Here is a 114,113-nt window from a genome sequence, read left to right on the forward strand (position 1 = left end):
GCCCAATAAAACAACGCAACGTTGCGTTGTATTGTCGTTATATGGACGAGTCAGCCGATCCGAGCACAACCGCCCGGCCCCGGCGTGCCGCGGCGATCTTCGCGGCCACCCTCGAACTCCTCGCCACCGCGGGCTACGAGGGCCTGACCATGGAATCTGTCGCGCTGCGCGCCGGTGTCAACAAAACGACCCTCTACCGCTGGTGGAAATCGAAGGACGAGGTGCTCGCCGCCGCGCTGACCGGGTCGGATCTGCTCACCTTCCCGGTGCCCGACACCGGGAGCCTGCGCGGCGACCTCGTCGAAACGACCCGCAGCATCCACGCCCTGCTCACCGACCCCGCGACCGCCCCCATCGCGACCGCCGTCCTGGCGGCCTCCCCCGGCCGGCCGTCGCTGGCGGCGGTCGGCCGCATGTTCTTCGCCGACCGCGCCGCCCGCGAGCACCCGATTTTTCGCCGGGCGGTCGAACGCGGCGAACTCGACGACGAGACCGATCCCCGCCTGGTCATGGACATGCTCGCGGGAGCGATCTGGTTCCGCCTGTTCCTGCGCGCCGAACCGGTCGAGCCGACCGATATCGACTCGGCTGTCGATATGGTGCTCGGCGGTATCGCCGCACAGCGGCGCGGACCGGCCGGCGGCCGTGCCCGATCCGGTGCGCGGCGTTCCGCCGGCTGAGCCGGCCCGGGGCGCGAATGCTTTCCCTGGCTGCTACCCCCGCAGGTTGCGGTCGAACAGGGCCAGCAGTTCGCGATAGTGGCGTTCGGCGAACTCGGCGTCGTAGGCGGCGGTATCCGCCTGGGTGTAGCCATGTTTCGCGTCCGCGTAGACCTCGGTGTGGTGGCGCGCGCCGGCCGCCTCGACTGCCTTGTCGAATTGAGCGAAATGGTCGGGCGCCTTCTGCAGATCTTCGCCGGCGTGCGCGAAATACAGTTCTCCCGTGATCTTTCCGACGAGCAGATGCGGACTGTCCGCGCTATCGGTGACCAGCGGACCGCCGTGGAATCCGGCCACCGCCGCGACCCGGTCGGGGAACGCGGCCGCGACCAGCACCGCGAGTCGCGCACCCATGCAGTAGCCGGTGACACCGACCTTTCCCGCGGCGACCTGCGGCGCTGCGGCCAGCCATGCGAGGTAGGCGGCGGCATCGGACCGCAGCAGCTCGGGGGTCAGCGCGCGGATCATCGGGAAGAGTTGCTGGAAGATCTCCGGCCGCGCCTCCGGGTCGATGAAATCCGGTAGCTCGATCACCGGAGCGGGACCGTGCCGGTAGAAGGCGTTCGGCAGCAGGACGGTGTAGCCGTGCGCGGCAATACGGTCGGCCATGGCTCGCAGGCTGGGCCGCAGACCGAAACCGTCCTGGATCAGCAGCACTCCCGGATGGGCGGCCCCGTCGTCGGGATGGGTGACGTACGCGTCGGCGACACCGTCGGGGGTCCGGATGTCGACCGACATACCGTGGACTTCGGTCATGGTGAAACCTCCTGGTGTCGAACGATCTCGAACATACCGGGTTCGGCTCGGCCGGTTCGATCCGGCGTCGGGCCTCCTGATCGTCGTTGGGCGCGGGCACTGTTATTCCGCGCCGGCAGGGTTCGTCGACTCCCCGGCGTCACTTCAGGCCTCTCCGCCTTCCTCCTCGTCGAACCGTGTGCGGGCACGTTCGACCTCGGGCAGTGTGCCGGTGGCCCAGTGCAGGAGTGCGTCGATGAGGTCCTGCAGCGACCGGCCGAGCGGCGTCAACCGGTACTCGACAGCGATGGGCCGGGTACTGGTGACGATCCGATCGACCATTCCGTTGCGTTCCAGTCGCCGCAGTGCGGCGGTGAGTGATTTCTGCGTCACCACCGGGATGGCCCGGCGGAGGTCGTTGAAGCGCAGCGGCCCGTGCTCGCACAGCGCGTCGAGCACCTGCAGCGACCATTTGTCGAGGACCTGATCGAGCAGTTCGCGGTGGGCCTGCGCGAGTTGCGGGCTGCCCGGGGGCAGTGGCGCGGTTTCCGGCATGACACCTAGTCTCGTTGAAGTTCCCTTCGGACACCAGGTACATATCGGATACCTAGTTCGATCAGCGAAAGGGATATTCATGGCAGTCCAGCTGCTCACACCCGAAGGCATGTTCGCCCCCGTGCCCTACCACCATGTCGCGATCGGCTCGGGCGCCCGCCAGATACATGTGGCCGGCCAGATCGCGCGCGACGCCGCCGGCAATCCCGTCGCGACGGGTGACCTCGCCGGTCAGGTCGCACACGCCCTGCGCAATACGGCACGCGGGCTGGCGGGAGCGGGGGCGAGTTTCGCCGATGTCGTCCGGCTGCGCTTCTTCGTCACGCACTGGACCCCGGACAAGTACGACGACTTCGTCGCGGGGATCGAGCGCGTCGTCGAGGAACTCGGAATACCCCAACCGTTGCCGCCCTTGTCGGCGATAGGTGTCGACTACCTGTTCGAGCCCGATGTGCTGGTCGAGGTGGAGGCGTACGCCGTGCTGGACTGAGTGGTGGCAGGAGCGCGCGAGAAGCGTCCCCCGAAGGCTACGCGTGCAGAGTGGGACGGTAGATGAGCTCTTGGATATTGCCGTCTAGCGTCCGGCTCTCGATCAGCTCCAGATCGAAATCGGCCGCGCCGCCGAAGATCGGCTCCGTGCCGGTCCGCCCGGTGATCACCGGGAAGATCGTCACCTGCACCCGGTCGACCAGACCGGCGGCCAGCAGCGCCCAGTTCATCGACAGGCTTCCGTGTGACCGCAACGGCACCTCGGACTCCTCTTTGAGCCGGGCGACGATATCGACGGCGTCCCCGCCCGCGACGGTCGCTTCCGGCCAGTCGAGCGGCCCTGCCAGAGTGCTCGACACCACCGTCGCGGGCAGGTTCCACATCCGGGTGACCCAGGGGTCACCCACCCCGGACTCTTCGTGGCTCGCGCCCAGCATCTCCACGAACTGCCGAAAGGTATTGGCGCCGAATATCATCCGCTGCTCGGTGCCGAACAGTTCGAATCGGTGGTCGAGCAGTTCGGGGCCCTGTTTACCCCAGTAGCCACCCCAGTCGCCGCCTTCTCCGTAGGAGCCGTAGCCGTCGAGGCTGGAGAAGACGTCGAAGGTATAGGTGGCGGTCATGATGCTCTCCTCGGATGCGGTGATCGGGCACGTACGGGTACAGACCCGGGAGCACGACGAAACTCATCGGAGTCGCGCTCCGGATACGGCCGAGGCGGTCACGCGAGCGCCGCATCGGCGCGGCCTGGGCATCGGACCGGCCTTCGCGCGATTCGCCTCGCGTCAGAGGCCACCGGGAACTCGGTGGGCAGTGCGCATAGCAGCCACCTGTCGGAGCAGCCGAAGCGCAGTGCGGAGGGCAGCGACTTGCCATAGGCACAGCCGGAGCGCGATAGCCGACCGGTGGGAGCAAGAACTCGCGGCCGTCGGGGAACCCGGGCAAGCCGGCTGACGATACGCAAAGGGGCCCTCCCGCGACAACATGCGGAAGGGCCCCTTTCGGCGCTGGATCGGCGAACCGCTCAGGCGGTTTCGGTGATCGGCCGGTCCACCCAGCTCATCAGGTCGCGCAGCTTCTTACCGGTGACCTCGATCGGGTGCTCGGCGTTCTGCTTGCGCAGGCCCTCGAGCTCCTTGTTGCCACCCTCGACATTGGCGACCAGCCGCTTGACGAAGGTGCCGTCCTGGATGTCCTTGAGGATGTCCTGCATCCGCTTCTTGGTGTCGGCGTCGATGACCCGCGGGCCCGACAGGTAGCCGCCGAATTCGGCGGTGTCGGAGACCGAGTAGTTCATCCGGGCGATACCGCCCTCGTACATCAGGTCGACGATCAGCTTCAGCTCGTGCAGCACCTCGAAGTAGGCCATCTCCGGGGCGTAGCCGGCCTCGACCATGACCTCGAAACCGGTCTTGACCAGTTCCTCGGTGCCGCCGCACAGCACGGCCTGCTCACCGAAGAGGTCGGTTTCGGTCTCTTCCTTGAAGGTGGTCTTGATGACGCCGGCGCGGGTGCCGCCGATGCCCTTGGCGTAGGACAGCGCCAGCGCCTGGCCCTCGCCCTTCGGGTCCTGGTCGATGGCGATCAGGGCGGGAACACCCTTGCCGTCGACGAACTGGCGGCGCACCAGGTGGCCGGGGCCCTTGGGGGCGACCATGCCGACGGTGATCTCGGCGGCCGGCTTGATCAGGCCGAAGTGGATATTGAGGCCGTGGCCGAAGAAGAGGGCGTCGCCGTCCTTCAGGTTGGGCTCGATGTCATTGGTGAAGATCGACGCCTGCGCGGTATCGGGGGCGAGCAGCATGATGACGTCGGCCCACTCCGAAACCTCGGCGGGAGTGCCGACGGTCAGCCCGGCCTCTTCGGCCTTGGCCCGCGACTTGGAGCCTTCCTTGAGGCCGATGCGGACCTCGACGCCGGAGTCGCGCAGGCTCAGCGAATGCGCGTGCCCCTGGCTGCCGTAACCGATCACCGCGACCTTACGGCCCTGGATGATCGACAGGTCGGCATCGTCGTCGTAGAACATCTCGACTGCCACTTGGTGGTATCCCTTCTGACTTATTCGAACCCGCGCAACGCGGGAAACGGTAAACGAGGCACGTAACGTGGCCGGGCGCGGGGTGCGCCCGGCCACGGGTTAGCGGGTGGCGGTGATCGACTTGGGTCCGCGGCCCACGGCCACCACCCCGGATTGCACGATCTCCCGGATGCCGTACGGCTCGAGCATGCGCAGCAGCGCGTCGAGCTTGGACCGGGTGCCGGTCGCCTCGACGGTGAGCGCGTCGGGCGAGACGTCGATGACCTTGGCGCGGAACAGGTTGACCGATTCGATCACCTGGGTGCGCACGCTGGCGTCGGCACGGACCTTCACCAGGATCAGCTCGCGGGCCACGGAGGTCTCCGGGTCCTGTTCGACGATCTTGATCACATTCACCAGCTTGTTGAGCTGTTTGGTGACCTGCTCCAGCGGCAGATCGTCCACGGTGACCACAATGGTCATCCGGGAGATCTCCTTGACCTCGGTCGCACCGACGGCCAGCGATTCGATATTGAATCCGCGCCGGGAGAACAGACTGGCCACCCGGGCCAGCACGCCCGGCTTGTCCTCGACCAGGACGCTGAGGGTGTGGGTGGTGCTCATGACGGGTTCCCCTCGGTCTCGGCCTGCTCGCGGTTCATGGCCTCGTGGATGATGGCGGGTTCGGCGGCCGCCTCGTCCTCGTCGAACAGCGGGCGGATACCGCGCGCGGCCATGATCTCGTCGTTGCTGGTGCCGGCGGCGACCATCGGCCACACCTGGGCGTCCTTGCCGACGATGAAGTCGATCACCACGGGACGGTCGTTGATCGACTGGGCCTCGCGGATCGCGGCCTCGACATCCTCTTCCTTCTCCACCCGGATGCCGTGGCAGCCCAAGGCCTCGGCGAGCTTCACGAAATCGGGGATGCGCAGACCGTGGGTCTTGAGGTCGGTATTGGAGTAGCGCTGGTCGTAGAACAGGGTCTGCCACTGGCGGACCATGCCCAGGTTGCCGTTGTTGATCAGCGCGACCTTGATCGGCACACCCTCCACCGCGCAGGTGGCGAGTTCCTGATTGGTCATCTGGAAGCAGCCGTCACCGTCGACCGCCCACACCTCACGGTCGGGCTGACCCATCTTGGCGCCCATCGCGGCCGGGACCGCGTATCCCATGGTTCCGGCGCCGCCGGAGTTCAGCCAGGTCCGCGGCTTCTCGTACTTGATGAACTGGGCGGCCCACATCTGGTGCTGGCCGACACCCGCGCAGTAGATGGCGTCGGGACCGGCCAGGCGGCCCAGGGTCTCGATGACGTATTCCGGCGACACCGATCCGTCCGACGGCTTGCTCCAGCCGAGCGGGTAGGAGTCGCGGATGCCGTCGAGGTAGGCCCGCCAGGCGGTCAGGTCGAGTTCGAAACCGGCCGGGTCGGCGCGCAGGGTCTCGATGAGTTCGGTGATCACCTCGCGGCAGTCGCCGACGATCGGCACATCCGCGTGCCGGTTCTTACCGATCTCGGCCGGATCGATATCGGCGTGGATGACCTTGGCCCCCGGGGCGAAGGAATCCAGCTGCCCGGTGACGCGGTCGTCGAAGCGGGCGCCGAGGGTGACCAGCAGATCGGATTTCTGCAGGGCGGCCACCGCGGCCACGGTGCCGTGCATTCCCGGCATACCCATATTGAGTTCGTGGCTGTCGGGGAACGCGCCGCGCGCCATCAGGGTGGTGACCACCGGGATACCGGTGAGCTCGGCGAGCTCCAGCAGTTCGGCCGACGCCTCGGACTTGATCACACCACCGCCGACGTACAGCACCGGCTGACGCGACTCGGCGATCAGCCGGGCGGCCTCGCGCACCTGCTTACCGTGCGGTTTGGTGACCGGACGGTAGCCGGGCAGCCGCATCTCCGGCGGCCAGCCGAAGGTGGTCTGCTCCTGCAGCACATCCTTGGGGATGTCCACCAGCACCACCCCGGGCCGTCCGCTCGACGCCAGGTAGAAGGCCTCGGCGAGGATCCGCGGGATATCGGCGCCCTCTTTGATCAGGAAGTTGTGTTTGGTGATCGGCATGGTGATGCCGGAGATATCGGCTTCTTGGAAGGCATCGGTGCCGATCAGGCTACGGCCGACCTGACCGGTGATCGCGACCATCGGCACCGAGTCCATCTGGGCGTCCGCGATCGGGGTCACCAGATTGGTCGCGCCGGGACCGGAGGTCGCCATACACACACCGACCTTGCCGGTGGCCTGGGCGTATCCGGTGGCCGCGTGACCCGCGCCCTGCTCGTGCCGCACGAGCACATGGCGCACCTTGGTCGAATCGAAGAGCGGATCGTAAACAGGAAGGACAGCACCGCCCGGAATACCGAATACCGTGTCGACACCGAGCTCCTCGAGGGAGCGGACGACGGACTGCGCGCCGGTGACCCGCTCGGGCGGGACCTGGCGGCGGTTCGCCTGGGTGGTCGGAGCGCCGGCCGGAGCCGACGGGTTCGAAGGCGCGGGCCTGCGGGCCGCGGGCCCGGGCCGGGTAGTTGGTGCGCTCACCGTCTTGGTTCCTTACTGCTTGTCGTTCACTGGTCCCGACATAAAAAAGCCCTCGACAGCCGGCGGCTGTTCGAGGGTGGCGCGTCGCAGTGCGAGCTGACGTATTCGACTCCGGATCGTCTGGCTCAGCGCTGGACGCGCCGGCCGATTACGAGCATCTCGTTTCGATTCACGCGCATGACGGTATGTGTGCGTGTGGTGCGGAGTCAAACAGCTGACCGCTGACTTCCCATTATGTGGGAAGGTAGCGGGTGCTCACGCCGGTCCACCATGATGCGAGGATGGTGAGGTGTCATCACCGCATCAGTCCGTGCCACCTCCTGAATCGTCCCACAACCCCGCCGCCGCGGAGGTAACGGGTGGGGATACGGCGCCGCCCGGACCGCGGCGTGTGATCCGCACGACAGGTCTGTCCTACCTCGGCGTGTTCATTCTCGCGATGTGCGTGTTCTTCCCCATCGTCGGCTGGCCGGCCGGGCTGTTCTGGCTCGCGTTGATCCCCCTTGCCGTGCTCGTCTGGATCGTGCGGACACAGACGACGGTCTCGCCGGCCGGACTGGACCTGCGGTCGGTCTTCTCCTCCCGGCACATCGACTGGGCACAGGTGAAAGGACTGAGCATCCCCAAACGGGGGTTCGTCCGCGTCCATCTGGACGACGACAGCGAGGTACCGCTGCCGGCGGTGAGCTACGACCGGCTGCGTGACCTGGTGGACGCCTCCGGCGGGCGCATCCCGGACCCGTTCGCGGTCCCCGGCCCCGCCCCGGCCGACGCCGACGCTTCCGCCACCGACGCGGGCGCATCCGATGACAGCGCGTCCGGCACCGAGGCAGATCCCGCAGCCGCCGACCGGCCTTCGACCGCCGGCTCCGACACGCCGCGTGGCGCCTCCCCCACCCCCGGGGCTGCCGATACCGACCCCGGGCCCGCTCCCGAACGGGAGTAGCCTGGAAAATCGCCGATCGCACCCGACCGCGGTCCCCGCGCCGGGCGATACGGCGCTGTCGCAACTTTCAGCCCCGCGACCCGACCGAGGACACTCATGCCACCGCTTCGTTCCCGAACAACCACCATCGGCCGTAATGCCGCCGGCGCCCGCGCCCTGTGGCGGGCCACCGGTATGACCGATTCCGATTTCGGTAAGCCGATCGTCGCCATCGCCAACTCCTACACCCAGTTCGTGCCCGGGCACGTACATCTCAAGGACGTCGGTGAGATCGTGGCCGGCGCGGTGCGGGAAGCGGGCGGGGTACCGCGGGAGTTCCACACCATCGCGGTGGACGACGGAATCGCCATGGGCCACGGCGGCATGCTCTATTCGCTGCCCAGCCGGGAGATCATCGCCGATTCGGTGGAGTACATGGTGAACGCGCACACCGCCGACGCGCTGGTGTGCATCTCCAACTGCGACAAGATCACCCCGGGCATGCTGAACGCCGCCATGCGGTTGAACATCCCGACCGTCTTCGTCTCCGGCGGGCCGATGGAGGCCGGTAAGGCCGTGGTCGTGGGCGGGGTCGCGCAGGCCCCGACCGACCTCATCACCGCGATCTCGGCCAGCGCGAATTCCGCCGTGACCGATGAAGGATTGAGCGAGGTCGAGCGCAGCGCCTGTCCGACCTGCGGTTCCTGCTCCGGCATGTTCACCGCCAACTCGATGAACTGCCTCACCGAGGCCCTGGGCCTCGCGCTGCCGGGCAACGGGTCGACGCTGGCCACCCATGCCGCGCGCCGTGCCCTGTTCGAGCGTGCGGGCACGATCGTCGTCGATATCGCGACCCGCTGGTACCGCGACGACGACGCGTCGGTGCTGCCGCGCAATGTCGCGAACGAGAAGGCCTTCCGCAACGCCATGGCCCTGGACGTGGCGATGGGCGGGTCCACCAATACCGTCCTGCACACGCTGGCCGCGGCGCAGGAAGGCGAGATCGATTTCGATCTGCACACCATCGAAACCATCAGCCGCAAGGTGCCGACCCTGTCCAAGGTCTCACCGAACTCGGACTATCACATGGAGGACGTCCACCGGGCCGGCGGTATCCCCGCCATCCTCGGTGAGCTGCGCCGGGCCGGTCTGCTGGAAACCGATGTGACCACCGTGCACAGCGCGTCGGTGGACGAATGGCTCGACACCTGGGACATCCGTTCCGGCAAGGCATCCGAGGAAGCGCTGGAACTCTTCCACGCGGCGCCGGGCGGGGTGCGCACCACCGAACCCTTCTCGACCGAGAACCGCTGGTCGTCGCTGGACACCGATGCCGCGGGCGGCTGCATCCGCGATATCGAACACGCCTACACCGCCGAAGGTGGGCTGGTCGTGTTGCGCGGCAATATCGCGGTCGACGGCGCGGTGCTCAAAACCGCCGGTATCGACGAGGAACTGTTCTCCTTCGAGGGCCCCGCCGTGGTGGTGGAGTCCCAGGAGGAAGCCGTCTCGGTGATCCTGGGCAAGAAGATCCGGCCCGGTGATGTGCTCGTGGTTCGGTACGAGGGTCCGGCCGGCGGGCCGGGGATGCAGGAGATGCTGCATCCGACCGCCTTCCTCAAGGGCGCGGGCCTGGGCAAACAGTGCGCTCTGATCACCGACGGCCGGTTCTCCGGCGGCACCTCGGGCCTGTCGATCGGCCATATCTCGCCGGAGGCGGCCAGCGGCGGTGTGATCGGCCTGGTCGAGAACGGCGACCGGATCCGCATCAATGTCGCGACCCGCACCCTGGAAGTCCTCGTCGACGAGGCGGCGCTGGCCGAACGCCGGGCCAAGATGGAAGCCCGCGAGCGGCCGTGGCAGCCGCAGAACCGGGAACGGCCGGTCACCACCGCGCTGCGCGCCTATGCCGCGCTGGCGACCTCCGCCGACAAGGGCGCGGTCCGGCACGTGCCCTGATCCGTCCCTGCAGCGACGAAAAGGCGCTCCCGCGGATCCGCGGGAGCGCCTTTACGTCTCGCTATGTCAGTCGAAGGGACCGATACCGGTGAGCGGGTTGCCGTTCTGGAGCCACCAGTAGGTGAGCACCGCGGCGGCGACCGCCAGGACGAAGACCACGCACGATCCCGCCCCCGGCCGGACCGCCCAGCCCCGTCCGCGGTCGAGCGACCAGCGTCCGGGCCCGGTGAAGATGAGGGCGGCCGCGGCGCCGGCGAGGATACTCTCCATCTCGACCGCGCCCGGGCCGGCCTTGTACTGGAACCCGGGATACATCCCCTGCTTCCAGAACCAGGCGTCCAGGATCACCGCCAGCACCGCGCCCGCGGCCAGCGGGGTGGCCAGACCCAGGATCAGCAGCGCCCCGCCGCCCACCTCGCCGGCGGTCACCATGGCGGCGGCCAGCGAGGGATGTTGCCAGCCGCTGCTCTCCATCATGGTTTTGGTGCCGTCCAGACCGGGGCCGTGGAACCAGCCCGTCAGTTTCTGGAGGCCGTGGTAGAGGAAGGTGGCTCCCACGACCAGTCGCAGAATGAAGAGCCCGAAGTCGAGGGTGCCGCGGCGGAAATCGCCGTTGCGACGGCGCAGGCCCCCGTTGGGCTGATTACCGGCCGGCGGAATGCTCGCGTAGTCGTAGGTGTCGTCGCGGCCCCCGGCACCGCCGGGGCCGGCGGGACCCGGCGTATCGGCGGGTGTGCCACCGGTGGTCGCCGATGCGTTCACCGGAATCTCCTTCGTCATGGCCACTGGGGGGAACTGGCCGGTCGGGGAATCGTAGGGACTCCCGACCCCGCCCGCGGTGGTCGATACCGCGCGCTGCTCTCCGGTAGACAGATTCCCGGGCCCCGCGGCCTCGGAGGACGCGGACCCGTTTCTCGCCTTGGCACTCACTCCTCAACAGTAAGCCGACCGACCGCCCGGCACCGGCTGAATCGGCGGCGTGTCCGAGCCACGCACCGGCCCCGTGTCACAGGGCGGACGAACCGCTCCAGGTGGACGCTTCTCGCCGCGGCGGGGCCTTCGGGGCACGGGCGGCGTCGTTTCCACTACGTTGGGAGATTATGAGGTCGGTTGGCGCGCGGCGCGTGACGGTGGGGCTGGTACTCGGAGCGTTGGTGCTCAGTGGATGCGCCCGATTCGACGATTCCGCATCCAGTCCGTTCACCCCCGAACCGACGCTGGAGGGCGCGGAACTCGAGCCGAAGAAACCCGAGCAGTCCGAGAGTTCCACCACCCGGCCCAGCGGTCCGTGTATCGACCCGGACCCGGCCGTGGTGGTGAGCTGCCTCGACACCACCGGCGGACTGGTCGAGATGGGCGGGTACGCGCTGGTGGCCGAACGCCGTACCGGCCGGATCCTGCAGGTGGCACCGGAACAGCAGCCGATCGAAGTGGCCCGGGTCGACGTCGACCCCGCGGGCGACGGCGGGTTGAGCGATATCGCGATCTCCCCCACCTATGCCGAAGACGGGTTGATCTACGCCTATGTCACCACGCCCAGCGACAACCGGGTGGTGCGCTTCGCCGAAGGCGGGCCGGCGAAACCGGTATTGACGGGAATCCCCAAGGGCGCCACCGGTAATCGCGGTGCGATCGAATGGTCGAAACCCGATCAGATGCTGGTGCTCACCGGCGACACCGGCGATCCCGCCGCGGCCGCCGATCCCGGGAGCCGGGCCGGAAAACTGCTGCGGGTGAACAATCCGAGCTCCAGCGGGGAGGCCCCCACCGAGGTCGCGGTCGCCGGAATCGGCTCGGCCGGCGATATCTGCCTCGGCGGTGACCAGATCTGGATCACCGACCGCACCCCCACCATGGACCGGCTCCAGCGGATCGGCCCCGACGGTGTGGTCACCACCGCTTGGACCTGGCCCGACCGGCCGGGTGTGGCCGGGTGCGCGGTGACGCCCGAGGGCGTCGCGATCTCGCTGACCGACGCGAAAGCGCTCGCCATGGCCGCGCCGGACCCCAAAACCTTCGCGGTCACGGCACCCCCGAGCGTTTTCGTCGCCAACAAATACGGCCGCCTGCTCGGCGCGTCCCCGGCGATGGACGGGACGATCTGGGTGTCGACGGCGAACAAATCCGACGGCGGCGAGCCGACACCGAACGACGACCGGGTCGTGCGTATCCCGCCGCCGTCCGCCGGTGGGGGCGGACCGGACTAGAAAGAGCGAACATCCATCGGGTCAAGAGTGGGCGAAGGGCCCCGGCTCGATGAATACCCGCTCGGCGAATCGTTCGCCGATGAGGAGATGTGTGGCGGCATCGGGATGCAGCCGATCGGGGAGCGGTCGCTCGGCGAAATCCGCTGTGCCGTAGAGGTCCGGTCCGTCGAGGTAATGCAGGTTCGGATCCTCGACGGCCCGCTGTTCCACGATGCGTGCGAGTTCGGTACGCATCCGGGTCAGCGTCAGCCGGGTGGGATCGTCCGGGTCACCGTCGGCGCGGAAGACCACGCTGCCGTCGACGATTTCCGGGGCGCAGGGACCGGGGGTGTGCTCGTGGATGGGGCACAGGATCGCGGACACGACCAGCAGTGGCGTAGTGGGGTGACCGTCGCGGACGGTGTCGAGGAAACCGTGCACTGCGGAGGTGAACGCGCGCGACCGCATCGCGTCGGCGTTGACCAGGTTGATGCCGATCTCCAGGCTGATCATATCGGCCGGGACGTCGCGGATGGTGCGGGCGGCGAACTGGTCGAGCAGGGCGTTGCCGCGGAGACCGAGGTTGAGCACGTCCACGCCGGCGGCGCGGGCGGCGGTGGCGACCCAGGTCGCGGTGGGTCGTTCGGCATTGGAGCCGTGGCTGATCGAGCTGCCGTAGTGCACCCAGGCGCGGTCGGGTGCCGGTGCGGGCTCGATCGGTGCGTCGGTGCGCAGCGCGATCAGTTCGAGGGACTCGGTGTGCGGTAACCAGATCTCGACGGTCTTGGGCACCGCGGGCAGATCGGCGAAACGCACCGTGCCCGCCGGTCCGTGTGCGGTATCGATGGCTCCGCTGGTGGCGTCGATCCGGTGCACGATGCCGGTGGGAATGCTCGCCGCGCCGGACAGTCGGCCGTCCACCAGGATCTCGAACACCCCTCGCGGCAGCGCGAGCCCATTGGTGAATTCGACACGGGTGGGCAGTGCATCCAGTTCGACGACGGTGGCCCGGGTTCGGAACGCCACGCGCGCACCGGTGGGCTGGGCCTCGACCATCGTCAGGAAAGAGTCCTCGAATCGGCGGCGCGCGGCCGTGGGAAACCGGTGCGGCCGGACGCCGTGCGTGGTCGGCTCGAGCTCGAGCGCGCCGCGCACCAGGCGGTCGTCGACCTGGGTGATCATCAGCTCGCCACGATCGGGCACATTCATGCGGGTGAGCCTCTCATCGGCGGCCGGGCGCCGTCCACTGCATGCGACTGTGTCAGGGCACGTCGCGCACGGTGCCGGGAACGCCGCACAGCCGGGGGGACCCGAATGAGCTGGGCGGCGTCGCGCACTTCACCGTCGAGCTCGGTCGGCGCCGGCAATGCCGATACCGCGCCGCACGACACCGGACCGGCCCGCTCAAAGAGTTCTGGCCGCGACCGGCTGCCGGAGGATCGTGCGGAGTTTCTCGGGCGCCACCTTGCGGGCGTCACCGAGATAGATCTCGTGGTGCCGGCCGACCATCCGGAACCCGTTGTCCGGCACGAATTCGTCATGCATCCGTGCCAGCACCTCGGTCTCGCCGTCGTAGGAGCCGATGTGCAGCGTCTGCACACAGCGCCCCTCGGACAGGCCGTCCAGGCGTACATCGAGCAGACGCGCCGGTCGATTCTTCGCCGCGACCCCTTCGACGGCGGCCGCGAACAGGCCGGGTTCTATCCAGTCGGGGACCATGATCATCAACGTCCAGTCCCAGCGGGACTTGTCACGCGCGGCGGTGAAGGCATCCATATCGTCGGCCCACCACAAACCCTCCAGCGGCATGACGACATAGTCCCGTCCGAGCTCACGTTTGCTGGCGAACTTGAGTGCGTAGGCCAGGGGGTAGAGCGCCTCGGTCGCGTGCGCGAAGGCGGGGTCGGTATTGGGATCACCGTGACCGTCGATCATGAGGTACCGCAGATCGGGCACGTCCACCACCTCGAATCGACCCTGCCGGGCGCGATAGGCCGCGATCTCTTTTTTGAAGTCGACCTTGTCAGCCGTCTTGTTCACCATCGGATACCTGGACTCGCCGCGCGAGCCACGACCTCTCTGCCTCCAGGAGGCTCAGCGAATAGGAGAAAACCTCGCGCGCGGGGAGCGCGAGGGGGGATTGCGCGGACGCCGCCGCCTCGATCGCGGCGATACGTGCCCGTACCTGCCCGAGGCGTTCGGCCAGCGCCCGGGTGTATTCCGGCTCGGTGAGCAGCGGCAGATTCGAGACACCCACGAGAAAGGGGTTCGATACCGGATGCGGTTCCGCGACGAGCGCGAGCACCGCGCGGGTGGCCACCTCCCGCCCCGCCGCGGTGGCGTGGAAGACACGCCGGCCCTTCGCGGCGGCCGGAACCTCGGGCGCGTGCAGGAACCCGCGTTTCTCCAGTTTGGTGAGCAGATAGTAGATCGAGGAGAACCCGATCTCGGTCCACTGCCGTATCCCCCGGCGCTCGATGACCTGCTCGAGGTCGTAGCCGTGCTGTGGGGACTCGATGATCAGACCGAGGATGACGAGTTCGGACGGTGTGAGCTCCACCTGCCCATTCTAGCACTAGAATACTTGGCGGAGCGTCCCCGGAGCGTCCCCGGAGCGTCCCCGGAGCGTCCCCGGAGCGTCCCCGGAGCGTCCCCGGAGCGTCCCCGGAGCGTCCCCGGAGCCACAACACGGAACCGGCCCGCCCCGCACGAGGCGGGACGAGCCGGTTCAGGAATTTCCGGGAAGCTATCCGCCGCAGGCGGCGAGGACCAGTTCGCGGACCCGGGCCGCATCGGCCTGCCCCCGCGTGGCCTTCATGACATCGCCGACGATCTTGCCCGCGGCCTGCACCTTGCCGGAGCGGATCTTGTCGGCGATATCGGGGTTGGCGGCCAGCGCCTTGTCGACCTCGGCCTGCAGCGCGCTGTCGTCGCTGACCATGCCCAGGCCCTTGCTCTCCACGATATGGGCCGGATCGCCTGCACCGTCGAGCACCAGGTCGACCACCTGTTTGGCGACCTTGTTGTTCACCGTCTTGGCCTCCACCAGACCGATCACCTCGGCCACCTGCGCGGGCGTGATCGGCAGGTCCTCGAGAGCGACATCGCGCTCGTTGGCCTTCTCGGTAAGGTAGGCGACCCACCAGGAACGCGCCTCCTTGGCGGGCGCGCCGGCATCGACCGTGGCAATGATCAGGTCCAGCGCACCGGCGTTCACCAGATCGCGCATCACCTCGTCGGAGACACCCCAATCCGACTGGATGCGCGCGCGGCGCAGCCACGGATATTCGGGAATGGTGCCGCGCAGCCCGTCCACCCAGGCCGTATCGGGCGCGACCGGCTCCAGATCGGGTTCGGGGAAATAGCGGTAGTCCTCGGCGGTCTCCTTGCGGCGGCCCGGGGAGGTGGAACCGTCGGCCTCGTGGAAGTGCCGGGTCTCCTGGATCACCTCACCGCCGGTCGCCAGCACCGCACCCTGGCGGCGCATCTCGAACCGGACCGCGACCTCGACGCTCTTGAGCGAGTTCACGTTCTTGGTCTCGGTGCGGGTGCCGAAGACCTCGGCGCCGACCGGCATGAGCGAGACATTGGCGTCGCAGCGCAGCGAACCGTGTTCCATCCGGACATCGGAGACGTCCAGGGATTTCAGCAGATCGCGCAGGGCGGTGACATACGCGCGCGCGACCTCTGGCGCGCGATCGCCGGCGCCGGTGACGGGTTTGGTGACGATCTCGATCAGGGGCACCCCGGCCCGGTTGTAGTCGAGCAGGGAATGACTCGCCCCATGGATACGCCCGGTCGCACCGCCGACGTGCACCGATTTACCGGTGTCCTCCTCCATGTGCGCGCGCTCGATCTCCACCCGGAAGGTGGTGCCGTCGTCGAGCGGGACTTCGAGATAGCCGTCGGTGGCGATGGGTTCGTCGTACTGGCTGATCTGGTAGTTCTTCGGCTGGTCGGGGTAGAAGTAGTTCTTGCGCGCGAACCGGCCCCACGGGGTGATCGAACAGTTGAGCGCCAGACCGATCCGCACCGCCGACTCCACGGCCGCCTGGTTGACCACCGGCAGCGAACCGGGCAGGCCCAGGCACACCGGGCAGACCTGGGTGTTGGGGTCGGCGCCGAAGGTGGTCGGGCAACCGCAGAACATCTTGGTGGCGGTATTCAACTCGACATGGACCTCCATGCCGAGCACCGGCTCGTACCGGGTGACGACCTCGGCGTAGTCCATGAGTTCGACGGTGGGTGCGCTCATGGCCCACAGTCTATGCAAGCAGGTGCGGCCCTTCGGTGGGCGGTCAGTCCCCCCGGACCCGGACGCCGAGCCAGCCGGTGACCGTATCGAGCGCCGCCGGATCGATGGTCGTCTCGATGGACTCGTACTCGGTGGGCAGGCCGGTCCCGGCGGGCTGCATCAGATGGTTGAGACCGTCCAGCACCGTGACGGTGGCATCCGGGCCGGCACCCAGCAGATCACGCATGGGCTGCGCGTTCTGCGCCGGCGGAACCTGCACATCCTTGGACCCGAAGAACGCCAGCACCGGCATCCGCAGCGCGGACAGCGCGGGAGCCGGATCGTGGGAGACCAGCGCGGCCATATACGGGGTGTTCTCCCCGGTGAGGGCCTCGGAGATCGCGCGCAGATCCTTGGGCAGCGTGCGGTTATAGGTTTCCGACAGCCGCGCCGCCCTGGTGAGTAGACCGGCCCGCAGCGCCGCCGTCCAGTCCCGCAGGAAGGCGAGATGGGTGTCCAGTTGCTCGGGGGTGGCGCCGGCCTCGGTGAAGGTCCGGCGGCCCTGGGCCAGGACGATATCGGTGCCCGGGACGGCGGGTGCGGCCATCAGGATCGTGAACGCGATGGCGTTTTCGGGCCGTGCGGCGACGAGCGGCGCCAGATAACCGCCCTCGGAGTGCCCGAGCAGCCCGATACGACCGGAGTCGATCTCCGGGCGCTCGTGCAGGAAACGCAGGCCGGCCTCGACATCACCGGTCAGGTCGGCGTAATTGGCCTGGTTCAGGTTGCCGCCGGTACCGCCGACCCCGCGATCGTCGGTGCGCAGCACCGCGTACCCCGCGCGGGTGAGGGTATCGGCGAGCAGGAGGAAGGGTTGATGTCCGGCGATCTCCTCATTGCGGTCCTGGGGTCCGCTGCCGCCGATGAGGACGACCGCCGGCAGCGGGCCGGGGGCCGCCGCGGGACGGGTCAGGGTGCCCGCGACGGTGATACCGCCGCTCGGATACGAAACATCCTCGGAGAGGTAGGGATACGGCGGCGCGGGTTGCTGGGGACGGGCCGGGGGCCCGACCGGCCGGCGGTTCAGCCGCAGCCCGAAACTGTGCCCGGCCTGGCGGAAGTCACCCACGATCGCATCGGCCGATTCGTCGAGCCGGCCCGCGAACCGCGCGTCGCCCGGCACATCAGGTACCCCGAATTCCACCCGCTCGGGTTCGGCCACGACCCCGGCCAGAGCACGGCCCGCGACCTTTTCGGCGGGGATATCGATCCGTCCGCTGTGCCGGCCGGTGAACTCGACCGCGACCACGACCGGCGCCCCGGGCACCTCGATGGCGCCGTGCCATTGCCCGCGCACCCGGTCGTCGACGGCGCCGCCCGGGCAACCGGCGAACACCGGGACGAGCATCGAGAGAACCGCAACCAGCAACACTCCCCTGCCATGGCGCATGGTGCGACTGTATCCCCGCGCCACGGCCGGACCGGGGCGAAGCACCGAGGTCGCACCGAGGTTTTCGGCCGGACCGCGGATTCCGGCCCCGCCGAGACGGCGCTCAGCCGAAGAAGGCCCGGGCTTCGTCGTAGCGGTCGGCCGGAACACGTTTGAGCTGTTTGGTCGCCTCGTGCAACGGCACCAGCCCGATCTCGGTACCCCGCAGGGCCACCATCTGACCGAAATGCCCGGCGTGCACGGCCTCGGCCGCGTGCAGGCCGAACCGGGTCGCCAGCACCCGGTCGTACGGGGACGGGCTGCCGCCGCGCTGCACGTGCCCGAGCACCGTGGTGCGGACCTCTTTGCCGATACGGCGTTCGATCTCCACCCCCAGCTGCTGCGCGACCCCGGTGAATCGTTCGTGCCCGAATTCGTCGATCCCACCCTCCCGCAGGGAGAACCCGGTATCGGGGGCGGGATGCGCGCCCTCGGCGACCACGCAGATGAAATGTTTGTCCCCGCGCTGGAAGCGGCTCTTGATGAGTGCGCACACCTCGGTCACGTCGAAGGGCTGTTCGGGGACCAGGGTCAGGTGGGCGCCCGCCGCCATACCGGCGTGCACGGCGATCCAGCCCGCATGCCGGCCCATGACCTCCACCAGCATCACCCGCTGATGGGATTCCGCGGTGGTGTGCAACCGGTCGATGGCCTCGGTGGCGATGGACAGGGCGGTGTCGTGGCCGAAGGTGACATCGGTGCAGTCGATATCGTTGTCGATGGTCTTCGGGACGCCGACGACCGGAACGCCTTCCTCGGACAGCCAGCTGGCGGCGGTCAGCGTGCCCTCCCCGCCGATCGGGATGAGCGCTTCGATGCCGTTGTCGTCGAGGGTCCGGCGGATCTGCCCCAGGCCCGCGCGCAGGATATCGGGGTTGGTACGCGCCGTACCGAGCATGGTGCCACCCTTGGCGAGCAGGCGGTCGGTGCGATCGTCGTTCTGAATTCGGATCTTGCGGTCCTCGAGTAATCCGCGCCAGCCGTCCTCGAAGCCCACGATCGCGTCACCGTAGCGGCCGTTCGCGGTGCGAACGACAGCGCGGATCACCGCGTTCAGTCCCGGGCAGTCCCCACCTCCGGTCAGGATTCCGATGCGCATGGCGCCCATCTTGCCCGCTGCGCGACACCTTTGCCGCGTCGGGCCCGTGAATGTCCGGTAACACCCGCGCACCGCGCGGGCCCGCCGGTCACCGGGCCGGGCAGGACCCGCCGGTGAACTCGCCCAGATGCTGTGAGATCAAGCCCGCCATCTCGTCGAGGAGATTCATCCCATCGGAGAAGGTGCCCGAATCCGGTTGCGCGGCAAGCGCTATCGCCACCGAACCGCCGCTGGCCGGTACCAGGCCGAACTGACGCACCAGGTAGGCGCCCTCGGTGTCCGGACCCCAGCCGCCCTTGAACTCGGCCGCATCGAACACCGATCCGAGACCCCACTGCTGGTTCGCGCTGACCGAACCCATCAACTGCACGACCTTGTCCGACCCCGGAAGGCAGGGCAGTTTCGAGGCGAACCGCACCTGATCGGCGAGCGACCATTCGGACTGGCCGAACGACGAGTACTCCGCGCGCTTCGGCTTCTCGGCCACGACGGTGACACTGTCCCCGCCCTCACGCAGCACGGCCTGCACCGATTGGGCGGCCTCGCGCGGGGTGCCCAGCGCGGACCACAGACTGTCCGCGGCGGTGTTGTCCGACGCGGTGATGGCGGCCGAGACAGCGTAGGACTGACCGCCGGGATTCTTCCGTTCCGCGGCCACCACCAGCGGGACCTTCATCGTCGACCATGCGGGACCGGTGGTCCACTTCCCCAGTCCGACGAACTGCGCCCCGCCCACCGGCATGATCGCCAGACCCAGCTTTCCTTTCGCCGACTGCTCGAGCACCGTGAAATCGGCGGCCAGCGTGCCCGGAATGGTGATCGAGACCTTGCCGCCCGGCGCTTCGGCCGCCGCCTGGGTGATCGAGGTGGTCAGTGGGCGTTTCTCGGGCTCCGATCCGCAGGACGACGCGAAGGCCGCGACGAGCAGGCAGACGGTGACCGCGAGCAGGCGGCGAACCGGTGGGAGTTCCCGTTTCTTATCGGCCGACACTTCTCTCCGCATGGCTCTTGCGATCTCCCACAGTCCCGATGATTCGTACCCGGTCGGAAAACCGTACTCCATCGGCGGCCCCGGCCCGGATCGGATGAGCCCGCCGAACCGGCGATCGAGTGCCCGGTTCCGTATCGACCGGCAGGTCAGTAGAGGTAGACGACGGCGTTGTTCCCGCCCCGGCAGGTGACCACACCGTCCGCGGCGACGCATTCCAGCGTGTAGGCCTGACCGGTCACCGGACTGGTGGCCTCGACGGAGACCGGATCGCCTTCGGCCGAGACGACGGTGGGATCGAGGTAGGCCTGCCGGACCGCCTCGGCGAATTCGCAACTGGTCACCGCGGTACCGGTTGCCGCCGAACCGTATTCGGAGCCGCCCGGTGCCGACCCCGAACAGGGCTGCGCACCCGTCGGCAGATCGGGCCGGCGCGTGGTGGTGGTCGCCGACGTGGTGGTGGTGGTGGTGCTTGTGCGCGCGGACGTGGTGGTGGAGGGTTCGGCGCTGTTACCGGCCGCGGAGGTCTGTTCGGGCGCCGAGGTGATGGCGGCGCCGGTCGTATCGGCGGCGCCGGTGGATTCCGGGCCGCCGGAGCCGCCGAGGAATTGGATACCGAGTACTGCGAGGATGACCACCACCGCGAACACCCCGACACCGGTCAGTATCGGAACGACCTTGGATCGTCCGCCGCCGGGAGCGGTATCGCGTACCTGCGCGTTCGCGGCGTAACTGTCGCGATAGCCGGCCTCGTAGGCGGCCGCGTAGGGGTCGGCCGGGGGTGGGCCGGGATCGTCGGCCCGGTAGCCGTAGTTGTCGTCCGGCGCCGGGGCGTCGTAGCGGCCGGTCGGTTCGGACGGCGGGTACTGCGGCCGGTAGGCGCGGCCCGCCTCCTCGGCGGAGTAAGCAGCCCCGACTGATCCACCGGCTGATAGGCCCCGGCCGCCTCCTCGGCGGAGTAAGCGAGTCCCGCGGGCGCCTCGTCCACCGGCTGATAGGCCCGGGTCGCCTCCTCGGCGGAATAGGCGAACCCCGAGGAAGCCTGATCCACCGGCTGATAGGCCCGGGTCGCCTCCTCGGCGGAATAGGCGAACCCCGAGGAAGCCTGATCCACCGGCTGATAGGCGCGAGTCGCCTCCTCGGCGGAATAGGCGAACCCCGAGGAAGCCTGATCCACCGGCTGATAGGCGCGAGTCGCCTCCTCGGCGGAATAGGCGAGCCCCGAGGAAGCCTGATCCACCGGCCGGTAGGCGCGCGTCGCGTCCTCGGCGGAGTAGGGCGCGGGCGCCTCGTCCACCGGTTGGAAGACACGGGTGGTCTCCTCGGCCCCCGGGAGCGGATAGCCGGGTTCGCCGTAGACGCGGGTCGCCTGGTCGTGCGGGTAGAAGTCCGCCACCGGCATACCCCCGGTCGCGGGCGCCGGATCCTCGTACTGTGACGGATCGGCGGCCGGATGCAACTGCTCGTTTTGGTAGAGGTGCGCGTCCGGGAACGGCCGGATACCGCCGGCCGGGGCCTCGGGGTCGTCGGCGGGGTCGTCGGCCGGTAGCGGCGTGAATTCGGTTTCGGTAGGCCGGAACGAGGTCGGGTCGCCGGGGATGATCGCGGGCAGTGTGGTGGCCGGGTCCGGCGCTCCCTCGTCACGCGGCATCCGGACCACCAGGGTGGGAATGCCACCGGTCGGTGGCGCGGACGGACTCGGCACATCGGGGGTAGCGGGAGATTCGCCAGGCAGCGGCTCCGGCCCGGCCGGATACGGGGCGCGCGCCGGGGAATTCAGCGCGGTACGGGCAGCTACAGCTAGTTCACCTGCGGTAGCGAAACGCTCGTTCGGGTCCTTGGCCATACCCCATGCGATCACATCATCGAGACCGGCCGGTAATCCGGTTCGCTGCACGCTTGCTCGTGGGGGCGGGTCGGTGAGATGCGAGCGGATCAACACGCCCACACTGGTCGTCGGGAACGGCGTCGCCCCGGTCAGGCATTCGTGCAGCACACAGGCGAGGGAATAGATATCGGCACGCGCGGTCACCGGGCCGCTGTCGAACCGCTCCGGCGCCATATAGGTATAGGAACCGATCGCCACACCCGCCTGGGTCACCCCGGTATCGCTCTCGTGGCGGGCGATTCCGAAATCGGCCAGATAGGCGAAGTCGGCCGGGGTGACGAGAATATTCGCCGGTTTCACATCACGGTGCACCAGGCCGCCCTCGTGCGCGGCGTCCAGCGCGGCGGCGATCTGCTCGATCACACTCACCGCCCGCTGCGGGCTCAGCGGCCCCTCGGCCTGCAACAGCGTCCGCAGGTCGGTGCCCTGCACGAGTCGCATATCGATGAACAGGCGGCCGTCGATAACACCCCAGTCGTGGATCGGGATGATGTGCGGTTCGGCGAGGCGGGCCGCGGCCTGCGATTCCCGGCGGAACCGGATCTGGTATTCGGGGTCGCCGGCGAGCGCGTCGGAGAGCAGCTTGAGCGCGACGACCCGCTCCTTCACGGTGTCGTAGGCCTCGTAGACCTCGCCCATTCCGCCTTTACCCAGCAATGAGCGCAGCTCGTAGGGACCGAACCACCGACCGACTTCGGAGCCAGGCGCCTGCACCCGTCCATCCTCTCCACACGCGGGCACCATCTCAACCGACCGCGGATCGCACCCGGGCTGCCCGTCAGACCCTGGATTGTCCAGGGGAGACCACACCGTGGTCAAACGCGTAGACGATGGCCGCCGCGCGGTCACGCACGCCCAGCTTCCCGAAGATATGACCCACATGGGATTTCACGGTCACCTCGGAGATTCCGAGCGCGTGGGCGATTTCACTGTTGGCCCGGCCGCGGCCGATCAGGGCCAGGACCTCGCGTTCCCGGGAGGTCAGCTCGACGGCCACGGCGGACGAGGCGGGGGCGGCGGCGGTACTGCGGTAGGCGGACAACACCCGCCCGGTGACGGCGGGGTCGAGCCAGGCGCCGCCGGCGGCGACGGTGCGGACGGCGCGGATCAGGTCCTCGGCGGGGGAATCCTTGAGCAGGAACCCGGCCGCGCCCGCACGCAGGGCACCGGACAGCAGCTGATCGTCGTCGAAGGTGGTGAGAACGAGAACCGGGGGTTCGGGAGCGCGGGCGCGCAGGATACGGGTGGCCTCGATACCGCCGACCCGTTTCATCCGCAGATCCATCAGCACGATATCGGGGCTGTGTGCGGCGACCGCCGCGAGCACCTCGTCACCGTCGGCGCATTCGCTGATCCGGAAACCGTCGCGCCGCCGCAGAATGCGCCGCAATCCACCGCGGACGAGTTCCTGATCATCGGCGATCAGCACCTCGACCACCTGCGGCTCGGTATCGGCCGACCTGGTCAACATTCCTCCCTCGGCGCAGGTTCATGCGGTCCGCGGACGCCACAGCGAAGGCGGAGGTATCGCCTCACAGTTCCTCCTTTTGAACAGGTTCGTGCGGACCGCAGCGAAGGCGAAGGTATCGCCTCATCGTGCCTCCCATGGGTTCGCGGTCGCCGCCGGCGGTGGATCCGCACTCGGCCGGCCGGCCGGTCGTCGTCGGTGCCGGGCCGCCGGACCCACGCGCCGGGCCGCGCGCGGTCGCCCTGACCGGCGCAGCCTCTCATGCCGGACGCGGTTCGTCGCCGCGGCCGGGACCCGGGTCGTGGTCGGCGATGATCTCCGAAATCGGACAGCGCAGCCGGTCCCGGCTCGGGGCCGCGGCGCTCGCGGGACGCTCGTCCAGCGGGAACTCCGCGCGTACGAGCCACCCGCCGGCCTCCGGACCGACCCTGATGCGACCGCCCAGCCCGTCGGACCGGTGCCGCATGCCGGCGACCCCGGTCCCCCGGCCGAGCTGTGGAGGCAGGCCGCGGGGGATCGTATTGTGCACGCGCACGACGGCCGAGCGGCCGTCCACGGCCACCTTCAGCTCGACGTCCGCGCCCGGGGCGTGTTTGGCGATATTGGCCAGCGATTCCTGACAGATTCGATAGAGCGCCAGCCCGACCGCCGCCGACACCCCGGATAGATCGCCGGTGAAACGCCGGTTCACCGTGAGGCCGGCGTTGACGAAGTCGTCGACGAGGGCGGGGATATCACCGGCGCCGGGTTCGACCCCGGCCGCCGAGGGCACCGAATCCAGCAGGCCGACCGTGCGCCGGATATCGGCCATGGCCTGGCGGCCCAGTCGTTCGGCGTCGACGAGGGCGTCGGCCGCCTCGTCCACATCGCGATCGGAGGTCAGTGCGTGCCGGGCGGCCGTCACGTGCAGCAGGGTCACGGTGAGCGAATGGGCGATGACATCGTGTACTTCGCGCGCGATCCGGTTGCGTTCGGCGGCCGCGGCCTGCGCGGCGCGCGCGCTCTGGTTCTCCCGTTCCTGGTACAGGAACAGGCGCTGATACTGCAGCATCACCCCCACCAGCCAGCCGAGCAGGATCCCGAGCGCATACATGGGGAAGCCGGTACGCAGCGAGTAGTTGCCCCACACTGCCTCCCCGATGAAGGCGAACGCGAGCAGTTCGGCCGCGGCGACCACCGCCAGCAGGACACTCAGCCGCTTCGGGGCGATCGCCGCGATCTCGGCGATACCGACCATCAGCACGAAGGGCGCGAAATCGGAGTCCACCGGCTGGACGAAGAACAGCGCCGCCGCGATCATCGTGGCGGCGAACAGGGGCAGCGGCCGCGGCACGATCCCGAACAGCACGTAGATCGGGCCGGAGGCGAACAACAGCACCAGCGCGATCACCGGCAGTGCGGTGGGGAAGTATTCGTGCCGCTGCAGGCAGGCCACCACGCCGATGACGAAGAACGCCAGATCGGTGAACAGCACGACCTTGGGCGGATAGTCGAAGGGCAGTTCGCGCAGCGGGTGCGGGGCCCCGGGGAGCAGTTTCGCCAGCAGAGCGTCCAGCCGGCGGCGGCCGCGGGCCCACCGTCCGGGCCTTACCGCCGCTTCCGCTTCCTCCGGGGCCCGGTCCGTCGTCGTGACCGGCGGTTCCGGGGCGTCCGGATCGGATCCGCCCATGGCGCCACCGCCCACCGGCCGCGCACGGTCCCCCGCGGCGGCAACCGGTGTGAGGCGGCTCTCACTCATCTGTCCAGGGTAAGCACCCCCGGGGCCGCTCGGCATCCTGCTACGGCCGGTTCCCGGCTCCGACCACGGTAGGACAGCGATTCACATCCACGGCACGACGATTTACCGGCGCCGGATTCCTAACGTGGAACACGAGGTCGCCGTACCACCGGGCCGGCGAAACCCGGCCCCCGACCGAAAGGGCTCGGATCATGTCTTGGGAAGATCAGCACCTGCGCACCGAGATCCTGCACACCGTCCTCGACCGCGCCGCCCACGATCCGGCGCGACCGGACCTCTTCGACGACATCCCGCACCTCGACCGCCTGTTCGGCGGGCCGCAGGGAGTACTTGCGGCGCTGCGCTATCGGTGGAACATCCATGTGGACGCCAAGCTGGAGCTGGACCCGGGCCGCTGCTGGACCACCGAAGAGGCCCGGCTCGAGCTGGCAACCGAACAACCCGTGCTCTACGCGGTGCTCGACGCGCGCACGGCGTCACCCGTGCCGGTGGCCTGATCGGGCCGCGCGGCGGCGCTCACAGCGGGGCGTCCGACCACCACCGGTCGATATCGCTGCGGGCTCCCGCACCCCAGTAGCGGACGAACAACAGCGAATTGCTTCGGGGCGAATCGGTTCTGGCGCCGAAACCGACCACCATATTCGCGGTGGACCGGCCCCGATCGCCGGGTTCCTCCCACAGATGCGCGGTATAGGGTTCCCCACTCTTGGCACCCGAGACCGAATCGTGGGGCGGCAGACTCTCGACCACCTCCATGGTGTCCTCGGCGTCCGGGTAGGTGATGATCGTGTAGTCGAGCCGGGTGGCCTCCAGCGAGCGCTGCCGGCAGTCCCAGATCGATTCCCACGGGCGGGTTTCCAGGATCTCGTCGAAGACCGGGACCACTTCGAGTATCGGGATCTGTTCACCGGGCTCGTACTGACTGCACAGCGCGTCCTGATACCCGAAACCGTCCAGCTCCGACCCCTGCGGCAGCAGGGTGGGGAACAGCCGCCGGGTGCGGTCGCCCGGTTCTGTCCCCGGCGAGGTCTCGGATTCACCGCTGGTACCGGTCGGGCCCCGTTCGAGCGTGGCGGGTTGAGTAGCGGCCGGCGCACCGTCGGAACCGGAATCGTTGTTGCCCACCACCACCAGAACAGCCGCCACGATCACGGCCAGCACGATGAGCGGGATCAGAATGGCCACCGCGATCCACGGCGCCCGGCTACGCCGGCGCGCGGCCGGAGCCGGGTGATAGCCGTGGTACTGCCCGGGCGTCGGATGTCGCGGGACGGCCTGCACAGGCATCCCCCCGGTGCGCTCGACCCCCGCGCTCTGCGCCGCCCCGGCGGGGCCGGTGTGTTCCACGGCCGGCCCCGGGCGCACCGCCGGCCCCGGCGGGGTCACGACCGGCTGGGCGCCGGTGTGTTCGATATCGCCCGCCCGCGCCGGCGCACCGGCCGGAGCTGTGGTCACGCCACCGGTGCGTTCCACGCCCGGTCCCGGCGCACCGGGCGGCAGCGCGGCACCGGCGCGAGCGGCCGGGCCGCCCGCGTATCCACCCTCGGCGTAACCGCCGGTCGCCCCCGCGGCCGCACCTGGTGGTCCGGTGGGCGTTCCCGGTGGTCCCGCGGGCGCACCGGGCGGACCCGTCGGCGCCGGCGCAGCGCCGGGCACGGCCGAATAACCGCCCGCCGCACCGTGATACACCGTTCCGGGACCGCTCGCCTCGGTCGGCGGCGCATAGTTCTGGGTGGGCGCCGGGGCGGTGAGCGCCTGCTCGGCGGCCCGCGCGAACTCGACGCAGGTGCGGTACCGGTGACCGGGATGTTTGGCCATCGCCTTCGCCAGCACCGGATCCAGTCCCGGCGGCAGCCCCGGGCGTTTCACCGCCAGCGGCGGCGGGGCGAGTTGCAGATTGCCGTGGATGATGTCGGCGGGGTTGGGTGAATCGAACGGCGCCATTCCGGTGAGCAGCCAGTACAGCGCGCAGGCCAGCGAATACTGATCCGATCGGCCGTCCATGTCGCCGCCGGTCATCTGTTCCGGCGAGGCGAAGGCGAGGGTGGCGGTGAACATACCGGTCTGGGTCAACCGCACTGTTTCCGCGCGTAATCGGGCCAATCCGAAATCGGTGAGGAAAACGCGCTCACCCTGACCGGGATTGGCGCGGGCGAGCAGGATATTGGACGGTTTCACATCGCGGTGCAGAACCCCCATACCGTGCGCGTAATCGAGCGCGTCGGCCACGCCGGCAATGATCTGGACCGCTTTCTCCGGAGCCAGGGCCAGCGGATTGACCGTGCCGGCATCGGCGCCGTCGATGTACTGCATGCACATCCACAGGTGATCGCCCTCCACGCCCCGGTCGTAGACCGTGACGATGCTCGGATGGTCGAGCGCGGCAGCGAGATCGGCTTCCCGTTCGAACCGGGTGCGGATCGCGGCGTCGGCGAACAATTCCGGTTTGAGCAGCTTCAACGCGGTCTGTTTCCCGAGCCGGGGATGCCGGGCCAGATATACGGCGCCCATTCCGCCTTCGCCGAGCAACCGCTCGACGGTGAACCCGGCGAACACGTCACCGTTGTTGAGCAACACGACCCCCTTCAGGCGACCGACAGACTGGTGAGCCTACCGGGCACAGCGCGCCGTTTCCCCCGTGACAACGGGAATCAGGGCACTTCATGGAATACCTGACAGTCCGTTCAGCCGGGGGTGACCAACCCGGATTCGTAGGCCAGCACCACGGCCTGCGCGCGGTCGCGCAGATCCAATTTGGTGAAGACCTTGGACACATGAGTTTTGACCGTCTGCTCGGCGATGAACAGCGCCGTGGCGATTTCGGTATTCGACATACCCCGGGCGATGAGTTCGAGTATCTCGCGCTCGCGCGGGGTCAGTGAGGCCAGCGCCGGGGCCGGGGCGCGCCGGGCCGCGCGGCGGCTGGTCACTTCCGCGATGAGCCGGCGGGTGACGGTCGGCGCGAGCAGCGCCTCCCCGGCGGCGACGACCCGCACCGCCCGCACCAGTTCCTCGGCCGGGGCGTCCTTGAGCAGGAAGCCACTGGCGCCGATCCCGAGCGCCTCGTACACGTAGTCGTCGATATCGAAGGTGGTGAGCATGAGCACGCGCACCGGCGGATCGAATCCGGCCCCCAGAATCGAGCGGGCCGCGTCGAGCCCGTTCATCTCCGGCATACGCACATCCATCAGCACCACATCGGGTCGTAACCGCGCCGATTCGGCGACCGCCACTTTTCCGTTGGGCGCGTCGCCGACGACACTGATATCGGGTTGGGCGGCGAGCAATGCTCCGAATCCCTGCCGCACCATGGCCTGATCGTCGGCGATCAACACGGTTATTGCCACGGGCCCAGCTTAATTCCCGGACGAAACCGGCGTGCGCCGAGCGTCCGGCGGCGAAGACCGCCGCCGGACCCGGTATTGCGCACGCCCGCGGCGCCATCCCGCGGGCCGGGACGCCACCGGAATCCGCGGGTCAGCGCGCGCCCGGCTGTGCGGAGGCGGGCAGCGCGAACTCCACGGCGGGCGCGAGCGGCAACCGCGCGTGGACCCGGAATCCGCCGTCGGCGGCGGGTCCCACGTCGACCCGGCCGCCGACGGCGAGCGCGCGCGCCTGCATACCCGGGATACCGTGCCCGCCCGTACCGCCGCCGGGGGCACCGCTGCCCGGGCCGTTGACCACGGTCAGATCGACCTCCCCTGTGCAGGCGATCGTGACCTGCACGGGTGCGCCCGGGGCGTGCCGGCTGGCATTGGCCAGCGATTCCTGGACGATCCGGTACAGCGCGGAACCGACGGTATCCGGGATCGCGGCCAGCGTTCCGTCGACCGACCAGGTGAGATCCACCCCGGCGCGGGCCGCACCGATGAACAGCGCTTCCAGATCGGCGGCGGTCGGTTGGGGCGCGTGCTCGGCGAGCTGTCCGTCGCTGCGCAGCACACCGAGCAGCCCGCGGATCTCGTTCAGCGCCTCCCGTGCGGTGGCGCCGATCGATTCGAACTCGGCGCGCGCCGCGTCGTTCACGCCCTCCACCCGGTAGGGCGCGGTCTGCGCCTGCACCACCACCAGCGACATATGGTGGGCCACCACATCGTGCAGGTCGCGCGCGATGCGCGCCTTCTCCTCAAGAATCGTGCGGCGTGCCCGTTCCAGATCGCTGAGTTCGGTCTGCTTGCTCAGCTCGGTCCGGGAGCGGATCAGCGACCGCACCAGCAGCGCGACGAAGACCAGCCCGCCGAGTGAGACCGGCCAGGCCCACGGGTCGGCGTCGATACCCTCGGCCGACAGTGCCGCGCCCAGCAGCAGCGAGGTCGCCCCCCACACCACCGCGAGCAGTTGCAGGGGCGAGCGCAAGGCCACCGCGAACACCAGGAAATACAGCGCGACGATATGCACCACCTGGACCGGGATCTCCTCCCCCGGCAGGTTCGGCACGGCCAACGCGATGAACAGCGCCGAGCCCGCCGAGACGGCCCAGCCCAGCAGCGCGTTCCTGCTCATCAGCAGTACCGGCAGCGCGGCGAACGCGGCGATCAGCGGCGCGATCGGCGCGGGCACGTCATGGGTGAGGAACAGGGTGGGCCACGCCACCGAGAACAGTGTCACCGCCGTCAGGACCGAGGCGGCGTCGAGCCACCAGCGCAGACCCAGGCCGACGATCAGGCCCCACAGGCCCCGCCGCCGGCGCACCGGCACCGCGATGCTCGTATCGTTCATGCCCCCGACACTAGGAACTCCGGCCCCGGCGCACCTCATACCGTGGGGTGAATTACGGCCGGTACACCAGGGCTAGCCCCGTACCGGCGTAGGTTCCGGGATCGGCGCGCAAACACCACCCGAGCGGGACGGCCGCGACCGCCTTCCGTTCATAACGTCCTCGGCCATGGCTGTCTCGAACAATGCCGTGCGCCACCCGGCCCGGCTGTCCCCGCAGACCGCGCGGCGCGCGGCGACCGCCGCGGCCGGCTTCGCCGCGGCGGTATCCCTGCTGTCGGCGCCCGCGGCCGATGCCGCCGGCCCCGCACCCCGGCCGGTCGCCGCGGCGGCGGTTCGCGCGCTCACCACCCCGGGAACGGTCGCCGCGATACCCGCGGATTTCCGCGCGGTGGCCGGCTACGCCCCGGCGCGGGTCGACGGGATGCTGGTCGCGCCGCACGGGTCCTGTTCCTCCCCGGTAGCGCTGCCGGCGGAGTTCGATACCGCCTGCAAGGCCCACGACCTCGGCTACGACCTGCTGCGGTACGCCGACCGCACCGGCGCCCCGCTCGGCCCCTGGGCCCGGCAGGAGCTGGACCGGACCCTCGCCGAACGGATGCGCGCCGCGTGCGCGCAGCGGCCGCAGCCACTCCCGCGCGCCCGCTGCGCCGTGATGGCCGAGGCCGCCGAGATCGCCGTGGATCTCAATTCGATGCGGCAGGACTACGGCGTACCGGTCGCGGAGGACTTTCCCCTGGCCGGCGCCGTCACCGCGTGGCTGCCGCGGATCTGCGGCCTGCTCCTGTTCGCCACGGCCGTCTTGTTCCTGCGCCGCCCGGTCGCCGCGCCGCTGCTCCCGGCCGCCGGGACCCGCCGTCCGATCCGCCCGCACCACGCCGTCGCCGGGGGTTCCCATGTCTGACACGACCACAGCCGTACCCGTCCCGAACCCGTCGCGCCCCGGGCCCCGCACCGGCCTGTCCGGCCACGCCACGGCACCCGCCCGGCCACAGCTTCACACCGACCTACCCGACGACGTTCCGACACCTGCTTGGCCACGGCCCCACACCGGCCGACCCGCCGACGTCCCGACACCCGCCCGGCCCGACACCGGCCTACTCGCCGACGTCCCGACACCCAGCCGGCCACGGCCCCATACCGGCCGACCTGCCGACGTCCTTACACCCGGCCGGTCTCGGACTCGCACCGGCACACCCGGGAGCGTCCCGTCGCTCGTTCGGTCACAAACCCGCCCCGACGCTGCCGGCGACAACCCGACACCGCCTCACACCGGCACGCCCGGGAGCGTCCCGGCAGCGGCGGAACCCCGCTTCGGCCGACTCGACGAAGTGCCGACGCCCTCGCAGCCCCGCCCTCCCGCCGGCCTGTCCGAAAGCGTCCCGGCACTCTCCCTGCCCCGCCCCCGCACCGGCCTACCCGACGACGACCTCGGGGCACCCTCTGTACCCGGCACCGGCCGACCCGACGATGTCCCGGCTCCCTCGCAGCCCCACACTCGCACCGATTCGCCCGATCAGGTCCCGACACCCGCGCAACCCCGGTCTCGCACCGAGCCAGCCGATCACGTACCGACGCCAGCGCAACCCCGGTGTCGCAAGGGCCCGCTCGGATACATCCGGACCCGGCTACCGCGGCATTGGCCACCCGTAGCGACCACACTCGCCGTCGGTGCCGGAACCGTGGTGTCCCTGGCACCCGGCCTGCTGCCCCGGACCGCGGCCGCGCAGGCCGTACTCACCGCGGTGACCGTGGTCGTGGCGCTCGGTATCGCGCGGCTCATCCGTCTCGTGGCCCGGTACACCGCGGGGCGTGCTCCGGTCGCCACACCGCGAGCCCGGCGGTTGGTGTTCGCGGCCACCGCGGCCGGCGTTCTCGGCGCGGTGGTGCACGCCGCACGCTGGCAGCACATACTGCGGTCGGCGATGGATGTGGCGCCGACCGGCCCGGGCCACTGGGTCGGGTGGGCGGTCGGCGCGACCCTGCTCACCGTCGCGACGGTGGTGGTGGGCCGCGGGTGCGGCCGGGCGCTCCGGCGGATCGGCTGGTCGCGGGCGCTGGTGATGACGGTGGTCGCGGGGCTGCCGATGGCCCTGTTCGCGGTTCCCGCGGCGGTGGGCTGGGGCGACCGGACCTATGCCGCCGCGAACGCCACCGCCGACCCGGGCCTGGTGCGGCCGGTGGCGGTGTCCCGGTCCGGGAGCGCCGCGTCGATGGTGGACTGGTCGACGCTGGGGCGCGAGGGGCAGCGGTTCGTCACCGCCGGGCCGCCGGGTGCGGTCCGGGTCTATATCGGGCTCCGCTCGGCGCCGGACCTGGCCGCGCGCGCCGCGCTGGCGGTCCGGGAACTGGATCGGGCCGGTGGCTTCGACCGCTCCGATCTGGTGATCGCCGTGCCCACCGGATCGGGCTGGGTGGACGCGCGGGCGCTGCAGGGTTTCGATACCCGATTCGGCGGCGAGGTGGCGGTGGTCGCGTTGCAGTACTCGTACGCGCCGAGCTGGGCCACCTTCGTCTTCGGCCGGGACGCGGCGACGGCCTCGGCGCGGGCGCTGGTCACCGCCGTCGAACAGCACATGGCCACGTTGCCGGATCCGCCCCGGCTGCACCTGTACGGGCAAAGCCTCGGCGCGCTCGGCGGTAGCACGGTGTTCGCGGGCGCCGCCGAGCAGAATCGCCGGGTGTGTTCGGCGCTGTGGGCCGGGATGCCCGGCGGCGGTGGGCCCGCGCCCGGTGCGCGCACCGCGGTACTGGCCAATACGTCCGACCCGGTCGTGCACTGGTCACTCGACCTGCTGTGGCGGCCGCCGGATCTCACCGCCGCCCGCCGTGACGCGCCCACCCCGCCCTGGCTGCCCGTGGCCGGTTTCCTGCAGACCACCGCGGATCTGCTGGGCGCCCTCGGCGCGCCACCGGGACACGGCCACCGGTACGACACCGATCAGGGGACCGCGCTGCCCGGCTGCGGCCCGGCGTGACAGCTCCGCTACCGTCGCGGCGCCGGGTTTGCCGGCCGGATGCGGGCTGCCACCGCGGCGGTCGTGGCTATCGGGAGCGGGACCTGCCGTGCGGGCCCACCACTCCGTAACGCTTAAGGTGTCCCACCATGGCTTCACCCCGTAACGATCACCCGCGCCGGCCCCGGCGCCGGTTCCGGCGGATCTCGCTGCCGGCGTTCACCGGTGCCGCGCTGTTCGGTCTGGTGATCACCGCCGTGCCGGCGCCGACCTCCGAGGCCGTCGGTATCGACGGTTCGGTCACGGCACCGGCCGGGCTGGCGGTGGTGGATCTGACCTCGGGTGACGCGGTGATGGACACCGTGGCGGCCATCCCGCGGGATTTCGCGGACCGGCTCGGCTACCAGCCCGTCGTCCGGCAGGGCGTGCTCGTGGCTCCGGACGGCAGCTGTTCCTCACCGGTCGAGCTGCCACCGGAATTCGATACCGCCTGTATGGCCCACGACCTCGGGTACGACCTGCTGCGATACGCCGATCGCACCGGCGCCCCACTGGGGCCGTGGGCCCGGCAGGCCCTGGACCGGACGTTGAGCGTCCGGCTGCACCAGGCCTGCGAAACGCATACCGAACCGGTGGTGCGCACCCGCTGCGAGACGCTGGCCGGGATCGCGGCCACCGCGGTGGAGTTGAATTCGCGCCGGCAGCACTACGGGGTCCCGGTGGTGGAGACTTTGAGCCAGGTGGCGGCCCAGGCCGCCACGGATCATCCGACCCGGCCCTGGCTGCTGCGCGCGGTCGCGCTCGGCCTGGCGACGATGGCCGCCCTGGTCTTCGGGATCCGCCGCCTGCACCGACGGATCCGGCGCACGACGGCACCCGGTGTCCGCATCCCGGTCGGGGCCGTCCGGCCCGGCCGCGCCACCGGCCTGCCGCGGCCCGCGTTCACCCGTCTGCTGCTGCCGTATGCCCGACGGTTGCCCGGCTTCGCGACCCCGCCCGCGGCCGCCCCACCCGACCCCGCGTTTCCGGCCGGGGTGCAGCTGTTGCCGGCCGCCACGCCGCCACTCGCCCGGACCGGCTGACCACGGTTGACCCGACTTGAAACACGTTCTAATTTGGGGACGTGCTTGTTGTGGACGACGTGGTCGAGGTGGACGCTCCTGCCGAGGTGGTGTGGTCGGTGCTCACCGATTTCGACCGGTACGGCGACTGGAATCCATTCATCAGCCGCTGCCGGGCGGATCTGACGGTGGGTGCGCCGATCGATATGAGGGTCGAGCAGCTCGCGCCCCGGCCGATCCGGATGCGCGAATGGATCCGCAGCGTCACCGCGGGCCGGGAATTCAGCTACTCCATGAAACCGATCCCCCTCGGCGCGCTGCGCAGCAAACGCTCGCACACGCTGACCCCGCTGGCCGGTGACCGCACCCGCTACGAATCCCATTTCGAACTCGACGGCTGGCTCGCCCCGCTGGTCGGCCTGCTGTTCGGGCGCGGATTCAAGAAGGGGTTTCCCGGGATGACCACCGCGGTCGAACGGGAAGCCGAGCGGCGGCACGCCCGCTGATCCGCCCAGGAACACCGAGGGCGGTGGTCCATTCGGACCACCGCCCTCGGTGAACTCTCGCCGTTCCCGGCGGACCGGTATCAGGCGATATCGCCGCGGGCCGCCTCATAGGCCGCGCCCACCCGGTACAACCGGTCGTCGGCCAGCGCCGGCGCCATGATCTGCAGACCCACCGGCATCCCGTCGTCGCCGCTCAGTCCGGACGGGACCGACATGGCCGGATGCCCGGCCAGGTTGGTGGGCAGGGTGCACAGGTCGGACAGGTACATGGCCAGCGGATCGTCGACCTTCTCGCCCAGCTTCCACGGCGTGAACGGACTGGTCGGGGAGACCAGCACGTCCACCTGCTCGTAGGCCTTGTCGAAATCACGCGCGATCAGCGTGCGGACCTTGAGCGCCTGGCCGTAGTAGGCGTCGTAGTAGCCCGCCGAGAGCGCGTAGGTGCCGATCATGATCCGTCGTTTGACCTCCGGACCGAATCCGGCGGCGCGGGTCGCGGCCATGACCTGCTCGGCGCTGTGGTGACCGTCGTCGGCCACCCGCAGGCCGTAGCGCATGGCATCGAACCGGGCCAGGTTGGAGGAGACCTCGCTGGGCAGGATCAGATAGTAGGACGCCAGGGCGTACTCGAAATGCGGGCAGGACACCTCGACCACTTCGGCGCCCAGATCCTTCAGCACGCCGACCGCGGCGTCGAAGGAGGCGAGCACACCGTGCTGGTAGCTGTCGGAGTGCAGTTCCTTCACCACGCCGATCTTCACCCCGCGCAGATCCCCCGACGCGCCCTTCCGGGCAGCGTCGACCACGGCCGGGACCGCGACGTCACGGGAGGTGGAATCGCGCGGATCGTGTCCGGCGATCACCTCGTGCAGCAGAGCGGTGTCCAGCACCGTCCGGCCGCATGGACCGCCCTGGTCGAGCGAGGACGCGCAGGCGACGAGTCCGTACCGGGACACGGTGCCGTAGGTGGGCTTGGTGCCGACGGTCGCGGTGACCGCGGCCGGCTGCCGGATCGAGCCGCCGGTGTCGGTGCCGATGGCCAGCGGCGCCTGATAAGACGCCAGCGCCGCCGCCGAACCGCCGCCGGAGCCGCCGGGGATCCGGGTGGTGTCCCACGGGTTGCGGGTCGGCCCGTAGGCGGAGTTCTCGGTGGAGGAGCCCATCGCGAACTCGTCCATATTGGTCTTGCCCAGGATCGGGATCCCGGCGGCCCGCAGCCGGGTGGTCAGCGTGGCGTCGTAGGGTGCGACCCAGTTCTCGAGGATCTTCGACGCGCAGGTGGTGGGCATATCGGTCGTGGTGAACACGTCCTTGAGTGCCAGCGGCACCCCCGCCAGCGGCGAGGCGGGCACCTCACCGGCGGACAGGGCGGCGTCCACCTCGGCCGCGGCGGCGAGCGCCTGCTCTTCCGCGACGTGCAGGAAGGCGTGGTACTCCCCGTCGACCTCGGCGATCCGGTCCAGATGGGCCCGGGTCACCTCCACCGAGGAGACTTCGCCACCGTGGATGCGGCTCGCGAGGTCGGCCGCGCCGAGCCGGGTCAGTTCGCTCGCGCTCATTCGGCCTCCCCCAGGATCTGCGGAACCAGGAACCGCTGTTCCTCGGCGGCGGGTGCGCCGGACAGCGCCTGATCCGGAGTGAGACCGGGGCGAACCTCGTCGGGGCGGGTCACGTTTGTCACCGGATCCGGCGACGCGGTGGCCGGGACATCGGCGGCGGCGACCTCGGAGATGGTCCGCACATGGCTGAGGATCGAATCCAGCTGCCCGGCGAACTGGTCGAGTTCGTCCTCGGACAGGGCGAGCCTGGACAGCCGGGCGAGGTGTGCGACCTCGTCGCGGGAGATGGCGGTCACCGCGAACCCCTTTCGGCGATAGTTTGGACTGCGGATCACAAGCATCGAACAGCCTAATGGTGTGGCCGGACCGGGCTACCCGGCAGGCCGCGCGGGCCGCGGCCACCGGTCCGCGCGAGGGTCCGCCGGAGCCGGCCGCAGGCCGCGCCGAAATCTGAAAGTTACGCATTTCACACCATTCGCCACCTGTGACCCCCGTTCCGGGCGCACAATTCGACTCGATAACCCCCGGCAATGGGTGTAAGGATGGGCAGACCGGGTATTCGTTGTAAGCCTCGGCCGCAGAAGGAAAGGGAAACGCACGTGTCTTATCTGCTCCGCGTGCAACTTCCGGATCGTCCGGGAAGCCTCGGGTCGCTAGCCGTAGCGTTGGGAACGGTCGGCGCCGATATCCTTTCCCTGGACGTGGTGGAGCGTGGTGCCGGCTACGCGGTCGACGATCTCGTGGTCGAGATCGCCCCCAACGCCCTGCCCGACACCCTCATCACCGCCGCGGAATCGCTCGGCGATGTCCGCGTCGATTCCATCCGCCCCTACTCCGGCGTGCTCGACACCCATCGCGAGCTCGAATTGATCGACAATGTGGCCAACGCCCGCGACGATCGGCTCCAGGTGCTGGTCGACGGGGCCCCGCGGGTGCTGCGGGTCGGCTGGAGCACCGTCCTGGACATGGGGACGCACGGCGCCTACCGCGTGGTGGGCAGTCAGAGCGCGCCGCAGACCCAGGCGGCGTCGGTGCCGTGGATGCCGCTGCAGAAACCGACCGCGCTCGACGGCAATGCCGACTGGGTCCCCGAGATCTGGCGCGATATGGACACCAAACTGGCCGCCGCGCCGCTCGGAACCTCCAGCAAGGCACTCCTGCTCGGCCGTCCCGGCGGGCCCGATTTCCGACCCTCGGAGATCGCGCGGCTGGGCTACCTCGCCGGAATCGTCGCCACCGTCCTGGGCTGAGTCCCGCCGGCGGTGAACTACCGCTCGGCGCCCGGCTCGACGATGCGCCACCGATCCGGCCTACCCGGTGGGTAGGCGACGGTGAGCGTGTCCCCGACCGACGGCCAATAGGCCGCATCCCACACCATGCGCCCGTAGACCACCTTCCCCGGCTCGGACGGCCCGGACAGGTTCCCCGTGACGGTGACGAACTGCTCGCCCATCGCCTCGGGACGCGGACTCACCCCCGTCAGATACAGCGAACCGATCTCCGCGTCCGCGGGCATACGCCCACCCCGCCGCCCGCGGAACACCAGCACGAGCATTCCCACCAGTGCGGCCACCATGATCGCCAGCATCGCCAGTTCGAACACTCCACCATGCTAGGCCCCGCAGCGTCGCGCCGGCCGCCGACGCCCGGGGCGTCGCGATTCCGTGGCGCACACCACTCCCGAGGGAAGTCGCCGTGGCGGCGCCCGGGCATGCCACGCGGCCCGTATTTCCCGCACCGCCCGGACGGGAAATACGGCCTGGTCCCGCACTGATGGAATCCGGCTCGCCGGCCGCGCACCAGGACAGCCGGCACCACAGCCGGGCTTCTGCCTTACGCACCGGTGACTTGTTCGGACGAATGACGATGCGACGGCGAAAGTTCGGCCGCCCGGCCCGCCGACCATCACTTCTGCGAGACCGACGCGCCCGCGCATGAGTCGTGCGGGACGGGGTATTTCAGATCCACCGGACATGGAAGGAAGCGATCGTCATGCCGGAATCAACGATTCGAGCAGGTGCAATGGGTAGCCGAGTAGCAAGCCTCGTAGTACTGGTCTGGTTCGTGGCGGGGATCGTCGCCGCGTGGCAACGGGGCTATTTCAACGATCCACCGGAGCAGTGCTCCCACTTCGCGACGCTGGCGGTGACCGTGGTGGCCGGTCCACTCAATTACGTCGGCCTCAACCCGAAGATGGGCTGCAACCTGCCGGAACCCAGCCGGTAGAACCGGATCCCGGTCGCCGCCCCGCGGCGGCCGGGAGTCAGGACACCGTGAGAGTACTGGCACCGCCCGCGGCACGCCGGACGGTCCAGACACTGGTGCGGGTCCGCGCGGAGCGGCCGTTTCCCCGGTCCACCAGTGCCCGATCACCGGTGGTGTACACCAGTTGCGCACCGCGCGTATTGGTTTCCGGATTCTGGAACAGCTGCACGAGCCGGTCGGTCTCCTCCACCGTCAGCCGCGCGCCGATATCGTCGACCACGAGCACTTTCCCCGCGTCGAGCGAGTCGAGCAGTATCGGTAGCAACCGCAGCAGGGCCCGGGTCGCCGAGGATTCCTCGGCCAGGGTGAAAACGGGCTCCACATCGGCGTGTACGAGCCGCAGCCCGACACCGTGCCGCCCGACCATCCGGGTGTAGAGCGCATCGCGCGCATTGCGCATATTGGTCAGTTCGCGGGCCAGCTGAGTGGCGTTCAAACCGCTGTCCTGTTCCAGCTGCGCGGCATAGGCCGCCGAGCCGGCCGCGCGATCGATCTGTTCCCCGAGTACGGCGATATCGGCGTCGAGATCGCGCAGGTAGTCGGCGTAGCCGGGGTCGTTCTGGGCGATCAGCAGATCGGTGATACCGAGGTCCGCGGATTGCAGCAGGGTCAGTAGCCGGGCGGCGTTCTCGGTGGAGCGCGACAGATGCGAACCCAGCCGCAGCTCGATCGAGGCGATATCGGCGGAACCGGCCGACACCTCGAGCATGGTCTCGAACCACCGGTAGGCCGGGACCAGCGCCTCGGCGTACATCTGCCCGGCCAGGCTCAGCAGCAGGGCGTTCGGGCGTACCAGCGGCACCAGCGCGGTGATCCCGAACCGCGCCGGCTCGAACATCGGCCCGACCCGGATCGCCTCACCCTCGCGTTCGAAAACGATCCGCTTGCGGGACCGCGGATGGCTGTAGAGCCATTCGGCGGCGACATCGGCGGCGTCCAACCGGAGGCCGTAAGTGTAGGGCACGCCCTCGGCCACGAATACGGCCTCGAAATCGCTCGGCTGCCCGGGCAGCGCGAGATGGGGAGCCCGAACCGGACCGGCGTAGGGGTCCCAGCCGCTCACCGAGTGCAACACCGCGTCCCGCATATGCCCCAGGGCGTCGACCAGATTGGATTTACCGGCGGCCGGGCCGCCGTGGACGGCGGTCACCGGTACCGCGACCGGCGCGGTCGCGCCGCGGGTCAACCGCAATTCCTGTAGATCCGCCAGCGATTTGTGGTTGGACACCCGAAAACTGCGCAACATCCCGCCATCCTGCCGTGTAGGGACCCGGTCCCGCAGGATCGGTACCGGTCGTGTCCCCGACCGCGCCGCCGTTACTCCGCCGATTCGGCCTCCGTTACCGGCCCGGACCCGACCGCGTCCGGGCCGGATTCGAGCAGGACGCGGAACCCGTCCTCGTCCAGGATCGGCACCCCGAGTTCCTCGGCCTTGGCGGCCTTGGACCCGGGCGATTCCCCGATCACGACGAAGGCCGTCTTCTTCGATACCGACCCCGCGGCCTTACCCCCGCGCAGCAGGATCGCTTCCTTGGCGCCGTCGCGGGAGAATCCCTCCAGCGAGCCGGTCACCACGATGGACAGGCCCTCGAGCGTGCGGGGGATGGATTCGTCGCGTTCGTCCTCCATCCGTACCCCCGCGGCCCGCCATTTGTCCACGATGGCGCGATGCCAGTCGACCGCGAACCACTCCGCGACGGCGGTGGCGATGGTCGGCCCGACGCCCTCGGCGGCCGCCAGCTCGTCCAGCGATGCCTGTTCGATCCGTTCCAGACTGCCGAATTCGGCCGCGAGCGCCCGCGCGGCGGTCGGCCCGACATGCCGGATGGACAGCGCGACCAGGACCCGCCACAGCGGCCGGTCCTTGGCGGCGGCCAGGTTGCTCAGCAGCCGGTTGCCGTTCGCCGAGAGGCTGCCGTTCTTGTTCACGAACAGCGCGACGTTGCGCAGCCGGTCGGCGTCGAGATCGAACAGATCGCCCTCGTCGGTGATAGCGCCGGAATTCAGCAGCGCGATCGCCGCCTCGTAACCCAATGCCTCGATATCGAAGGCGCCACGACCGGCCACATGGAACACCCGCTCCCGCAGCTGCGCGGGACAGCTCCGCTGGTTGGGACAACGGATATCGGCGTCGCCCTCTTTCTCGTAGGCGAGTTCGGTCCCGCATTCGGGGCAGTGGGTGGGCATCACGAAGGCCCGCTCGTCGCCGGTGCGGGCGTCCACCACCGGACCCAGCACCTCGGGAATCACGTCCCCGGCCTTCCGGATGGTGACCGTATCCCCGATCAGCACCCCCTTGCGCACGACCTCGGCCGCATTGTGCAGGGTCGCCATGGAGACGGTGGAACCGGCGATCACGACGGGCTCCATCATCGCGAACGGGGTGACCCGGCCGGTCCGGCCCACGTTCACCGCGATATTGCGCAGCGTGGTGGTGGCCTCCTCGGGCGGGTACTTGTAGGCGATCGCCCAGCGCGGGGCCCGCGAGGTGGCGCCGAGCCGCCGCTGCAGCGACAGTTCGTCGACCTTCACCACCAGGCCGTCGATCTCGTGCTCGATATCGTGGCGGTGCTCGGCCCAGTAGGAGATCCGCTCGAGTACCGCGTCCACCCCCTGCACCAGGCGGGTGTGCGCGGAGACCGGCAGGCCCCAGGCCGCCAGCGCGCGGTAGGCCTCGTGCTGGGACCGCGGCGTGAACCCCTCGGTGCGCCCGAGCCCGTGGCAGATCATTCGCAGCCGCCGCCGCGCGGTGACCGAGGGGTCCTTCTGCCGCAGCGAACCGGCCGCGGTGTTGCGGGGGTTGGCGTAGGGCGGTTTGCCCTCGGCCACGATCGCCGCATTGAGCGTTTCGAAATCCTCCAGCCGGAAGTACACCTCACCGCGCACTTCCAGCAGGCCCGGGATCGGGAACTCTTTATCGGCGTTCAGTTCGCGCGGGATGTCCTCGATGGTGCGGGCATTGAGGGTGACGTCCTCGCCCGTGCGCCCGTCGCCCCGGGTCGCGCCGCGCTCCAGTTTCCCGTTGCGATACACCAGGTTCAACGCCACCCCGTCGATCTTCACCTCACACAGATAGTGCAGGTCCGGACCGGTCTCCTCCTCGACGCGGGCCGCCCAGGACCGCATATCCGCCGCGGAGAACACATTATCCAGCGACAGCATCCGCTCGAGATGGTCCACGGGGGTGAAATCGGTGGCGAAACCCCCGCCTACCAGCTGCGTCGGTGAATCGGGCGTGCGCAGGTCGGGATGGCGTTCCTCCAGCGCCAGCAGCTGCTGGAACAGCGTGTCGAATTCGCCGTCGGAGATGATCGGCGCGTCCCGCACGTAGTAGCGGAACTGATGCTCGCGCACCGTATCGGCGAGCTCCTGCCAGCGCACCCGCTCTTCGCCGGCGGCCGGGGCGGGAGCGGCTGCTCCGCGGACATCGTCCTGTTCGATGGGGCCAACGGTGTCACTCACATCTCGCAGGGTAGTCCAGCCCACCGACACTCCCGAGCACTGTTACCGCACGTCGCCCGGTATTCCCGGCCCGCCGAGGCCCGCTGTGACCGGCACGCCTGCGACCGCGGAAACGTACCGGCAGCCCGCCGGACAGGCCACCGCGCTCGGCCGCTACCTCACCGTCTCCCGATCCCCGAAGTGCTTCACTTCCCGACCACCCGCACACCGGAGACCCGTCGTAGTTTCACTGCTCGGTCCCCCGCGCCCGGCCCGGGTGGCGAGATAACCTGCCGCCGGTGTCGGCAGCGGCCGCGACCGGGGTCATCGGAACACCCGGCGACGAGCGCCCGAAGCTCGCCTCACCCGGCGACGAGGGACTCCGGGTCCTCCGCGAAGGCCTTCGCGGTGTCGACGGCCAGGCACAGCGCGTCCCGGGCCCAGCTCAGCGGTGCCGCCGCGAGACCGCAGGCCGGACTCACCGTCACCCGCCGCGCCAGGTCGGCGCGCGGGAAACCGAGCCGATCGACCAGCCGGGCGCCCGGTTCGGCGATCTCCCGCCAGGTCGGCGCGGCCGCGGGGCGCGTGGTGGGCACCAGCCCGAGAACCAGGTGTTTGCCCCCGTCCAGCGCCTCCCCCAGCGCGTCCAGACCGGCGGTACCCGAGACCGCGGCCAGATCGAACCCCAGCGCGGCCGCGGACGTCTGCCCCAGGAAGGCCAGTGGCGGCGGGCTCGCGCAACTGTGCACCATCGTGGGCACACCCTGGGATGCCAGCACCGTTTCCAGGATCGCCAGTGCGTCCGGCTCCGGTACGGCCGCAACCGTGTTCAGCACACTCGCCCCACGCAGCGAGCCGGCCAGTACGGCGCCCAGCGACGGTTCGTCCAGCTGCAGCACCACCTCCGCCTCGAGCCGCGACCCGACCTCGGCGATATGCGCGGCCAGGCCCTCGGCCAGCGATTCGGCCAGATCGCGTACCGCGCCCCGATCGGTGAGTACCCGGTGCCCACCGGCCAGCTCCACCTGCGCGGCGAGGGTCAGCGGCCCGGCGGCCTGCACCTTCACCGGGCGGCCGGATCCACGCAGACCGGCGTTCTCCCAGGCTTCTTGGAGGGCATCCAGATCGGTCCGCAGCAGATCACTCGCACGCCGCGAGACCGAACCCGGCCGGGCGGCCAGTCGGTAGCCACGCGGGGTGGTGTCGAACCGCATATCCACGAGCAGCGCCGATACCCGCCCGACCATATCCGCGCCCACGCCGCGGGCCGGTAGTTCCACCAGATGCGGCAGGCCGGTCAGCTCGCCGACGATCACCGTCGCGGCTTCCCGGGGATCGGTACCCGGCCACGACCCCACCCCCGTCGCGATCCCGGCCGGGAGACCGGACAGGTTCATCGTCGTGCGCCCGCCGGCGCGGTACGCGCGGTCGCGGTGATGGTGCCGCTGCCGAGCACGGCGTCACCCGCGCTGTCGGGCCGGTACAGCACCACGGCCTGCCCCCGCGCGACCCCGCTGAGCGGTTCGCGCAGCCGCACCGCGAGACCGTCGCCGACCGCCTCGGCGGTCGCGGGCGCGGTGCCGCCGTGCGCGCGGACCTGCACCACGCAGTCGAACGGTTCGGTGGGTGCCGCACCGCCGGTCCAGATGGCCCGGTCGGCCTCGATGGACCACACCAGCAGATCGTCGGCCGAGCCGACGCGCACGGTGCCCGAATCGGGATCGATATCGGTGACGTAGCGCGGTTTGCCGTCGGGGCCCGGCCCGGGCAGACCCAGACCCTTGCGCTGACCGATGGTGAATCCGTGCACGCCCTCGTGCCGGCCCAGCTCCGCGCCGCCCGAGTCGACGATGGCGCCGGGGCGGATCCCGATCTTCGCGCCCAGGAAGGCCCGGGTGTCCCCGGACGGGATGAAGCAGATGTCGTGGCTGTCCGGCTTGTTCGCGACTGCGAGGCCTCGTTCGGCCGCCTCGGCCCGGATCTGCGGCTTGGGCGTATCCCCCACCGGGAACATGGCCCGCGACAGCTGCTCGGCGGTCAGCACCGCGAGCACATAGGACTGGTCCTTGTCCGCGTCGACCGCCCGGCGCAGCACACCGTCGGCGAGCCGGGCGTAGTGGCCGGTGACCACCGCGTCGAAGCCGAGCGCCACCGCCCGGTCGGCGAGCGCCGAGAACTTGATCTTCTCGTTGCAGCGCAGGCAGGGGTTGGGTGTCTCCCCCGCCGCGTAGGACTCGACGAAATCATCGATCACGTCTTCTTTGAAACGGTCGGCGAAATCCCAGACGTAGAAAGGGATGCCGAGCACATCGGCGGCCCGGCGGGCATCGCCCGCGTCCTCCTTCGAACAGCAGCCGCGCGATCCGGTGCGCAACGTACCGGGCGCACTCGACAGCGCCAGATGCACTCCGACCACCTCGTGCCCGGCGTCGACGGCCCGTGCCGCCGCCACCGCGGAATCGACTCCACCACTCATCGCGGCGAGCACTCGCATACGCTACGCACCTCCTCTCGCACCGGCCAGACCCGCGGCCCTGGCTCGTTCCACCACCTGCGGCAGTACTTCCAGTACTGCCTCTATATCGGACCGCTGCGAGGTGTGTCCAAGGGAAAACCGCAGCGACCCCCGCGCTTCACGGGCCCCGACACCCATCGCGACCAGGACATGACTGGGCGAGGCCACCCCGGCCGTGCACGCCGAACCGGTCGAACATTCGATCCCCGCGGCATCCAGCAGCATCAGCAGCGAATCACCCTCACAGCCGGGGAAGGTGAAGTGCGCGTTGCCGGGCAGCCGCCGGTCGTCGTGGGGTCCGTTGAGTATCGCGTCCGGGAGGGCCTGCCGCACGCCCGCGATCAGGTCGTCGCGCAGTCCGGACAGTTCCGCGGACCGGGCCGGCATCTCGGCCACGGTCTGCCGCAGGGCCGCGGCCAGCCCGGCCACCGCCGCGACATCCGAGGTCCCCGAGCGCAGGTCCCGTTCGTGGCCGCCGCCGTGCAGCAGCGGCACACAACCCACCTGGCGGCCGAGCAGGAGTACGCCGACGCCGTGCGGCCCGCCCAGTTTGTGCCCGGCGAAACTCGCGGCGGCAAGCCCGGCGGCACCGAAATCGATCGGCAGCTGCGCGGCGGCCTGCACCGCGTCGCTGTGTATCGGCACTCCGGCGTCCCGCGCGATCTCGGCCAGCTCCCGGATCGGCTGGATCGCCCCGACCTCGTTGTTGGCCCACATCACGGTGACCAGCGCGATCTCGCCGGGATGCGCGGCCAGTTCGGCGCGCAGCGTCTCCGGGGAGACGATTCCCTCGGCGTCCACCGGCAACCAGGTGACCTGGGCGCCCTCGTGCCGCTCCAGCCATTCCACGGCGTCGAGCACCGCGTGGTGCTCGACGGCGGCGGCCAGGATCCGATTACAGCGCGGGTCCGCGTCCCGCCGGGCCCAGTAGATCCCTTTGACCGCGAGATTGTCGCTCTCGGTCCCGCCGGAACAGAGGATGACCTCGGAGGGGCGGGCGCCGAGATCCGCGGCGATCGATTCGCGCGACTCCTCCAGCCGGCGCCGGGCCGCCCGGCCCGAGCCGTGCAGCGAGGACGCGTTTCCGACCTGCGCGAAGGCAGCCGTCATCGCCTCGATCGCGGCGGGCAGCATCGGTGTGGTCGCCGCATGATCGAGGTAGACCGTCGTGTGCACACCGCTGACAGCACCCGGGAAAGCCGACTTCATGACCGACAAAGCCTATCCCACCGTTGACCTGCACATCTTTCGGGTCTACCCCTGCTTTCTACGATTTTTCTACGATCTGCATGCGATTCACAACAGTGCAGGCACCACCGACATTCCGGAGCCACACGCCCGGTGGAGAACTTGGTGCCAGGCATACCGGCCGTCCGGGGCTCGCGACAGATGGGCACGCCCCGGCCGGGAGCGGCCCAGTTGGAGCCGGCTGGCTGCTGAGTTCGTCTATTGCTCTGAGAAGGAGGAGTAAGGGCGCCCGCCGGCTGCTCTCGTCATGCCACGCGACGTACCGACGGGATCCGTCCTCGAGGGGGCTGGGCATATGTCGATGACGGATCAGGTCACCATGCGGCTCGGCGAGCCGGCCCGAAACAGTGACAGCTTCCGCGGCTGTCGAAGCTGATGGACCGCTTCGAGGCGCGGGAGTGGATCATTCGCCGAATCGACCCGAGCGACGGACGCGGGAGGAACGATGTCGTGCCGAGTCGACGAACGAATCCAGCCCGGGGTCGTCACGGCCCGGATCATGCCAACGGGTACGCGCCGGCGACGATGGAGCGGGCAGCGACACGGGCGTTGTTCGCTCGCCACGAGGGGGTGAACGCACGAGTGAGAAGTCGTGGTGCAGACTCGCCTCGATTGCCGGAGTGGGCAGTGCCGCGATCTCGATAGCGTCGACGCGAATTGTTCTCACGGTTTCGACCAGCGCTCATGGGCGGACTGCCGGGTGATGTGCGCGGCCCGGCCGATATCGGTCCAAGAAGCTCCGCCTGCGCGGGCCTGACGCACAGCTTCATTGCGCCGGTGTTCGGCTTCGGCGATTTCGTCGGTGATCACCTCGATCTGTCGGAGCGCTTGGAACGGGCGGATATGGGCGTACCAGTCCCGCATCGCAGCATCTCCGAATGCGCCGGAGTCCTCGGCGAATCCGTGACCATCGTTGAAACAGTAGTGGGTATCGGCGTCATCGGCTGTCCGTGTTCGTGCCCAGACCGGGCCCCGCCAGTGAATGCGCCCACTACCTTCCGCAACGCATGCCACCTGCCAGCCGGTGATCTCCTCTTCGGCGCGATAGTGCCCGCGGTCGACCATGGGCGAACCATCCGGGGTGTGGGTGACCGGGATGCCTTCGCTGCTGTATCCCCGGCCGCTGTAGCCGTCTGCGAACAGCTGCATGATCCATCCCTTGTGCTGTCCATCTTCGGTGCTTCTACTCATACCTGCCTTTGAATCTGTTGCCTGAATTTCCTGACAGTTTATCGGCTGTCAGGAACTCCTGACATTCCTCTGCCTCCTCGGCGGCAGTGCAGCGGGCTGCGAGCAGTTGCGCGCTGTCGGTGTTGTCCTGGTGCGTACCGGCGGTGGTGAGGGCGTGCAGCGCGAGGTCGGGACCGGACATCACCCGAGTAAACGACGATTGCCGCGGGTGTGCTAAGACTGGTTCCTAGCAAAGGGGCCTCCGGTGCACCAGCTCAGTCTCGGCGTCGTCGCGCGTTCACGAAAAGAGAACGAACGGCGGTTGCCGATCCACCCCCACCACCTCGACCGGATCGACGCCGATCTCCGGAAAACCATCTACCTCGAACACGGCTACGGTGAGCCCTTCGGCGTGCCCGACGAACAATTGGCGGGCATGGTCGCCGGGATGCGCACACGCGAGCAACTCGTCGCCGAGTGCGAGGTCATCCTTCTGGCCAAGCCGCTGCGGGAGGACGTCGCCGAACTGCGGACCGGCCAGGTGCTGTGGGGCTGGCCCCACTGTGTGCAGGACGCCGAGCTGACCCAACTGGCCATCGACCGTCGACTGACCGTGATCGCGTTCGAGGCGATGAACCACTGGCGACGCGACGGCTCGTTCGGCCTGCACGTCTTCCACAAGAACAACGAGCTGGCCGGCTACTGCTCGGTGCTGCACGCCTTGCAGTCGATCGGGTCGACCGGGGACTACGGCCGCCGACTGCGAGCGGCGGTGATCGGCTTCGGGGCGACCGCGCGCGGCGCGGTGACCGCGCTGAACGCCCACGGGATCCACGACGTCGAGGTTCTCACCGCCCGTGGCCTCAGCACCGTCGGATCGCCGATCCATTCCGCCACGATGGTGCATTTCGACCACGACGCGAACAACCCGGGCGACCCGCGTCGCAGCTACGCACACACCGAATCCGGCCGGGTGCCGCTGGCCGGGTTCCTCGCCGAGCACGACATCGTCGTCAATTGCGTGCTGCAGGACACCGACGCGCCGCTGACCTTCCTCATCGAAGACGACCTCGCCGCTTTCGCCCCGGGTAGCCTCATCGTCGACGTCTCCTGCGACGAAGCCATGGGCTTCAGCTGGGCGCAGCCCACGACGTTCACCCGGCCGACCCTCCCGGTCGGCGACGGGGTCACCTATTACGCTGTCGATCACAGCCCGTCCTACCTGTGGAACTCGGCGACCTGGGAGATCAGCGAAGCGCTGCTGCCGCACCTGCGGTCGGTCCTTTCCGAACACTCCACCTGGGGCGATCACGAAACCGTCCGACGCGCGATCGAGATCCGCGACGGCACGATCCAGAACCCCGCGATCCTGTCTTTCCAACAGCGCCTACCGCGATACCCGCACCACCGCCGCTGAACACCGGCGACCGCGCCCACGCTGAACTCGTCGAACGCCTGTCGCGCAGACCACGAGGATGAGATGACCGTGACTCGAAGAGGTGCGCCGGCCCCTTGACCGACCACGCGGTGTTCTCCATGACGCCGGACCACTGCGGCAGGGCCCGCTGCCGAACTTCCACCGTCCGCATGACCATTGCCCGCTATTCGAGGTAATCCCGAAGCAACTGTGAGCGCGATGGGTGACGTAGCTTCGACATCGTCTTCGACTCGATCTGCCGGATCCGCTCACGGGTGACGCCGTAGACCTTCCCGATGTCGTCGAGCGTTCGAGGCCGCCCATCACCCAGGCCGTAACGCAGGCGCATGACACCGGCTTCGCGCTCGCTGAGCGTGTCGAGTACGGACCGCAACTGCTCCTGCAGCAGGGTGAACGCTACCTTCTCGACGGCTACGACAGCCTCGGAGTCTTCGATGAAATCGCCGAACTGGGTCGTGCCCTCGTCACCGAGCGTCTGGTCCAACGAGATCGGCTCCCGTGCGATTTGCCGAACCTCGAGAACCTTCTCGGGTGTAATACCCAATTCTGCGGCAAGCTCGTGTGCTGTTGCCTCGCGGCCCAGCTGCTGAAGCAGTTCGCGCTCCACACGCCCGAGCTTGTTGATGATCTCCACTATGTGCACGGGGATTCGTATGGTGCGGGCCTGGTCGGCCATGGCGCGAGAAATCGCCTGGCGAATCCACCATGTAGCGTAGGTCGAGAACTTGAAGCCTCTGCCGTAGTCGAACTTTTCGACCGCTCGCAGCAGACCCAGATTGCCCTCCTGGATCAGGTCGAGGAAGGCCATGCCCCGCCCGGTGTACCGTTTTGCGATCGACACCACCAGCCGAAGGTTTGCCTGGAGCAGATGATCTTTGGCCGCGATGCCGTCCTCAATAATCCAGGTCAGGTCTCGGCGACGTGCGATCGTGAGACCCGCGGGTCCCGCGCATTCGGCCTGCAGTTTCTGCACCGCATACAGACCGACTTCGATCCGGACCGCGAGATCGACCTCCTCGGTCGCGGAGAGTAGAGGAACTCGCCCGATCTGCTTCAGATACGCCCGTGTCGAGTCCCCGCCGGCGGTGAGCTCGGCTTCCTTGCGCGCCCGGCGCAGCGCCGGAGACTCGTCCTCATGCACGATGTCGTCCGCAACGTCTCGCTCCGCCGAGGTGCCAGTGGAATCTTCGCCATTTATTTCGCCTGCGGTCGTTGCCACATTCACCTCTCCGAGTGATTCGGGCGACATCGCGATTCGAGAAACAGGACCGCGGAGAGGCCTCGAGCGGCTCGGCAATCACCGGGACCAATGACCAGCGTACCGGTCGACACACGAAGTGAGGCGACTACCGGCACCAGCCGATACCTTCCGGTCGGGTGGCGATCTGCCATTTGGTCAACGTGTCGAGTTCTCGGTGGAGCAGGGCCGGAAGGACCCGAAGCCGCGGACGTAGATCGGCAGCCGGCCGTCGGCCGAATCGCCCGCGCGAGCGCGATGGTCGGGGCGGCTGATACGAGGAACGACTGCCTGCTTCACCGGCGACGTAACCGGGTTCCGGTGGGCACGATAGTGCAGCATCCGGACCAGCACAGAGACGGACCGCCCACCGGCCGGGCAGCGCACGCACCGGGCGCCGCCCCGGCCAGAACCGGCCTACCTGGAACCGGTGTCCGGGCGGGTGGCGATGTCCGGCTCGGGCACCGCGGTAAGGAACACCGGTTGCGGCGCATCGGCCGGTACCGAGTACGGCTCGGGTTCGGCGGGGACGTGACTGAACAGTCCGGGGTTGTCGTCGTGCATGTTCGTGCTCCGATCTTCGGTGTGCGCTGCCGGTGAGAAGTCGCGGCAGGCAGGGTCGAGATGCGCGGCCCGTGGTGGTGTGGTCCGGCGGCCCGGGCCTTCCGGGAATACTCATCCGAACCCGGAGACACTCCGCGCCGGAATGCCGAGCGGAGCAACCCTCGCCCGGAGGTAATGGGACTGCAGCAGTTCGAAAGCAGGATGGGACGTCAGGGGTACGAAGGAACAGCGTCGGGACCCGCAAATCGCCGTCTACCTGCGCAAACAGGTAAATCATGAGAAACATCGGAAAGCATCGGGGACCTGCGGAAACGCTGTGCCGACTTCATGACCAGTAAAGGATAGCTGTCAGGAGTCGGCGCTTATTCCCCCGGCTCGCGAGCGGCCGACGTGGGCAGATCCGGCGCCCGCCCGAGCGGACCCGGCGGCGCCCCCTCATCCCTCAGTCCAGACCCGCTGCAACATGTGCCAGTCCGCGGGATGGGCGGCGATACCGGCGGCGAACCGGTCGGCCAGCTCCTGGGTGGCGTCCCGGACCCCGCGGGAGGTATCGATCGGGTCGCCGACCGAGAATCCCCATCCGTCCGTCGTGAACCAGCAGTGCACGGGCAACAGCGGCGCGCCCGTATCGATGGCCAGCCGCGCGGGACCGGCGGGTAGCCGCGCCGGCGCCCCGAAGAAGGTCACCGGCACGCCCCGGCCGGACAGATCGCGCTCACCGAGCAGACAGACCACACCACCCGCGCGCAGCCGGTCGGTGAGCAGCCGGAACGGGGGCGTGTCGCCGCCGGTGAGCGGGATGATCTCGAAGCCGAGCCCCTCCCGGAAGCGGACGAACCGGCGGAACAGCGACTCCGGCCGCAGACGCTCGGCGACCACGGTCGGCGTACCGACCCGCTGCACGAGCCAGACCCCGGCGAGGTCCCAGTTCCCGCTGTGCGGCAGGGCGATCACCACCCCGCGACCGGCGGCGTACGCCTCCCGGATCCGGTGGAGTCCGGTGGCCGCGGACTCGATGGTGTCCGCCAGCGCATCCGGATCCATCGCGGGCAATCGGAAGGCCTCCCGCCAATACCTGGCATAGGAGCGCAGACTCGCCCGGACCAGTTCCGGCGGAACCTGCGCGGGGTCGACGCCGAGGACCCGGGCGAGGTTGCGCCGCAGCTGGACCGGACCGCCGTCACGACGGGCAATCCGGTCGGCGGCCGTGTCGAACAGGCGAACCGCCGAGCGGTGCGGCAGGGCCCGTACCAGGCGCCAGCCCGCCGCATAGCCGAGGTCCTGCGCCCGGCCCGACATCGTTACCTGGTACCGGCGTCCGGCGCGGCGGGACTGTCGGTCTCGGGAGCCGCGGTGAGGAAGACCGGGCGGTGATCGTCGGCCGGTAACGCGTACGGCTCGGGTTCGGCGGGGACGTGACTGAACAGCCCGGGATGGTCGTCGTGCATGGTCGTGCTCCGATCTTCGGTGTGCGCTGCCGGCACGAGTTCCGTACGGCAGAGGTCGAGGGGGGTGGGTCCCGCGCCGGCGGTCCGATTCGGATCGGGGCCGGGACCTTTCGGGGATACCCATCCGAAACCCATGGCACTCGGCGCCGGGCTGCCGAGCGGAGCTTCCGTGGGCCCGGGGGCAAGTCGCGGCCGGGTCCCGCGGATTCGGCAGCCGGACGGCTGCTCGACGGTGTTCCTCACCACCGTAGCCGTATATGTCACCGCTGTGTCCCGCACGCCGCAAACCCCGTGTGGCGGCGCGGCTCGGGGTGGCGGGTGAAACCACCCGGTCGGCGGTCGCGCCGATCACCCCGCTTGACACCTACCTATTGAACGTACCGTTATTCAGCGGTACGGTAATCGGTGTATCAATAAGCACTCGCGGAGTGCGATCCGCCCCGGAGGACGAACGGGGGCGTGACCGAGTGAGGACCCCACCGATGAACCGAAACCACGAACAGCGCGCCCGCCGTCTCGCGGCGCGGATCGCCGCGCTCGCCGTCATCACCCTCGCGCCGCTGGCCGCCGGTGCCGGCCCCGCCCTGGCCGATCAGATCGGCGCGACCCACGTCAGCAGCGATTCCAGCGACAGCTTCGGCGATAGCTCCGGCTGGGACAGCAACGGCTGGGACGACAACGATCATCAGGCCTGGGACGGCGACAACGACGATTTCGGCTGGGACGACAACGGCCACTACGGCTACAAGGACCACCACCGGCAGGATTACGACGGCTGGGAGGACCACCTCAACAGCGGCGACAATCAGTATCCCGACCGCGATTCGCACAACGACCGCGGCCGCGACTACGACCGGCCCGCCGATTGGGACCACCACGAGACTCCCCGTGGCGGGGGCGGCGCGCCGCCGAACTGGAATATGCCCAACCCCTACATCCCGCCGCCCCCGCCCAGCCTGCTTCCGCAGGTCCTGCTGCCGGTGCTGCCGCCGTTGCCCTTCGCACTGCCGGGCCTGCCCGCCCTGCCGGGCACGGGCAGCGCACGCTGATACAGCGGCTAAGTGACCGTTGTTCAGCGGTACATAATTGAGCGAGTCGATATATAGCAGTAGAAAGGCCGGGCCCACCCCGGTGGACCCGGCCGAAACCGCTCGGTTCAGACGGGGGTGACCGCCACTTTCGTCAGCTGCCGGCCCGCTGCCGCCAGGACCGCGTGCGCGGCGTCCGAAAGCTCTTCGGCGCGCACCGCTCGCTCACACCGCCGGGCCAGCTCTTTCCGATCGGCGCCCGCCTGTTCCACCGGCGCCAAGACCACCTCAGCGGTCAGGTTCCTGGTGCGCAGTACCCGCACGATCGACCCGACCAGGGTGTCGTCCCCGACGAAACCCGGGAGGGTGGACCGGTTACCGTGCGCGTCCAGGTACCGCAGCCGGACCGGCTGCACCGGGGTCGCGGTATCGACCGCGGCCTGGAACAGCGCGGGCCGCAACGACCCGTAGGCACGGCCACACCAGGTGGTGCCCTCCGGGAAGAATCCGATCCGTTCACCCGCGGCGAGCCGGTGCCCGACCCGCTCGATCACCTCCGGCAGGCGGCGCAGGCGTTCCCGCTCGATCGGGATGACCCGCATCACCCGGGCGAGCGTGCCGAGCACCGGCCAATCGATCAGATCCGCCCGCGCCACGAAGGCGAGCGGCTGCACCGAGGCGAGGACGACGATATCCGTCCAGCCGATATGTCCACAGGCGACGAGCACTCCGGTGCCCGGCGCGGCGTACCGCGGCCCGATCGCCGCGGCTCCCGTGCGCCGGTCCACCACCCGCAGCCGGATACCGCACGCATGCAGGAGGGTGCGGGCGAACCGCCGCTGCACTCCCGAACGCCGGGACGGCGGCGTGACGAGGTGCACGAACGGATAGGCGAGCAGCACCGATACGGCTCCCGCTGCCCGCAACCCGGCCCGGGCGACACCGATCTCGGGGCGTTGCTGCACACAACCGGTCCCGCACGGGCTCACCGGCATCCAGGCGTGCGGAGCGGCAGCCTGCACCGGCGCCCGGTCCACGCGCTGTGCGACGGTTTCCATCGCGTCACCGCCCGCCGTCGAAATTCGCGGCCGCGCCGCGTAACCGATCCAGATACCGGGTGTTGATGGTGTCGAGTCCCAGCAACACCACGAAATCTGCCACGGCGAAATCCGGATCGTGCGCGGGCTCCCCGCAGATCTCGGCGCCGAGCCGCAGGTAGCCGTTGAGCAGCGGCGGCAGTTTGGGGCGGCCGGGGGCGGGCAGTTCGTCGAGGGCCACCCCGTCGACCACTACGGGACGATAGGGGCGAACGCGCTTCTCGGGCGCGCAGGCGTGTTTGCCGAGCAGGAGATCGCGGACGCCGCGCACATTGACCCCCGCCGGGTCGCCGGGGCTGTTCCGCATGGGGACCGAGGCACATCCCATCACCCAGTCGTAACCGGTGAGCTGGATGTAGTGCAGGATGCCCGCCCACATGAGGGTGAGCACCGAACCGTTGCGATGGTCGGGGACCACGCAGGCCCGGCCCATCTCCACGGTCCGCATACCCGCCGGGTCGAGATTCGTGAGGTCGAATTCGGTGGCGGTGTAGTACCCACCGGCGGCCGCGACCTTGTCCGGCGGCAACATCCGGTAGCACCCGACGAATTCGCCGGTGACCTCGTCGCGGACCAGCATGTGGTCACAGTGTTCGTCGAACCGGTCCGCGTCCAGCCCCGTGCCGTCGTCGGGGATCCGGAAACCCGGCTCATTGGCGAATACGTTGTATCGCAACCGCTGCGCCGCGATGCGATGGTCGGTGTCGGAGGAGACGATCAGTGCGTATCGGGACCGGTGATCCTCGCCGGCGGCCGGTCGAGCCGGGGCCGTCAGCACGGACGTAATAGCCATAATGCTCAGCAGGCCAGCCCGACACGGCGCCCGGGCGTCCACAACATGTCGCAGACATGCCGGTTCGGTTAACGAGACGCAGGTCACACCCGACGTTCACCGATCGGTCCCCGCATGTTCGCGTGAACAGCGGAAACGGCGCCACCGTTGGACCGGACGCAACCTGGAATTCGCCGCTCGGACGCGTCGCGGGCCCGCCGGACGGGCCCGCCCCACGCGGTATTACGCGACGAAACGTTCGGGTTCGCGCACCCGCTCCAGGTGTTTCCGGTCCACCTCCTCGAACCCCGGCCGCCCGGTCCCGATGAACGCCACCAGCCACGACAGGACCGCGGCGAACCGGTTCCGGAAGCCCACCAGGTAGAACAGGTGCACGGCCAGCCAGATGAACCACGCGAACACACCCCGGAAGGTGATCTTGTCATTCAGCTTCGTGACGGCGCTGAACCGGCTGATCACCGCCATGCTGCCCTTGTCCCAGTACACGAACGAAGTACCTGGGTGCTTGTCGCGGCTGATGATGTCGGCCGCGTGCCGCCCCTCCTGCATGGCCACCGGCGACTGGCCCGGGTAGCCGTTGAGCGAGGTCATATCGCCGATCGCGTAGATATCGGCATAGCCGCCGACGGTGAGGTCGGGGTTGATCAGCAGTCGTCCGGCACGGTCGGTCTCGCAACCGGTGGCCTCGGCCAGCAGTTTCGCGAAACCGCCCGCCTGCACGCCCGCCGACCACACGATGGTCTCGGCGTCGATCTGCCGCTCGGCGCCCGCTTTGTCCTTGACCGTGACGTGCCCGTCCTCGATATCGGTGACGAAGGTGCCCAGCAGCACTTCGACCCCACTGCGGGTCAGTGATTTCTTCGCGTACTCCGACAGCCCGCCGCCGAACGGCGGTAGGACCGCACCGGCGCCCTCGACCAGGGTCACCGAGACTTCCTCGTGGTAGTACCGCTTCGCCAGCTCCTTCAGCTGTCCCGCGACCTCCACACCGGTGGCCCCGGCGCCGACCACGACGAACGACAGCAGCCGCCGCCTGGTCTCCTCGTCGGCCTGGGCCGCCTCGCGGAACACCCGCGAGATCTGGGCCCGCAGCAGCTTGGCGTCGTCGATGGTCTTGAGCGAGTAGGTCTTGTCGGCGAAGTCGTCACGACCGAAATACGACTGGCTCGCCCCGGTGGCCGCGATCAGCGATCCGTAGCGGATCCGGCGGACCTCCTCGCCGGTGCGGTAGGTCAGGATGGCGGCGTCGGGTTCGATGGCGGTGACCTCGCCCAGCCGGACGTCGGCCTCCTTGTGCCGGCGCAGAATGTTCGCGATCGGGGGTGCGATCTCCGCGGACGCCAACACCCCGGTGGCGACCTGATAGAGCAGCGGCTGGAACAGGTGTTCCGGCGTGCTCGAGATCAGGACATAGTCCACTCCCGCTTTGGCCAGTTGTTTGGCCGCGGCGAGTCCGCCGAACCCCGAACCGATGATCACGACGTCCGCGTACTCGACGCCGGCGCCGACCTCAGTGACCTTGTGCATGACAGCCTCCTTCACTCATTAGGAACCGTCATCCGTAAGGCAGATATTTCAGGGTTCAGGGCGCATAATTGAGATGACTCTTATCTGTTCTGGTCATGAATGGAGATCGAAGTGGAACTCCGCCAGCTCACGTACTACGTCGCGGTGTGCGAGGAGCTCAGCTTCAGCCGGGCGGCGGCCCGGTGCTTCATCTCACAATCGGCGATCAGCCACCAGATCGCCCGGCTCGAACACGACCTGGGCGTCCAGCTCTTCGAGCGTTCGACCCGTTCGGTCGTCCCCACCGACGCGAGCACCAGGCTACTACCGCTCGCCAAGCAGATGCTAGGTCTGGAATCGGCCATCCGCGCCTCCATTCGTACCACCGGCCCCCGCATCCGGCTCGCGGCGAATATGTCGTTCGCCACCCGGTCGCTGTCGGCCATCGCCGGCACCCGCGAGGCGCATCCCGGCGCGGAAATCGAATTCGTCATCAAACCGTTCCGCCAGCGGGTCGCGGCCGTCGCGGACGGGGACTGCGATCTGGCGCTGATCCGCGGCAGTGTGCAGCAGGCCGGACTCGTCGTCGAGCAACTATGGGTGGAAGACCTCACGCTGGCCACCGCGCCCGCGCATCCGCTGGCCGGCCGCACCGACGTCACCCTCGCCGAACTCAGCGCCTACCCGCTGCTCCTCCCGCCGGAGTCCGAGCAGTTCCTCCTGCACAACGTCATCCGGACCGCCTTCGCCGACCTGCCCACCGGCCCGACCTTCGGCCCGCCCATCCCACCGGACCACACCGCGACAATGGAGCTGATCAACCATCCCGACGCCTGGACGGTTCTCTACGCCAACAGCTCCACCGAGGGCATCGCCGCGCTGCCGCTGGCCGACCACCGCCTCCGCATCCCCGTCTCGGCCGTCCTGCGCGCCGACACCCGGCGTACCCCCATCCTCGATTCGCTGCTCGCGGGCCTGCACTGCGCTTAGCCACCACCCCCGCCGGTCGCGGTCGTCCGGATCATCCCCCAGGGGAAACGCGGTCGGCCCGGCACGCACTCCGCGCACCGGGCCTACCGCCCCGGCAGCCGGGCAGTGGCTACCGGAACATCGGTGGCGTCGCCGGTTCGGCTCGGCGGTCCACCGGCAACCCGAGTGGCGAGGGGGCCGGCTCGGGTCGGTTCGGGATGCCGTCCCATGACGGCGGAAAGTGCTACCGCGGTGGGGGCACCCGATCGTCACGGTGGCGGAGCACCGCCCCCTCGGGCACCGGCTGTACCTCGCCGCTTCTCAGGATGATCACACCGGGGCTGCCCGCGGGCAGCTGGTAACCCGGCAGCTCCCGCTCGATGTCCTCGCGCAGGATCACGCGGTCGATATCGGTCCGCTCCTGCCCGTTGATGATGATCTTCTTGTCGGGGCCCGGGTCGGCGCCGGCCGCGCCGGCACCGGCCACCGCCGCGCCCGCTACTCCCACTCCACAGACCAGGGCCGCGAAGGCTCTACTCGCAGGTTTCAGCTTCACTGTGAAACTCCTTGTCGCACCGCGTTTTTGCCGACCGAACCCGGTCGGACCTCGGATAACGACGACGGTAGTTCGCGTCGCTGTGCACAGGCCGGGGAGACAGCTGGGAGTCTGCTGGGAACCGGGCCGGATTCAGTCGCCGCAGAACAGGCAGTCGCAGGGCCGGCCCACCTCACTGCCATAGACGGCCAGGTGGCGCACCGGGGCCAGCACCGTTTGCGCGACGGCCGGATCCAGGGGTGGCGCCGACCGCGGCGACGGCTTCCCCCAGGCAGCCGGTACTTCCTCGATGTCGTAGCGGACCACCGCGTCGACGAACAGGGTCCACAGGCAGTGGTCGGGGAAGGGGTTCAGGCGCAGCACCCACCAGTGACCCGACACGTCGGCCGCCAACGGGAAACGCGCATGTCCGGTGCCGCGCCATTCGGGCCGGGCCAAGGCCTCGGGCTGTGTCATACCGCCGCCGTTCGCAGATCGCGCACCGCTATGCGGCGGAGGCACCGAACGATTCGAGAATCGTTTCGATGCGTTCCCGCGCAGCGTGTGCCATCACCGGATGCGTGGTCTCGTACAGTTTTCCGGCCTCCACCGCGGCGAGCACGATCTCGGCGGCCCGCGCGGTGGGCAGCATTTCCTTCGCCATCTCGCCCACGGCCTCCATCATCGGCGCGAGTGCGGCCCGGACCTCCGGCGGCAACGTCTCCGCCTCCGGCGCCCCCTCCGCGGGCGGCGCGGCCATCTCGGCCAGACCCCGGAACATCCGCGTATCCACCGGGCCGGGGCACACGACGGTCACCCCGATATTCGGCGCGATGACATCCAGTTCGCCACGCAGTGATTCCGAGATCGAGATGATCGCGCTCTTGCTCGCCGCGTACGGCGCCCCGAACAGGCCGACGGTCAGCCCGGCCAGCGAAGCGGTGTTGACGATATGGCCGCCACCGCCGGCGATGAGATGCGGAGTGAACACATGGATACCGTTGACCACACCGCCCACATTGACCGACCAGACCCGCTCCCATTCCGCGGGGGCGATATCCCAGCTCGGCCCGCCCGCACCCACACCCGCATTGTTGACGACCAGGTCCACCCGGCCGAAGGTGGCGAGTGTCCGGTCGGCGAGAGCCCGGACCTGATCGATATCGGCGACGTCGGTCGGCACGGCGAGCACCGGGTCACCGAGTTCGGCGGCGGTCCGCGCCAGCGTCTCGGCCTCGACATCGGCCACCACCACCCGTAGCCTCCGATCGACCAGCGCGGCGGCCACGGCCCTGCCGATACCGTTCGCGGCTCCGGTGACGACAGCGACCTGCCCGGCTTCCAACTTCATGAAACCTCCACTCCACCCTGTCCGCCCCGTAGCGGACGGCATCACCATCCTCACCCGCGCGCCGGGCCACCACATCGGCCCACAGACTGATTTCCCATGGACCCGGGTAGCAGCTGCGGTGCGCACACCCACCGAGTACGAGAAGGACGGTCGGACAAAGGTTGCGGTAGGAGCGGCGCACCGTGGACGGGCCGTCCGGTTCCGGTCCCCGGGACCCTGGCTACGGTCCTTCCAGGAACCTCGGCGGCCGGTGCCCGGCCACGCCGTGCGATCGTCCGATCACCGATCCCCGGAGCCGGCGGCAGACCCGCCGGGCGGCGCGGGCAGACACTTTTTCCCGCACGCCAGTTCACACGCCAGACTTTCGTAGGAGAAATACGCGCGAGCCAGTTGCCGCCGGTGTGCCGCCTCCGGTCCGTCCCGGACGTAGCGGTCGAACGACATCGTGTACAGATGCGCCAGGCGGCCGAACACCGCACCCAAGCCCTCGTGATGTTCCACCGCACCGCTGCCCGGTTCACCGAGCACACGGCGCGCCTCCAGGTCTATGACGAGAAGATGCCGCTGTGCGTCCGCCCAGGCTGCGATGAACGGGTCGGCGGCGAGATCCATACCGGGCAGTTCCGGTTCGGACCGGCCCGGAATCCAGGTCATCACCACCTCGTCCCAGCCCGGCCGCGTCGCCACCAGGCGCCGATGGGCGTCCACCAGGCCCGCGACGGCGGTGAGCAGGGGACAGCCGAAATCGGCCGCTCCGGCGGTCTGGAATTGCGCGGCCCGAGCGAACACCGCCGAAACGACTCGGCTGTCCGGCAAGGGACCGAACCTCCTACGGCCGTGCACAGTTCCCCATTTCCTGCCGCCGCGGCGGCCATTCTTGAATTGTCCGAATTCGGCGACCCCGGCCGATCACCCCGCATCGCGGACTCGTCGATCGGCGCGCACAGCTTAGCCAATTCTTCCGCCCGGAACAGCATTCGACGAAAGGGGTATCGACACGTAAAACGTTTCCTTACAACATGATTGGAATAGACCGAATTAGAAGCGAGAGCATTTCGGCCCCTGCATTCCTATACGTCGGCCGCATATCACCCGGTGGGAATCGCGGCTACTGATCGTTGCCACGTCGCGAACCGCCCGGGGTGCGTCCGAACGCATGCCGGTACACATCGATGAAGGCGCTGGGCGAAGCCCAGCCGCAGCGACCGGCCACCGCGGTCACCGAATACCCTTCGGCGAGCAATCGCACCGCCCGGTGCAGCCGCAGGTGGGTCCGCCACTGCGGATAGGTCATGGCGAACTCGGTCCGGAACAACCGGGTGAGGGTGCGCTCCCCCGCCCCCACCCGCCGGCCGAGTTCCGCCAGCGTCCAGGTGGTTTCCAGATCCGCCTCGACGAGGGCGCAGGCGCGCCGGAGGCGTTCGTCGCGGGCGACCGGCAACAGCAGCCGCTGCTGCGGCATCCGGTCCAGCTGGTCGAGCAGGACCTGCCGCAACCGCCCCAGTTCGTGGTCCGGCAATTCGCCCGGCGCGGAACACGCGATGATCAGTTCCCGCACCAGCCCGGAGGTCGCGAGCACGACCGGCGCCTCCCGGTCCCCCTCCGCCGCGCCCGGAAAAGCGATGCAGTGGAAGCGAGTCGGTCCGTAGAAGTGGTGCTCGTGCCGGTGCCCGGCGGGAATCCAGATCGCGCGGTCCGGCGGCGCGATCCAGGTCCCGGTATCGGTGCGGACCTCCGCCGCACCGCCGCTGCAGTAGATGAGTTGGTGGTCGGGATGGCGATGCGGATCGATATGCGATCCCGCCGCCAGATCCCGCACCCGCGTGGGCGTGGGAACGGTGGGGCGGGTTATCGACATATCTTGGCATTTTATCGGAAGAAGTCATACGTGGTCGCTTCCTACGCTGATCCTCGACCGACGACCAGGAGGATCCGGCTGTGGACACCCCGACGACCGCCCCCGCGCCCGCCGCGGGGGCGGTGCAGGTATGGAACCGTATGCGGCACTGGGTCGTCGCGCACGCGGTCGACGACTTCTACCAGGGACTGATCCCCGCCAGTATCCCGTTCTTCGTCCTGGAACGCGGCTACAGCTATATCGCCGCGTCCGGTCTGGCCCTGGCGGCCGCGCTGGGGAGTTCACTGCCGCAGCCGCTGCTGGGGGTACTGGCCGACCGCCGGCCAGTACTATGGCTCGCCCCGGCCGGGCTGCTGGTGGCCGGGGCCGGAGCCGGGCTGGCGGGTCTCGCACCGGCGTATCCGGTGGTATGGCTGCTGATCCTGGTCTCCGGAATCGGTATCGCCGCTTTCCATCCCGCTGCCGGCCGGGACGCCCGCCGCGCCGCCGGGGACAGCACGGTGGCCATGAGTCTCTTCGCGGCCGGCGGTAGCGTCGGATTCTTCCTCGCCCCGGCACTGGCCACGCCGCTGCTGTCCGCGCTGGGCATCGGGGCCACCGCACTGTTCGTGCCGCCGGCGGTACTCACGGCGTTCGTCCTGTGGCGGCACCAGACGCGGCGGACAGCCCACCTTCCGACGGCCGATATCACCACCGGCCGGGACCGGTGGGGTCCATTCCTCGTGCTGACCGTCGTCGCGGTCGTCCGCTCGGTCCTCTTCCTGGGGATGAACACCTTCATCGCGCTGTACTGGATCGGATATCTGGGCGCCGACCGAGTACTGGGCGGCGTCGCGCTCACCACCTTCCTGGTCGGCGGCGTGGTGGGCACCGTATCCGGCGGGCGCATCGCGGACCGGATCGGTATGCGGGCGACCGTCCGGCTCGGTGGCGCGGTCGCGGTGCCGGCACTGGTCGCCCTGCGCCTGTGCGGCGACCCGCAGCTCGCGCTGGTGCTGGTGGCGCTGGCCGGGGTGGCCGCCAACCTACCGTTCGCGGTGCTGGTCAAGCTGGGCCAGGACTACCTTCCGGCCCGGCCCGGCACCGCGGCCGGGGTCACCCTCGGTATCGCGGTGAGCGCGGGCGGGCTGTTCATGCCTGTACTCGGGGGAATCGCCGACCGGCACGGGCCGCAGGCCGTGCTGACCGTGCTCTGCGTCGTGCCGGCGCTCGCCGCCGCGCTCGCGTTCGCGCTGCCGCCGGCCGACGGCGCCGATCATCGGGGTCGCCGGCCCCGCCGCGGCGCCGACGCCCCCGGCCCCGGCATTCCCGGATGACTCCGCCGGCCGATCCCGGCCGATCCGCGGGCGGGCGTGCGCTCAGATGACGCCGAGCGCGAGCATCGCGTCCGCGACCTGGATGAATCCGGCGATATTCGCACCGGCGACGTAATCACCGGGAGAGCCGTATTCGTCGGCAGTTTCCAGACAGCGGTCGTGCACGCCCCGCATGATCTCGGCGAGACGGTCTTCGGTGTGCTCGAACGACCACGAATCCCGGGAGGCGTTCTGCTGCATCTCCAGCGCGCTTGTCGCCACACCTCCCGCGTTGGCGGCCTTACCCGGCGCGAAGACGATCCCGCGCTCGGCGAACACCCGCACGGCTTCCGGAGTGCACGGCATATTCGCGCCCTCGGCGACGATCGTGGCACCGTTGTCGGCCAGGGCGACCGCGTCCCGGCCGTTGAGCTCGTTCTGGGTGGCGCACGGAAGTGCGATATCGCAGGGCACTTCCCACACCGAACCGGTTTCGATGAATTCGGCCGACACCCCGGGTTCGTCGGCATAGCTCCCGATCCGGGCCCGCCGCCGCTCCTTCACGTCTTTGAGGAGCTCGAGGTCGATACCTTTCTCGTCGACGATGTAGCCGCCGGAATCGGAGCAGGCGACCACGGTGCCGCCGAGTTGTTCGACCTTCTCGATCGCGTAGATGGCGACATTGCCGGAACCGGAGATGACGACCTGCTTGCCCTCGAAGCTGTCGCCGCGTGCCCGCAGGATCTCGTTGACGAAGAAGACGACTCCGTACCCGGTGGCCTCGGTCCGGACCCGGGACCCGCCCCAGGCGAGGCCTTTCCCGGTGAGCACCCCCGATTCGAAACGATTGGTGATGCGTTTGTACTGTCCGAACAGGTAGCCGATCTCGCGTCCACCGACACCGATATCACCGGCCGGTACATCGGTGTATTCCCCGATATGGCGATAGAGCTCGGTCATGAACGCCTGACAGAAGCGCATCACCTCGCCCTCGGAGCGGCCTTTCGGATCGAAGTCGGAGCCGCCCTTTCCGCCGCCGATCGGCATACCGGTCAGCGAGTTCTTGAAAGTCTGCTCGAAGCCGAGGAATTTGACGATCCCGAGGTAAACGCTGGGATGGAACCGCAACCCGCCCTTGTACGGTCCGAGTGCGGAGTTGAATTCGACCCGGAATCCGCGGTTGATCTGGACCCGGCCCATATCGTCGACCCAGGGCACCCGGAAGATGATCTGGCGCTCCGGTTCGCACAGGCGGCGCAGCACCGCGGCGTCGGTGTAGGCGGGATGTTTGGCCACCACCGGGCCGAGACTGTCCAGCACTTCGTGTACCGCCTGGTGGAACTCGGTTTCACCAGGGTTGCGCTGGAGTACCTCGGCATAGATGTCGTGCAGCTTTTCGTCCAGAATGGCCATCGATCCCGTCCTCTTCCCTCATCCGTCCCCCGGCTGTACCCCACATCCGTCCAGGGGGATTGATTCCGAATCTATCCCCAACCGGCCGGAAGCCGACCGGCCGGGCCTCGGCCCGCGCTCCCGGCGTCCCGGAGAATCGGTTGCGGCGGCAGCCGGTGCACAGGCGGTGGATACGGACCGGCCGGGTGTCCGCGCAAAGAAAACGTCCGGCCGGTGTACCGGCCGGACGTTCTCCGCGAAACGCGCTGTAATCAGCCCTTGTGCTTCTTGACCTCTTCGGTCAGCTGCGGGGCGACATTGAACAGGTCGCCCACGATGCCGAAGTCGGCGATCTCGAAGATCGGGGCTTCCTCGTCCTTGTTGACCGCGATGATGGTCTTGGACGTCTGCATACCGGCCCGGTGCTGGATGGCGCCCGAGATACCCAGGGCGACGTACAGCTGCGGGGAGACCGTCTTACCGGTCTGACCGACCTGGAACTGGCCCGGGTAGTAGCCCGAGTCGACCGCGGCACGGGAGGCGCCGACGGCCGCGCCGAGCGAATCGGCGAGGGCTTCGACCACGGAGAAGTTGTCGGCCGAACCGACACCGCGGCCACCGGAAACGACGATGCTCGCCTCGGTGAGTTCCGGACGGTCACCGGCCACCACGGGCTCGCGGCTGGTGACCTTGACGACGCCTTCTTCCTGCGCGGGTACCTCGACGGTGACCTTCTCGCCGGCGCCGGCCGAGGGCTTGGCCTCGATCGAACCCGGGCGCACCGAGATGACCGGCACATCGCCGGTGGCCTGGGCGTCGACGGTGAAGGCGCCACCGAAGATGCTGTGCACGGCCGTACCGTCGGCCTTCACGTCGATGACGTCGACCAGCAGGCCCGAACCGATGCGGGCGGCGAGCCGGCCGGAGACCTCTTTGCCCTCCGCGGTGGCGGCGACCAGAACGGCGGCCGGGGAAGCGGATTCGACGAGGCCGGCCAGCACATCGACCTTCGGGGTGACCAGGTAGTTCTCCACGTCATCGGATTCGGCGACGTAGATCTTGGCGGCGCCCGCGGCGGCCAGCGCATCCGACAGCTTGTCCGCGGTACCGGGCGCGCCCAGCACCACCGCGGCCGGTTCGCCCAGGGCGGCGGCGGCGCTCAGCAGTTCGGTGCTGACCTTCTTGACCGCGCCTTCGGCGTGCTCGACGAGCACAAGTACTTCTGCCATTTGTCTGTTCTCCTAGAAGTTGCTGCGGGTGCGGGTCTCAGATGATCTTCTGGCCGACCAGGTACTGGGCGATCTTGGTGCCGCCGTCGCCCTCGTCGGAGATCTTCTCGCCCGCGGTACGCGGCGGCTTCGGGGTGGACGCGGTGACCTTGCTGCCCGCATTCTCGACACCCACGGTGGTCGGGTCGATGCCCAGATCTTCCAGGGTGAAGGTCTGCACTTCCTTCTTCTTCGCGGCCATGATGCCCTTGAAGGAGGGGAAGCGCGGCTCGTTGATCTTCTCGGTGACGCTCACGATGGCCGGCAGCGTGGCCTCCAGCTTGAAGACACCGTCGTCGGTTTCCCGCTCGCCGGTGATCTTCTCGCCGTCGACGGTGAGCTTGCGCAGATGGGTGAGCTGCGGGATGCCCAGGTACTCGGCGATGATGGCCGGGACGGCGCCGGCGCGGCCGTCGGTGGCCTCGTTACCGGCGATGACGAGTTCGACGCCCTCGACCTGGCCCAGCGCACCGGCCAGCACCCACGCGGTCTGCACCGCGTCGGAGCCGTGGATGGCCGGGTCGTTGATGTGGATGGCCTTGTCGGCGCCCATGGACAGGGCCTTGCGGATGGCCTCGGTGGCACGATCGGGACCGGCGGCCAGCACGGTGACCTCGCCACCCTGCGCCTCCTTGATCAGGAGGGCTTCCTCGACGGCGCGCTCGTTGATCTCGTCGAGCACCGCATCGGCGGCTTCACGGTCGAGGGTGAAGTCACCGTCGGTCAGCTTGCGCTCGGACCAGGTATCGGGCACCTGCTTGATGAGTACGACGATATTCGGCATCGGTCTTCGTCGACCTCCTGTTCTGGTTACCTGTATTGGCGGTCGCACGATCTCCAGCGGCCGTACGTCCATGTGAGTAGCTCAGGCCGAGACATTACCCTACGTTAAGTTACTCGTGGGTAACTTACGTGTCGAGCCGCTGCGAGGCCCTCCCGGGCGTCTCCCGTACCGGGCCGTACCAGTAACCTCGTCGCAATGAGCGAGGCTGTGATTCCCGCCGCACCGGCCACCGACGACGCCCCGGAGCCGCTGCCGTTGACCGGCGAGCGCACGGTGCCGGGTATCGCGGAGGAGAACTACTGGTTCCGCCGGCACGAGATCGTCTACGACCGGTTGCTGCCGCGCTGCGCGGACAAGATCGTTCTGGAGGCGGGATCGGGCGAAGGCTACGGCGCGAATATGCTCGCCGCCGTCGCGAAAGCAGTGGTGGGCCTGGACTACGACCGCACCGCCGCGGCGCATGTACGCACCCGCTACCCGGCGGTTCATATGGTCCGCGGCAATCTCGCCGCGCTCCCCCTCCCGGAATCCGCGGTGGACGCGGTGGTCAATTTCCAAGTGATCGAACACCTTTGGGATCAGGCAGAGTTTCTCCGCGAATGCCTGCGAGTCCTGCGACCCGGCGGGGAACTGCTCATCAGCACCCCGAACCGGATCACCTTCTCGCCCGGTCGCGATACCCCGCTCAACCCCTTCCACACCCGCGAGCTGAACGCGGCCGAACTCACCGAACTCCTCGAAACGGCCGGTTTCCGGGTGGAGCTGATGACCGGCGTGCACCACGGGCCGACACTGCGCGCGCTCGACGCCAAGCACGGCGGCTCGTTCATCGATGCCCAGATCGAACGCGCTGTGGCAGGGGAGCCCTGGCCCGCCGAACTCACCGCCGACGTCGCCGGTATCACCGTCGACGATTTCGCGCTGACCCCCGACGCCATCGACACCAGTCTCGATCTCGTCGCGCTCGCGGTGAAGCCTTGAGCGGCAAGCGAACCGACGCCGTACCCGGACAGTTCACGCTCGTCCTGCACTCCCATCTGCCCTGGCTCGCCCACCACGGCCGCTGGCCGGTCGGCGAGGAATGGCTCTACCAGTCCTGGGCCGCCTCCTACCTCCCGGTCGTCGAGGTACTGCGCACTCTGGCCGCCGAGGGCCGGTCGCATCTGCTGACCCTCGGGATCACCCCGGTGCTGGCCGCCCAGCTCGACGATCCGCACTGCCTGGCGGGTATGCACCACTGGCTGGGCAATTGGCAGTTGCGGGCCGACGAAGCCGCGAAGGCCGGGAACCGCGCACTCGGCGCCCACGAACACCGGCTGGCGGCCGCGGCACTGGCCGAATTCGAGCAGAACTGGCGGCACGGCGCCGCACCGGTCTGGCGGCAACTGCTCGACGGCGACGTCATCGAACTGCTGGGCGGTCCACTGGCGCACCCGTTCCAGCCGCTACTGGACGAGCGGCTGCGCGAGTTCCAGCTCCGCGAGGGCCTCACCGACGCCCGGCTGCGCTGGGGCCACGCCCCCTCCGGAATCTGGGCGCCGGAATGCGGCTTCACCCCCGGGATGGAACAGGGCTACGCGGACGCGGGTGTGACGCATTTCATGGTCGACGGGCCCGCGCTACGCGGCGATACGACCCTGGGCCGGCCGGTGCGCGAATCTCCCGTCCTGGCGTTCGGCCGCGATCTCACGGTCAGCTACCGGGTGTGGTCACCCAAATCGGGTTATCCGGGGCAGGGGGCCTACCGGGATTTCCATCACTACGATCACGCGACCGGACTCAAACCCGCCCGGGTCACCGGGAAAACCGTGGCCGGGCCGGACAAGGCCCCCTACGATCCCGACCTCGCCGCCGCGCAGATCGGCCGCGATGTCGAGGACTTCGTGCAGACCGTGCGGGAACGGCTGATCGCCGAATCCGAGCGGATCGGACGCCCGGCGCTGGTGGTCGCCGCATTCGACACCGAACTCTACGGACACTGGTGGCATGAAGGCCCGCAGTGGCTGGCACAGGTGCTGCGGGCGCTGCCGGAAGCCGGGATCACCGTCGGCACTCTGGCCGACGCGCGCGACCGCGGCTTCGTCGGAGACCCGGTTCCGCTCGCCGATTCCTCCTGGGGATCCGGGAAGGACTGGCGGGTCTGGGCCGGCGATCAGGTCCGCGATCTGGTGGAGCTGAACTCCGAGATAGTCCGGCTCGCGCTGGATACCGCCGACAAGATGCGCGCCGGCGCGCCGACCGGCCGCGATCCGGTGGCCGACCAGCTACTGCGCGAAGCCATCCTGACCGTGTCCAGCGACTGGGCGTTCATGGTCAGCAAGGACTCCGCCGCCGGTTACGCCCGCGACCGAGCCCATCAGCACGCGCACGCGGTGCGCGAGATCGCCGGTGCGGTCGAAGCCGGTCAACTCGGCAGAGCGCACGAATTGGCGGCAGGATGGGCGGTGGCCGACGGAGTGTTCCCGGCCCTGGACGCGCGTAGGCTACGCGTCACCCCTGCAGAAGGACCGCGATGAAAATCTTGATGGTGTCGTGGGAGTACCCACCGGTGGTCGTCGGCGGGCTGGGCAGACATGTCCATCACCTGGCGACATCACTGGCCGCGGCCGGTCACGAAGTGGTGGTACTCGCCCGGCGGCCCACCGGCACCAGCCCGGCCACCCACCCCACCCATTCGTTCATCGCCGAGGGGGTGCTGGTGGTGGCGGTCGCCGAAGATCCGCCGATCTTCGATTTCGGCGAGGATATGCTCGCCTGGACCCTGGCCATGGGGCATGCGATGGTGCGCGCCGGGGTCGCACTGGACAAACCGGGAATCGGCGAGGGCTGGACACCGGACGTGGTGCACGCGCACGACTGGCTGGTCGCCCATCCCGCGATCGCGCTGGCCGAGTACTACGACGTCCCGCTGGTATCGACCATCCACGCCACCGAAGCCGGCCGGCACAGCGGCTGGGTCGCCGGCCGGGTCAACCGGCAGGTGCATTCGGTGGAGTGGTGGCTGGCCAACGAATCCGATGCGCTGATCACCTGCTCCACCTCGATGAAGGACGAGGTGGAGCGGCTCTACCGGCCCGACCGGATCCCGGTGCACGTAATCCGTAACGGAATCGACGTGGGCGCGTGGACATTCCGCACCCGCTCGCCGCGCAGCGGCCCGCCCCGGCTGCTCTATGTGGGACGCCTCGAATACGAGAAGGGCGTGCAGGACGCCATCGCCGCCCTGCCCCGCATCCGCCGGGCCCACCCCGGGACCGTCCTCACCGTGGCCGGCGTCGGGACCCAGTTCGAATGGCTACGCCAACTCGCCCGGACGCACCGGGTGGCGCGGGCTGTGCATTTCGCCGGCCAGCTCGACCACGCGGAACTGCTCGGCTGGCTGCACGGCGCCGACGCGATCGTGCTGCCCAGCCGCTACGAACCGTTCGGGATCGTGGCGCTCGAGGCGGCCGCGGCCGGGACCCCGCTGGTCACCTCGACCGCCGGCGGACTCGGTGAAGCCGTGATCGACGGGGTCACCGGGGCTTCGTTCGAACCGGCCGATGTGCACGGTCTGGTGGACGCGGTGGTCTCGGTACTCGGCGATCCGGTGACCGCCCAGGAACGCGCGTTCGCCGCGCGGGAGCGGCTGACCGCCGATTTCGCCTGGGATGTGGTGGCGGCCGAAACAGCCGATATCTATTCGGACGCGAAACGGCGGGTGCGCAATCCACTGGGCCGCCCGGTGATCGTGGAACGCCCGCTGCCGGAACGCGATCCGAAGTAACCCGGGCCTGCGGGTGGTGGCGCCGACGGATCAGTCGTTTTCCGCGAAGGCGAAGATCTCCCCGATCCGGGTGGCGACCACGACTTCGCCCTCGGCGCCGACCGCGGTGCCGGTGGTGGTGCCCTGGGCTCCCGGCAGGACATCGGAGTCGAGGGTGGCGCCCGTGCCGGTATCGAAGGTGACCAGGTTCAGCCCGGTGCCGATGGCGGCGGTGACGTAGCCGATCCCACCCGCGGTCTGTACCGGGCTGCCCCGCAGCGCGAGATCCTTACGCTCCCAGACCCGTTCGAAACTGTCGCCGGTATCCCGCAGGGCGAGCAGATAGCCGTCGTCACCGGCCGGGATGACCAGGCCGTCGTCGGAGACAGAGATCCCGCGGCGCGGCTCCCAATCCAGCTGCGCCTCCCACTTCGGGGTGCCGTCGGCGGTGTTCACCGCGATCAGGCGTTTGCTGTTGTCCCCGACGTAGAGCGTCGCGCCGTCGGCGGACAGGGCCGGATCGGTGGCACTACCGCCGGCCAGGATCTCCCGGCTCCACTCCTGCCGGACCTTCCCGTCGCCATAGCGCAGCGCCACCAGAGCGGCCTTGGGCTCCCCGGGCTTGCGGACCGTCGCGTAGATCCGCCCGGTGCCGATATCCATCGCCGCCACCGTGGCGACCGCGCAGTCCGGGCCGCCGGTGTGGCAATCCTCCAGGCCGGCGCCGGCCGGCGGCCAGTCCAGATTCGGTGACTGCAGGAAATCGGGCTGCGGCAGCAATTGCTGCGTGGGTACCATCCGTTTACCGGTCTGCCGTTCCAGCACGTCGACCTGGCCGGACTGGGTGATCACCAGCAGATGACCGTCGCCGGTGAACTGCATCCCGACCGGCACGCCCGCCACCGGAGTCCGCCAGCGCGGCTGGCCGAGCAGATTATCCGATTCCACGCCGCTGTCGAGACCGACGTACACATTGTTCGCGCCGTCGAGCAGGGTGGGCGAATAGATGGCATGGGGACCCAGCGGATTGCAGAAACGCTTACGTCCCGTGGGCATCTGGTAGGCGAAGATATCGCATTCCGCGTCGGTGCGGCTGGTGACGAAGATCTGCCCGTCCGACCCCACCGTCGGCGGCTGCACGACCGGACCGCCCACCGGCCGCGACCACTGCAGGCTCAGCGCCTGCGAACCGGTCACCGCGGTGGTGCCGCTGTTGCGGCTCTCGTGCCCCGGCGCGGGCCAGCCCAGGCCGCGGCCGACGGTGATGTCGTCGACATCGGTGCCGCAGGCGGTGAGCACCCCCAGGGCGGCGACCGCCGTCGCAAGCCAGGACACGGTCCGTACGCCGCTGCCGATACGCACCTGCTGGTCTCCTCTGTCGTCCTGTCTCCCCGGGCCCACGTGTGTGGAAGATTAACGGAAGGGTATAGGCCGGGCCTTCCGAGCACGAAAGTAGGCTGTTCGGCAGTACTGGCGGCACAGGATACGAGGAGACACGTTCGTGACGAGCATGTGGGGCGCACCGCTGCGCTCACGCTGGCAGGGCTCCCGGCGCCGCGACCGGCGGCAGGCCCGGTTCCTCACCCTCGACTCGCTGCGCTGGGTGCTGGCCAACCGCGCCTACACGCCCTGGTACCTGGTCCGCTACTACCGCCTGTTCAAATTCCGGCTCGCCAACCCGCACGTGATCCTGCGCGGCATGGTGTTCCTCGGGCGCAATGTGGAAATCCACGCGACCCCCGAACTCGGCCGGCTCGAGATCGGGCGCTGGGTCCATATCGGTGACGGGAACGCCATCCGCTGCCATGAGGGCTCACTGCGGATCGGCGACAAGGTGGTGTTCGGCAAGGACAATGTCGTCAACACCTACCTCGATATCGAGATCGGCGAGTCCACCCTGGTCGCCGACTGGTGCTACATCACCGACTTCGATCACCGCATGGACGACATCACCCTGCCGATCAAGGACCAGGGCATCGTGAAGAGCCCGGTCCGGATCGGCCCCGACACCTGGATCGCGGCCAAGGTCACCGTGCTGCGCGAGACCCGGGTCGGCCGCGGCTGTGTGCTCGGTGCGCACGCCGTGGTCAAGGGTGAGATCCCGGATTACAGCATCGCGGTCGGCGCACCGGCCCGGGTGGTGAAGAACCGGAAATCCACCTGGGAGGCCGGTGCGGCCCAGCGGGCGGCGCGGGAGGCGGCGCTGGCCGATATCGCACGGAAGAAGAGCGGCGTCGCGCAGGAGGCGTGAGCCGCCGCTACCTCACCGCATCGATCTTCTTGACGACCCGCTGCACCGTCAGCCAGGTGCGCGTGGTGATGTCCTTGCCGTAGGCGCGCTCGAGCCACGCCATGAAATTCGGCGTTTTCGGCGTGCTGTTGTCGACGACTGCGAGGAAGACCCGGGCGGGCTCGTCGTAACCGATGACCGTGGTGAGAGGGTCGCCGTCGGCCGGCGCGACGGGCGGTGCCTCACCGGTTCTCTTGAAGAAGGTCGCGGTGAGGTAGGTGCCGCGGCCGTGGGTGAAACCGGCGAACGGGTCGCGATCGAGCAGGTCCCGCAGTTCGGGCTCGCTGCGGATGATCGTGCCGCCCGGAATACCGAGTTCGGCGTTGAGTGCCGCTTGGACTCGGTCCTCGAGCTCGGCGATCTCGGTATCCGCGGTGGCGAAGACGATATTGCCGCTGGACAGCACCGAGGACACCGATTCGAAGCCGAGTCCGGTGAACACGCCGCGCAGTTTGTCGTTGCTCATATTCGGATTGCTGGGCATGATCCCCCGCAGCAGCGCGGCGTACATGGTCATGGAGCGACCGTACCCCGGCCCTCCGACACCGGCCCACGACCGGGCCCGGCGGCATCGCTCGAGCCACGACCACCACCGGCCGTCGCGACGCAGATGGCAGGCCGGTCTCGTGTGCCGTGCCGTACCCGCCGAGGCCGATATCCGTGGCTGTTCCCCTGCACATCGCGATCGGTCCCGGATAGCCGATTCGTACGTCCCCGTTTCACATTTCGCTTTTTCCAGTGCGCCCGTGGGCACCGTGGTAATTGCTTAGGATGGCTGTACCGATCGATATCTTCGACCGGTTTGCCCAGCTCAGGCCGGGATGACCGGGGTGTCCACGAGGTGCCGGGAAATCGATATGCCGGATATCGATGCCGAACCGGGAGGGGCGATGCCTGTAGAAGGCCCGAAATTGCATGGGCTGGAGCCGATCACCGGGGGGTTGATCGAACAATTGGTCCAGCGGCCGCAGGGCCGGAGCCGATCGCTGCCGGTGGTGGTGGCGGTGGGGCCGCCCGGCAGTGGGAAAACCGTTCTACTGCAGGAGCTCGCGCAACGCTGCGCGAAACTCCCGCTCGCCCAAGTGGATCTGCGCCAGGGCGAACGCGCGCCGCGCGAAGTGTTCGGCGAACTCGCGTTCGAGCTGGGCCGGTATCGGCGCCAGTTCGGCCGGATCGCCTTTCCGCAGCTGTGGCTGTGCCTGGTGGCGGTGGGCAGCACCCTGCACATGCACGAGGACAACCGCCGGGAGGCGCTGCGGAATCTACGCCAGGTCGTCTCCAGCGCCCAGCCGATGGAGGCGCGCAGTCAAGGCGTCGCCGATATCCTCGAAGCCGCCGGTCAGGTGCCCGAAGGTTTGTCCCCGTGGGTGGCCGTGACCGTGGAAACCCTGCTGCAGAGCCTGAACCGGCTCAACATCAGGCGACGGATCAAACAGGGCCCGCGGCTGACCGGCGATCAGATCCGGCGCGAAGACATGCTCATCGATCTCGCCAAATGGGCGCATGGCGACGACGAGGCCCGTACCGAAGCCGACGCCATCTTCGGTATGGCGTTCCTACACGATCTGCGCCAGGCCTACAGCGGCGTACGCGGAGCGCGCCGAACGCTCAATTCCGTACTGCTGCTGGACAACGCGCATACTCCCGCGGGCCGGCAGTTCCTGCAGACCCTGCGCGAGGCGCGCCGGCGCAACGGCGCCGAACCCGATCCGCTGGTGGTCGTCGCCACCAGCGCGCAGTGGCTGCCGGCCTGGAGCGAATGCTGGCACCGCCCCGGGATGCACCGATTCAGCGAGGACACCGAACGCCGCGAACCCGAACACCGCACCGGTGGTATCGACTGGCCCGTCCCGCGCAACCCGCCCGATATCCCCGCCGACTGGGCGGCGGCCGACAATCCGGCGACGTCCTGGTTCCCCTGGTATCTGGTGGATCTGAGCCGCCTGAGCGAACAGACCACGGGTGATCTCGTCGCCGACCGGCGGATGCGTTCGATCTCCCGGGTCGCGGCCTTCGTCCGGTCGCTCACCGGCGGGAACGCCGCCGGAACCGCCGACGTCATCGCCGCGCTGGGCCGGACCGGTGAGGACGATCCGCTCACCGGCGCGCGCACCGTCCTCACCGCCACCGTGGGCACCGCGCACGACCCGCTGCCGGAACCGGTCGAACTACCGGGCACCGTGCTCGACCGTGCCCGGGAACGGCTGCTCGGCGATTTCCTGGACACGGCGAGCATGCGCGACCTGGTGACCGCCGCCGCGGGACGCACCGTGGATGTCATCTACCGCCCGGAAATCCTGGATTCCGCCCTGCCCGATGGTGAGGCGCTGCTCCAGGAATTGCGCAATCGGCTGTGGATCCGCACCGTCGACGGGCCGGAACCGGAGATGGTGCTCGATACCTGGTTGCGCCGCATCCTGCTCTGTGAACTCGCCGGCCGCGATCCGGCGGACCCCCGGGATTGGGAGCGCACCCATACGCTGTGCCGGGAGGTGTACCGGCGCGGGTTCGCCGAAGGCGATCCGGAGGACGAGGCCGAGGCCCTCTACCACGATCTCGCGCTCGGCCGCCTCGGCGGCGCCATCGAATACCTGGGGCGGCCGTTCGTACCCGGCCACGCCGAGTTCGGCCGCGCGACGGCCGCCGCCTGGCTGTCCGATCTGGACCTGATCACCGGTGCCCCGCGCCGACCGGACGACGTGGGGACCCCATTCGCGCAGGTCGAAGCGATCGTCCGGGACAACGGCCTGGAACCCGAACACGAACTGGCGTGGTTGATCGCCGCGCTGTGGGTCTCCAACGACCCACTGGGCGACCCGCAGCGGACCCTGGATCGCACCATCGAGAACGAATTCCGGCAAGTGGCCCGGGGTCTCGGCCGCGGGGCCCTGCTGCTGTACGAACGGGCGGAGAGGTATCGATGAGCACGCTGATCCAGCCACCACCACCCGGCTATCGGAAATGGTGGTGGGTTCCCGCCACGATCGTGGTGGTGGCACTGGTGGTCACCGCCGTGATCTGGTTGCCCACGGTTTTCCGGTCGGACAACAGTTGCGGCGCGGGCGTCGTCCACAGCGGCCCGCACGGCGAATGCGCCGGGGTCACCGACGGCGGAGTGGTCTTCGCCCCGGAACTCGCCGATATCGAGAAACGCATTGTCGACGAGAACCGTGCGGTCCAGAGTTCCGCGGATCCGTATGTGAGCATTGTGATGCTGTCGCCGATGACTTCGGGCGACAAAGCCGAGGGCATCGTGACCATGTCGGGTATCCGGCACCGGCTCGAAGGCGCGCATCTGGCACAGCTCGCGGCGAACCGGACCGACATCTGGGGCAACACTCCCAAGATCAGGCTGCTACTGGCGAATCCCGGAAGTGATTTCGCCGAGTGGGAAACCGCGGTCGGCGAAATCGAGGCGCGGCGCGACTCCGATCGGATCGTCGCGGTCACCGGCATCGCGTTCAGCGTCCAGAACGCGGTCCGGGCCATCGAACGTCTCACCGGATCGGATATCCCGGTCGTCGGCTCCACCCTGACCGCCGGTGATCTGCCGGTCCTCCGCGGATTCCTGCGGGTCTCCCCGTCCGCCGCCGATCACGCGCGGACCGCCGCCGAATATCTCGCCACCCGCAGTCGGCGAATTCTGATCGTCCGCGACGACAGTCCGGTCGACCATTACGGCCGGACCCTCGCCGAAGCGTTCGCGGCGAGCTTTCCCGACGATCCGCAGCGCTTCGCCGGCACGGCGGAGGGTTACGACTCCGAAATCGGCAATGTGGCCAACGCGTTCCACTACATGATGCCGAACATCTGCCAGAACGCCCCGGACACCATCTACTTCGCGGGCCGGGCCGCCCACGCGCTCACCTTCCTGACCGCGCTCGCCGAGCGCCGTTGCCGGGAGCTCCCGATCCGGGTGGTCACCGGTGACGATATGCCGTACTACCGCCTCTCGGAGAGCCCCGCCCGCGTGGCGCTGGACACCGGGGTATCGGTGCTGTACACCGGGCTCGTCCATCCGCAGGCCTGGCGCGACCACCCGGAACGGTTCAACCTGCACTCCGTCGAACAGTTCTCGCCCGGCTGCACGGGCCCGGTCTGCTATCGCGCGTTCTCCGACGACACCCTGGACGACTTCGCCGCCGTCATGGAACACGACGCGGTGGTGACGGCTGTCCAGGCGATCCGGCAGGCGGCCGGGTACGCCGGGAACACCGTGCACTCCGACCAGGTGCTCCAGGCGATGAAACGGCTGCACGGGGCCACCGCGGTCCGCGGGGCCAGCGGGGTGCTCTCGTTCGACGAGAACGGACTACCGACGGACAAACCCATCCCGATCCTGGAGGCCTTGGACGGGGAGCCACCGCGCTACGTGGAACTCCCGTAACCCGTTGCGTAGCCCCCGCGCAGCCGCTCAGGCCCGCGAAGCCTCACACAGGAAGACAGTTGCCGTGGTCCCGATGCGGGTGATGACGAGCGTATAGGGCCGGGATCCGGTGAGCTTCAAACGTCGCCGAAGGATATCGGGATCGATATCCACACCGCGGACCAGAATTTCCAGCGGCCCGCAGTCCCGGCGGCGCAGTTCGGCCCGCAACGCCTTCTCTCGCAGCACGCAGCGGTCGATAATCCGGAAACCGCGCACTCCGTCCGGGATACGGTCGCCGGTCAAGTAGGCGATCCGCGGATCCAGTTGCCACAGACCGTGGCGGGCCGCGTAGTGCCGGACCAATCCGGCGCGAACCACCGCACCGTCCGGGTCGACGATCCACTCCCCGGGCTCGCGCTCCGGGATCTCGCTCGGGTCGGCATCGGTCAGGGTGGTCGCCGCACCGGCGGAGGTGAGGACGGTGGCCCGGCGGCCGACACCGGGCTCGCGCAGACCCGCCGACCACAGGCACGCTTCGCGGACCCCACCGTCCAGCGATACGACCTCGATCTCGCCGTCCCAGCCCAACCGGTCGAAATCCAATCCGGGAGCGCATTTGACGACCAGGTCACGACCCGCGTACACCGACAGCAGATCCGGTAGCGGCGGTTGCAGCGCGGCCGGATCGTGGGTGCGTTTCCCCTCGGCCCGGCGGCCCGGATCGGCCACGACGACCGTGCCGGATGTGCACGGGACCAGGGCGTCGGCGCGTACGAGCACAGTATTCGGCATCGCCCGCGGCACCGTGGGGCGAGGCGCTGGTGAGCTGTGTTCGTCCACCACGCCCGCGGCACCGCGGGGGCCGAGCCCTCGTGGCACCCGTTCGCCACCTGCCCGCTCTGTCCCTTCGGCGGCCCCGGCCACAGCGGCGCCCCTGTTGTGCGGGGGTGCTGCTGTCACGGCAGCGGGTGGTACCGGGACCGGGTGGGTCAGATTGTGGCGGGCCATGGCGAGCCGGATCAGGTCCAGATCGCTACCGACCACCCGCGGGCACACACGGGCGAGTTCGGTCAGCTCCGCGCCGATCGAGCAGGTGACGTCGTGGACATCGCGACCCGCCAGCCGGCCCGCGCGGTGGCGGGCGACCAGGGTCGGGGTGGCCTGCTGGACCGCGTCGTCGGTCAGCAGCCAATTCTGCGCACCGGACAGTTTGGCCGCGGCCCGGCGGCGCAGGCGGACGGTCTCGAGGAGCGCCGGGGCGCACTCACCGTAGGCCCGGCGCACCGCGGCCACATCACGGAGTTGCGAGGCGGCGGTGAGTTCCAGTTCCGCTACCTCGGCCAGCGCGGCCGTACCCGCGGCCGAGCCGAGGTAGCCGATATCGGCCGCGCTGAAGCCGTACCCCACTATTTCCCGGCGGCGGCCGGTTTCACCCCGGTGATCATGGCGTTGTAGAAGAACTGCCGCGGCACCACCCGGCGCATCACGTTCTCGTCCACCCAGCTCAGCCCGAGCCAGGCGCGATACATCGCCATCCGATAGCCGAAGGTGAGCTTCTCGTCCGGAACGGCCGCCTCGAAGGTCCGCACCGGCCAGCCCCACAGAGCGGCGGCGAATTCCTCGGTGTGCGCGGCCACGTCCACCGCGCCCGCCGAACGCGCCATCTCCTCGAGCTGGGTCGGGTCGAAGGTGTGCAGGTCGACCACGGCCTCCAGCGCGGCGGCCCGCGACGATTCGTCCAGTTCCTCCTGGGGGCGGCGCCAGTCCCGCAGGAACGGGAGCTTGGTGACGGCGGTGGTCGCCTTCCAGGTGATGTTGCCCAGGTTGCGGGCATAGAAATTGCCGACGGTGGTGGGTTCGCCGGCGAAGACGAAACGGCCGCCCGGTTTCAGCACCCGCAGGCATTCCCGCAGCGACTGCTCCACATCCGGGATGTGATGCAGCACAGCGTGTCCGACGACCAGGTCGAAGGTGTCGTCGTCGTAGGGGATGGTCTCGGCATCGGCGACCCGGCCGTCCACATCCAGGCCCAGGTGTTCGGCATTGCGCAACGCGACCTTCACCATGCCGGGCGACAGATCGGTGACCGAACCGCTCTTCGCGATCCCGGACTGCATGAGGTTCAGCAGGAAGAAACCGGTACCGCAGCCCAATTCGAGAGCGCGCTCGTACGGCAACTCCGCGTCGGTGCCGACGGCGGCGTCGAACCGGCCGCGGGCGTAATCGATACAGCGTTCGTCATAGGAGATCGACCATTTGTCGTCGTAGGTCTCGGCTTCCCAGTCGTGATACAGCACCTGGGCGAGCTTGGTGTCCTCGAATGCAGCTTCGACCTCCGCGGCGGTGGCGTGCGGATGGGGTGCGGGGTCGTCGGGGCGTACCGTCATGGTCGGAGAGCCTAATGGGTGCTGCTGGGCGCAGCCCATCCGCAGTCGCGCACGGCCGGAGCGGAGGCGGAGGTACGCCTATCCTTTCCCGGCCGGACTTCCGATACCGCCGGGTAGGTTGCGGTGACCCGCGACTCGTTCAGCGCCCGGTGAATACGGCCGACCCCGGCCCGTCACGCAGGTAGGAGCGGGTTCCGAGGCGCTGATCCGCGGTGGTGAACAGCTGCGCCCACTCGGTGCGGGCACGTTCTGGACCGTGCGGCCCGGCCTCGAACACCGCCTTGGCGGCGGCCAGCGCTCGCGCCGGACCGTCGGCGAACCGGCGGGCCCACTCGATCGCCGCGCCCAGGACATCGTCGGGAGCGACCACCTGATCCACCAGACCCAGCCGCGCCGCCTCATCGGCTTCCACGAAACGTCCGCTGTACACCAGATCCTTCGCCGCCCCGGGACCGATCAGCAGCGACAGCCGCCGGATCCCGGCCAGCGGTATGAGCCCCGCATCGATCTGCGGGAATCCGAGCTTCACATTGTCCCCGATGATCCGCCGGTCCGCCCCCAGCGCCAGCTCCAGCCCCGACCCGAGGGCGTAGCCGCTGATCGCCGCGACCGTGGGCTGCGGAACCGCGGCCAGGCAATCCAGCGCGGTCTGCAGATCACCGGCCATGGCGGCGGCCTGTTCGGCGGGCAGTTCGGCCAGCTCGGCCAGCTCGTCACCGGCGCAGAACACCCGCTCGTCCCCGTAGACCACCAGCGCGGCGACCTCCGGATCGGCGCCGCAGGCGGTGGCCGCCGCCGCGATCTCCCGGATCAGCTGGGTATCGAACAGATTCATCGGGGGGCGGGCGATACGCAGCACCGCCACCCGACGCCCGGACCCGCTCGCGTCGCCGGCACGGGACAGAGTTACGAATTCCGCCATGGACGGTTACGCTACCGGCCGCCGGCGGCGCCGCCCGCATTCCCGGAGCCGCCCAGCAGCGACGGATCGGTATCGCGCATCCCCTTGGACCCGACCAGCCGCGACGGGTCCGGAAGATCGGCGAAGTAGCGCATATTGTCCGGGAACTGCAGCAGCTGCTTACCGTCGACCTCACCGAACACCGGCTGGATCGGATCGATCGGCGGTTCGGCCGCCAGGATCCGCGCGGTATCGGCATAGCCGGCCAGCGAAGTCAGCTGTGACCAGGTCGGCGGCAGCAGCACATGCTCACCCGCCCGCCACGTCTCCAGCGCCGCCGCCGGAGTGGACCACAGCACCAGATCGGTTTCGGTGGTCGCACCGTCGGCCAACTGTCCCTCGGGCAGCACCGCCACGAAGAAGTTGGTGTCGTAACGGCGACGCTCCACCGTCGGAGTGATCCAGCGCGACCACGGCCGCAGCAGATCGGCGCGCAACACCAGCCGCTGCTCGGCCAGGAACTCCGACAGCGTCAGATCCCGGCCCTCGATCCGCTCCCGCTCCGCCCGGTAACCGGTGGTGTCGGCGACGACCGTCTCGGCGGTGGGCCCGGCCAGCAGCACCCCGCACTCCTCGAAGGTCTCCCGCACCGCCGCACAGACCAGCGCCTTTGCCCGGGCCTCGGATACCCCGAACCGCTCTCCCCACCAGCGCGGCGACGGGCCGGCCCATTCGATGGCCACCTCGGCGTCGACGGGATCCACCCGGCCACCCGGGAAAGCGGTCATCCCGGCAGCGAAATCCATCGCCCCGGCCCGCCGCTGCAGGAAAACCTCCGGGCCGGCGGCGCCGTCACGCACCAGCATCACGGTCGAGGCATCCTTGGCCTCGGGCACCCCGGCCGAATCCGGCACAGTCGTCTCACTCACCCTTCGCACATTAGCTGTGGTGTCGGAGCGCCGGTGCGCGGGGATGAACACGACGGCCCACGTAGACGACGGAGGGCGGGCGAGTTGGCGAAGGTGAGAGATATATAGACCTGCTCGTGAAGGTGCTGTGTTTTTGGCGCCGCCTTCGGCGTCGCGGGGTTGAGGCCCCCTTGGTCTCGCCGTTTCGGCCTCGAGACTCGAGCCTTCGGCTCATGCGCTTTCGAGGCCGAAACGGCGAGACGGGCCGTCGGCATTCGAGGTTCGGGCGGTGCATGGCCACGCCTGCTACACGGACCACCGCGGTCTCCCGCTCCTCGGTTGGCCGCACAGCGCCTGAGCCTAGACGTCACGGCAGCTACGTGTCCGGCCTGTGCCGTGTCGTCGGTTGTCGATTGCCCGCGCCTTCATCAGCGTTCCCGAAATCCCGATCCTTGCGGTCCTCCGGTGGGTTCCCTACCGCGACCGGTGCCGCCCCAACCGACGCTTCCGGCGGGCGAAGTACCGACCGTCGATCCGGTCCAGTGCGATGTTCTGACGGAACGCTTCGCTCAGGTTTTCGGCGGTGAGCACATCGTCGAGCAAACCCTGGGTGACGATCTCGCCCTCGCTGATCAGCATGCAGTGGGTGAATCCCGGCGGGATCTCCTCGACGTGATGGGTGACCAGCACCAGCGCCGGGGCGTCGGGGTCGGAGGCCAGATCGCCGAGGCTCTCCACCAGTTCCTCGCGGCCGCCCAGGTCCACGCCCGCGGCCGGTTCGTCCAGCAGCAGCAGCTCCGGGTCGGTCATCAGGGCGCGGGCGATCAGGACCCGTTTGCGTTCGCCTTCCGACAGCGTGCCGTAGGTGCGGTCCAGAAGGTGTTCGGCGCCCAGGCTTTCCAGCATGTCGATCGCACGGTCGGTGTCGACATCGTCGTATTTCTCACGCCAGCGTCCGAGTACCGCGTAACCGGCGGAGACAACCAGATCGGCGACCCGCTCCTCCGGCGGGATACGCGCGGCCAGCGCTGCGGACGACAGGCCGATCCGGGGCCGCAGTTCGCTGACGTTCGTTTTACCGAGCCGTTCACCGAGTACATAGGCGGTGCCGTAGGAGGGGTGGGTCTCGGCTGCCGCGACCTGCAACAGCGAGGTCTTACCGGCTCCGTTGGGGCCCAGGACGACCCAGCGTTCGTCGAGTTCTACCTGCCAGGTCACCGGGCCGACGAGATTGTGCCCGTTGCGGCGGATGGAAACATTGGTGAAGTCGATGAGCAGATCTGGATCGGGTTGCGCCACGCGCTCCATCTTGTCTCGAGGCGAACACGCTCGCGGCACCGGGCACCCGCGATTCGCCGCGGCGCCGGCGCGGAAGACCGCCCGGACCGGCGGTATCCGACAAACAGGACGGGCGGGAACGCTTCGGTCCGGTGCCGCGGGTTCGGCGACCGCAGGACTTGCGCGACGGCCGCCGCAGCACGTTCACCCGCGGTGCGCAGGGAGTCGTATAGGCCGCCGAGCACCCGCACGACATGGTGCGTCGCCTCCGGGTGCGTGACGACCTGGACGGTGCGCAGCTCCTACCACTGGTCCGGCCGCGCGGGCCGGGTGGCGATCACGGTCGTCGAACCCGGCGCTACCTCGGTGAAACCGGCGTCGCGCACCGCGGTCGCCGCACTGCGGGCGACGGCCGCGCGCAGCATCTGCCACTCGTCCGGCCCGGCCTCTCGTACCGCGCAGGCGAACCCACGCTGCGCCCAGGTCCGGGCCTGTTCCACCGGCAGCGCGCCGGCGAACAGCATGCTCGCGTGCCCGACCTGCGCGGCGGCCTTACCGACGGTCATCCCGAGTTCGGCGTTCACCCAGAACACCGGCACATCGAGGGGCACCGGCCCGGGATCGTCGGATTCCAGATCGGTGCCACCGATCTGCAGGCGCCGGATCCGGGGATCGACCTCCCCCACTGGTCCCGGTACCAGGGCCCGCACCAGCGCGCCGCCGCTTTCCACGGTCACTCCGGGGACCTCGTTCGCGGCCGCCCACTGGGCCCCGCGCGCTCGCCGGGCGACCTTCCTGATCCGTGCGCGCTTCCACGCCAGGTACCGCTGCTCCCATTCGCCCTCGTACCCGACGCGCGGGTCCAGGCACAGTGCGACCGCCGCGGCCGCCGCGGCGGCGAGCACATCGCTGCGCGCGGGCGGATCGGTCTTGGGCAGGTGCAGCACCATCTGCATCGCCTGCACCTGCGCGGGATCCTCGGGATCGCCCAGCTTCCCGTACCCCGCGGCGAGTTCGGCGTGGCGTTCGGAAAACCCGGGGTCCGCGAGGAACTCGGGATCGGTGTCTTCCGGGAAGTCCGGCTCCGCATCCATCTCGCGACCGTTCGCCGCTACTTCCGTCACGCCACTATCCGGCATTCCACCAACCCTCCCAACACCCGAGCTTCACCGGACGACAGCCTACCCACGCACCGACACCGAACCCCCCGCGGTGCCGAGTCCGGCTCGGCCCCAGACCAATACAATTCACCCCAGCGGTACCCGCCGCAGCAGCCCGTCCTCGGCGTCCGCGGCCTCGACCTCGTCTCGGGTCACGCCCAGGATGAACAGCACGGCATCCAGGTAGGGGTGCGACAACGCGGTATCGGCGACTTCCCGCAATGCGGGTTTGGCGTTGAACGCCACGCCCAGACCGGCCGCGTTCAACATATCGATATCGTTGGCACCGTCGCCCACCGCGACCGTCTGCTCCATCGGTATCCCGGATTCGACCGCGAAGGCCCGCAGCGCGGTCGCCTTGTAGGCGCGGTCCACGATCTGCCCGACCACCCGGCCGGTGAGTTTCCCGTCGACCACTTCCAAGACGTTGGCCCGGACGAAATCGAGGTCCAGTTCGCGGGCGAGCGGGTCGATCACCTGCCGGAATCCACCCGAGACCACCCCGCATCGGAAGCCGAGCCGTTTGAGCGTCCGAATGGTGGTCCGGGCGCCGGGGGTGAGCTCGATCGTCGCCGCCACCTCCCCGATCACCGATTCGTCCAGTCCGGCCAGCGTCGCCACCCGCTGCCGCAGCGATTCCGCGAAGTCGATCTCCCCGCGCATCGCCGCCTCGGTGACCTCCCGCACCTGCTCCTCGACACCCGCGTAGGCGGCCAGCATCTCGATCACCTCACCCTGGATCAGGGTGGAGTCCACATCGAAGACGATCAGTCGTTTGGCCCGACGGGCCAGTCCGGCCCGCTCCACCGCGATATCGACCCGTTCGATGACGGCCACATCGGCCAGCGCGGTCCGCAACCGGGAATCGGTATCCCCGCCGTGATCCGACGCCGTGACCATGAGTTCCATCCCGGTCACCGGGTAGTCGGCGATACCGCGGATGGTGTCGATATTCGCGCCGAGCCCGGCCAGTTCCCGGGACACCGCACTGAACGCCCGCGCCGTCACCGGCGAGCCGAGCACCACGACGGCGTGCGTGGACACCGGGGCGCGCGCGACGTGGGCGTCGATATCGACGTCCACCTGCATGCCGACGGTGTTCATCGCTTCCTCGAGCTCGTCCTGCAGCGACTCGGGGTCGGACGGGCAGCTGATCAGCACACCCAAGGTGAGCCGGCCGCGGATCACCACCTGCTCGATATCGAGCAGACTCACCCGGTGCCGCGACATGGCCGTCAGCAGAACCGACGTCACACCGGGACGGTCGGGCCCGGTAACGGTGACCAGCACGGTGGTCTCGGCCAAAACAACTCCCTATCTTCGGCGACGCCTCGGGCGCCGCAGGGCCCGAGCCGTCGTGACCCCGGGCTGTGTCTATTTGCGTCGCCTGCGGCGCCGCGGGTCGGAGCCCTCGTGATCCCGACCATGGACGTCGACCACAAGGAGGTAGCGCCACGCTGCGCACAACCGCAGGACCCGCGGGCCTGCCCACAACAATGTAAGTACACGCCCCGTCTCCGCTGCGGACGGCCCCCTTCCCACACGCCCACACAGAAGCTTCGGACAGACCCACCACCACATCCGGACGGACATACCTACCCGAATGCCGACGCAACCGCATGCGTCGAGTTTTGCGAGACACCTCGAAGGGTTGAGGCCCGTCTCGCCGTTTCGGCCTCGAAAGCGCATGAGCCGAAGGCCCGAGTCCCGAGGCCGAACGGCGAGACCAAGGGGGCTCGACCCCGCGCCGCCGCAGGCGGCGCCAAAAAACACAGTGCACCCGCCGACCGAGGTCGACGGGTGCACAGGTACAGAGCCGGGAGGACCCGCTAGGACTTGACCAGCGTCTCCTCGGGATGGTGCTTGGCACCGCCCGTGAATCCGACGTGCGCTTCCTTGCGCATCCGCTCGATCATATGCGGGTAGTGCAGTTCGAAAGCGGGGCGTTCGGAGCGGATCCGCGGCAGTTCGTAGAAGTTGTGCCGCGGCGGCGGGCAGCTGGTCGCCCATTCCAGGGAGTTGCCGTAGCCCCACGGATCGTCCACCGTGACCACCTCGCCGTACCGGTAGCTCTTGAAGACGTTCCACAGGAACGGCAGCATCGAGGCGCCGAGGATGAACGCACCGATGGTGGAGACGGTATTCAGTGTGGTGAACCCGTCACCGGCCTGGTAGTCGGCGTACCGGCGGGGCATACCTTCGGCGCCCAGCCAGTGCTGGACCAGGAAGGTGAGGTGGAAACCGAGGAACGTGGTCCAGAAGTGCCACTTCGCGAGCCGCTCGTCCAGCATCCGGCCGGTCATCTTCGGGAACCAGAAGTAGATGCCGGCGTAGGTGGCGAACACGATGGTGCCGAAGAGCACGTAGTGGAAGTGCGCGACCACGAAGTAGGAGTCGGTGACGTGGAAGTCCAGCGGCGGGCTGGCCAGGATGACACCGGACAGACCACCGAAGAGGAAGGTGACGAGGAAGCCCACCGAGAACAACATCGGTGATTCGAACGTCAGTTGCCCCTTCCACATGGTGCCGATCCAGTTGAAGAACTTCACACCGGTCGGGACCGCGATGAGGAAGGTCATGAACGAGAAGTAGGGCAGCAGCACCGCGCCGGTGGCGTACATGTGGTGTGCCCACACCGCGATCGACAGGGCCGCGATGCCCAGGGTCGCGTAGACCAGGGTGGTGTAACCGAAGATCGGTTTACGGCTGAAGACCGGGAAGATCTCGGAGACGATGCCGAAGAACGGCAGCGCGATGATGTAGACCTCGGGGTGCCCGAAGAACCAGAACAGGTGCTGGTAGAGCAGGATGCCGCCGGTGCCCGGGTCGTAGATGTGGCCGCCCAGGTGCCGGTCGTAGGCCAGGCCCATCAGGGCGGCGGTCAGCAGCGGGAACGCCAGCAGGACCAGCACGCTGGTGACGGCGATGTTCCAGGTGAAGATGGGCATCCGGAACATGGTCATACCCGGAGCGCGCAGGCAGACCACGGTCGTCAGCATGTTCACACCGCCGAGGATGGTGCCCAGACCGGAGACGGCCAGGCCCATGATCCACAGGTCGGTGCCCACACCCGGTGAGTGCAGGATGTCGGTGAGCGGCACGTAGGCCGTCCAGCCGAAGTCCGCGGCGCCGCCCGGGGTGATGAAGCCGGCGGTCGCCATGGTGGCGCCGAACGCGTACAGCCAGTAGCTGAAGGCGTTCAGGCGCGGGAAGGCGACGTCGGGAGCGCCGATCTGCAGCGGCAGGATGATGTTGGCGAATCCGAACACGATCGCGGTCGCGTAGAACAGCAGCATGATCGTGCCGTGCATGGTGAACAGCTGGTTGAACTGCTCGGGCGAGAGGAACTGCAGACCCGGACGAGCGAGCTCACCACGCATCATGAGGGCCATCAGGCCACCGATGAGGAAGAACGCCATCGAGGTGGTCAAGTACATGACACCCAGGACCTTCGGGTCCGTGGTGGTCACCATCTTGTAGATGAACGACCCCTTCGGCCCTGTTCGCGCCGGAAATGGCCGAGTCGCTTCCACCCCCTGCGGGACTGGCTTGGGCTCTACGGCAGTCACTGATCCTCCTGAAGGTGCCTTTAGGTCGCTCCGCAGGCTCCACTGTTTTGCCCGCCGCCCGGTGCGCCCGGGCGGCCAACGGTTAGCTTGCGCTTCTCGAATCGTAAACCTTCCGCTGAAGCGGGGTCCCCCGGGTCCTACTCTCTGTCGTACTCGGGGCCGCAGGCGGCGCCGATCAACACTGGCGCGCGTCGAATCACGGTGGGCATGTACCCTTCCCGGCATGCCGGTGAGCCCCGCTGTCCACATCCCCGCCGCGCGTGAGCCCCGGATCTCCGGCCGGGTCGGCCGGCTTCTGGGCGCCGTGCTCGCCTGCACCGCGCTGGCGGTGTCCGCGTGCGCGGATCATCCCGACGATTCGGCCTCGATCATCCGCACCACGACGAATATCGCCGGTGCGGGCGTGGTCGGTATCGAACGCGACACCTCGCAGGCCTGCCCGTTACCGTCCGCTCCCGATCCGGCGGAGGGGCCGACCCGCACCGTCCGGCACGCGTCGGGTGAGTCCCGGGTCCCGGCGGATCCGCAGCGCATCGTGGTGCTGGGGACCTCCGCGCTCGATGCCACCTGCGCGGTCGGTCTGTGGGAGCGGGTGGTCGGCGCGACCACGATCCAGGGTCCCGTGCCGCAACCCGGCTATCTGGGTTACGGGGTCGTCGAGGTCCCCGGTGTGGGTACCGCCGCCGACCCGGATCCGGCACTCATCGCCCAGTTGGATCCCGATCTGATCATCGGTGAGGTCCCCGCCGGCCGCGCCGGCTATGAAGCGCTGAGTGCGATCGCCCCGACGGTGCTGGTCGGCGCGGAGCCGGACTGGGAGAAGCAGTTCACCGCGTTCGCGGGGGCAATGGGCCGGCAGGGTGCGGGCGCGGCGGCGCTGGACGCCTATCGCACCGAGGCCGCCGAGACCGGCGCCACCATCAATGCCCGCTACGTCCAGGCCTCGATCGTGCGTTTCATCCCTGACGGTACGGAGTACCTGGGCAGCGAAACCTTCGCCGCGCAGGTCCTCGCCGATACCGGCGCCACCCGGCCCACCGCGCAGCGCGACACTTCTGCGCCGATCGACGAAGCCGATCCCGTGGCCGCCGAGGGTGATCTGATCTATGTGCTGTTCGCGGGCGCGGACGGGCAGGAGCACGGGGAATCGGTGATGCGCTCGCAGCCGTGGGAGGAACTCGGCGCGGTGGGCGACAATCGCACCTTCGTCGTCGACGACGCGCTCTGGCACACCACCGGCCTCACGGCGGCGCGGGCGGTACTCACCGATATCCGCGACACCCTCAACGCCTACGTCATGGACTGACACTCCCGCACACCCGGTCGAGGTGGCAGCGGTCGGTCACTCCGTAGGGACCGAAGCTTCCCGCGGGGCACCCGGCCGGACCCGCGGCCGCCGATCCGGGATCGGCACCCCGGGTGACCCGCCCGCCGGGTCGCGGCGCGCAGTGGGGCCGGGCTCGGTCTTGCGCGACGGCAGTCGTCGGCAGAGGGGCGACCGGTCCACAGAGGACTCACAGTGCGGCTCCAGCAATCCGCCAGACAGCGTTCCTACCGTGGTTGTCACCCGAGCGGAAAGAGGTGCGCACGTGCGGAAACGACCTGAACGGCCACGAACGGAACTACCCCACGAACACGATCTCGGGCTCGCCCACGATATGTCGGTGATGCTGTCCCGGCGGCGAGCGCTGTGGATCATGGGCGCGGTCGGGACCGCATCCGTGGCCGCGGCCTGCTCGTCCGGCACCGGCACCACGACCACAGGCTCGGCATCATCCACCGCCGCCGCGAGCGGCACCGCGGTCGCCGCCGCTCCGCAGGAGACGGCCGGGCCGTATCCCGGTGACGGCTCCAACGGGCCGAATGTGCTGGTCGAGTCCGGTGTCGTCCGCTCCGATATCACCGGCAGCTTCGGTTCGTACACCGGTACCGCCGAGGGTGTGCCGGTGACCATTCGGCTCACCCTGCAAGATCTCGCGCGCGACGGCGCCGCCGGTAAGGGGATGGCCCTCTACCTGTGGCATTGCGACCGCGACGGCGAATACTCGCTCTACGGCCGGGACATCACCGAACAGAACTATCTGCGCGGCGTCCAGGTCACCGACGATGCCGGGCAGGTGAGCTTCACCTCGATTTTCCCGGCCTGCTATTCCGGCCGCTGGCCGCATATCCACTTCGAGGTCTACGACAGCCTGGAGACCGCGGTCGCCGGGGAGAACGCCCGGCTGACCTCCCAGATCGCACTACCGCAGGAGGCGTGTGAGCAGGTGTTCGGCGCCGACTCCGGTTATGCCCGCAGCGTGACGAACCTGGCGGAGGTCACGCTGGCCGGCGACAACGTTTTCGGTGACGGCTGGGACGCGGAGCTGGCCACGGTGACCGGCGACCCGAAGAGCGGGATGGAGATCTCACTCACCATCGGCGTAGCCGAGAAATCGGCGAATCGAGCCGAGGGTGGTCCAGGGCAGGGCGGTACCCCGCCGGAACCGCCCGCGGGTGGCTCGGGGCCCGGCGGTGCTCCGCCCGCGGGTACACCTCCCGGCGACGGCACGTCCTCCGGCGCCGGGCCCGGCGGAGCGCCGCGGATCGGTACTCCGGCCGGCTGACCGGGAACACGGCCCGCCGACCGGATCCCGCCCACCGCCGGAGCCACCGGTCCGCAACCGGACATCAACCGTTCCGAGACCCTGTTTCCGCAGGTGAACGGCCATAACGGGCGTACCGTCGAAGTATGGGCGGCAACGCTGAGGGTGATCGCTCACTCGCGAGCCGGCTGAGTATCGGGATCGCCATCGGACTGGCGATCGGCATCCCGCTCGGCCTCGTGGTGCTGAACAACCTGGCCCTCGGAATCGGGCTGGGTATCGGCTTCGGCCTGGCGTTCGGTCTGGCCATGGCGCCGTCGGGCGACGACAGATCCGACGGCCACCACAAACCGCCGACCGACGACTGAAGTACGCTCGGCGCCTGCGGTCCCACGCGCGCCGAAATCTCCCGCTTCCTAGCGCATTCGACGCGCGAAACACAAGTTGTGGTAGCGCTCGGTGATTCAACCCCCAAGGGGTAGTGTTACGGCACGCGCAGGGCAGTCGTCGGATTCGTTGGGAAGGGTGTGGAAGCAGCATGAAGCTCATCGATCGGGTTTCGGCCATCAACTGGAATCGGGTACCCGACGAGAAGGACGCCGAGGTCTGGGATCGGCTCACCGGTAACTTCTGGCTGCCGGAGAAGGTCCCGGTGTCCAATGACATCCCCTCCTGGAACACCCTCACCGCCGACGAGAAACAACTCACCATGCGGGTGTTCACCGGCCTCACCCTGCTGGACACCATTCAGGGCACCGTCGGCGCGGTCAGTCTCATCCCCGACGCGCTGACCCCGCACGAAGAAGCGGTGCTCACCAATATCGCGTTCATGGAGTCGGTGCACGCCAAGAGCTACAGCTCGATCTTCTCCACCCTGTGCTCGACCCGCGAGATCGACGACGCCTTCCGGTGGTCGGAGGAGAACCGCAACCTCCAGCGCAAAGCCGAGATCGTCCTCGAGTACTACCGCGGCGAGGATCCGCTCAAGCGCAAGGTCGCCTCCACCCTGCTGGAGAGCTTCCTGTTCTACTCCGGCTTCTACCTGCCGATGCACTGGTCCTCGCGCGCCAAGCTCACCAACACCGCCGATATGATCCGCCTGATCATTCGTGACGAGGCGGTGCACGGCTACTACATCGGCTACAAGTACCAGCGCGGACTCGAGCAGGTCACCCAGGCCGAACGCGACGACTTGAAGAACTACACCTTCGAGCTGCTGTTCGAGCTCTACGACAACGAGGTCGACTACACCCAGGACCTCTACGACGAGGTCGGCCTGACCGAGGACGTCAAGAAGTTCCTCCGCTACAACGCCAACAAAGCCCTGATGAACCTGGGCTACGAGGGCCTGTTCCCGAAGGACGAGACCGACGTCAACCCGGCCATCCTGTCGGCCCTGTCTCCCAACGCCGACGAGAACCACGACTTCTTCTCGGGTTCGGGTTCCAGCTATGTCATCGGCAAGGCGGTCAACACCGAGGACGAGGACTGGGAGTTCTGAGTCCCGGTGAATCAGGCCCCGCCCGGTTCTGATTCACCGGACAGGCGGCAATCGGGCCGGCGTCATAGTGACGCCGGCCCGATTTTTGTATATCGAACCGGAGTATCGGCTGGTCGGCGCCACCGGAACCGCGTCACAGATTTGATGGTTTCGAAACCGGAGCGTCCGACCGTCACCCGTTAAGGTTGATGGCGACCTACCCACTTCAGGGAGATGGCGATCATGGCAAATTCGGTCATGGACGACTACGTCAGTCAGCTGCGCGTCGCGCTGCACCAGCTCCGCGATTGGCCCTACCCGGATCAGATAGATCACGAGCTGTTCCGGGCATTTATGAAAACCCCGCACGACGTGGGCGGGGAACCCGATGCGCCGGCTGTTTCCGAAGAAAAGGAGGAGGAGGTCTGGGAGCTCAATACGTTCATCACCTGCGAGGTGCTGGGCTGGCGGGGCATCTGGACTTCCGAGGAGCGCCGCCGGCTGGGAAATGTCGATGTCGGGCGTACCCAGTATCTCGGTTTTCCCTATTACGGCCGCTGGGTGCTGGCCGCCGCTCGCTGCCTCATCGACAAACGGCATATCACGCTGCGTGAACTGCTCGAACGAACCCAGGAGGTCCGGGAGCGCAGCGCGGGCAGTTCCGGTCCGTTGGAGGCCGCGCCCCGCGGCACCGGAGACGGTACCGAGGTGGCCCGGAATATTCATCACCGTGACGCGGTCGGCCACGGTGATCCCCAATGTTTTGCCGGGCAAGCGGACACTCCCCGGTTCGGGGTCGGTGATCGGGTACTGGTGCGTGAGCTTCCGACTATCTTCTACACCCGCACCCAGGAGTATTTGCGCGGTAAACCGGGGACGGTCGTCAAAGTGTCGTACGAGAGCCCGATACCGGAGGACGAGGCGTTCGACCGCGAGGACCGGCGCCCCGAATGGTTCTATATCGTGCGCTTCGATATGACAGATCTGTGGGATCCGTACCAGGGATCCCCCGGCGACACCTTGCAGGCGGAAATATCGGAGCCCTGGCTCCAGTCGATCTCGTAGACCGGGTTACACCTCAGTGAGAGGAACACGATGAGCGGGATATCGAACGAAGGTGAGGGCTCCGAAGCTCCCCGGCACGCCGCGCCGATGGTGGAGGAGGTCACCGATTTCGAGGTGCTCGAGATCGCGCTACGCGAGCTCGCTATCGAGAAGGGCTTGTTCACCGCCGAGGACCACCGCCGGTACACCGAGTATTTCGAGCAGCTGGGTCCGGCGCCGGGTGCCCGGTTCGTCGCCAAGGCATGGTCCGACCCCGATTTCAAGCAGCTCGCCTTGGACGACGCCATCACCGCGTGCCATGAGGTCGGCATCGATTGGCTGAAACCGACCGGCTTCGGAACGCCCAGCGATTTCACCGCGCTGCACGTTCTCGAGGACACGCCGACGCTGCATCACGTCGTCTGCTGCAGTCTGTGTTCCTGCTATCCCCGTCCGCTGCTCGGGAATTCACCCGAGTGGTACCGGACGCCGAACTACCGCCGCCGGCTCGTCCGCTGGCCGCGCCAGGTTCTCGCCGAATTCGGCCTCTACCTCACCGAAGACGTCGAGATTCGCGTCGAGGACTCCAATTCCAAGCATCGGTTCATGGTGCTGCCGGTACGCCCGGACGGCACGCAGGGTTGGAGCGAGGAGGAGCTCACCCAGATCGTGACACGTGACTGCTTGATCGGTGTCGCCCTTCCCCGACCCGGACGAACCGCGGACGTGGAACGCCCCGTACACACCGCGGTGCACCCGGCACAGAACTACTGACGGACCGGAGGACAACAGATGCCAGTGAGCGAGGACGTCACGCGGGTCAGAGTGCAGCTGCTGGAGGAGATGATCGCCCGGGGGCAGGTGTGGTCGCGGATGGCCGACAAGTACGGCGTCGAGAACCCTTCTCCGCCATGGAAATCGAGTCTGGACGGGATTTGCGACGCCCTCGATCGCGAAGGGGCGGCGCTACCGCTGCTCACCCGGCGCGACGAGGAGGACCGTCTCACCGAGGAGGTCTATCCGGCGCTGCCGTTCCCGGAGAATCAGCTCGTCGCGCTGGCGCATTCGTTGATCGCCAGAGGAGTCATCGACGAGGCCGAGCTGGCCGGCCATATCGAGGAGGTCCGGGCCAGACTCGAAGCGGAAGGATGAACTCGTAGGGGGTGTGCGGAAGAACGCGTCTCCGGTGCGGCGATGGTGTCACCGCATCGGAGACGCCGATCAGGCGTGGGCACGCAACGCGTCGATGAACCACTCCCAGGCCGGTACTCGGGGTTCCCGCCGCGGCCAGCCGTTGAGTACCGCCAACAGTTCCCAGTACCGCTCGACCCGGCGATCGGTGAACACTTCCGTCCGGTCGGCCAGCCGCCGGCGTTCCGTCGCGGGCAGACCGGCAGCGATGATCTGTTCCAGCACCTCTCTGCCGCGGACGGATTCGGGTGCCACGCCTTCGTCGAGTGCGCGTAGGGCGTGCTCGGAGACGCGGTCCGGGTCGATTGCGCCCTCCGGCCCGGTCTCGCCGGTGGCGCCGGCCACCGCCATCTGCCGGCAACGCGCCTGGAAGTCGGCGTCGGCGACCAGTTCGGCCAATTCGATCCAGGCATCCACCTGTGCCGGGCTCGGGTCGTCGGGCAGTTCGGCGGGGAGCATTCGCATCCCCTGGGCGATATTCGCTCCCGGCGCGTCGTCCGCTATCCCGTCGAACATGGCGTCCACGAAGTCGTCGATCAGCCGTTGGCGTTCGGCGGCGGACAGTTTCGCCATCTTGTGCATGATTCTCATCTCCTCGGTCGAGCTTCCTCGATGAGCGACCGAACGCAGCACCGCGCGCCGGATCCGCAGGGTGCGGATCTCGGCGTCCAGAGCGCGGGCGTGCGATGCGGCGACCTCGGCCACGGTGGCCTGCCGCCGCAACACCTTCTGCACCGTCGGCAGGTCCAGACCCAGCTCGCGGAGCGTGCGCACCAGATCGAGCCGGGCCACGGCTTCGGTGTCGTAGAGCCGGTAGCCGGACGGCGATCGGTCGGTCGCCGGTACGACTCCGGAGTCCGACCAGAACCGGATGGTCCGCACCGACAGTCCGGTGCGGCGGGCCAACTCACCGATGGTGAACAGTGCATCGTGGTCACTCACGAAAACCAGCCTGAACCTTCCAGCAGATGGAGAGTCAACGAGAATTCTGTCCGTATGGCGCGAGTTACATTTCGGCCGTATCCGACCGCCGCGACGCCGTCCGATGATGTTCGCCGGCTGCCTCCGCGATCGCGATGATCCGGTCCCGCAACTCCGCCGGGGCCAGGACATCGACCTCGGCGCCGAAACCCACCAGCATGGCCGCGGCCCCTTCCACACTGCGCACCCGCAGCCGGTACACATCCGGCTCGCCGGGAACGGGTTCGGGGTCACCGAGTGCGGTCACCGCCAGCGACCGCAACACCAGCGACAGGCGCGGCCGGTGCACGCGCAGCACGATCTCGGTGGCGGGCGCCCCACGGAAGTCGTCGCGCATCTGCCGCCACACCCGGTGCAGATCGAGATCCGGCGGCCGGCGGCTGGGCTCACCGAGCCGGCGCACCGCGCTGATCCGGGACACCCGGTAGCTGCGCGGCCGGCCGCGATGGGCGGCGACGAGGTACCAGGTCGTGCCGACCTGGAGCAGACCCCACGGATCGACGGTCCGGTCGCCCGGAGCGTCGGCCTGTCTCGACTGATAGCGGATCCGGATCCGCTCATCGTCGAGCACCGCGGCCTGCACCGTGGCCAGTGCGTTCAGCACCGCCGGTTCGCGGTGCCATCCGCCGGCGTCGAGAACGATCCGATCCTGCACATGGGTGACCAGCCGGTGCTGATCATCGGGAAGAGCGGTGGACAGCTTGTGCAGCGCGCGACAGAACGAGTTCCCCAGGCCGAGCGCCTCGGCCGTACCGCGCCCGCCCGCGACGAAGAGCGCGCGGGCCTCTTCCGCCGTGAGCTGCTCGGCATCCGGTTCGAACCCCGGGACCAGGGCGAATCCGCCACCGCGGCCACGTTCGGCGTACACCGGGATACCGGCGGCGGACAGCGACTCCATATCGCGCAGCACCGTCCGTTTGGTGACTTCCAGGCGTTGGGCCAGCTCCGCGGCACTCATCCGCCCGTGCCGCCGGAGCAGTTGAACGATCTGGAGCAACCGGTCCGCGCGCATTTCTCCAGAATCTCACGAAAAGGTGACACCAGATGTCACCTTGTGTGTCCGAGACTGCTCCCATGACCCAGATTCCGGATTTCCGATCAGACCTCGCCGCCGCCCAGGAGTGGGTGGCCGGACTCATGACCGCGGTCCACCCCGACCAGTGGCGTGCCCCCACCCCCTGCACGGAATTCGATGTCCGCGCGCTGCTCGAGCACCTCTCCTGTCATCCGGCCAAACTGGTGGCGACCGCTACCGGCGCCGACCCGCGCGCGCTCCCCGCCCGAGCGGATATCGATATGAGCCGTCCCGGTGAGGACTACCTGAAACGGTCGAGCGCCGCGCTGGACCGGTGGGCCGACGAGGCGCTGCTGACCCGCCCGCTCCTGGCACCCTGGGGCGAGGCCCCCGGCGGGCTCGCCGTCGGCGGCTATCTCATGGAGACCGTCGCGCACGGCTGGGACCTGGCCGTATCCATCGGACAGCCCGCCGAAGCCGATCCGGCACTGGTGGCCAAGGCGCAGGCCATCGCCGACCGAGCGCTGAGTGACGCGTTCCGCGGCCCCGGGTCACCCTTCGGCGTTCGCGTCGAGCCGCGCGCCGCGGCCGGGCCGACGGAGCGACTGGCCGCTTTCCTCGGCCGCAGCCGGCCCGAGAGCCGCTGACCGTCGGCGCGCGCCCGCCGCACCGCGTCGCCGACCGAACGGTGCGGCGGGCCGGCCCGCCTACAGGTCGAGGACCATTTCGAACTCGGGCCGGATATCGCCGCCGCCGACGGTCCCCCGGACGCCGGTCCGCCGGAACCCATGGCGGTAGTACAGGCGTTCGGCCGTCGGAGCCGGATCTGCCGGAAAACGGCCCACTCCGCGACCTGCAACTGCCGGACGTGCACCGTGGCGAGATCCATCGGGTGATTGTCGCGCAGCCGGTACACCCGTGTCGCCGCGTCGCGGGCAGCGATCCGGGCCGCCCCGAGCGAACAGCCCGGCGCCCTCGCGCTGATATGCCGGTCCTGTGGGAAAGTACGGTGACGCGGGCCGGTTCGGCATCGCCGGCCGCCATATCGTCTCGCAGCGGATTCGTCCGACCGGTGGAAGACTGAAACATCTTGGGAGAAAGCAGGATTCGCACCGAGCCGCACGACTGGCGTATCGACGAGCGCGAGTACCTTCGCCAAGAGGACCACCGTGGCCGCAGGTTCGCCTATCCCGGCCTCGACCCGCGGCGCACCGCGCTGGTGGTGACCGGATCCCGCCGACATCAAAGGTGCCGACACTCCGAACCGGCATACAACGTGCACCGGCAATGTGAGGATGGGACAACAAGCGGACGAGGGAGAACCATGGGGAAGTTGGACGGAAGAGTCGCTGTCGTCACCGGCGGAGCGCGCGGGCAAGGCCGATCGCATGCGGTGACACTGGCCGAGGCGGGCGCCGATATCGTGCTGTGCGATATCGCCGCGCCGATCGCGAGCGTGCCCTACGCACTGGGTTCGGAAGACGATCTCGCCGAGACGGTGAAGCTGGTCGGCGAAACCGGCCGTCGCTGCGTCCCGGTCACCGCCGACGTCCGTGATCAGGAACAGCTCTACGCCGTCGCCGACCGGGCCATCGACGAATTCGGCCGTATCGACATCCTCCTGGCCAACGCGGGTATCGCATCGAACGCCCTGATCGCCGAAATGCCCGAACAGACCTGGCAGGACATGATCGACGTCAATCTGACCGGCGTCTACCACAGCTTCCGCGCCGTCGTCCCGCATATGATCGAGCGCGGCTCGGGCCGCATCGTCGCCACCGCCTCCATCGTCGCCCGCATGGGCGCCCGCCGATCCGGCCACTACGCCGCCGCGAAATGGGGTGTGGTCGGCCTGGTGAAATCGCTGGCCGAGGAGGTCGCCGAACACGGCATCACCGTGAACGCGGTCCTGCCCTCGGGAGTACAGACCGACATGATCATGAACCCCGCCACCTACCGCGAACTCATGCCCGACCACGAAAACCCCACCCGCGAGGACGCCATGGCGATGTTCGAGGCCGGGGGCGGGCTGATCCAGCCGGAAGAAGTGTCCGAACTGATCCTGCTACTGGTCTCCGACTCCGGCGGCCGCTACAACGGTGAAGCCCTCACCATCTCCGGCGGCCTGAGCACCCACACGGTCTGATCCACTCTCTCCGGCCCACCAAGCATCTGCACGTCGCGGCAGCGAGCCGACGCCGGACGGCTCGTCATCGCCGGGAAGGTGACGTGCTCATCGAACCACGGGTACAAAGAGGTGTGCGAATGGCAGATGACAACCGTGTCCAGATCCCACGCTGGCTGAAGCCGATGAATCGGATGATGATCGCCGTCGGCCGGGTCGGAGTTTCCCTACCCATGACCTTGCTCACGGTGCCCGGGCGGATCTCCGGAAAGCCACGCACCACACCGGTGACCCCGTTCGAATTCAATGGTGCCGAATACGTTCTGGGTGGTATTCCCGGTGCCGATTGGGTGAAGAATGTGCAGGCCGCGGAGACCGTCGAACTGAAGACGAAACGGAAGACGCGGACCGCGCGCCTGGTGGAGGTTCCGGCGGCGGAGAGCGAGCCGGTGCTCCGGGAGTTCCCGCGACTCGTACCGACCGGCGTACCGGTCATGATCAAATCCGGGGTAGTGACCAGCGACGATCCCGATGAGTTCGCCGCCCTGGCGGGCCGCTGTGTGTTGTTCCGGATCGAGAACGTCTAGACAACGCCGCACGACCATTCCACGGTGCCCCACCGTAGCCGGTAGCCGCCGATGCGAGTTGGGCGCACGCGGACAAGCACACTGCCGGGTGCGCTCATGTCGACGCCCCGTTCCCGGCGTCCTGAGACGCCGGGGGATCATTTCAGGCTCCGCTCATGTGGGCAATGAAGGCATCCCAGTCCTCCGGTGCGAAGTCCAGCGCGGGACCTGACGGATCCTTGGAATCCCGGACACCGACCCGCCTCGAGCCCAGCCAAGCGACTTCGACACAGTCCCCGCCACCCCCGCTGTACGACGACTTGAACCACTGCACACCCGATAATTCGCCCATCACTGGTCGTATCTCCTTGCGATTCTCCGTATTCGATCCCGCGAGGTCACCTCATCGAGCGCCGCGAACCGAAGCGTTTCGTATAGTGCGCGAAACCGCGTCACATCATCGGAATCCTCGAAAGTCATAGAGCCGATTGCGCCCTCCGAGTGGACTACAGCCGGTTCGCTGTCCGGGAAGTCGAGCACGATGAAAGGCTGGACGACATCACCGGTCGGTAACCCGGCGGCGAAGGGCAGCACCCGCAGAGTGACGTTGTCGTGTGTGCTCGTATCGGCGATTGCCCGGCACTGAGCCGCCATGACCCGCTTCGAACCAACCACCGTGTGCAACACATTCTCGTGCAACAAGTACTCCATCCGGGCTCTCGAGCGGCGCTGCGCGAGCCGTCGCTGGCGCTGCATCCGCATTTCTACCCGGCTGTCGATCTGCTGCTCGGGGTCGTCCGGCGCGTAGGCGCGGTAGATCGCTTTGGCATAGTCGGCCGTCTGAAGAAGGCCAGGGATCACAAGCGGTTGGAAGAACCGGAAATCGGTGGCATAGGCCTCAAGCTCGAGATAGGAACTGAATCCCTCGTGCATAAAGTGCCGATAGTTCTGCCACCAGACCTTCGTATTCGATTGCGCCGCAATAGCCATCAAGTATTCGGTGCGATCATCGGGCAGATCGAAGTAACGGCAGAGGAATTCGACCTCCCGGACCTTGATCCGCTCATACTGCCCCAGCTCGATCCGGCTCAATGTCGCCCGGCTGAACTCGGTCTCCCGGGCCACCTGTTCCAGCGTCGAACCGCGTGCATGGCGCGCGTCGCGCAACGCTCTCCCCAGTTGCCGCCGCGGCAGTGTGGTGCCGCTGAGATCCGCCTTGCTCGGCATCGTGCCTCCCCTGTTTCTCAACGAATCGCCCGGCGTTTCTCAGTTCGAGAACAATCGTAGGCAGGTACCGGGAAACGTGCTGCGACTTCCCATCGATCCCGTGACGGCCTCCCGCCGACCCACGCCGAGTCTGTGACCTGCAGCAACATAGTCGCATGTCCGAGAGATACGGAAGTCGTTGTCGCAAAGACGCTTTGCCGACGGCCTACGGCAACGCCGAGACACACGCACCGACGCGCCACACCGAATGCGACGGCCGGCTGGCCGTCTGGCGGCTCGATCGCGAGGCGATCCAGATCCTGGAGGTGCGCGAGACTTCCGGTGTGGGCGTGCCCCTGCCCGACCACACCTGCACCGACCTCGCGGATATGCGCGAGCGGTTCCCCGAGTACACCCGCCTGTGGGATGCGATCCGCCACGAGTTCTGGACACATACCGTCGCGCGGGGACTGCTCGGATGAGCGCTATCCACTACCCCGACGACGAGTCGGTCGCCGAGATCACCGCGCACTTCCTGCCGACCGTACCCGCCGGATCGCTGCCCGTACTGTTCGGCTTCCGCTTCGACGGCGAGACGATCCACGCCGAATGCGCCGAGGTCGATCCGAGCCGGGGCGTCACGGATCCGAATCCGATCCATGTGGCGGCCGCCCGGGTGCGTGCCGTCCTCGGTCCCGGCATGTTCGGACTCGGTTTCGTCTTCCTCGTTTTCGCCGATCAACTGAATTCCCGCGCCGGTACCCGGCATATCCCGGCACCCGTCCGTATCGCCGCGGCGCGACTGCCCGCCGGGTCGGATATTCTCGCGGCCGCCACCATCGATGCCACCGGTCGTCAGTGGTGGGCGGTCCGCCCCCACCACTGCGGCGCCGACCCGATACTCCTGCGGTTTCCCGCCGTCGCGCCCCGGGATTGGCGCCTACCCGAATCCATCGACGCGTCCCTGTGGACGGCCGCGCTGGCTCTCGACGACACCAACCATCCGCATCTACTGAGGCTGCGGATCACGAACCCGCGCGAACGGACCGGACTGTGAGTGCTCCCCGTGTCCGCCGCCACCGCAGCCGGCGCTCACCAGGCATCGGCGCGCTCCTCCGTCAACCGGCGCCAGGCCAGCTCCAGCCAGCTGCCGAAATGGCGGGTGAACTCGGCCGGGGTGGCCGGGCGCACCGTCACGTGGGTTCCGCGTTGTTCGGTGTAGCGGCCGTCACCGGCGATGTCGTGCCATTCCAGCAACCGGAGCGGATCGGCATTCGCGTCGAATCGCCCCATCCGGAGCACCGCGCAACCGCCACCGTCGGCCTCTCTCCGGACCAGCCGCCGATACCGGTCCCGCGCGCGGGTGCGCTGCGGATTCTCGAACTGCTCCGGCCGGGAGTCCACATCGTCGGGATGGAAGGTCTCGGGCCCGGCCGTCCCGGGCGCACACCCGGGCAACGCGGTCACCAGCCGGGCCGCCAGTTGCTCCGGCCGCAAGAGTCGCACCTGAATCGACCCGAAGTCATGGGCATTACCGGCCTGGCTCATCGTCACCGCATGACTCTCGGTGCGCGCGCCCACAATCCGGTAGTTGCGCATATCGCCGCGTCCGGTGCTGCGTTTGTGCGCGACAGTGCCGCCGAAGATCGCGATATGCATTTTCGAGGTGCCCAGCGTATCCAGGGCCACTTGGATAGTGGCGCGTTCCTCCCGCGTATACCGCTCCCGCACCGCGAGGCGATGCGCCCGGGCTTCGTCGTTGAAGGCGAAACGGCTGGTGTAGCGCAGTGGGCTGGGGAACCGGTCGTAGGCGTCGCTGTACCACAGCGCCGCGAAATCGTCCGGCTCCCACGTCCACTCGGACATCGATCATCCCTCTTTTTCGTTGCGGGACAACAGCTCCCGCGATGTATCGGCGACGTTGCGGTACCGCACCCAGTACCGCGCGGCCGGCTGACCGAGCGGCTCGTACAGCGAAACTCTCGGCTTCTAGTCGGGGTTGCGTCCGATCACGCCACCGGCGATGGTGGGCGGGATATCGCCCAGCAATTCCTCGGTGTTCTCCTGGTTGATCAGATAATCGGGCGTCGAACGCTTCGACTCGTCTTCCTGACCACCACGTCCCGCACCGGCGCCACCCATCGGCATACCCGTCATCCCACGGTTGGCCGCCGCGTTCGCCGCGGCGGCGGACGCACCCGCCGGGACGCCGGCGGCGGTATTCGGTGCGCCCTGAACCGTGCGGCCGGGAGTCTGCGACTCGGGAGCGCCCGGGGAACCGGGAGTTCCCGAAGGTGTACCGCCCGGCGAACCGGGACTTGTTGTCACACCGGCCGGTGTGGTGCCCGCCGGGACGGTGGGGGCGGCGCCGGTGGGGTCTTCCGTGGACGCGGGGTCGGTGGCGGTATCGCCGGGGTCGGTGGTGGTCGGCTGCGTCGTCTCCTCGCCGGGGGTCTCGCCCGGCGTCTCGCCCTCCGGAGTCCCCGGCGTCTCGCCCGCAGGCGTCTCCCCTGCTGTACCGGCGGGGCTCTCCGGAGAAGTAGCGCCGGGGTTCCCGGTGTCGGTGTTGTATCCGCCGGGTGGCGGGGCGGGGATATCGGTGGTGGAGGTGGGACCGACAGGGACGGGAATCACCGGTATCTGGGTATCGAGTTCCCCGAACCGGTCGACGTACTGGGTTTTCATCGCCACCCGCGCCTGCTCGGTCCGCCGACCGATCTCCTCGTCATGCCAGAACTGGTTCCAATGCCTGTTGACCCACCCCCCGGCATCCATCGGCTCAGGAATGGCCTTTTTCGTCTCCACGATCGCATCGGCCGCAGCCCGGATCCCGTTCGCCAGCGCTTCGAGTGCAGGAGTCACGGGGCGGGCATGCTTGTCGATGTAATCCTGGATGGCCTGCTTGGACTGCTCGGCGGCCGGGCCGGACCACGCCTGCGCAAGAGACGCCTGAGTGGATCGCAGGAACGTTTCGAAACCCTGCTCCCACATCAGTTTCATCAGCAGATACTTCCCTGCCTGACCGGTCGCATCGTTCACATCGAGCGGACTGAACGCGCCACTGATCTTGGGGTGATCCCAGCCGTCCGGATGCTCTCCACCCTTCGGAATGGTCGCGTCTTCATACTGCGGTGTGTCGCTCATGCCGGCCCACCAAGAAAGGCATTCAAGTCGACGACCGGGCCGGCAGGCGGCCTTTCCGGCAGGGTCTCGTTCAAAGAATTGAACGCGGCCGCGAACTCACTGTCGGCCTGCATCATCTGATCTCGCATGATCCGGAAGACGTTCTGAATGTCGTCGACGATCTTGTAATGCTGATCCATGATCTCCCAGACACCGTTGCCATCCGGGGCACCCTTCGCCTTCACCTTGTAGCGACCGACCATGGCTCGGGCGGACATCAGGTCATCGTTGGCTTCCCCCAGGCCCCAGTGATCCTGCTGAGAGATTTCCTCCGCGCTACCTTGAATCCGCACAATCTGATCTTTGAAGAACTGACAGTCGCGTTCAAGGTAAATAAAATCTTCCGGTGTCATCTGCACCGATGCCTGACCGTTGGTAGCCGCATTGAGCATGTTGGCCATCGGCCGCGGTCCGGGCTCGTCACCCATTTCTGTCCTTCCGCAGCATTATTTCGATACTCGGCTTACTCACGCGCCTGCCGGGATGTTCGGCGCAACCTTCTCAACCAAGTTTCGGGCGAGTTCGCAAGTGTCGAGATGTCCGGTCTTACTGCGAGACGGCGGATTGGTGAGCAAGAATTCAAGGCTTCCCCCGATAAGTTCAACGTTGACATTGCACGAAGCTTCGACTTGGGCCTTTCCTTGCTGCGAGACGATTGCCGACCGTCCAACGGTCTCGAATTCCAGGGTTCCGGGAAACCCCTGGTCTTTAATCATGTCGAGGGTCATATTAGTGGTGCGGATGGCAGCCGAATACCCATCGGTCTGTATCCACATGCACCCGTCCCACTTTATCCCGTTCGCACTTGCATCATCCGGCATAGGATCTCGCAGCCCCTCCGACTTCAGGGTCTCCTGTGGGATATCTGTGCACGGGTCGAACCCGGTAGGCACCTCCGCCGCGACACTCGGCGTATCCGGAGCCGTCGAACCCTTGGTAGCAGACTCACACCCCGTCAGCACCAGCACCGCCCCGCCCACCAGCGCGATCAACGCCTTACGCTTCCCCGCGGCCACCATCCGACCTCCACCGCCGATACCACCAGTCGTCCGACCCTTGGGGAGGACCGGCGTCTCCGCCCCCTGCTGCCGGCTCGCCCAGACGTTACCGGCGCTAAAAACTCGACGCAACCGCCCAAGCCTCCCGGACCTGCACGCATAGTCGACGCGCCGGCGGATTCGTCACCCTGCTCACCAACCCGCGTCGGGCGGCGACCAAATCCTTTGAGCGCCTCCGGAACGCGGTGTACCCCACTGCTTCTTGCCCGCGTAGCAGGTCTGCGGCCTGTCGTGTGGCCTACGTCGAATACCACTCCCACCGGGGCCTACGCTTCTGGCTTGGCACCGTACGACGCCTCCCGCGAGAATGCCGGGGTGACCCATGGTGATCTGACCGCTGCGCGGTGGCGGGAGCTGTCCGACGAATCGGCCATGCGGGTTGCGCGTGCCATAGCCCGCGAGAACAGCGCGGAGCTTGTCGGTGTTCACTCCCATGAGTACGTCGGCCGGCGACAGCGTATTGCCTTGTTCGACAAGGCGGGTACGCGGTTCTCGCTGGTCCCGGGCGGTCGGGTACGCCTCGGTTACGACGGGGGCCGGTTCGTCCCGTCGCCCCACCAGGCAGCCGATTTCGCCGCGAGCGCCGAGGAGTACGGTCTACCGGCGATCACGGAGTTCGTCGACACGACGACCTCACCGGATCGGATAGTGGAACTTCCAGCGATGTTTGTCGGGGTGGAGGCGCTGGATCCGTGCCTCGTGAGTGTGCCGGCCGATGATCCGCGGGTCCTCGAGTTGATCGCCGAATCCGGCGCTCGGCCCGGCGCCACCGTCGTGCTGTCGGGCGCGGACGGAGGCCTGAAAGTCGAGTTCGACGAGCTGGGGCAGGTGCGCCATGCCCAAGTGGTCGAACAGGTTTCCTACGAACAGGCGTTGCGTGCGACGGCCGCGCTGGGAGTTCGGGCGAGCACTCCGGACGAGTGGGAGTACGCCTGCGGCGCCGGAGCCTCCACCCTGTTCCGCTGGGGTGACGACAGCTTGGACGGCGGCTATCCGTTCGATCATTCGGCAGGGCCACACCGGGAGGCGAACCTATGGGGTCTGATGATCGGCCAGGATCCGTATCGGCACGAGTTCACCACCGAGCCGGCCGTCGTCTGTGGTGGTGACGGGGGCAGCGCCACCTGCGGCGGCGCCGGGTTCTTCCTGGGGTGGCTCACGTTGGCGACCGCCTACCGTGACAGAGATTTCGGGGCGTGGCTCGAATCGGACGACCGGTACGTCACCGAACTACTCATCCGGCCGGTCGCCGAGTTGATTTGAGGGCTTCGCACGTTCGTTGATATCCCGCAGCGCGGTGTCCCGAGAGCATGTGGTGATGATGGCCCACTTGCGAGTGCGGCGATTACTACGCCTATTCACCGCAGATTCTGCGGTGAATAGGCCTTCGATTCCCCGCACGGGCCTCGCCGCGCTGTCGACGAACGAGCGCACCGCGAACCATCATTCCCATGGCAAACACGCCGGACCGCGCCGAGCGCCGAACTCGACCCGACGCTGCCCCGCTCAGATCCCCAGCACCAGTTTCGCGGTGGTGAAGTAGATGATCAGCCCGGTCGCGTCGACCAGCGTCGTGACCATGGGCGCCGAGACCACCGCCGGGTCGATCCGCAGCCGCTTGGCCAGCAGCGGCATGGTGCCGCCGATGGTGGCGGCCCAGGCACAGATCAGCACCAGCGTGACCCCGACGACCACCGCGACCCGGGGGCCGACGAACAGTCCGCCGATGATCACGCCGACCACGGCGAGCATGGTCCCGAGAACCAACCCCACCCGGCACTCCCGCCAGATGACCTTGAACAGGTCGCCGCCGCGTACCTCGCCGACCGCGACCGCACGCACACAGGCCGTGGCCGCCTGCGCCCCGGCGTTACCGCCCGCACCGATGAGCAGCGGGATGAACAACGCCAACTGCGCGGCCTGCTCGAGGGTGGCCTCGAAGAACCCGGTCACGCTCACTGTAAGTGTGGCCGCGACCAGCAGCAGCATCAGCCACAGCGCGCGGTAGCGGGCGAGCTGGAACACCCCGGCGGCCATGTAGTGGCCTTCCCAGGGCGCCGAACCGGCCTGTTTGGCGACGTCCTCGCTGTCGGCGGCCTCGATGACCTCGACCGCGTCATCGATGGTGAGCAGCCCGACGAGCCGGTCTTCGCTGTCGACGACGGGCAGGTTGATGTCGTTGGTCTCGCGCATGAGGCGCGCGGCCTTCTCCGCCGAATCGGTGGCGCGGACGAACGCCGGTTCGGTGACGACGAGGTCGGCGACCATGGTGTCGGGGCCGGTGAGTACGAGTTCGCGCAGTTCCACGATGCCCTGCAGGCGGCGGCCCGCGTCGACCACGGGGAGGGTGTAGACCGTTTCGGCGTTGCCGCCCTTGAGCCGGACCGTGCGCAGGGCGTCGGCGACGGTGAGGGTGCCGGGGATCGCGACGACCTCGGGCGACATGTACCGGCCGACCGAGCCCTCGGGGTAGCCGAGCAGCGCGGCGGTCATCCGGCGTTCGCGGGGGCTCAGCCCGGCGAGGGCCTTCTTCGCCACCTTCGCCGGCGCTTCGCGCAGCATGCGAGCCCGGTCGTCGGGTGCCATGCCCTCGACGAGTTCGCGGAAACTCTGGTCCCGCAGGCCCTGCAGGATCTGCTGCTGATCGACGGGTTCGAGTTCCTCGAACACCGCCAGCGCCAGATCCTTGTCCAGCAATCGGAACGCGACCCCGGCTTCGACGGCGTCCATCCGCGCGAGTTCGTCGGCGATGACGTGCGGCGGATGGTTGTCCAGCCAGTGCAGCGCGGCATCGACGCGGTGGCTCTCGACCACGTCCTGGAGGGATTCCGACAGCGTCGTCGGCACTTCGATGAGATCGATCTGCGACATGAGAAGTCCTCGGCACAGCAGTGAGTTGCGAGTGATTTCGAAGGAAAGTCACACCGCGAGGCGCCGAGCCGGGCCGCTCCGCCGACAGCTACTGCAAGCGGAAACGCGGGCGGACGACGCCGCGCGGCCTTCGACTGGGAGGTTCGCTGCGCATTGCAACACCACCTCCTCTTAGGCCGCCGCTACGCACGTGGGTACACGCCCGATCCGGATAACTGTCTATGAATGCGAACGCATTCTTGATCAGAATACATCCTGACCACGGGAAGTCCGCATCGAAACGTTCGTCACACGGCGTTTCACACTCCCGGGCGTGTCCGCGCGCCACGGAGTTGCTCGGGATTGTCGAGAAACAGGCTGATCCGGGTCACCGCGGTGGAGATCCGGCCGCTGGGCAGCAGCGACTCCACCCGGATATCGACCGGTTCGCGGAGTGTCATATCGACAGTGGTGCCGTCCGGTCCGGCGAGGAACAGGCGGTCGCCGTCGAGAGCTGTTCCGGTGTGGTTGTAGCGGCGATGTTCGGCGACGGCCGCGATCCGGTCGAACGCGATGGTCGCGATCTCGCGGCCGCCGCGGCGCAGTACCAGCGCCCGGTCGGTGGCGTAGTGCGGGTAGGCGATATCCGCGACGAACATCGCGAACAGCAGCAGCAACGACCACAGCGACAGCACACCCAGCGAAACACTCAGCCATGCCCACGGGATCAGGATGTGGAGCACCGCCATCTCCAGCAAGGTCGCCGCCAGAAAGGCCAGTGGCATCGCCAGCACGCCCCGCGTGCCGGGCAACGGTGCGTATTCGCGGCCGTCGCAATCGGTGCGCCGGCGCAACCACAACCAGACCGCGCGGTAGGCCCGGCCCTGGTTCCGCAGGAACCCGGTTGTGCGCCCGGTCATGGTCGATCGTCCGCGCCGGTGAGCAGTTCGATCGCCCGCAGCACCGCCCGGCGCTGGGCCGGATCGGGCACGAGCGCCGGGAGGGACAGCTCGGGCCCGCTCGCGTCGACGGGAGCACCGGAAGCCGTCAGCGATTCGAAGTCGGCAGCACGCAGCCCGGCGGCGAGTTCCTGCGCCACCTGTTCGATCAGCTCCCCCGACTGTTCCACCGCCCGGCCGCTCAACCGCTCCCAACCGTGCAGCATCCGGCGGTAGCTCTCCCGCGCCGAGGTATCGGAGAACGCGCGCGCGAACCAGCTGAACATCTCGTCCGGGGTGTCGCCGGAGATGGCGATGACCTCCAGCAGATCGCGCTCCCGGTCGAGTGCGGCGCGTTCCAGGTCATCGGCCCGTTCGCGGGCGGCGTCGAACGCGTCGGCGAGCTCCGCGGGTAACGCGGTGAGCATCCGGCCCGCATCGACGGCGGCCAGCATCCGGCCGAGCCCTTCCTGCTTACGGACGAGCTGGGCGACGCGGTGGGAGATCTCGTCGTGCAGGGCCGCCAGGTCGGCGCGGAGGTCATCGGTATCCGAGGCTCCGTGTTCGGTCTCGAACACGGCGGCCACGGCGCCCAGCGGCAACCCGTTGTCGGCGAGCCAGCGGATACGCATGAGTCGCGCCAGCTCCGCAAGTCCGTAGTCGCGGTAGCCGTTGTCGGGGCGGACCGGTTCGGGAAGCAGGCCGAGCCGGTGATAGTGGCGGACGGCGCGGGGCGTCGTACCGGCGGCCGTGGCTATTTCGCTGATCCTCATGACACCAGCTTCCGGTGTGACGCTACGTCGCAGTCAAGCACCGGAATCGGAGACCGGACCCTCCCTGTGCGCGAATTTTCTGCGTACGCGATGCCGCACCCATCGGCACAGCGCCTAGGCGAGAATCGCGTCCTCGACTTCCGGCCAGGTCCGGGTGTGCCGGACCCACTCCGGGATCGGTCCGCGCTGCACACCGAAGAGATACAGATGCGGCACCAGGCCGCGTAGTGCCTGATGGACCTCGACGCGGTCGTCGATCATATGGGTGACACCGAGCTCCGCGCAGTGCACCGCCTTGTCGGCGCGTTTGCGGCAGAACCGGACATTGCCGCGCGCGATACCCGTCCGGCGGTAGAAATCGTGGTGGTCGAGCCATCGCGTGGTGCGTTCCTGCACCCGGGGCCCACATTTGGAGATCACCCACGCCCGGCCGTCGAAGCGGTCCACCAGCCGGGGCAGCACTTCGAAAGCGTGGTCACTGGGCGGGGTTCGCATGGCTTCTTCCGCGCCGCCCGAGAGGAAGACGGTATCGCCCGGACCGTCGGCGAGGGCCGCTCCCTGGATCACCCGGCCGAAATCCACGCCGAGTGTCGGTTGTTCTTTGTTCATATCTCCCCCAGTGTGACCGGTCCGCACCGGTCCGCACGACCGAATTTCCTGCCCGTATCCCCTCCGAGCACGACGCGGAACTCGGCGCTCCGCCGGACTCGGACCGGGAACTTTCGCCGCACCTGTGCGAAACCTCACCCCACCGTCCCGCCCTGGTAGCCGCTGCGGCGAACTCCCACCGAGCACGACGGGCCGGCTGCCACGCGCACAAGCCCACCGACTGCTGGAACGAGCCCTCGGCAACAGACCGGAGAGGTGCGTAACAGCCCGGATGCGGGCATCCGGAGGCGAATGGGACGAAGTGGCGACGGCGCCCGCAATTCGGCGCGGGCAACGTGCAACCGTTGCCCGTACGCCGGGATCTCGACAGAGTGGAAGTGGAGATATCTCGCCGTGGCCCCCGGGCCCGACATCTGAGGAGAGTGCTGTGCGCTTCGGAATCTTCATCCCGCAGGGGTGGCGTCTCGACCTGGTCGGTCTCGATCCCGCTACCCACTGGGAGGTGATGCGGGGTCTGGCGGCCCGCGCCGATGCGAACCCGGTGTGGGAGTCGCTGTGGGTGTACGACCATTTCCACACCGTTCCGGAGCCGAGCGAGGAAGCCACCCACGAGGCCTGGACCCTCATGTCCGCCTTCGCCGCGACCACCACCCGGGTGCGGCTGGGCCAGATGTGTACGGCGATCAGTTACCGCAACCCCGCCTACCTCGCCAAGGTCGCGGCGACTGTGGACCTGATCTCCGGCGGCCGCACCGAAATGGGTATCGGCGGCGGCTGGTACGAACACGAATGGCGCGCCTACGGATACGGTTTCCCCACCGCCGGGGAGCGGCTCGGCCGGCTCGACGAAGGGGTACAGATCTTCCGTCAGGCCTGGCAGACCGGCACCGCCACTCTCGACGGCCGCTACTACCGGGTGGACGGTGCGATTGTGCGCCCGCTACCCGCCCAGGAGGGCGGCCTGCCGCTCTGGATCGCGGGCGGCGGCGAGAAGAAAACCCTGCGTATCGCCGCGAAATACGCGAACTACACGAACTTCGCCGGTAACAACCCCGACGAGTTCACCCACAAATCGGAGATCCTGCGCACGCACTGCGCCGAGGTCGGCACCGATTTCGACGCCATCGTGCGCAGCGCCAACTTCAATGTCGCCATCGGCGCCACCGAGGCCGAGATCGAACAGCGTAAGTCCGAGCATGCCGCCCGGATCGCCCCCGTCCTGGGCGAAGAGAAGGCCCGCGCCTATGTCGACAACCTGAACAACGGCGGCGCGGCGGTCGGTACCCCGGAACAGATCGTGGAGAAACTGTCCGCCGTCCGTGATCGCGGGCTGGGCTACGCCATCTTCAACTTCCCCGAAGCGGCCTACGACACCAGCGGTATCGAACTCTTCGAACGCGAAGTGCTCCCGGCGCTGTCCTGATTCCGGGAGGCGGGTTCCCGGTGCACCGACCGCCGGCTGCACCGGGAATTGCGCCCCGCCGGCGCCCCGCACATCAGAGCGCGACGACCGTCAGCAACGGGTCCAGACCTTTGAAGTCGTCCGCATTGCGGGTGAACAACGGGAGATCGTTCGCCGAGGCGATTGCGGCGATCATCAAATCCATTCTGCGCGGTTTCGGGTTTCGTCCCGCCGCGATAACCAGTTTTGCCATCGAGGTGAACCGTCGTGCTGCGGTGGGAGAAAACGGCAGCGCATCGAAGGCGTGCTCGATCTCCAGGAGTCGTTCGGTACGGAGCGCGAGCGTTTTCGGATCCGACGCAAGGGCCACACCCAAACCCAGTTCCGCGAGCGTTACCGCACAGATCTTGGGCTGGATCGGAAGATACACGTCGTCGATGGTGGCCACATCGATGAGCACACAGGTATCCAACAAACCGACCGGATAGCGGAACTTCGCGCCGAGTTCAGTCATCCAATCGTTCTTCCCCGAAGGCGGCGTCGATTTCCGCGCGCTCGTCCACAGCATTCGCAGTGTCCGCGAACCTGGCGAGTCGACGTTTCAGTGCAGCAGTCGTCAGACTGCGCGGGGGGGTGATGGGACGTAACTCTCCGACAGGTCGTCCGTTGCGGGTGATGACGAAATCCTCGCCCGCTTCCAGCGCGTCCATCACACCCGCGCTGCTGTTGCGTAATTCGGCTTGGCTGATCGTCCTGGTCATACCCCCAATATAGCGACCGCCGCTATCTGATGCTATCGACATTACCGGGGACGACCACCGGCGCCACATGCCCACCACTACGGGGACATGGACGCCGGCAATCGCGAGGGAAATACTGTTCAGGCTCTCAGAGCATGCAGCTCACGCAGCCCTCGACCTCGGTGCCCTCCAGCGCCATCTGCCGCAGGCGGATGTAGTAGAGGGTTTTGATGCCCTTGCGCCAGGCGTAGATCTGGGCCTTGTTCAGGTCGCGGGTGGTGGCCGTGTCCTTGAAGAACAGCGTCAGCGACAGGCCCTGGTCCACGTGCTGGGTGGCCGCGGCGTAGGTGTCGATGATCTTTTCGTAGCCGATTTCGTATGCGTCCTGGTAGTAGTCCAGATTCTCGTTGGTCATGTACGGGGCCGGGTAGTAGACGCGGCCGATCTTGCCTTCCTTGCGGATCTCGATCTTCGACGCCACCGGGTGGATGGAACTGGTGGAGTGATTGATGTAGGAGATCGATCCGGTCGGCGGGACGGCCTGCAGGTTCTGGTTGTAGAGGCCGTGCTCCATGACCGCGGCCTTCAGTTCCCGCCAGTCGTCCTGGGTGGGGATACGGATACCGGCGTCGGCGAACAATCCGGCGACCCGTTCGGTCTTCGGCTCCCACACCTGGTCGGTGTACTTGTCGAAGTACTCGCCGGAGGCGTACTTGGATTCGGGGAACCCGCCGAAGTACGTACCACGTTCCCGGGCGATCATATTCGAGGCCCGCAGGGCGTGGTAGACGACGGTGTAGAAGTAGATGTTCGTGAAATCCAGGCCTTCGTCGGACCCGTAGTGGATGTGTTCGCGGGCCAGGTAGCCGTGCAGGTTCATCTGGCCGAGGCCGATGGCGTGCGAGGAGTTGTTGCCCTGTTCGATCGAGGGCACCGAATTGATATGGGTCTGATCGGAGACGGCGGTCAGGGCCCGGATGGAGACCTCGATGGTGCGCGCGAAATCCGGGGAATCCATCGCCTTGGCGATATTGAGCGATCCCAGGTTGCAGGAGATGTCCTTGCCCACGTGCGCGTAGGTGAGGTCGTCGTTGTAGATCGACGGGGTGGAGACCTGCAGGATCTCCGAGCACAGGTTGGAGTGGGTGATCTTGCCGGCGATCGGGTTGGCCCGGTTCACCGTGTCCTCGAACATGATGTAGGGGTAGCCGGATTCGAACTGCAGCTCGGCGATGGTCTGGAAGAACTCGCGCGCCTTGATCTTCGACTTGCGGATCCGCTTGTCGTCGACCATCTCGTAGTACTTCTCGGTGACGTCGACATCGGCGAACGGCTTGCCGTAGATACGTTCCACGTCGTACGGCGAGAACAGGTACATGTCCTCGTTCTTCTTGGCCAGTTCGAAGGTGATGTCCGGGATCACCACACCCAGCGACAGCGTTTTGATGCGGATCTTCTCGTCCGCGTTCTCCCGCTTGGTGTCGAGGAAACGGTAGATATCGGGGTGGTGGGCGTGCAGGTACACCGCACCCGCGCCCTGGCGCGCACCGAGCTGGTTGGCGTAGGAGAAGGAATCCTCGAGCAGTTTCATGATCGGGATGACGCCCGAGGACTGGTTCTCGATCTTCTTGATCGGGGCGCCGTGCTCACGGATATTGCTGAGCAGCAGCGCGACCCCGCCGCCGCGCTTGGACAGCTGCAACGCGGAGTTGATGGAGCGCCCGATGGACTCCATATTGTCCTCGATACGCAGCAGGAAGCAGGACACCGGTTCGCCGCGCTGCTTCTTACCGGAGTTGAGGAAGGTCGGGGTGGCCGGCTGGAAACGGCCGTCGATGATCTCCTCGACGAGTTTGCCCGCGAGCACCTCGTCACCGGCGGCCAGGGTCAGCGCGACCATGCACACCCGGTCTTCGAAACGCTCCAGGTAGCGCTTCCCGTCGAAGGTCTTGAGGGTGTAGGAGGTGTAGTACTTGAACGCGCCGAGGAAGGTGGGGAACCGGAACTTCTTGGCGTAGGCCTGCTGGAACAGCTTCTTCACGAAGGCCCGGCTGTACTGCTCGAGCACCTCGGACTCGTAGTAGTTCTCCTCGACGAGGTAGTCGAGCTTCTCGTCGAGGTTGTGGAAGAAGACGGTGTTCTGATTGACGTGCTGCAGGAAGTACTGGTGCGCGGCCTCGCGATCCTTGTCGAACTGGATCTCGCCGTTCGGACCGTACAGGTTCAGCATCGCATTGAGGGCGTGGTAGTCCAGGACCTCACCGGGCTCGCCGGCGCGCTGCGGGGGCTGCTCCAGGCGGGCGGTCATACCTGCTGGTGCTGTCGTTGTTGCTGCCAAAACAATCCCAATCCCTCACGGACGCGGGCGACGTCCTCGGCGGTTCCCATGAGTTCGAAGCGGTACAGGTAGGGCACCCCGCATTTACGCGAGATGACATCGCCTGCGAAGCAGAAGGTGTCGCCGAAGTTCGTGTTCCCGGCCGCGACGACGCCGCGCAACAGGGCGCGGTTGTGCGGATCGTTGAGGAACTTGGCGACCTGGCGCGGGACGAATTCCTTGTCGGAACGTGTCGAACCGAATACGTGCCGACCGCCCCCGTAGGTGGGGACGATCAGCACGTAGGGTTCGTCGACCCGCAGCGAGTCGGTGGTGTGCAGGGGGATCCGGAGTGCCGGGATATCCAGCTTCTCGACGAATCGGTGGGTGTTCTCCGACGCACTGGAGAAATAGACCAGAGTATGCGACTCGGACATCTCACCTCCCCGTTCCCCGACCCGGTCGGGCGCGCTGTTCGCTCGGGCTGTATCTATCACGCCTGAGCGCGGGCCCTTCGTGGTTATGCTGCGCTGCCGCCTGCGGACCTGACGCGCTCAGGCTGCGACGGTGGCCAGCGCCTTGATGCGGTCGGGCCGGAAACCGGACCAGTGCTCGTCACCGGAGACGACGACGGGGGCCTGCAGGTAGCCGAGGGCCATCACGTAGTCGCGGGCATCGGCATCGGTGGAGATATCGACGACCTGGTATTCCACCCCGGCCTTGTCGAGGGCCTTGTAGGTGGCGTTGCACTGCACGCAAGCGGGCTTGGTGTACACGGTGATCATTCGAGTCCCTCTCTCCTGTGCCTATGTGCGGTGTTCGCGGTCCTTCGTGGTGACGGTCCGCCGCCCTCCGGGCCGAGCTCACCGCATGCCTGATCCAGCCGGTGACCCGTCTGTGTTGTGCGGTGTGTCGGCACGATCGGATGATCTGCGCAAACTCCGAGGACCGACCCTGAAACGCCACGTCCGGGCCGGTTCCACCCGGTGCCGGCGGGCCGATTGCGCCGCCGTCTCCAGGCATCGATGACACTACACCTAGTGGCCGACAGAAAGAAACAACACGAGATGTTGCGAGTCACAACCATGTGATTTCACCGCTGTAAGCCGCAGGACAGCAACTCGACACGCCGTATTCACCGTGGTCCAGATCACAAATCGACCAGGCCAGTTCTCTTTCAGCAAACGCAGAAGACTACGCCTGTCACACCAGTCGCTTCGGGTCCCAGCAGACCCTCCGGCCCCGTAGGAAACCGACCGACCGGAAACGCGAGGGCCGCTCCGTCGTCGACGGAGCGGCCCTCGCGATGCGCCGAGAATCAGGCGGAGACGAGCTCCCCGCTGGCCGCGGTGACCAGAACCTTCACCGACTCGGTCAGTTCGCGCTGCGCCTCGGCGTCCTCACGCGGGTGGCCGGCGGCGAAGCGCTCGCCCCACGCGGCATAGTGCAGGTGCGCTTCCTCCACGATCTTCCCGCCGGCGATACCCACGGATTTGACCGCGTCGGCGTGCGCCCACCGGGCGGCGTTGGGGCTGATCGAACCGCTGAGAACGGCCACCGGCTTACCGCTGATCGCGCCCGCGCCGTAGGGACGGGACAGCCAATCGATCGCATTCTTCAGTACCGCCGGCAGGGTGCCGTTATATTCCGGAGTGACCAACAGCAGACCGTCGCTCGCCGCGACCGCGTCGCGCAGTGCCTGGGCGGCGGCCGGTACCGAACCCGCGATATCGATATCTTCGTTGTAGAACGGGATATCACCGATACCTTCGTAGAGGGAGACCTCGGCGCCCGCGGGCGCGGTCGAGGCCGCCGCCTCGGCGACCTGCCGACTGACCGAGGCCTCGCGAAGGCTGCCGACGAGGGCGACGATACGGGTCTGGCTCATGTTCACTCCTGCGGTACTAGTTGTGTGACGATCGCACTGCCCAGGTTAACCGGACCGCGGTCCGCTACATTCCTCCGGAGGGACGCACAGCGCCGTGAACTACGACACACTCAGTCCGGATTCCGCCGAATCCGGACCCTCGGGCGACCCGCGACCGAACCCCGCGTCGGCCGAGCCGCTCGCACTGCGGGTGCGGCCGCCGCACCGAGGGGTGGGACCCGAACTGCCCGGTACCGCCGAACCCGCCGAACGCGCCGACGCCGCGCGCAACCGGCGCCGGCTGCTCGACGCCGCACAGGAACTCGTCCGCGACCACGGCGTGGACGCCCTCACCATGGACGCGCTCGCCAAACGGGCCGGGGTCGGCAAGGGCACGGTGTTCCGGCGGTTCGGCAACCGGACCGGCCTGATGTACGCGCTGCTCGACCATTCCGAGACCCAGGCGCAGGAGGCGTTCATCTTCGGCCCACCGCCGCTGGGGCCGGGTGCGCCGCCGGTGGAACGGCTCGTCGCCTTCGG

Annotated in this window: 110 protein-coding genes and 1 pseudogene (1 of these 111 only partly in view); 37 read left to right on the forward strand and 74 right to left on the reverse strand. The window is 68.4% G+C overall.

All coding sequences use genetic code 11. The features are described 5' to 3' along the window. Positions 1-41: 41 nt before the first annotated feature. Complete coding sequence (locus IG75_RS0115035) at positions 42-680, forward strand: TetR/AcrR family transcriptional regulator (RefSeq protein WP_051714576.1); 639 nt, start codon at positions 42-44, stop codon at positions 678-680. 33 nt (positions 681-713) lie between these two features. Here IG75_RS0115035 and IG75_RS0115040 read toward each other — a convergent pair whose 3' ends face one another. Both IG75_RS0115040 and IG75_RS0115045 read right to left on the reverse strand, forming a co-directional pair. Then, complete coding sequence (locus IG75_RS0115040) at positions 714-1,475, reverse strand: dienelactone hydrolase family protein (RefSeq protein ID WP_030521888.1); 762 nt, start codon at positions 1,473-1,475, stop codon at positions 714-716. Positions 1,476-1,619: 144 nt separating this feature from the next. Next, positions 1,620-2,009 carry a winged helix-turn-helix transcriptional regulator gene (locus tag IG75_RS0115045; RefSeq protein WP_030521889.1) on the reverse strand — a complete coding sequence of 130 codons (390 nt, stop codon included), beginning with the start codon at positions 2,007-2,009 and terminating at the stop codon, positions 1,620-1,622. Between the two features lie 79 nt (positions 2,010-2,088). Here IG75_RS0115045 and IG75_RS0115050 point away from each other — a divergent pair, with 79 nt between their 5' ends. Then, complete coding sequence (locus IG75_RS0115050) at positions 2,089-2,499, forward strand: RidA family protein (protein WP_030521890.1); 411 nt, start codon at positions 2,089-2,091, stop codon at positions 2,497-2,499. A 37-nt stretch (positions 2,500-2,536) separates the two neighbouring features. Here IG75_RS0115050 and IG75_RS0115055 read toward each other — a convergent pair whose 3' ends face one another. From IG75_RS0115055 to IG75_RS0115070, 4 genes are all read right to left on the reverse strand, one after another. Further along, the gene (locus IG75_RS0115055; RefSeq protein ID WP_030521891.1) at positions 2,537-3,121 is read right to left on the reverse strand and encodes a dihydrofolate reductase family protein; all 585 of its coding nucleotides are present in this window, start codon (positions 3,119-3,121) and stop codon (positions 2,537-2,539) included. Positions 3,122-3,522: 401 nt separating this feature from the next. Continuing rightward, the gene (ilvC, locus tag IG75_RS0115060) at positions 3,523-4,524 is read right to left on the reverse strand and encodes a ketol-acid reductoisomerase (protein ID WP_030521892.1); all 1,002 of its coding nucleotides are present in this window, start codon (positions 4,522-4,524) and stop codon (positions 3,523-3,525) included. Between the two features lie 111 nt (positions 4,525-4,635). Beyond that, complete coding sequence (gene ilvN, locus IG75_RS0115065; RefSeq protein ID WP_030521893.1) at positions 4,636-5,139, reverse strand: acetolactate synthase small subunit; 504 nt, start codon at positions 5,137-5,139, stop codon at positions 4,636-4,638. After that, positions 5,136-7,061, reverse strand: coding sequence for an acetolactate synthase large subunit (locus tag IG75_RS0115070; protein WP_030521894.1), 1,926 nt, complete (start codon positions 7,059-7,061; stop codon positions 5,136-5,138). The genes ilvN and IG75_RS0115070 overlap by 4 nt, the downstream gene beginning before the upstream one ends. Positions 7,062-7,452: 391 nt before the next feature. Here IG75_RS0115070 and IG75_RS40595 point away from each other — a divergent pair, with 391 nt between their 5' ends. Both IG75_RS40595 and ilvD read left to right on the forward strand, forming a co-directional pair. After that, complete coding sequence (locus tag IG75_RS40595) at positions 7,453-8,007, forward strand: PH domain-containing protein (protein WP_281181600.1); 555 nt, start codon at positions 7,453-7,455, stop codon at positions 8,005-8,007. 96 nt (positions 8,008-8,103) lie between these two features. Continuing rightward, complete coding sequence (ilvD, locus tag IG75_RS0115080) at positions 8,104-9,945, forward strand: dihydroxy-acid dehydratase (RefSeq protein ID WP_030521896.1); 1,842 nt, start codon at positions 8,104-8,106, stop codon at positions 9,943-9,945. Positions 9,946-10,011: 66 nt separating this feature from the next. Here the strand turns inward: ilvD and IG75_RS0115085 are convergent, their stop codons facing one another. Further along, positions 10,012-10,875, reverse strand: coding sequence for a DoxX family protein (locus tag IG75_RS0115085; RefSeq protein ID WP_030521897.1), 864 nt, complete (start codon positions 10,873-10,875; stop codon positions 10,012-10,014). Between the two features lie 170 nt (positions 10,876-11,045). Between IG75_RS0115085 and IG75_RS0115090 the strand changes: the two genes are divergently transcribed. After that, positions 11,046-12,152: a PQQ-dependent sugar dehydrogenase gene (locus tag IG75_RS0115090; RefSeq protein ID WP_030521898.1), complete on the forward strand. Its 1,107-nt coding sequence runs from the start codon at positions 11,046-11,048 to the stop codon at positions 12,150-12,152. A 21-nt stretch (positions 12,153-12,173) separates the two neighbouring features. On the opposite strand, the gene IG75_RS0115095 is transcribed toward IG75_RS0115090, so the two are convergent. From IG75_RS0115095 to IG75_RS0115145, 11 genes are all read right to left on the reverse strand, one after another. Then, entirely contained in the window at positions 12,174-13,340 is a 1,167-nt protein-coding gene (locus tag IG75_RS0115095) for an SGNH/GDSL hydrolase family protein (protein WP_051714577.1), read from the reverse strand. A gap of 195 nt (positions 13,341-13,535) precedes the next feature. Then, complete coding sequence (locus IG75_RS0115100) at positions 13,536-14,171, reverse strand: GyrI-like domain-containing protein (protein WP_247904482.1); 636 nt, start codon at positions 14,169-14,171, stop codon at positions 13,536-13,538. Further along, positions 14,155-14,691, reverse strand: a complete 537-nt coding sequence (locus IG75_RS0115105; protein WP_030521901.1) for a PadR family transcriptional regulator — start codon at positions 14,689-14,691, stop codon at positions 14,155-14,157. The genes IG75_RS0115100 and IG75_RS0115105 overlap by 17 nt, the downstream gene beginning before the upstream one ends. A 186-nt stretch (positions 14,692-14,877) precedes the next feature. After that, positions 14,878-16,386 carry an Asp-tRNA(Asn)/Glu-tRNA(Gln) amidotransferase subunit GatB gene (gatB, locus tag IG75_RS0115110; protein WP_030521902.1) on the reverse strand — a complete coding sequence of 503 codons (1,509 nt, stop codon included), beginning with the start codon at positions 16,384-16,386 and terminating at the stop codon, positions 14,878-14,880. A gap of 43 nt (positions 16,387-16,429) precedes the next feature. Beyond that, entirely contained in the window at positions 16,430-17,815 is a 1,386-nt protein-coding gene (locus IG75_RS0115115; protein ID WP_030521903.1) for an alpha/beta hydrolase family protein, read from the reverse strand. A 103-nt stretch (positions 17,816-17,918) separates the two neighbouring features. After that, positions 17,919-18,953 (reverse strand): ATP-dependent 6-phosphofructokinase, encoded by a 1,035-nt coding sequence (locus IG75_RS0115120; protein ID WP_030521904.1) that lies wholly within the window; start codon positions 18,951-18,953, stop codon positions 17,919-17,921. 88 nt (positions 18,954-19,041) lie between these two features. Beyond that, positions 19,042-19,944: a serine hydrolase gene (locus IG75_RS0115125; RefSeq protein ID WP_245713157.1), complete on the reverse strand. Its 903-nt coding sequence runs from the start codon at positions 19,942-19,944 to the stop codon at positions 19,042-19,044. Between the two features lie 146 nt (positions 19,945-20,090). Then, entirely contained in the window at positions 20,091-20,582 is a 492-nt protein-coding gene (locus tag IG75_RS0115130; RefSeq protein WP_156058912.1) for a hypothetical protein, read from the reverse strand. A gap of 20 nt (positions 20,583-20,602) precedes the next feature. Next, on the reverse strand, positions 20,603-22,543 hold the full coding sequence (locus IG75_RS39845; RefSeq protein ID WP_051714578.1) for a serine/threonine-protein kinase: 1,941 nt from the start codon (positions 22,541-22,543) through the stop codon (positions 20,603-20,605). A 64-nt stretch (positions 22,544-22,607) separates the two neighbouring features. After that, the gene (locus tag IG75_RS0115140; RefSeq protein WP_174561170.1) at positions 22,608-23,300 is read right to left on the reverse strand and encodes a response regulator transcription factor; all 693 of its coding nucleotides are present in this window, start codon (positions 23,298-23,300) and stop codon (positions 22,608-22,610) included. Between the two features lie 256 nt (positions 23,301-23,556). Further along, positions 23,557-25,035, reverse strand: coding sequence for a sensor histidine kinase (locus IG75_RS0115145; protein ID WP_245713153.1), 1,479 nt, complete (start codon positions 25,033-25,035; stop codon positions 23,557-23,559). A 191-nt stretch (positions 25,036-25,226) separates the two neighbouring features. On the opposite strand from IG75_RS0115145, the gene IG75_RS0115150 reads away from it, so the two are divergent. Further along, the gene (locus IG75_RS0115150) at positions 25,227-25,532 is read left to right on the forward strand and encodes a hypothetical protein (RefSeq protein WP_030521910.1); all 306 of its coding nucleotides are present in this window, start codon (positions 25,227-25,229) and stop codon (positions 25,530-25,532) included. A gap of 19 nt (positions 25,533-25,551) precedes the next feature. On the opposite strand, the gene IG75_RS39850 is transcribed toward IG75_RS0115150, so the two are convergent. The 3 genes from IG75_RS39850 to IG75_RS0115165 all read right to left on the reverse strand — a co-directional run bounded on the left by IG75_RS39850 (position 25,552) and on the right by IG75_RS0115165 (position 29,754). Then, a complete protein-coding gene (locus IG75_RS39850; protein WP_030521911.1) occupies positions 25,552-27,609 on the reverse strand; it encodes a serine/threonine-protein kinase in 2,058 nt (685 codons plus the stop codon). 110 nt (positions 27,610-27,719) lie between these two features. Next, the gene (locus tag IG75_RS0115160) at positions 27,720-28,382 is read right to left on the reverse strand and encodes a response regulator (protein ID WP_030521912.1); all 663 of its coding nucleotides are present in this window, start codon (positions 28,380-28,382) and stop codon (positions 27,720-27,722) included. A gap of 130 nt (positions 28,383-28,512) precedes the next feature. Then, entirely contained in the window at positions 28,513-29,754 is a 1,242-nt protein-coding gene (locus tag IG75_RS0115165; protein ID WP_081876888.1) for a sensor histidine kinase, read from the reverse strand. A gap of 166 nt (positions 29,755-29,920) precedes the next feature. On the opposite strand from IG75_RS0115165, the gene IG75_RS36285 reads away from it, so the two are divergent. The 4 genes from IG75_RS36285 (at position 29,921) to IG75_RS0115185 (ending at position 34,275) form a co-directional block, all read left to right on the forward strand. After that, positions 29,921-30,655: a hypothetical protein gene (locus IG75_RS36285; protein WP_051714581.1), complete on the forward strand. Its 735-nt coding sequence runs from the start codon at positions 29,921-29,923 to the stop codon at positions 30,653-30,655. Between the two features lie 781 nt (positions 30,656-31,436). Continuing rightward, positions 31,437-32,729 (forward strand): alpha/beta-hydrolase family protein, encoded by a 1,293-nt coding sequence (locus tag IG75_RS40240; RefSeq protein ID WP_245713152.1) that lies wholly within the window; start codon positions 31,437-31,439, stop codon positions 32,727-32,729. 128 nt (positions 32,730-32,857) lie between these two features. After that, complete coding sequence (locus IG75_RS39855) at positions 32,858-33,790, forward strand: hypothetical protein (protein WP_051714582.1); 933 nt, start codon at positions 32,858-32,860, stop codon at positions 33,788-33,790. A gap of 41 nt (positions 33,791-33,831) precedes the next feature. Further along, the gene (locus IG75_RS0115185; RefSeq protein WP_030521917.1) at positions 33,832-34,275 is read left to right on the forward strand and encodes an SRPBCC domain-containing protein; all 444 of its coding nucleotides are present in this window, start codon (positions 33,832-33,834) and stop codon (positions 34,273-34,275) included. Positions 34,276-34,355: 80 nt separating this feature from the next. Here the strand turns inward: IG75_RS0115185 and gatA are convergent, their stop codons facing one another. Together gatA and gatC are read right to left on the reverse strand one after the other, a co-directional pair. After that, positions 34,356-35,834 (reverse strand): Asp-tRNA(Asn)/Glu-tRNA(Gln) amidotransferase subunit GatA, encoded by a 1,479-nt coding sequence (gene gatA / locus IG75_RS0115190; RefSeq protein ID WP_030521918.1) that lies wholly within the window; start codon positions 35,832-35,834, stop codon positions 34,356-34,358. Beyond that, positions 35,831-36,130 carry an Asp-tRNA(Asn)/Glu-tRNA(Gln) amidotransferase subunit GatC gene (gene gatC, locus IG75_RS0115195; protein WP_030521919.1) on the reverse strand — a complete coding sequence of 100 codons (300 nt, stop codon included), beginning with the start codon at positions 36,128-36,130 and terminating at the stop codon, positions 35,831-35,833. The genes gatA and gatC overlap by 4 nt, the downstream gene beginning before the upstream one ends. 303 nt (positions 36,131-36,433) lie before the next feature. Here gatC and IG75_RS0115205 point away from each other — a divergent pair, with 303 nt between their 5' ends. Next, entirely contained in the window at positions 36,434-37,084 is a 651-nt protein-coding gene (locus tag IG75_RS0115205) for an ACT domain-containing protein (protein ID WP_030521920.1), read from the forward strand. 17 nt (positions 37,085-37,101) lie between these two features. Here IG75_RS0115205 and IG75_RS0115210 read toward each other — a convergent pair whose 3' ends face one another. Then, entirely contained in the window at positions 37,102-37,437 is a 336-nt protein-coding gene (locus IG75_RS0115210; RefSeq protein ID WP_030521921.1) for a hypothetical protein, read from the reverse strand. Positions 37,438-37,856: 419 nt separating this feature from the next. On the opposite strand from IG75_RS0115210, the gene IG75_RS0115215 reads away from it, so the two are divergent. Beyond that, complete coding sequence (locus tag IG75_RS0115215; protein ID WP_030521922.1) at positions 37,857-38,060, forward strand: hypothetical protein; 204 nt, start codon at positions 37,857-37,859, stop codon at positions 38,058-38,060. Between the two features lie 37 nt (positions 38,061-38,097). On the opposite strand, the gene IG75_RS0115220 is transcribed toward IG75_RS0115215, so the two are convergent. The 7 genes from IG75_RS0115220 to IG75_RS0115250 form a co-directional block, all read right to left on the reverse strand. Next, positions 38,098-39,345, reverse strand: coding sequence for an AAA family ATPase (locus IG75_RS0115220; protein WP_030521923.1), 1,248 nt, complete (start codon positions 39,343-39,345; stop codon positions 38,098-38,100). A gap of 71 nt (positions 39,346-39,416) precedes the next feature. Further along, entirely contained in the window at positions 39,417-41,561 is a 2,145-nt protein-coding gene (ligA, locus tag IG75_RS0115225; protein WP_030521924.1) for an NAD-dependent DNA ligase LigA, read from the reverse strand. Positions 41,562-41,902: 341 nt separating this feature from the next. Next, positions 41,903-42,937 (reverse strand): methionine synthase, encoded by a 1,035-nt coding sequence (locus tag IG75_RS0115230; protein WP_030521925.1) that lies wholly within the window; start codon positions 42,935-42,937, stop codon positions 41,903-41,905. Continuing rightward, positions 42,934-44,034: a tRNA 2-thiouridine(34) synthase MnmA gene (gene mnmA / locus IG75_RS0115235; RefSeq protein ID WP_030521926.1), complete on the reverse strand. Its 1,101-nt coding sequence runs from the start codon at positions 44,032-44,034 to the stop codon at positions 42,934-42,936. The genes IG75_RS0115230 and mnmA overlap by 4 nt, the downstream gene beginning before the upstream one ends. 3 nt (positions 44,035-44,037) lie before the next feature. Beyond that, positions 44,038-45,264 carry a cysteine desulfurase family protein gene (locus IG75_RS0115240; RefSeq protein ID WP_051714583.1) on the reverse strand — a complete coding sequence of 409 codons (1,227 nt, stop codon included), beginning with the start codon at positions 45,262-45,264 and terminating at the stop codon, positions 44,038-44,040. A 702-nt stretch (positions 45,265-45,966) separates the two neighbouring features. Then, a complete protein-coding gene (locus IG75_RS0115245) occupies positions 45,967-46,452 on the reverse strand; it encodes a hypothetical protein (protein ID WP_030521928.1) in 486 nt (161 codons plus the stop codon). A 34-nt stretch (positions 46,453-46,486) separates the two neighbouring features. Then, positions 46,487-46,675: a hypothetical protein gene (locus IG75_RS0115250; RefSeq protein ID WP_030521929.1), complete on the reverse strand. Its 189-nt coding sequence runs from the start codon at positions 46,673-46,675 to the stop codon at positions 46,487-46,489. A 63-nt stretch (positions 46,676-46,738) separates the two neighbouring features. On the opposite strand from IG75_RS0115250, the gene IG75_RS0115255 reads away from it, so the two are divergent. Continuing rightward, a complete protein-coding gene (locus tag IG75_RS0115255; protein ID WP_030521930.1) occupies positions 46,739-47,890 on the forward strand; it encodes a N(5)-(carboxyethyl)ornithine synthase in 1,152 nt (383 codons plus the stop codon). A 184-nt stretch (positions 47,891-48,074) separates the two neighbouring features. Here IG75_RS0115255 and IG75_RS0115260 read toward each other — a convergent pair. The 4 genes and pseudogenes from IG75_RS0115260 to IG75_RS39105 form a co-directional block, all read right to left on the reverse strand. Then, positions 48,075-49,106 (reverse strand): annotated as a pseudogene (locus IG75_RS0115260) (RNA polymerase sigma factor); the annotation flags it as partial. A gap of 459 nt (positions 49,107-49,565) precedes the next feature. Then, entirely contained in the window at positions 49,566-49,712 is a 147-nt protein-coding gene (locus IG75_RS39100) for a hypothetical protein (protein ID WP_156058914.1), read from the reverse strand. A gap of 435 nt (positions 49,713-50,147) precedes the next feature. Beyond that, positions 50,148-51,011: a phosphatidylinositol mannoside acyltransferase gene (locus IG75_RS0115275; protein ID WP_030521933.1), complete on the reverse strand. Its 864-nt coding sequence runs from the start codon at positions 51,009-51,011 to the stop codon at positions 50,148-50,150. A 2-nt stretch (positions 51,012-51,013) separates the two neighbouring features. Then, a complete protein-coding gene (locus IG75_RS39105; protein WP_156058916.1) occupies positions 51,014-51,160 on the reverse strand; it encodes a hypothetical protein in 147 nt (48 codons plus the stop codon). A 482-nt stretch (positions 51,161-51,642) separates the two neighbouring features. Here IG75_RS39105 and IG75_RS0115285 point away from each other — a divergent pair, with 482 nt between their 5' ends. Next, positions 51,643-52,209: a hypothetical protein gene (locus IG75_RS0115285; protein ID WP_030521935.1), complete on the forward strand. Its 567-nt coding sequence runs from the start codon at positions 51,643-51,645 to the stop codon at positions 52,207-52,209. 107 nt (positions 52,210-52,316) lie between these two features. On the opposite strand, the gene IG75_RS0115290 is transcribed toward IG75_RS0115285, so the two are convergent. From IG75_RS0115290 to IG75_RS0115300, 3 genes are all read right to left on the reverse strand, one after another. Then, positions 52,317-53,246, reverse strand: coding sequence for a lysophospholipid acyltransferase family protein (locus IG75_RS0115290; protein WP_051714584.1), 930 nt, complete (start codon positions 53,244-53,246; stop codon positions 52,317-52,319). A gap of 4 nt (positions 53,247-53,250) precedes the next feature. Continuing rightward, entirely contained in the window at positions 53,251-54,078 is an 828-nt protein-coding gene (locus tag IG75_RS0115295; protein WP_030521937.1) for a GNAT family N-acetyltransferase, read from the reverse strand. A 222-nt stretch (positions 54,079-54,300) separates the two neighbouring features. Continuing rightward, entirely contained in the window at positions 54,301-55,605 is a 1,305-nt protein-coding gene (locus IG75_RS0115300; RefSeq protein ID WP_030521938.1) for an NAD(P)/FAD-dependent oxidoreductase, read from the reverse strand. Positions 55,606-55,716: 111 nt separating this feature from the next. Here IG75_RS0115300 and IG75_RS0115305 point away from each other — a divergent pair, with 111 nt between their 5' ends. Next, positions 55,717-56,574: a LysR family transcriptional regulator gene (locus IG75_RS0115305; protein WP_030521939.1), complete on the forward strand. Its 858-nt coding sequence runs from the start codon at positions 55,717-55,719 to the stop codon at positions 56,572-56,574. Between the two features lie 223 nt (positions 56,575-56,797). Here IG75_RS0115305 and IG75_RS0115310 read toward each other — a convergent pair whose 3' ends face one another. The 5 genes from IG75_RS0115310 to IG75_RS0115330 form a co-directional block, all read right to left on the reverse strand. After that, positions 56,798-57,109 (reverse strand): hypothetical protein, encoded by a 312-nt coding sequence (locus IG75_RS0115310; RefSeq protein WP_030521940.1) that lies wholly within the window; start codon positions 57,107-57,109, stop codon positions 56,798-56,800. Positions 57,110-57,241: 132 nt separating this feature from the next. Beyond that, positions 57,242-57,565 carry a hypothetical protein gene (locus tag IG75_RS0115315; protein ID WP_030521941.1) on the reverse strand — a complete coding sequence of 108 codons (324 nt, stop codon included), beginning with the start codon at positions 57,563-57,565 and terminating at the stop codon, positions 57,242-57,244. 28 nt (positions 57,566-57,593) lie between these two features. Next, on the reverse strand, positions 57,594-58,439 hold the full coding sequence (locus IG75_RS0115320; RefSeq protein WP_030521942.1) for an SDR family oxidoreductase: 846 nt from the start codon (positions 58,437-58,439) through the stop codon (positions 57,594-57,596). 279 nt (positions 58,440-58,718) lie between these two features. Continuing rightward, on the reverse strand, positions 58,719-59,255 hold the full coding sequence (locus IG75_RS0115325) for a hypothetical protein (RefSeq protein WP_156058918.1): 537 nt from the start codon (positions 59,253-59,255) through the stop codon (positions 58,719-58,721). A 292-nt stretch (positions 59,256-59,547) separates the two neighbouring features. Beyond that, complete coding sequence (locus IG75_RS0115330; RefSeq protein WP_030521944.1) at positions 59,548-60,297, reverse strand: AraC family transcriptional regulator; 750 nt, start codon at positions 60,295-60,297, stop codon at positions 59,548-59,550. Between the two features lie 140 nt (positions 60,298-60,437). Here IG75_RS0115330 and IG75_RS0115335 point away from each other — a divergent pair, with 140 nt between their 5' ends. Beyond that, positions 60,438-61,613 carry an MFS transporter gene (locus tag IG75_RS0115335; protein WP_081876927.1) on the forward strand — a complete coding sequence of 392 codons (1,176 nt, stop codon included), beginning with the start codon at positions 60,438-60,440 and terminating at the stop codon, positions 61,611-61,613. A gap of 42 nt (positions 61,614-61,655) precedes the next feature. Here the strand turns inward: IG75_RS0115335 and gdhA are convergent, their stop codons facing one another. The 3 genes from gdhA to IG75_RS0115350 form a co-directional block, all read right to left on the reverse strand. Continuing rightward, positions 61,656-63,005: an NADP-specific glutamate dehydrogenase gene (gdhA, locus tag IG75_RS0115340; RefSeq protein WP_030521946.1), complete on the reverse strand. Its 1,350-nt coding sequence runs from the start codon at positions 63,003-63,005 to the stop codon at positions 61,656-61,658. Positions 63,006-63,256: 251 nt separating this feature from the next. Next, positions 63,257-64,213, reverse strand: coding sequence for an electron transfer flavoprotein subunit alpha/FixB family protein (locus IG75_RS0115345; protein WP_030521947.1), 957 nt, complete (start codon positions 64,211-64,213; stop codon positions 63,257-63,259). A gap of 37 nt (positions 64,214-64,250) precedes the next feature. Further along, entirely contained in the window at positions 64,251-65,036 is a 786-nt protein-coding gene (locus tag IG75_RS0115350; protein WP_030521948.1) for an electron transfer flavoprotein subunit beta/FixA family protein, read from the reverse strand. A gap of 195 nt (positions 65,037-65,231) precedes the next feature. On the opposite strand from IG75_RS0115350, the gene IG75_RS0115355 reads away from it, so the two are divergent. The 3 genes from IG75_RS0115355 to IG75_RS0115365 are packed head-to-tail and all read left to right on the forward strand — an operon-like array spanning position 65,232 to position 68,802. Continuing rightward, positions 65,232-66,017 carry a class I SAM-dependent methyltransferase gene (locus tag IG75_RS0115355; RefSeq protein ID WP_030521949.1) on the forward strand — a complete coding sequence of 262 codons (786 nt, stop codon included), beginning with the start codon at positions 65,232-65,234 and terminating at the stop codon, positions 66,015-66,017. Beyond that, positions 66,014-67,552: a 1,4-alpha-glucan branching protein domain-containing protein gene (locus IG75_RS0115360; RefSeq protein WP_030521950.1), complete on the forward strand. Its 1,539-nt coding sequence runs from the start codon at positions 66,014-66,016 to the stop codon at positions 67,550-67,552. The genes IG75_RS0115355 and IG75_RS0115360 overlap by 4 nt, the downstream gene beginning before the upstream one ends. Next, on the forward strand, positions 67,549-68,802 hold the full coding sequence (locus tag IG75_RS0115365) for a glycosyltransferase family 4 protein (RefSeq protein WP_030521951.1): 1,254 nt from the start codon (positions 67,549-67,551) through the stop codon (positions 68,800-68,802). Before IG75_RS0115360 ends, IG75_RS0115365 begins: the two co-directional genes overlap by 4 nt. Before the next feature lie 30 nt (positions 68,803-68,832). Here IG75_RS0115365 and IG75_RS0115370 read toward each other — a convergent pair whose 3' ends face one another. Further along, positions 68,833-70,143: an outer membrane protein assembly factor BamB family protein gene (locus tag IG75_RS0115370; RefSeq protein WP_245713151.1), complete on the reverse strand. Its 1,311-nt coding sequence runs from the start codon at positions 70,141-70,143 to the stop codon at positions 68,833-68,835. Between the two features lie 139 nt (positions 70,144-70,282). Between IG75_RS0115370 and IG75_RS0115375 the strand changes: the two genes are divergently transcribed. Continuing rightward, positions 70,283-71,032: an acyltransferase gene (locus IG75_RS0115375; RefSeq protein ID WP_030521953.1), complete on the forward strand. Its 750-nt coding sequence runs from the start codon at positions 70,283-70,285 to the stop codon at positions 71,030-71,032. A gap of 7 nt (positions 71,033-71,039) precedes the next feature. Here the strand turns inward: IG75_RS0115375 and IG75_RS0115380 are convergent, their stop codons facing one another. Beyond that, complete coding sequence (locus IG75_RS0115380; protein WP_030521954.1) at positions 71,040-71,588, reverse strand: DUF1697 domain-containing protein; 549 nt, start codon at positions 71,586-71,588, stop codon at positions 71,040-71,042. 373 nt (positions 71,589-71,961) lie between these two features. On the opposite strand from IG75_RS0115380, the gene IG75_RS0115385 reads away from it, so the two are divergent. Both IG75_RS0115385 and IG75_RS0115390 read left to right on the forward strand, forming a co-directional pair. Next, the gene (locus IG75_RS0115385; protein ID WP_156058920.1) at positions 71,962-73,995 is read left to right on the forward strand and encodes a hypothetical protein; all 2,034 of its coding nucleotides are present in this window, start codon (positions 71,962-71,964) and stop codon (positions 73,993-73,995) included. Then, complete coding sequence (locus IG75_RS0115390) at positions 73,992-75,458, forward strand: ABC transporter substrate-binding protein (protein ID WP_051714585.1); 1,467 nt, start codon at positions 73,992-73,994, stop codon at positions 75,456-75,458. The genes IG75_RS0115385 and IG75_RS0115390 overlap by 4 nt, the downstream gene beginning before the upstream one ends. Before the next feature lie 27 nt (positions 75,459-75,485). On the opposite strand, the gene IG75_RS0115395 is transcribed toward IG75_RS0115390, so the two are convergent. The 8 genes from IG75_RS0115395 to ctaD form a co-directional block, all read right to left on the reverse strand. Next, entirely contained in the window at positions 75,486-76,733 is a 1,248-nt protein-coding gene (locus IG75_RS0115395; protein ID WP_373863736.1) for a THUMP-like domain-containing protein, read from the reverse strand. Positions 76,734-76,846: 113 nt separating this feature from the next. Next, positions 76,847-77,827, reverse strand: a complete 981-nt coding sequence (locus IG75_RS0115400; RefSeq protein WP_030521958.1) for a class I SAM-dependent methyltransferase — start codon at positions 77,825-77,827, stop codon at positions 76,847-76,849. A 139-nt stretch (positions 77,828-77,966) separates the two neighbouring features. Beyond that, on the reverse strand, positions 77,967-78,749 hold the full coding sequence (locus IG75_RS0115405) for an enoyl-CoA hydratase-related protein (RefSeq protein ID WP_030521959.1): 783 nt from the start codon (positions 78,747-78,749) through the stop codon (positions 77,967-77,969). Between the two features lie 11 nt (positions 78,750-78,760). Further along, positions 78,761-79,594 carry an NUDIX hydrolase gene (locus IG75_RS0115410; RefSeq protein ID WP_245713154.1) on the reverse strand — a complete coding sequence of 278 codons (834 nt, stop codon included), beginning with the start codon at positions 79,592-79,594 and terminating at the stop codon, positions 78,761-78,763. A 516-nt stretch (positions 79,595-80,110) separates the two neighbouring features. Then, complete coding sequence (locus IG75_RS0115415) at positions 80,111-80,944, reverse strand: ABC transporter ATP-binding protein (protein WP_030521961.1); 834 nt, start codon at positions 80,942-80,944, stop codon at positions 80,111-80,113. Positions 80,945-81,216: 272 nt separating this feature from the next. Further along, entirely contained in the window at positions 81,217-82,008 is a 792-nt protein-coding gene (locus IG75_RS0115420; RefSeq protein ID WP_051714642.1) for an aminoacyl-tRNA hydrolase, read from the reverse strand. A gap of 153 nt (positions 82,009-82,161) precedes the next feature. Further along, complete coding sequence (gene serB / locus IG75_RS0115425; RefSeq protein WP_030521963.1) at positions 82,162-83,379, reverse strand: phosphoserine phosphatase SerB; 1,218 nt, start codon at positions 83,377-83,379, stop codon at positions 82,162-82,164. Positions 83,380-83,903: 524 nt separating this feature from the next. Continuing rightward, positions 83,904-85,643 (reverse strand): aa3-type cytochrome oxidase subunit I, encoded by a 1,740-nt coding sequence (ctaD, locus tag IG75_RS0115430; RefSeq protein WP_030521964.1) that lies wholly within the window; start codon positions 85,641-85,643, stop codon positions 83,904-83,906. 223 nt (positions 85,644-85,866) lie between these two features. On the opposite strand from ctaD, the gene IG75_RS0115435 reads away from it, so the two are divergent. From IG75_RS0115435 to IG75_RS0115465, 7 genes are all read left to right on the forward strand, one after another. Continuing rightward, the gene (locus tag IG75_RS0115435; RefSeq protein WP_081876893.1) at positions 85,867-86,949 is read left to right on the forward strand and encodes an ABC transporter substrate-binding protein; all 1,083 of its coding nucleotides are present in this window, start codon (positions 85,867-85,869) and stop codon (positions 86,947-86,949) included. A gap of 352 nt (positions 86,950-87,301) precedes the next feature. Further along, positions 87,302-88,249: a dioxygenase family protein gene (locus IG75_RS0115440; RefSeq protein ID WP_051714586.1), complete on the forward strand. Its 948-nt coding sequence runs from the start codon at positions 87,302-87,304 to the stop codon at positions 88,247-88,249. 125 nt (positions 88,250-88,374) lie between these two features. Continuing rightward, entirely contained in the window at positions 88,375-88,596 is a 222-nt protein-coding gene (locus IG75_RS0115445) for a glycine zipper domain-containing protein (RefSeq protein ID WP_030521967.1), read from the forward strand. 170 nt (positions 88,597-88,766) lie between these two features. Next, a complete protein-coding gene (nrdF, locus tag IG75_RS0115450) occupies positions 88,767-89,729 on the forward strand; it encodes a class 1b ribonucleoside-diphosphate reductase subunit beta (protein ID WP_030521968.1) in 963 nt (320 codons plus the stop codon). Positions 89,730-89,951: 222 nt separating this feature from the next. Continuing rightward, a complete protein-coding gene (locus IG75_RS0115455; protein WP_156058922.1) occupies positions 89,952-90,773 on the forward strand; it encodes an SH3-like domain-containing protein in 822 nt (273 codons plus the stop codon). Between the two features lie 30 nt (positions 90,774-90,803). Further along, positions 90,804-91,526 (forward strand): thiocyanate hydrolase subunit gamma, encoded by a 723-nt coding sequence (gene scnC / locus IG75_RS0115460; protein WP_030521970.1) that lies wholly within the window; start codon positions 90,804-90,806, stop codon positions 91,524-91,526. Between the two features lie 18 nt (positions 91,527-91,544). After that, complete coding sequence (locus IG75_RS0115465) at positions 91,545-91,904, forward strand: hypothetical protein (protein ID WP_030521971.1); 360 nt, start codon at positions 91,545-91,547, stop codon at positions 91,902-91,904. A 69-nt stretch (positions 91,905-91,973) separates the two neighbouring features. On the opposite strand, the gene IG75_RS0115470 is transcribed toward IG75_RS0115465, so the two are convergent. Then, complete coding sequence (locus tag IG75_RS0115470) at positions 91,974-92,885, reverse strand: helix-turn-helix domain-containing protein (protein WP_030521972.1); 912 nt, start codon at positions 92,883-92,885, stop codon at positions 91,974-91,976. Positions 92,886-92,949: 64 nt separating this feature from the next. Continuing rightward, positions 92,950-93,936 carry a helix-turn-helix transcriptional regulator gene (locus IG75_RS0115475; protein WP_051714587.1) on the reverse strand — a complete coding sequence of 329 codons (987 nt, stop codon included), beginning with the start codon at positions 93,934-93,936 and terminating at the stop codon, positions 92,950-92,952. Positions 93,937-93,998: 62 nt separating this feature from the next. Here IG75_RS0115475 and IG75_RS0115480 point away from each other — a divergent pair, with 62 nt between their 5' ends. From IG75_RS0115480 to IG75_RS0115495, 3 genes are all read left to right on the forward strand, one after another. Further along, positions 93,999-94,586, forward strand: a complete 588-nt coding sequence (locus IG75_RS0115480; protein ID WP_030521974.1) for a TIGR03086 family metal-binding protein — start codon at positions 93,999-94,001, stop codon at positions 94,584-94,586. Positions 94,587-95,263: 677 nt separating this feature from the next. Further along, complete coding sequence (locus IG75_RS0115490) at positions 95,264-96,085, forward strand: mycofactocin-coupled SDR family oxidoreductase (RefSeq protein WP_030521975.1); 822 nt, start codon at positions 95,264-95,266, stop codon at positions 96,083-96,085. A gap of 119 nt (positions 96,086-96,204) precedes the next feature. After that, the gene (locus IG75_RS0115495) at positions 96,205-96,651 is read left to right on the forward strand and encodes a nitroreductase family deazaflavin-dependent oxidoreductase (RefSeq protein ID WP_030521976.1); all 447 of its coding nucleotides are present in this window, start codon (positions 96,205-96,207) and stop codon (positions 96,649-96,651) included. 142 nt (positions 96,652-96,793) lie between these two features. On the opposite strand, the gene IG75_RS0115500 is transcribed toward IG75_RS0115495, so the two are convergent. Both IG75_RS0115500 and IG75_RS0115505 read right to left on the reverse strand, forming a co-directional pair. After that, positions 96,794-96,982, reverse strand: coding sequence for a DUF397 domain-containing protein (locus tag IG75_RS0115500; RefSeq protein ID WP_030521977.1), 189 nt, complete (start codon positions 96,980-96,982; stop codon positions 96,794-96,796). Next, positions 96,982-97,857 (reverse strand): helix-turn-helix domain-containing protein, encoded by an 876-nt coding sequence (locus tag IG75_RS0115505; RefSeq protein WP_030521978.1) that lies wholly within the window; start codon positions 97,855-97,857, stop codon positions 96,982-96,984. Before IG75_RS0115505 ends, IG75_RS0115500 begins: the two co-directional genes overlap by 1 nt. A gap of 155 nt (positions 97,858-98,012) precedes the next feature. Between IG75_RS0115505 and IG75_RS0115510 the strand changes: the two genes are divergently transcribed. Together IG75_RS0115510 and IG75_RS0115515 are read left to right on the forward strand one after the other, a co-directional pair. Continuing rightward, on the forward strand, positions 98,013-98,318 hold the full coding sequence (locus IG75_RS0115510) for a hypothetical protein (RefSeq protein ID WP_156058924.1): 306 nt from the start codon (positions 98,013-98,015) through the stop codon (positions 98,316-98,318). Further along, a complete protein-coding gene (locus tag IG75_RS0115515; RefSeq protein ID WP_030521980.1) occupies positions 98,315-98,893 on the forward strand; it encodes a hypothetical protein in 579 nt (192 codons plus the stop codon). Before IG75_RS0115510 ends, IG75_RS0115515 begins: the two co-directional genes overlap by 4 nt. 35 nt (positions 98,894-98,928) lie before the next feature. Here IG75_RS0115515 and IG75_RS0115520 read toward each other — a convergent pair whose 3' ends face one another. The 4 genes from IG75_RS0115520 to IG75_RS0115535 form a co-directional block, all read right to left on the reverse strand. Further along, positions 98,929-99,702, reverse strand: a complete 774-nt coding sequence (locus IG75_RS0115520) for an ESX secretion-associated protein EspG (protein ID WP_030521981.1) — start codon at positions 99,700-99,702, stop codon at positions 98,929-98,931. 123 nt (positions 99,703-99,825) lie between these two features. Continuing rightward, positions 99,826-100,980 carry a WXG100 family type VII secretion target gene (locus IG75_RS0115525; RefSeq protein ID WP_030521982.1) on the reverse strand — a complete coding sequence of 385 codons (1,155 nt, stop codon included), beginning with the start codon at positions 100,978-100,980 and terminating at the stop codon, positions 99,826-99,828. Further along, positions 100,977-101,447, reverse strand: a complete 471-nt coding sequence (locus tag IG75_RS0115530) for a hypothetical protein (RefSeq protein ID WP_245713148.1) — start codon at positions 101,445-101,447, stop codon at positions 100,977-100,979. Before IG75_RS0115530 ends, IG75_RS0115525 begins: the two co-directional genes overlap by 4 nt. A 39-nt stretch (positions 101,448-101,486) precedes the next feature. Then, on the reverse strand, positions 101,487-102,038 hold the full coding sequence (locus tag IG75_RS0115535) for a DUF3558 domain-containing protein (protein WP_051714588.1): 552 nt from the start codon (positions 102,036-102,038) through the stop codon (positions 101,487-101,489). A gap of 318 nt (positions 102,039-102,356) precedes the next feature. Here IG75_RS0115535 and IG75_RS0115540 point away from each other — a divergent pair, with 318 nt between their 5' ends. Further along, positions 102,357-103,340 carry a hypothetical protein gene (locus tag IG75_RS0115540; protein ID WP_210436813.1) on the forward strand — a complete coding sequence of 328 codons (984 nt, stop codon included), beginning with the start codon at positions 102,357-102,359 and terminating at the stop codon, positions 103,338-103,340. Between the two features lie 243 nt (positions 103,341-103,583). On the opposite strand, the gene mgtE is transcribed toward IG75_RS0115540, so the two are convergent. From mgtE to IG75_RS0115560, 4 genes are all read right to left on the reverse strand, one after another. After that, complete coding sequence (mgtE, locus tag IG75_RS0115545; RefSeq protein ID WP_030521986.1) at positions 103,584-104,948, reverse strand: magnesium transporter; 1,365 nt, start codon at positions 104,946-104,948, stop codon at positions 103,584-103,586. Between the two features lie 299 nt (positions 104,949-105,247). Then, positions 105,248-105,847 carry a hypothetical protein gene (locus IG75_RS0115550; RefSeq protein WP_030521987.1) on the reverse strand — a complete coding sequence of 200 codons (600 nt, stop codon included), beginning with the start codon at positions 105,845-105,847 and terminating at the stop codon, positions 105,248-105,250. Further along, a complete protein-coding gene (locus IG75_RS0115555; protein ID WP_030521988.1) occupies positions 105,844-106,638 on the reverse strand; it encodes a MerR family transcriptional regulator in 795 nt (264 codons plus the stop codon). The genes IG75_RS0115550 and IG75_RS0115555 overlap by 4 nt, the downstream gene beginning before the upstream one ends. Positions 106,639-106,752: 114 nt before the next feature. Beyond that, on the reverse strand, positions 106,753-107,247 hold the full coding sequence (locus tag IG75_RS0115560; protein WP_030521989.1) for a hypothetical protein: 495 nt from the start codon (positions 107,245-107,247) through the stop codon (positions 106,753-106,755). Positions 107,248-107,674: 427 nt separating this feature from the next. On the opposite strand from IG75_RS0115560, the gene IG75_RS0115565 reads away from it, so the two are divergent. Continuing rightward, positions 107,675-108,670 carry an LLM class F420-dependent oxidoreductase gene (locus IG75_RS0115565; RefSeq protein ID WP_030521990.1) on the forward strand — a complete coding sequence of 332 codons (996 nt, stop codon included), beginning with the start codon at positions 107,675-107,677 and terminating at the stop codon, positions 108,668-108,670. Positions 108,671-108,743: 73 nt separating this feature from the next. Here IG75_RS0115565 and IG75_RS0115570 read toward each other — a convergent pair whose 3' ends face one another. From IG75_RS0115570 to IG75_RS0115595, 6 genes are all read right to left on the reverse strand, one after another. Then, positions 108,744-109,163: a type II toxin-antitoxin system VapC family toxin gene (locus IG75_RS0115570; protein WP_051714589.1), complete on the reverse strand. Its 420-nt coding sequence runs from the start codon at positions 109,161-109,163 to the stop codon at positions 108,744-108,746. Then, entirely contained in the window at positions 109,156-109,410 is a 255-nt protein-coding gene (locus IG75_RS0115575; protein ID WP_030521992.1) for a type II toxin-antitoxin system Phd/YefM family antitoxin, read from the reverse strand. The genes IG75_RS0115570 and IG75_RS0115575 overlap by 8 nt, the downstream gene beginning before the upstream one ends. A gap of 127 nt (positions 109,411-109,537) precedes the next feature. Beyond that, positions 109,538-111,697: a class 1b ribonucleoside-diphosphate reductase subunit alpha gene (gene nrdE / locus IG75_RS0115580; RefSeq protein ID WP_030521993.1), complete on the reverse strand. Its 2,160-nt coding sequence runs from the start codon at positions 111,695-111,697 to the stop codon at positions 109,538-109,540. Further along, a complete protein-coding gene (gene nrdI / locus IG75_RS0115585) occupies positions 111,694-112,143 on the reverse strand; it encodes a class Ib ribonucleoside-diphosphate reductase assembly flavoprotein NrdI (protein ID WP_030521994.1) in 450 nt (149 codons plus the stop codon). The genes nrdE and nrdI overlap by 4 nt, the downstream gene beginning before the upstream one ends. A 117-nt stretch (positions 112,144-112,260) precedes the next feature. Next, positions 112,261-112,491: a glutaredoxin-like protein NrdH gene (gene nrdH, locus IG75_RS0115590; protein ID WP_030521995.1), complete on the reverse strand. Its 231-nt coding sequence runs from the start codon at positions 112,489-112,491 to the stop codon at positions 112,261-112,263. A 533-nt stretch (positions 112,492-113,024) separates the two neighbouring features. Next, entirely contained in the window at positions 113,025-113,594 is a 570-nt protein-coding gene (locus tag IG75_RS0115595; RefSeq protein WP_030521996.1) for an NAD(P)H-dependent oxidoreductase, read from the reverse strand. Positions 113,595-113,784: 190 nt separating this feature from the next. On the opposite strand from IG75_RS0115595, the gene IG75_RS0115600 reads away from it, so the two are divergent. Further along, positions 113,785-114,113: the 5' portion of a TetR/AcrR family transcriptional regulator gene (locus IG75_RS0115600; RefSeq protein ID WP_373863735.1), read on the forward strand. The gene runs 298 nt beyond the window's last position; 329 of the gene's 627 nt are visible here — the first part of the coding sequence; it begins with the start codon at positions 113,785-113,787; its stop codon lies beyond the right edge, outside the window.

This window comes from Nocardia rhamnosiphila NBRC 108938 (genome assembly GCF_000720425.1).
GTDB classification, from domain to species: Bacteria; Actinomycetota; Actinomycetes; order Mycobacteriales; family Mycobacteriaceae; genus Nocardia; species Nocardia rhamnosiphila.

Bases quoted from the DNA above. Each gene is read 5' to 3' on its own strand.
- IG75_RS0115120 (WP_030521904.1), bottom strand. From the start codon at position 18,953: ATGCGCATCGGAATCCTGACCGGAGGTGGGGACTGCCCGGGACTGAAC.
- IG75_RS0115300 (WP_030521938.1), bottom strand. From the start codon at position 55,605: ATGCACAAGGTCACTGAGGTCGGCGCCGGCGTCGAGTACGCGGACGTC.
- IG75_RS0115515 (WP_030521980.1), top strand. From the start codon at position 98,315: ATGAGCGCTATCCACTACCCCGACGACGAGTCGGTCGCCGAGATCACC.
- IG75_RS0115240 (WP_051714583.1), bottom strand. From the start codon at position 45,264: ATGAAGTCGGCTTTCCCGGGTGCTGTCAGCGGTGTGCACACGACGGTC.
- IG75_RS0115335 (WP_081876927.1), top strand. From the start codon at position 60,438: ATGCGGCACTGGGTCGTCGCGCACGCGGTCGACGACTTCTACCAGGGA.
- mnmA (WP_030521926.1), bottom strand. From the start codon at position 44,034: ATGCGAGTGCTCGCCGCGATGAGTGGTGGAGTCGATTCCGCGGTGGCG.
- IG75_RS0115480 (WP_030521974.1), top strand. From the start codon at position 93,999: ATGACCCAGATTCCGGATTTCCGATCAGACCTCGCCGCCGCCCAGGAG.
- IG75_RS0115415 (WP_030521961.1), bottom strand. From the start codon at position 80,944: ATGGAGCGCGTGGCGCAACCCGATCCAGATCTGCTCATCGACTTCACC.
- IG75_RS0115520 (WP_030521981.1), bottom strand. From the start codon at position 99,702: ATGTCCGAGTGGACGTGGGAGCCGGACGATTTCGCGGCGCTGTGGTAC.
- IG75_RS0115510 (WP_156058924.1), top strand. From the start codon at position 98,013: ATGTCCGAGAGATACGGAAGTCGTTGTCGCAAAGACGCTTTGCCGACG.
- nrdE (WP_030521993.1), bottom strand. From the start codon at position 111,697: ATGACCGCCCGCCTGGAGCAGCCCCCGCAGCGCGCCGGCGAGCCCGGT.
- IG75_RS0115365 (WP_030521951.1), top strand. From the start codon at position 67,549: ATGAAAATCTTGATGGTGTCGTGGGAGTACCCACCGGTGGTCGTCGGC.
- IG75_RS36285 (WP_051714581.1), top strand. From the start codon at position 29,921: ATGGCTGTCTCGAACAATGCCGTGCGCCACCCGGCCCGGCTGTCCCCG.
- gdhA (WP_030521946.1), bottom strand. From the start codon at position 63,005: ATGGCCATTCTGGACGAAAAGCTGCACGACATCTATGCCGAGGTACTC.
- IG75_RS0115380 (WP_030521954.1), bottom strand. From the start codon at position 71,588: ATGACCATGTACGCCGCGCTGCTGCGGGGGATCATGCCCAGCAATCCG.
- ilvC (WP_030521892.1), bottom strand. From the start codon at position 4,524: ATGTTCTACGACGACGATGCCGACCTGTCGATCATCCAGGGCCGTAAG.
- IG75_RS0115570 (WP_051714589.1), bottom strand. From the start codon at position 109,163: ATGACTGAACTCGGCGCGAAGTTCCGCTATCCGGTCGGTTTGTTGGAT.
- IG75_RS0115420 (WP_051714642.1), bottom strand. From the start codon at position 82,008: ATGGATGCGGAGCCGGACTTCCCGGAAGACACCGATCCCGAGTTCCTC.
- IG75_RS39855 (WP_051714582.1), top strand. From the start codon at position 32,858: ATGGCTTCACCCCGTAACGATCACCCGCGCCGGCCCCGGCGCCGGTTC.
- nrdI (WP_030521994.1), bottom strand. From the start codon at position 112,143: ATGTCCGAGTCGCATACTCTGGTCTATTTCTCCAGTGCGTCGGAGAAC.
- gatB (WP_030521902.1), bottom strand. From the start codon at position 16,386: ATGAGCGCACCCACCGTCGAACTCATGGACTACGCCGAGGTCGTCACC.
- IG75_RS0115295 (WP_030521937.1), bottom strand. From the start codon at position 54,078: ATGGCTATTACGTCCGTGCTGACGGCCCCGGCTCGACCGGCCGCCGGC.
- IG75_RS39105 (WP_156058916.1), bottom strand. From the start codon at position 51,160: ATGCACGACGACCATCCCGGGCTGTTCAGTCACGTCCCCGCCGAACCC.
- IG75_RS0115330 (WP_030521944.1), bottom strand. From the start codon at position 60,297: ATGTCGATAACCCGCCCCACCGTTCCCACGCCCACGCGGGTGCGGGAT.
- scnC (WP_030521970.1), top strand. From the start codon at position 90,804: ATGAGCGGGATATCGAACGAAGGTGAGGGCTCCGAAGCTCCCCGGCAC.
- IG75_RS0115285 (WP_030521935.1), top strand. From the start codon at position 51,643: ATGAACCGAAACCACGAACAGCGCGCCCGCCGTCTCGCGGCGCGGATC.
- IG75_RS0115410 (WP_245713154.1), bottom strand. From the start codon at position 79,594: ATGCTGGTGCGTGACGGCGCCGCCGGCCCGGAGGTTTTCCTGCAGCGG.
- IG75_RS0115500 (WP_030521977.1), bottom strand. From the start codon at position 96,982: ATGGGCGAATTATCGGGTGTGCAGTGGTTCAAGTCGTCGTACAGCGGG.
- IG75_RS0115350 (WP_030521948.1), bottom strand. From the start codon at position 65,036: ATGCCGAATATCGTCGTACTCATCAAGCAGGTGCCCGATACCTGGTCC.
- IG75_RS0115150 (WP_030521910.1), top strand. From the start codon at position 25,227: ATGTCTTGGGAAGATCAGCACCTGCGCACCGAGATCCTGCACACCGTC.
- IG75_RS0115455 (WP_156058922.1), top strand. From the start codon at position 89,952: ATGGCAAATTCGGTCATGGACGACTACGTCAGTCAGCTGCGCGTCGCG.
- IG75_RS0115535 (WP_051714588.1), bottom strand. From the start codon at position 102,038: ATGGTGGCCGCGGGGAAGCGTAAGGCGTTGATCGCGCTGGTGGGCGGG.
- IG75_RS0115275 (WP_030521933.1), bottom strand. From the start codon at position 51,011: ATGTCGGGCCGGGCGCAGGACCTCGGCTATGCGGCGGGCTGGCGCCTG.
- IG75_RS0115215 (WP_030521922.1), top strand. From the start codon at position 37,857: ATGGGTAGCCGAGTAGCAAGCCTCGTAGTACTGGTCTGGTTCGTGGCG.
- IG75_RS0115385 (WP_156058920.1), top strand. From the start codon at position 71,962: ATGCCTGTAGAAGGCCCGAAATTGCATGGGCTGGAGCCGATCACCGGG.
- IG75_RS0115315 (WP_030521941.1), bottom strand. From the start codon at position 57,565: ATGACACAGCCCGAGGCCTTGGCCCGGCCCGAATGGCGCGGCACCGGA.
- IG75_RS0115595 (WP_030521996.1), bottom strand. From the start codon at position 113,594: ATGAGCCAGACCCGTATCGTCGCCCTCGTCGGCAGCCTTCGCGAGGCC.
- IG75_RS0115445 (WP_030521967.1), top strand. From the start codon at position 88,375: ATGGGCGGCAACGCTGAGGGTGATCGCTCACTCGCGAGCCGGCTGAGT.
- IG75_RS0115530 (WP_245713148.1), bottom strand. From the start codon at position 101,447: ATGGGTGACGAGCCCGGACCGCGGCCGATGGCCAACATGCTCAATGCG.
- IG75_RS0115320 (WP_030521942.1), bottom strand. From the start codon at position 58,439: ATGAAGTTGGAAGCCGGGCAGGTCGCTGTCGTCACCGGAGCCGCGAAC.
- IG75_RS0115250 (WP_030521929.1), bottom strand. From the start codon at position 46,675: ATGTCCGGTCCCGACCTCGCGCTGCACGCCCTCACCACCGCCGGTACG.
- nrdF (WP_030521968.1), top strand. From the start codon at position 88,767: ATGAAGCTCATCGATCGGGTTTCGGCCATCAACTGGAATCGGGTACCC.
- IG75_RS0115475 (WP_051714587.1), bottom strand. From the start codon at position 93,936: ATGCGCGCGGACCGGTTGCTCCAGATCGTTCAACTGCTCCGGCGGCAC.
- IG75_RS0115550 (WP_030521987.1), bottom strand. From the start codon at position 105,847: ATGACCGGGCGCACAACCGGGTTCCTGCGGAACCAGGGCCGGGCCTAC.
- IG75_RS0115045 (WP_030521889.1), bottom strand. From the start codon at position 2,009: ATGCCGGAAACCGCGCCACTGCCCCCGGGCAGCCCGCAACTCGCGCAG.
- IG75_RS0115355 (WP_030521949.1), top strand. From the start codon at position 65,232: ATGAGCGAGGCTGTGATTCCCGCCGCACCGGCCACCGACGACGCCCCG.
- nrdH (WP_030521995.1), bottom strand. From the start codon at position 112,491: ATGATCACCGTGTACACCAAGCCCGCTTGCGTGCAGTGCAACGCCACC.
- IG75_RS0115440 (WP_051714586.1), top strand. From the start codon at position 87,302: ATGTCGGTGATGCTGTCCCGGCGGCGAGCGCTGTGGATCATGGGCGCG.
- IG75_RS0115390 (WP_051714585.1), top strand. From the start codon at position 73,992: ATGAGCACGCTGATCCAGCCACCACCACCCGGCTATCGGAAATGGTGG.
- IG75_RS0115400 (WP_030521958.1), bottom strand. From the start codon at position 77,827: ATGACGGTACGCCCCGACGACCCCGCACCCCATCCGCACGCCACCGCC.
- IG75_RS0115140 (WP_174561170.1), bottom strand. From the start codon at position 23,300: ATGTTGACCAGGTCGGCCGATACCGAGCCGCAGGTGGTCGAGGTGCTG.
- IG75_RS0115555 (WP_030521988.1), bottom strand. From the start codon at position 106,638: ATGAGGATCAGCGAAATAGCCACGGCCGCCGGTACGACGCCCCGCGCC.
- IG75_RS0115495 (WP_030521976.1), top strand. From the start codon at position 96,205: ATGGCAGATGACAACCGTGTCCAGATCCCACGCTGGCTGAAGCCGATG.
- ilvN (WP_030521893.1), bottom strand. From the start codon at position 5,139: ATGAGCACCACCCACACCCTCAGCGTCCTGGTCGAGGACAAGCCGGGC.
- IG75_RS0115165 (WP_081876888.1), bottom strand. From the start codon at position 29,754: ATGAACGATACGAGCATCGCGGTGCCGGTGCGCCGGCGGCGGGGCCTG.
- IG75_RS0115035 (WP_051714576.1), top strand. From the start codon at position 42: ATGGACGAGTCAGCCGATCCGAGCACAACCGCCCGGCCCCGGCGTGCC.
- IG75_RS0115220 (WP_030521923.1), bottom strand. From the start codon at position 39,345: ATGTTGCGCAGTTTTCGGGTGTCCAACCACAAATCGCTGGCGGATCTA.
- IG75_RS0115245 (WP_030521928.1), bottom strand. From the start codon at position 46,452: ATGCAGCTGTTCGCAGACGGCTACAGCGGCCGGGGATACAGCAGCGAA.
- IG75_RS0115230 (WP_030521925.1), bottom strand. From the start codon at position 42,937: ATGAACCTGTCCGGTCTCCCGGCCGGGATCGCGACGGGGGTGGGGTCG.
- gatA (WP_030521918.1), bottom strand. From the start codon at position 35,834: ATGAGCGCGAGCGAACTGACCCGGCTCGGCGCGGCCGACCTCGCGAGC.
- IG75_RS0115095 (WP_051714577.1), bottom strand. From the start codon at position 13,340: ATGAATGTGCCCGATCGTGGCGAGCTGATGATCACCCAGGTCGACGAC.
- IG75_RS0115505 (WP_030521978.1), bottom strand. From the start codon at position 97,857: ATGCCGAGCAAGGCGGATCTCAGCGGCACCACACTGCCGCGGCGGCAA.
- IG75_RS0115405 (WP_030521959.1), bottom strand. From the start codon at position 78,749: ATGGCGGAATTCGTAACTCTGTCCCGTGCCGGCGACGCGAGCGGGTCC.
- IG75_RS0115090 (WP_030521898.1), top strand. From the start codon at position 11,046: ATGAGGTCGGTTGGCGCGCGGCGCGTGACGGTGGGGCTGGTACTCGGA.
- IG75_RS0115525 (WP_030521982.1), bottom strand. From the start codon at position 100,980: ATGAGCGACACACCGCAGTATGAAGACGCGACCATTCCGAAGGGTGGA.
- IG75_RS0115145 (WP_245713153.1), bottom strand. From the start codon at position 25,035: ATGAGTGAGAGCCGCCTCACACCGGTTGCCGCCGCGGGGGACCGTGCG.
- IG75_RS0115435 (WP_081876893.1), top strand. From the start codon at position 85,867: ATGCCGGTGAGCCCCGCTGTCCACATCCCCGCCGCGCGTGAGCCCCGG.
- IG75_RS0115575 (WP_030521992.1), bottom strand. From the start codon at position 109,410: ATGACCAGGACGATCAGCCAAGCCGAATTACGCAACAGCAGCGCGGGT.
- IG75_RS0115560 (WP_030521989.1), bottom strand. From the start codon at position 107,247: ATGAACAAAGAACAACCGACACTCGGCGTGGATTTCGGCCGGGTGATC.
- IG75_RS0115345 (WP_030521947.1), bottom strand. From the start codon at position 64,213: ATGGCAGAAGTACTTGTGCTCGTCGAGCACGCCGAAGGCGCGGTCAAG.
- IG75_RS0115115 (WP_030521903.1), bottom strand. From the start codon at position 17,815: ATGCGCCATGGCAGGGGAGTGTTGCTGGTTGCGGTTCTCTCGATGCTC.
- IG75_RS0115465 (WP_030521971.1), top strand. From the start codon at position 91,545: ATGCCAGTGAGCGAGGACGTCACGCGGGTCAGAGTGCAGCTGCTGGAG.
- IG75_RS0115050 (WP_030521890.1), top strand. From the start codon at position 2,089: ATGGCAGTCCAGCTGCTCACACCCGAAGGCATGTTCGCCCCCGTGCCC.
- ilvD (WP_030521896.1), top strand. From the start codon at position 8,104: ATGCCACCGCTTCGTTCCCGAACAACCACCATCGGCCGTAATGCCGCC.
- mgtE (WP_030521986.1), bottom strand. From the start codon at position 104,948: ATGTCGCAGATCGATCTCATCGAAGTGCCGACGACGCTGTCGGAATCC.
- IG75_RS0115055 (WP_030521891.1), bottom strand. From the start codon at position 3,121: ATGACCGCCACCTATACCTTCGACGTCTTCTCCAGCCTCGACGGCTAC.
- IG75_RS39100 (WP_156058914.1), bottom strand. From the start codon at position 49,712: ATGCACGACGACAACCCCGGACTGTTCAGTCACGTCCCCGCCGAACCC.
- IG75_RS0115040 (WP_030521888.1), bottom strand. From the start codon at position 1,475: ATGACCGAAGTCCACGGTATGTCGGTCGACATCCGGACCCCCGACGGT.
- IG75_RS0115290 (WP_051714584.1), bottom strand. From the start codon at position 53,246: ATGGAAACCGTCGCACAGCGCGTGGACCGGGCGCCGGTGCAGGCTGCC.
- IG75_RS0115490 (WP_030521975.1), top strand. From the start codon at position 95,264: ATGGGGAAGTTGGACGGAAGAGTCGCTGTCGTCACCGGCGGAGCGCGC.